Below are 94589 nucleotides of genomic sequence, written 5' to 3'. Positions count from 1 at the left end.
GCCTCCGCCAAGCTCAACTGGCCCGTCTGCTTCACTGCCATCGCGATTCCCTCAGACCGTCCACCTCAGAGAATCACAATCAGCGAATTACGCAACAGGCCCCTTGTGGGAGAAGGTGGATTGGCGCGCAGCGCCAAGACGGTTGAGGGGCGCTGGACGAAGTGCGGTTTTGCCAAGCTGGAACACCCCTCATCCGACCGAGCTACGCTCGGCCACCTTCTCCCACAAGGGGAGAAGGAAAGACCGCACCCGTTGGCAGCGCCAACGAAGCTCGACTGTTTCACAAGCGCAATGTGCACAGCGTCACAAACCGCTTGACGTGAAAGCGCGTTGGGTCAATCTTCACTGCCAAGAATAAAATACTACTGAGCGGAAAACGCCTGGGCAGTTCAACGTGAGCGTCGATGACGCCTCGCGAGATTGCGGCTGTTGCCGATAGGGAACATCAAAAATGGGGAATCCACGTAAATGAGCACGATAGTCACCACCTTGGTGCCGCCTGCCGAAGGGCAGCTGCACCGGAACATCGATTGGCGCGGCGCCTTTTGGGTGGCAAGCGGCGTTCCGGCCCTTGTCCTGTTTTCGATCGGCGGCATTGCCGGCACCACCGGAACGCTGGCCTTCATGATCTGGACCGCATCCATGATCATGGGCTTCCTGCAATCCTTCACCTATGCGGAAATCGCCGGCCTGTTCCCGAACAAGTCCGGCGGCGCCTCGATCTATGGCGCCACCGCGTGGCTGCGCTATTCGAAATTCATCGCGCCGCTTTCGGTGTGGTGCAACTGGTTCGCCTGGTCGCCGGTGCTGTCGCTCGGCTGCTCGATCGCCGCCGCCTATATCCTCAATGCGCTGGCGCCGGTGCCGCTGTTCACCGACACTTCGCCGGAAGTCGCCGCCTATATCGCGGCCCATGCCGGAACCAGCGCCGCCGACGCCATCACCGCGGTCACCACTGCGGCGACGCCGGCGATCCGCAACTGGACGCTTTACGGTCATACGCTTGGCCCGGTTTCCTTCACCTTCAATGCCACCTTCTTCATCGGCGCGGTGCTGATGCTGATCATCTTCTCCATCCAGCATCGCGGCATCCTTGGCACCGCCAACGTGCAGAAATATATCGGCCTGCTCGTCATCATCCCGATGCTGATCGTCGGCGTGGTGCCGATCGTCACCGGCCAGATCGACTGGGCAAACTTTTCGCCGCTGGTCCCGCTCGCGGCAGCCTACGCGCCGGAGCCCGGCGCGTGGAACATCGCAGGCTGGACGCTCGTTCTCGGCGGCATGTTCATCGCGGCATGGTCGACCTACGGTTTCGAGACCGCCGTCTGCTACACCTCCGAGTTCAAGAACCCGGGCACCGATACCTTCAAGGCGATCTTCTATTCCGGCCTTCTGTGCATGCTGCTGTTCATCCTGGTGCCGTTCACCTTCCAGGGCGTGCTCGGCTTGAACGGCATGCTGGCGACGCCGATCGTCGACGGCTCCGGCGTTGCCGATGCGCTGGCTGGCATGGTCGGCGGCGGACAGCTGATCCACAGCCTGCTGGTCATGCTGATGATCCTGGCGCTGGTGCTCTGCATCATGACGGCGATGGCCGGCTCTTCGCGCACGCTCTACCAGGGTTCGGTCGACGGCTGGCTGCCGCGCTACCTCAGCCACGTCAACGAGCACGGTGCGCCGACGCGGGCGATGTGGACCGACTTGATCTTCAACCTGATTGTGCTGGCCATCGCTTCGGCCGACGCGACGAGCTTCTTCTTCATCCTCGCCGTGTCGAATTGCGGCTACATCATCTTCAACTTCCTCAACCTCAATGCCGGCTGGATCCACCGCATCGACAATGGCCACATTGCGCGGCCATGGAAGGCGCCGAGCTGGCTGCTCGGCCTCGGCGCTATCTTTGCCTATGTCAACGCGGTCTTCATGGGCGCCGGCGCCAAGGTCTGGAACCCGATGGCATTGTGGGCCGGGCTGATCACGGCCGCCTTGATCATCCCGGTGTTCTGCTTCCGGCACTACATCCAGGACAAAGGCAAGTTCCCCGACCACATGCTGGCCGATCTCGGCATGAACTCGTCCGACCTCGCAGTGCGAAAGGCGGGCATGCTGCCCTACCTGACGCTGATCGCCGGCGTCGCGGTGATGCTGCTCGCCAACTGGCTGTTCGTCATCTGAGGCTTGCCTTGAGAGCAATTCCAGGAAAAGGTGTGAACGGTTTTCCGGCCGGAATTGCCTCAAAACAAAAAATAGAGCGGTTCGGCGTTTCCGTGAAACGATGAACCGTTCTACGGATTGGGCGCGCGATGCGCGCTCGATCGCTTGCATTTTGTTCTTGCTTTGTGCCGGCAGCTATGCTACTAATCCCGCCATGGTGCTGATTCGCCCCGAGACCCGCCGCTGAGGCGGGTTTTTCGTTTCTGGGCCTATTCTGGCTCAATCGATCTTGATGAACACGCCCTTGGTGTTGAGATATTCGTCAAGGTGTTCGGCGCCGCCCTCGCGGCCGTAGCCGCTCATCTTGTAGCCGCCGAAGGGCACGGCCGGATCGATGGCGTGATAGGTGTTGACCCAGACCGAGCCGGCGCGGATCTTTTGCGACAGCCGGTGGGCGGTGGCGAGATTTTGGGTGAAGACCCCTGCAGCCAGGCCGTAAGGCGTGTTGTTGGCCCGCTCGACCGCCTCGTCCAGCGTATCGAACGGCAAGGCTGAAATCACCGGCCCGAAGATCTCCTCGCGCGCGATCTTCATATCGTCCGAGACGCCGGCAAAGACAGTCGGCGCGACGAAATTGCCGGCGGCAAGCGCGCCTTCCACAAGCCGGGTGCCTCCGGTGACGAGTTTCGCCCCTTCTGCAGTACCGGCCTCGAGGTAACCGGTGACCCGTTGCAACTGCTTTTCGGAGACGAGCGGGCCGATCTCGGTCGCCGGGTCGATGCCGTCGCCGACCCTGAGACCCTTGGCGTATGCCGCGAGACGCTCGATGAACTCGTCATGGACCGCGCGTTCGACGAAAAGGCGCGAACCGGCGATGCAGATCTGGCCGGAATTGGCGAACACCGACATCGCGGCCACCGGCACCGCTTTGTCGAGATCGGCATCGGCGCAGACGATGACCGGCGACTTGCCGCCAAGCTCCAGCGAGACGCGCTTGAGGTTGCCGGCCGAGGCGCGCACGATCGACTGGCCGGTCGCCGTCGAGCCGGTGAAGACGATTTTGTCGACGCCCATGTGCTCGGCGAGTGCGGCGCCCGCCTCGGTGCCGGTGCCGGTGACGATGTTGACGACGCCTTCCGGGACGCCGGCCTCGTTCATGATGTCGGCGATCAGCAGTGGCGTCAGCGGCGCCTCTTCCGATGGTTTCAGCACGATGGTACAGCCGGTCGCCAGCGCCGGGCCGATTTTCCAGATCGACGCGGCGGTCGGCGCGTTCCAGGGAATGATGGCGCCGACGACGCCGACCGCCTCCTTGCGGGTGAAGGAGACGATTTCGCCGGGCAGCGAGTTCTCGATCGTCTCGCCGTGCAGCGCCGTCGCCATGCCGGCATAATAGCGCAGCATGCCGATGACGCGGTTGCGATTGGCGCGGGTGCGCACGATCGGCATACCCATGTCGGTGGTGTCGGAGAGGCTGATCTCTTCCCAGTTCTTTTCGAAGAGATCGGCGATCCTCAGCAGCAGTACCTGCCGCTCGTAAGGTTTGAGCCGGCTCCACGGTCCCTCGAACGCCTTGCGGGCGGCAGTCACCGCCAAGTCGATGTCGAGGCGGTCTCCGCGCGGCACCGTGGCGATGACCGCGCCGGTGGCAGGATTGCGGGTCTCCATGGTCCGGCCGGAGCGGGCATCGACCCAGCCACCGCTGATGAACATCTGGCGATGGCGTCCGTCGATCGGCAGCCGCAGCGGTGCCTGAGCTATGGTCATGACGGTCCTCCTCCGGCACCTACGCCTGGTGGGCGGATTAAACCGCCGGAGGTCACATTTGCCAACAGCTCTATTCGGCCGCCAGGGCCAGTTGCGGCCTTTCGTTCTTTTCTTCCGTCTCGGCCGGCTGCTCCACCACCTTCTTGGGCTCCCGGCCGAAGAACAGCGCGTAGGCTGCCGGCAGGACAAGGATGGTCAGCACCGTGGCGACCAGGATGCCGCCCATCATGGCATAGGCGAGCGGCCCCCAGAAGACGCCGCGCGAGATCGGGATCAGCGCCAGCACCGCCGTCAGCGCCGTCAGCACGATCGGCCGGAACCGGCGAACGGCCGAGCCGATGATGGCCTCGGAGCGCTCCACGCCGGCGGCGATGTCCTGGTCGATCTGATCGACCAGGATGATCGAGTTTCGCATGATGATGCCGAGCAGGGCGATAACACCGAGGATGGCGACGAAGCCGAACGGCGCACCGCTGATCAAAAGTGCCGCCGCCGCACCGATGATGCCGAGCGGACCGGTCGCCAGCACCAGCATCGCCTTCCCGAAATGCTGCAGCTGGATCATCAGCAGCACGACGATGACCGCCAGCATGACTGGAGCTTTCGCCGCAATCGAGGCCTGGCTTTCGGCCGCATCCTCGGCGCCGCCCTGGATCTCGATCTTGTAGCCGGGTGCGAGGCCGGCGCGCAGGCCCGACATCTCGCCATACATTTTCATGGCGACATCGTTCGGCTGCACGCCATCCGGCAGCGTGGCGCGTACGCTGATGGTCGGCAAGCGGTCGCGCCGCCATTCGACGCCTTGCTCCAGCACCGGGACAATCTTGGCGACCTGCGACAGCGGCACGGAGCCACCGAAATCCGTCGGGATATAGACGGAATCGACCGCCGACAGCAGGTGACGGCTTGCCTCCGGTTCGCGGGCGACGATCGAAACCGTCTCCTCGCCGTCGCGGAAGTCATCGAGCGGCGCTCCCGACATGGTCGCCTGCAGCATCTGGCGGATGCGCTGCGAGGTGACGCCGAGCGCACGGGCGCGATCCTGGTCGATCACCAGCTTCATCGCCGGCACCGGCTCCAGCCAGTCGTCGTGGATGGCGCCGAGCAGCGGATTTGCCTGGAACTTCGCCTTCACCTCGTCGGCGATGCGGCGCACCTCCTGGCGATCCGGACCCATGACGCGCATCTGCACCGGCCAGCCGGTCGGCGGACCAAGGAACAGGCGGTCGACCTTGGCGCGGATCGACGGGAAATCCTCGGCCAGGATGGTGCGCAGCTTGACAATCAGCCGCTCGCGGGCCGGTTCGTCATTGGCCATCACCAGAAGCTGGGCGAAATTCGGATTGCGAAGCTGCTGGTCGAGCGGCAGGAAGAAACGCGGCGCGCCTTCGCCGATATAGGTGGCGATGAAGCGCTTGTCCTTGTCGTCCATCATCCTGGCTTCGAGCGCCTTGGCCTGTGTCTCGACTTCCTTGATGCTGGTGCCTTCCGGTAGCCAGAGGTCGACAAGGATTTCCGGGCGCGACGATTGCGGGAAGAAATTCTGCGGGATGAACTGGAACGCCCACAGGCTGGTGGCAAAGGTCATCATCGTCATCACCAGCACGATGATGCGATGGCGCACGGCCCAGGTCACGGTCGAGCGAAGGCGACGGTAGAAGCCCGTGTCGAAGACATCGTGATGGCTGCCGGCGTGCTTGCGCTGCTTCAGGATCATGTGGCCGAGCCATGGCGTGAAATAGACCGCCGCGAACCAGGACACGACCAGCGCGATACCGACGACGTAGAACAGGGTGCGCACATATTCGCCAGCCGTCGAGGCGGCGAAACCGACGGGGATGAAGCCGGCCGTGGTGATCAGCGTGCCGGTCAGCATCGGGAAGGCGGTCGAGGAATAGGCGAAGCTCGCCGCCTCGACCTTGACCAAGCCTTCCTCGAGCTTTCGCTCCATCATTTCGACGACGATCATCGCGTCGTCGACCAAGAGGCCAAGGGCGATGATCAGCGCGCCGAGCGAGATGCGCTGCAGGTCGATGCCGAGCTCGTACATGATGGCGAAGGTGGCGGCCAGGACCAGCGGAATGACGATCGCGATCACCAGACCCGAACGCCAGCCGATCGACAGGAACGAGACGACAAGCACGATCAGCAGCGCTTCACCGAGCGCTTCCATGAACTCGGCCACCGCATCCTTGACGACTTCCGGCTGGTCGGAGACCTGGTCCACCGACACGCCATAGGGCAGCGCCTCCTCGAAGCGCTTGTAGGTCGCTTCGACGTCCTTGCCGACGTCGGTGACGTTGAAGCCCTTGGCCATGACGACGCCGAGCTGGACGCTGTCATGGCCGTTGAAGCGGTATTTGCGCTGATAAGGGTCCTCGAGGCCGGAGGTCACGGTGGCGATGTCGCCGAGGCGCGTCACCTGGTTGCCGGCCCGCAGCCGAAGCTCGCGAATGTCGGCCGCCCTGGCCACGTCGCCTTCGACCGAGATGCGCACCGAACGCTGGCCGGTGTCGACCGAACCTGCCGGGTCGACATTGTTCTGGCCCCTGATCGCATTCTGCAGGTCGGTCAGCGTCAGGCCGCGTTCGGCAAGCACCTTGGATGAAACGTCGATGTAGAGCTTTTCCGGCTGGTCGCCGATGATCACGGCTTTCTCGACGCCGGGCGTCGTCAGCAGCATGTCGCGTGCCTGGATGGCGAATTTCTTCAGCTCGGGATAGCTGTAGCCATCGCCGCTGATCGAATGCAGGGTGATGAATGTGTCGCCGAATTCGTCGTTGAAGTAGGGCCCGAGCAAGCCCTGCGGCAGTTCATTCGAGATATCGCCGACCTTCTTGCGCACCTGATAGAACGCATCCGCGACCTGCGCGGGACTGGTGTCGCCCTTGACCTGCAAGGTGATGATGGCGCTGCCGGCGCGGGTGTAGGAGCGGACGAAATCGAGATGCGGCGTTTCCTGCAACTTGCGCTCGATCTTGTTGACGACCTGGTCCTCCATCTCCTTGATCGAGGAGCCCGGCCAGATCGCCTGGACGACCATGACGCGGAAGGTGAAATCGGGATCTTCCTTCTGGCCCATGCGCATCAGGCCGAGCGCACCGGCGACGATGATAAGCCCGAACAGGAAGCGGGCAATGCTCGGATGGCCGATTGCCCAGCGCGAAAGATTGAAAGACCGCTTTTCAGTGGTGTCGGTGGTCATCGGCGTCAGTCCGTTTCAATTTGATCAACAGAGCACGCGCTTTCGCATGCCCAAGGAACTTCCGATGTGGGCTTCCGAGCGGCGAGGCTTTCCGAGTTGAGAGATCTACATCGCGGTGGGACACGAGGATCGATGTGGGGGTTACATCGACCTGAGATCTCGAAAATCGGGGGCGCCTGCCGCCCGGAAACCGTGAATTGCCTGGCCGTCAGCGCAAGCGCCTTGCGGCGTCATCATCGGCCGAGGCCGACTGTTGTGCTGCATCACCGGTAAGCTTGACTTTCAGATTCTCGGTCATGAACTGCGTGCCGGCAGCGACGACCACATCGCCCGGCTTCAGCCCGTCGACGACACTGACGCCGTCAGGCGTGAAGGCGGCGACCTTGACCGGATGCGCATGAACGGTACCGCCACTGCGGTCGACGGTCCAGACGATCGATTGGCTGTCCTTTTGTGCCAATGCGCTCAGCGGGATCGACACCAGCTGCTGCCGGTTGCCCGCCGCGGCTTCGATGGAGGCCGTCATGCCAAGCAGCACGTTCGGATCGTTGGGCAGGCTGACGCGAACGGCAAAGGTGCGCGACTGCGGATCGGCGCTGCCGGCGACTTCGCGGACCTTGCCTTCGAGCGTCAGCGCCTCATCGGACCAGAAACCCGCCTTGACGGTCTTGCCCGGCTTGAACTCGGCGATATCGGTTTCGGGAACAGCGATCAGGACTTCCTTCTCGCCGTCGATGGCAACGGTCACCACCGGCGTGCCTGAGCCGACCACCTGGCCGACATCGGCAGCAACGGCGGTGACGATGCCATTCTTGTCCGCCTTGAGATCGGTATAGCGGACCTGGTTCTGTGCCTGGGCAAGCTGCGAGCGGGCGGAGTCGCGCGTGGCGACCGCCTGATTGTAACTGAGCGTCGCCTGCTCGAGCTGCGACTTCGGTGCGAAATTCTTGGCGTAGAGCTGTTCGGCGCGCTTGCGCGTAAGCTCGACTGTCTCGACCTGACGGTCGGCGGCATCGAGGCTGGCCTGAGCGCTTCTCACCGAAAGCTCGTAGTCGGTGGGATCGATGCGGGCGAGAACGTCGCCGGGCTTGACGCGGTCACCGATGTCGACAAGGCGCTCGGTGATCTTGCCGTTGATGCGAAAGCCGAGATTCATCTCGGTGCGGGCGCGCACCGATCCGGAATAGGAGAGCTGACGGGTATCGCTCGCCTTGGCGATCTCGACCACCTTGACCGGGCGGATGATCTCCTTGACCTCGGCTTTCTCCTGCGAGCAGCCGGCGAGGCCGAGAGCGGCAACGACAATCAGTGCCAGGCCGGCGGCCGGTAGCCTGTAGGTGATGGACTTGGACAAAGACACTTTTCGTACTCCCGAACTGTGGGGATGAATTGCCGACATCACCGCCCGACGGGCGGCAACGGTCATTTCTTCAAGGCTCTGATGGCAAACTCGGTAAGCTCGTCCGGCGTCGCCCGGTTCTTCTTGGCGAGGCATTGGGCCATCATCTGCGGATGACAGAGGCTGATAATAGCAGCGCCGAAACACCTGGACGCGATCACCGGATCCTGATCGACGAACTCGCCGGTGGCGATGCCCTCGCGGATCACTTCCGCGACCAATTCGTGGATGCTGTCGATGTGCTTTTCGATGACATGCCAATCGCGTTCGATGGCGACGATGACCATCTCGTGCACTTTCTCCTGGTCGATCATGGTCTCGAGCGTCCACTGATAGTGCGTATGCACATAGCGGCGGAGCTTCTCGCTGGCGGTGCCGGGACCATGGCAGGCTTCGTAGGTCAACCGGTAGCAGGTGGCGAGCATACGGCCGCAAACCGCCTGGTGAATTTCCACCTTGGAGGCGAAGAAGCGATAGATGTTGGCGGTCGACATGCCAAGTTCGCGCGCTATGTCGGCGACGTTGGTCTTGCCGTAGCCGTAGTGGCGGAACAATCGCTCCGCGCAATCCAGGATGCGCGTGACATTTTCCTGGCGGGCGGAATCGGCGGTGGTGTCTAAGGTTTCAAGCATCTCGTTGGCCAAAATTTACGACTGACGAATTTAGAATTTCGTCACTCGTAAATTGAAAACCATCACCTGTCAAGACATGATTTCGGCCAGCTGACGCCACTGATGACAGATGGGGACATCTCTGGACGGAGTTGGCCCATGAAGCGCATGTGGTTCCCGCCGGGCACGCCTGCAACACCGCGCGTCTTTTTGAACGCACAGGATTTTGAAATGATGCCTCCCGAAATCGGTTCCGTTTTCGGGTCAGGCGCTAAGGCTGCTTCGCCATCTCCCGCAGCCGGAACTTCTGGATCTTGCCCGTCGAAGTCTTGGGGATTTCTGCAAAGATCACCGCTTTCGGCACCTTGAAGCGGGCGAGCAGCGCGCGGCAGTGCTCGATGATTTCGGCCTCGGTTGCCGCCTTGCCCGGCTTCAGCTCGACATAGGCGACCGGCACCTCGCCCCATTTGTCGTCGGATCGGGCGACAACGCCACAGGAAGCAACGGCGGGGTGCTTGTAGAGCGCCTCCTCGACCTCGATCGAGGAAATATTCTCGCCGCCGGAGATGATGATGTCCTTGGAACGGTCCTTGAGTTGGATGTAGCCGTCCGGATGCATGACGCCGAGGTCGCCCGAATGGAACCAGCCGCCGGCAAAGGCCTCGTCGCTCGCCTTGCGGTTCTTGAGATAGCCTTTCATGACGATGTTGCCGCGGAACATCACCTCGCCGATCGTCTCACCGTCGGCCGGCATCTCTTGCATCGTCTGCGGGTCCATCACGGTCAGACCTTCGAGCGCGGCATAGCGCACGCCTTGCCTGGCCTTCTTCGCCGCCCTCGCCCCCTTCGCAAGCCGGTCCCACTCGCCATGCCATTCGTTGACGACGGCCGGGCCGTAGGTTTCGGTCAGGCCGTAGAGATGGGTGACGGCAAAACCCGCATCGGCCATGCCCGACAGCACCGCCTCAGGCGGCGGCGCCGCGGCGGTGTTGAAGGTGACGGTCTGCGGAAACTGCCGCTTGTCCTCGTCCCTGGCGTTGATCAGCACCGACATGACGATCGGCGCACCGCAGAGATGGGTGACGCCGTGATCGGCGATGGCGTCATAGATCGGCTTCGGCCGCACCCAGCGCAGGCAGACATGGGTGCCGGCCTGTACGGCAAGCGTCCAGGGAAAGCACCAGCCGTTGCAGTGGAACATCGGCAACGTCCACAGATAGACCGGGTGTTTGCCCATCCCGGCATGGATGGTGTTGGCATAGGCCATCAGTGCCGCGCCCCGATGGTGGCAGACGACGCCCTTCGGATTGCCTGTGGTGCCGGAGGTGTAGTTGAGCGATATGGCGTCCCATTCGTCGTCCGGCATCGACCAGGCGAAATCCTCGTCGCCGCCGGCGACAAACGCCTCGTAGTCGAGCGTGCCGATCCGCAGGCCCTTGGCATAGGGCGCGTCGGCGGCGTAATCGGGATCGTCGTAGTCGATCACCAGCGGCTTGACCTTGGCCAGCGTCAGCGCTTGTCGAACCACGCCGGCGAATTCGCGGTCGACGATCAGCACCTTGGTTTCGGCATGGTCGAGCTGGAAGGCAATGACCGCGGCGTCGAGGCGGGTGTTGAGCGAATGCAGCACCGCCTTGGTCATCGGCACGCCGAAATGCGCTTCCAGCATCGGCGGCGTGTTGGACAGCATGACGGTAACGGTGTCGCCCCTGCCGATGCCGCGCTTCGCCAGCGCCGAGGCAAGCCTCAGCGAGCGCTTCCAGAAATCGCGATAGGTCGTGCGCTGGCGGCCATGGATGATGGCGGTCTGGTCGGGAAAGGTTTTTGCCGCCCGTTCAAAATAGGTCAGCGGCGTCAGCGGCTGGTGGTTGGCCGGGTTCCGGTCGAGGTCCTGTTCATAGGGATTGCCCATCCCGTCCTCCGCAATGTGTTCGTCGAGAACTTTAGCTACCGGCTTCCGGCCCGTCACCACCAACGATGCCATCATAGACCGCGCTTGGCACAAGAATGGTCTAGATTCGGCGAGCGCAAGGGCATCTATGCCTTCCTCCCAATTTGACTTTTGTCGAGAGCCGTGACTAATGTCAGCGAGGAGATGGTATGGCGATCCGACCGGCAGAACAGCTTATCCACAAGGCCGCCTGGCTTTACTATGCACACGGCCTGCGCCAGGACCAGGTGGCCAGCCAACTCAAGATTTCCCGTGCCTCGGTGGCCATGTATCTGCGCAAGGCGCGCGAGACCGGCATCGTCAACATCTCCACCTCGACCCAGCTTTTCACCGACGACGTGCTGGCACGCAAGCTGGAAGACGCGCTTAAGCTCGACGCGGTCTGGATCGCGCCGGAAAACGGCTATGTCGCCGATCCGTCGACCGACATCGCGGTGCTGGCGGCAAGCGTCTTTCTTGAGTTGGTCAGGAAGGGCGACCGTATCGGCGTCGCCTGGGGGCGGACCATCTACACGATCGCCGACATCATGTCCTATGCCGACCTGCAGGACGTGACGGTGGTGCAGCTCTGCGGCAATCTGGGAGCACCCTATTCGTACCGGCCGGACCAATGCACCATGGAAATCGCGCGCCGGCTCAATGCCAAGGGGCTGAATTTTTACGCGCCGCTGGTGCTGACGACGGAAGAACTGGCACGCGGCCTGCGCGCCGAACCGGTGATCCGCGAGCAGTTGTCGGGTATCGGTGACTGCGACCTGGCGCTATACTCGGTTGGCTCGGTGGATACCGACAGCCATCTGGTCAAATGCGGCGCGCTGACGCCAAGCGAAATGGCTGCATTGCGCAAGGCGGGTGCAGCCGGCGTCATTGCCGGGCAGATCATCGATACCGAAGGCCAGGCGCTCGACTGCAGCTACAACCGCCGGCTGATTTCGGCAGAGCTGTCATCGCTGCGCCAGATCGAAAAGCGCCTTGTGGTGGTGCAGGAAGAGAGCAAGTTCGAACCGCTCGTCGCGGCGATCGCCGGCGGGCTCTGCACCCATCTCGTCGTCGGCGCGCGCATGGCGCGACGGCTGCTCGACCATGCCGGAGCAGTAGCAGACAAGGTCGCCTGATACCTAGTTTCAGTCGCCGACGCATTGTCATCAGGGCGTCGCGGCATTCCTGTTCACAACAAAAGAGAAATCGGACGAAGCTGACATGAAGAACCTGTGGAATGACGGCGACGCGGAGAAGCTGGTCGCCGACTATGCAAAGAAGGGTGTGGCCCGCGACCTGGCGCTGCGCGTCTATACGACCAGGCTGCTGGGCGGCGAGCCGCGGCTCGTCCTGCATGGCGGCGGCAACACCTCGTGCAAGACCAAGGCCACCGATCTTGTCGGCGACGAATGGGACGTGCTCTGCGTCAAGGGCAGCGGCTGGGACATGGGCGTCATCGAGCCGCAGGGCCTGCCGGCGGTCAAGCTCGGCGCGCTGTTGAAGGCGCGGTCGCTCAAGAAGCTCTCCGACGAGGACATGGTCGCGCTGCAGCGGGCGAACCTGATCGATCCGTCCTCGCCCAACCCTTCGGTCGAGACGCTGCTGCACGCCTTCCTGCCGCACAAATTCGTTGACCACACGCATTCGACCGCAATCCTGGCCATCGTCGACCAGGAGGACAGCGAGGCGCTGAGCAGAAAAGTGTTCGGCGAGAAAATGGGGTTCGTGCCTTACATCATGCCGGGCTTCGATCTGGCGAAGGCTGCCGCCGATGTTTTCGACGCCGACCCGACGGTCGAAGGCCTGATCCTCGACAAGCACGGCATTTTCACCTTCGGGGACGATGCCAGGCAGGCCTATGACCGGATGATCCATTATGTGAACGTCGCCGAGGATTTCATCGCCAGCCACGGCAAGCCGCGCACCGAAAAAGCGGCCTTGCCGGCCAGATTGGCCAAGCCCGCGGACATTGCGCCGATGCTGCGCGGCGCGGTGGCGGTGGCACGCGGCGAAGGCCGCTTCGACCGCATGGTCAGCGATTTCCGCACCTCGGATGCGATCGTCGATTTCATCAATTCGGCTAGAATTGCCGACTATGCCGGACGCGGCGTGTCGACGCCCGACCTGTCGATCCGCATCAAGACCGGACCGATGGCACTGCCGGCGCCCGACGCGGACAATGTCGGCGACTACAAATCCGTCATCCGCCAGCATGTCGAAAAATTCGCCAAGGACTATCGCGCCTATTTCGAAACCAACGATGCGCTCGACGACGTGAAGCGCACCATGCTCGACACGATGCCACGGCTGACGCTGGTGCCCGGCCTCGGCATGTTCGGCCACGGCCGCACGCTCAAGGACGCGAAGATCGCCTCCGACGTCGGCGAAATGTGGATCGAGGCGGTACGCGGCGCCGAAGCCGTCGGCGATTTCCGCCCGCTCTCCAAAGCCGATCTGTTCCCGCTCGAATACTGGTCGCTGGAACAGGCCAAACTCGCCGCCAACAAGCCGAAGCCGCTGACCGGCCAGGTGGTACTGGTCACCGGCGGCGCCGGCGCGATCGGTGCTGCCACGGCAAAGCTATTCGCCGACAACGGTGCCCATGCGGTGGTCGTCGATGTCGACGGGTCAAGAGCTGCCGAGGCCGCCAAAAAAGCCGGTAACGGTTCGATCGGCATTGGCGCCGACATCACCGATCCGGAGCAGATGCGCGCTGCGTTCGACAAAGCCGTCGCCGTCTTCGGCGGCCTCGACATTCTCGTCTCCAATGCGGGCGCAGCCTGGGAGGGCCGGATCGGCGAGCTCGACGACGCCACTTTGCGCAAAAGTTTCGAACTCAATTTCTTCGCCCACCAGTCGGCGGCGCAGAATGCCGTGCGCATCATGCTCGAACAGGGCACCGGCGGCGTGCTGTTGTTCAATACCTCCAAGCAGGCGATCAATCCGGGACCGAAGTTCGGCGCTTACGGCATCCCGAAGGCGGCAACGCTGTTCATGTCCAGGCAATATGCGCTCGACTACGGCGCGCAAGGCATCCGCTCCAATGCCGTCAACGCCGACCGCATCCGTTCGGGGCTGTTGACCGACGCCATGATCGCCAGCCGCTCGGGCGCGCGCGGCGTATCGGAGAAGGAGTACATGTCCGGCAACCTGCTCGGGCAGGAAGTGACGGCCGAAGACGTCGCCCAGGCCTTTCTGCATCAAGCGCTGGCCGATCGGACCACAGCCGATGTGACGACGGTCGACGGCGGCAACATCGCGGCGGCGCTGCGGTAGGCGGAACCGGCCGAGACAGGCACGCAACTCGGAATTTTGCGACACGGCCATGGAAGGCATTCTCGAACTGCTACTACAGCAGGCCTCGGATGCCTTCCCAAGCCTTTCTGCCCAGCTTTGAATCGGCCTCGTCATTGCCTCCATGTGCGTGCAATGTCGAGCGTGGTGTGCTCTCGCCTGGCAACAGAATGCGGTGTCCCGCATCCGGCGACGAAATGAGATGAGTGACCTTACCTGCTTCGCCGCGCCGCCTAATAATATCTCGGGCGAACGATAGGGAAGGCCACAGCGCATCGTTGCCACCGGCGACAAGCAGAAGCTCGGCCGATATGGTCTCAACGGGGATGGTCGCCGCATTCGATTCGCTCTTGAAGGTTTTCAAACAGCATTCGAAAAGCCCCCTGTAAGATACCAGGCCATCCACATACTCTCGTGTCCAATCTGGATCTGCCGGCACAAACGGCAGCGCGATACCGTTGAGCGACCATGAGGATCGTTCAGGCCAACTGGCACCATCCCGGCCCGCACCGATATTCCCCCAAACTACCGATGACGGGCTGATCGCGACCACCGCGTTGATTCGCTGGTCATGGACCGCGGCAAGCAATGAGGCCTCGGCACCTTTGGATGTGCCGACATAAACGATGCGACGGCACCCTGTTTCAATGAGATAGTCTGTTGCTGCAAAGAACGTTTCCAGGGGAATTTCACATATTCCCGGAATCTGGCCCTCGCCGCCAAACCACTGCAACGCCAAGGCCGACGTACCGGCATCTGTAAAAAGCCGCGCGCGCCCGACATCAACACGACCACTCGATCCACCCAACACCACAACGCCCGTGGTGGCCTGCGAGCGTCGGAAAAATGTTCCGGCGACGACACCGGTCGGACTTTCCTCTCTTACCGCATGCGCCTCCATGTACCCGTCGAATCCTGGGTTCAACCGTCCAATCGGCCTGCAAATCGGAGACTGCGACAATTGAAATTCGGCAGTCCGGCGCGCCAGACATCTTCGACAAAAAAGCCGCCTGCAGCAAGCTGCTGCAGGCGGCTATTGTTTTGCTCGTGCCGAAAGTTACTTCGCGTTCGGGTTCGGCATCCAGGCCGGCATGGCGACATCGGCATGGGCGAACTGCGGCAGCTTGGCCGAGAGGTCTTCCATGTTCTTGATGTCCTTGTCGAGCAGGTCCTTCTGGGTGATCAGCGTCGGTGGCACGATGACGTTGTGGCCGGGATCTTCGCCGGCCAAGAGCTGCGCCAGCGCACGCACCGAGACCTGGCCGACGACGGCCGGGTTGGTGGCGGCGGTTGCCGCCCAGGCGCTGTCGGGCTCGCGCATCGCGGCGATGTCGGAGGTCGAGATGTCGGCCGAATAGATCTTGATATCCTTGTTCAGCCCGGCCTCGTCGACGGCGATCTTTACGCCCTTGGCGAATTCGTCATAGGGCGCGAACATCACCTTGATGTCGGGATGAGCCGACAACACCGAGCGAGCCTGGTTGGCAACCGAATTGGCGATCGGATTGTCGAGCGTGCCGAACATGGCGGCTTCGTTGATGCCCGAATATTTCTTCTTGAATTCGACCCAGGTCTCGTTGCGGCGATCGAGCGGGGCGATGCCGGCGACATAGACATAGCCGGCCTTCCAGCTCTCGCCATTGTCTTTGACCGCCTGTTCGAGCGCCAGGCGCGCGAGGTCGCGGTCGGACTGTTCGATCTGCGGGATCTTGGGGTTTTCGACATTGACGTCGAAGGCGACGACCTTGATGCCGGCATCGACGGCACGCTGGGCGGCGTCCTTCATCGATTCCGTCAATCCGTGCTGGATGATGATGCCCTGGACGCCGAGCGCGATGGCCTGGTCGACCATGTCCGCCTGAAGCGCCGCGTCCTGACGGCTGTCGAGCACGCGCAGGTCGACGCCGAGCGCCTTGGCCTGCGCCTCAACGCCGGAGAGATAGGCCTGGAAGAAGTCGCCGGTCGAGAGATAGCGGACCAGCGCGATCTTGACGGCACCCGGCTTGTCGAACGGCGCCGGCCTGTCCTGCGCAATTGCCGGCAACTGCATCAGCAATGTTGCGCCGGCAAGCCCGAGCGCTGCTTTCCCCAAAAGTCTTCTTGTGACGTTCACGTCGTTTCCTCCACTTGTTGAACCCAAAATGTGACCCGGTCGAACCCTATCTCCTGCCCCTGCCGGACAGGGCGAAGGTGAAGACAAGGGCGACCACGAGAACCACGCCCTTGACGAAATCCTGCGTGTAGTAAGGCGCGTTCATCATCGTCAGGCCCTGCAGCAGCACGCCGACAAACACCGCGCCGACGGCCGTGCCGAAGGCGTTCGGTTTGGCGGCGCCGAGAACCGCGTAACCGATGAGTGCCGCAGCCACCGCGTCGAGCAACAGATTATTACCCGAGGCGATGTCGCCGCGTCCAAGCCGGGCGGCGAGCAAAATGCCGCCGATCGAGGCAAAAACCCCAGAAATAACGTAGGCCCAGATTTTGTATGCCTTGACAGGCGCGCCGGCGAGTTCGGCAGCGCGCTCGTTGCTGCCGACGGCGTACATCATGCGGCCGAAACGGGTGTATTCGAGAAAGAACCAGATCAGCACCGCCAGCACGAGCAGGACGACGACCGACACCGGAATGAGGTTCGGGATGAAGAAATCGAAGCGATGGCGGCCAAGCGCCAGGAACGCGGCGCCGAAGCTGCCGTTGGCGACCGAGCCGTCGGGCATGGTCATGCCGGTGGCGATCGAACGGCCCTCGGTAGGGATGCGCTGCAGGCCGACGAGCAGGAACATCATGCCGAGCGTCGCCAAAAGGTCCGGCACCCGCATATAGACGATCAGCCAGCCATTGATGAGGCCGACAACGGCGCCGATCACAAGACAGGCGACGACCGCCACGACGGCATTCTGCTCCAGCACCACCATGACGTAGGCAGCCGCCATCATGGCGCTGGTGGCGACCGAGCCGATCGACAAGTCGAAGCCGCCGACGACCAGCGTGGCGGTGACGCCGAGCGCCAGAACCCCGGTGATGGCGACCGACTGGAAGATGAAGACGGCGCTTTGCGGCGACACGAAGCCATCGGCGGCAATGGCGAAATAGGCGATCAGACCGAACAACAGGACGATGAAGCCATACCGGATGGCACGGTCGCGCAGGATCATTCAGCGCTCCCGCACGCTGGCACTGTCTTTACCCAACCTGAACTCATGCCCTCTCCATTCCAATTCTCATCGTCTTCCTGCCGTCAGGCTGCGCTGTGCAACGGCCCGCCCGCCACTTCGGCCAGCAGCCGCTCGAGATCGACATCGGTGTTGCGGTGCTCGCCGACGATCGTCTGCTCCGACATCACCAGAATGCGATCGGCCGTCTCCAGGGCCTCGTCGAGTTCGGTGACGAACAGCAGCGTCGCGCGGCCGCTGGCGCTGGCCCGCAGCTTGGCGGCGATATCGCGCCTGGCCGAAATGTCGACGCCCTGAAATGGCTCGTCGAGGATGAAAAGCCTTGCGGTCTGCGATATCCAGCGGGCGACCATCACCTTCTGCTGATTGCCGCCGGAAAGCGACGACATCTCGTCCTTCTCCGAGCGGCAGACGATGCCCAACTCCTGGATCTGCTGGCGGGCAATGGCGCGTTCGATGCGGCGCTTGAGGACGCCGAGACGCGACATTCGCCTGTGGAACGGCAGGCTGATATTTTCCTGGATGTTGAAGTCGCCGACGATGCCGTTTTCGCCCCGGTCCTTGGCGACGAGAAACACGCCGGCGGCAATCGCTTCGCCCGTCGACGCCGGAGCATAGGGTTTCCCGTTCAGCACCATGGTCCCGGACAGCGGCTGGCGCAAGCCGAACAGCGTCTCGGCGAGCGCGGTCTTGCCGACGCCGACGAGGCCGGTGATGGCGACGACCTCGCCGTCGCCGAGCGTCAGCGAAATCGGCCTGGCGCCTTCGGCAATCCGCAAGCCGTCGGCAATAAAAATTGATTTGGCCGAATTCCTGGCGACGATCCGCTCGAGTTGGATCTTGCGGCCGAGCATGGCGTTGACCGCACCTTCAAAATCCAGCGGCTTCCTGTCGAAGATGCCTGAGATGACCCCATCGCGCATCGAAATGATGCGGTCGGCAAGCCGTCTGATGTCAGACATACGGTGCGAAATGTAGAGAATGGCTACGCCTTGCTGGCGAAGCCGGTCGAGCAATGCGAACAGCCGGTCGGCTTCGGCACTGGACAGCGAGGAGGTCGGCTCGTCGAGGATCAGCACTTTCGGCCGGTGCGCCATGGCGCGGGCGATCGCCACCATCTGACGATCGGCCAGCGAGAGATGGCTGATGCGGGCCTTGAGGTCGATGGCCAGCCCCATGCGGTCGGCAACCGCCTTGGCCTCACGGCGCACCCGGCCTGGATTGAACAGCGTCGGCACGCCGCTGCCGCTCAGCCTGTCGAGCGTGAGGTTGGTTGCGACGTCGAGGTCGGCGACGACGCCGTCATTGATGTTCTGGTGGACGGTGACGACGCCGGCGCAGATCGCCTCGGCCGGCGTTTTCGGCGCAAAGTCCTGACCGACAAGCGACATCGAGCCGCCGCCATGGTCGTAGACGCCGCTGATGATCTTGACGAGGGTGGATTTGCCGGCGCCGTTGGCACCCATCAGCACGGTGACTTCGCCGGCATGCAATTCGAGCGAGACGCCGCCAAGCACCTCGATATGGCCAAAGGATTTCCTCAGGCCGTCGACGCGGAACACGGCATCATTGCCCATTCGTTCCTCCCTGACCGTGACGCTATGGGCTATATCGGCAATTGTCAACACGATTGACAATTGCTAGCGGGCTTCCTAGCTTGGCCCGACCGCCATGGCTCCGCTATCATCGGAGCACATAAGCGGGAGGTGAGGATGACTGGGAAATCGCCGTTCGAAGCACTGTCGGTCGAGACACTGGCGGGCCGTCTCCGTGCCAACGGGGCTCTGTGTTCGCAGATCGGCAAGGATACGAGCCGCTGGAAGATCCGTGAAGTCGGCGACGGCAATCTGAACCTGGTGTTCATTGTCGAGGGTGCTGAGGGTGCGGCCGTCGTCAAGCAAGCCCTGCCCTACGTCCGGCTGGTCGGCGACAGCTGGCCACTGCCGTTGAAGCGCTCCTTCTTCGAATATCATGCGCTGACGCGGCAACAGGCGCGGGCGCCGGATTCCGTGCCTGATATCTATTACTTCGACGAAGGCCAGGCGCTGATCATCATGGAATATCTGTCGCCGCACATTATCCTGCGGCGGGCGCTGATCGAGGGCCGGCAACTGCCCAACATCGCGAAAGACATCGGCCTGTTCATGGCCCGCACGCTGTTTCGCGGCTCCGACCTGCATATGGCGACCAAGGACCGCAAGGCCGATCTGGCGCTGTTCGCCGACAATGTCGAACTCTGCGACATCACCGAGAACCTGGTTTTCTCGGACCCGTATTTCGATGCCAAGATGAACCGGCACACCAGCCCGCAGCTCGATGGCATTGTCGCCGAGCTGCGCGCCGACCGCGACCTCAAGGTCGAGGCGCAGCGGATGAAGCACCTCTTCGCCGCCAATGCCGAGACGCTGCTGCATGGCGACCTGCATTCCGGCTCGATCATGGTCACCGACACCGAAACGCGGATGATCGACCCCGAATTCGCCTTCTACGGTCCGATCGCCTTCGATGTTGGCATGCTGCTCGCCAATTTCTGGATGGCGTTCTTCTCGCAGCGCGGCCATGAGCAGAATGGCAAGCGCGACGCCATGCGCGCCTATCTGCTCGACGTCACGGTCGAGACATGGTCGGTATTCCGCGCCGAGTTCTCGCATCTGTGGCGAACCGAGCGCACCGGCATACTCTACCAGAAGAGCCTGTTCGAGGATCAGGGCGACAGTCTTGGCGCCGAGCAGGCGCTCGACCACATGCTGCATTCGATCTGGACCGATCTGCTCGGCTTTGCCGGCGTCGAGGTTCACCGGCGAATTCTCGGACTTGCCCACAATGCCGATTTCGAGACCATTGCCGATCAGGATCTGCGCGCCAGATGTGAGGCAAAGGCGCTGAAATTCGGCCGTCACCTCGCCGTCAACCGGCGCCAGATCCACAGCATCGACGAGGTCAACCAGTTGGCCGCGCTGATCGAACGGGAGAGCAGGATTTGAACGTCGGTGACCGCCACTACCGCACCATCTGGCCGAGTGACGACGGGCGTTCCGTGGAGATCATTGACCAGCGCTGGCTGCCGCATGATTTCCGCATCGAAAAGATCGATACCGTCGCCGGCATCGCCACGGCAATCCGCGACATGTGGGTGCGCGGGGCGCCGCTGATCGGCGTCACCGCCGCCTATGGCGTCGCCATGCAGATGGCCGACGATCCGTCGGATGCGGCGCTCGACGCCGTCTGGGCAACCCTGCACGAAACGCGCCCGACGGCGATCAATTTGCGGTGGGCGCTGAATGAAATGCAGCGCTTCCTGTTGGCGCTTCCCCTGGCAGAACGTGCCGCAGCCGCCTATCGGCGTGCCGGCAAGATCGCCGACGAGGATGTCGGCCTCAACCGCGCCATCGGCGCCCATGGGCTCGAAATCATCAAGACGATCGCGGCGCGCAAGCAGCTGGGCGAACCGGTCAATATCCTGACCCACTGCAACGCCGGCTGGCTGGCCACCGTCGACTACGGCACCGCCACCGCGCCGATCTATCTGGCGACGGAAGCCGGCATTCCAGTCCACGTCTATGTCGACGAAACGCGACCGCGCAACCAGGGCGCCCAATTGACCGCCTGGGAGATGGCCGGCCACGGCGTGCCGCACACGCTGATCGTCGACAATGCCGGCGGCCATCTGATGCAGCGCGGCCAGGTCGACATGGTCGTCGTCGGCACCGACAGGACCACCGCCGACGGCGATGTCTGCAACAAGATCGGTACCTATCTCAAGGCACTGGCCGCCGCCGACAACGACGTGCCGTTCTATGTCGCGCTGCCGTCGCCGACGATCGACTGGACGGTGGGCGACGGGTTGGCCGAAATCCCGATCGAGCAGCGTTCGCCCGACGAGGTCTCGCTGGTCTGGGGCAAGACCGCTTCCGGCGAGATTGCCCAGGTCCGCGTGTCGCCGGAAGCCACGCCGGCGGCCAACCCCGCCTTCGACGTGACGCCGGCGCGGCTGGTCACCGGCTTGATCACCGAACGCGGCGTCGCCACGGCCTCGCGCGAAGGCCTGAAGGCGATGTTTCCCGAGCGCGGATGATCCGCTTTGGAGTGCCAGGAGGCGCGCTGGATTTTGCCTGATCTCACGATTTCTTGAACACGGCGCGGTTAAAAACGTCCGTTGCCTGTCCCAGATGGACGGTCGTATGCGTAGCGGCGGGGCGGCGCAACGCTCAAGCCGGGGCTGACCACGGCTCGGCGAGTGAACCAGCGGGATGCCGCGATGTCATTCAGACCGCTGCTTGGTGACGGACGGGTTCGGAGCCAGGAGGAAAAGTCGGAGCCCCTGCAAACCGCGTCATGGGTCAGCTCCTCGATCGTTTTCGACAACCGGCGGTGGGCGTGCCGGGAGGCGGAGCTCCGCTGGACAGCCCCTCATCATCTGATCGTGCTGACCGAAGAAGGCGGCACGTCCCATACGTCTATCCGGCACGAGGCAAGATCCCTCTACGACGGAATGGATCGTCCCGGAGCCCTCACCTTCGTCCCGGCAGGCGCGGAGCGACAGGGCTTCTATCGCGATGTAAACCTCTCCTATTCAGCCCTGTGGATCGATCCCGATATCGGGCTTCCCGGATGCGAACGCCTGAGGAACCTGCCGATACTGGTAAACAAGAAGGACGCGGTCGTCGCCACGCTGCTGAGTTCGCTTCGCGACGAGATGGCCCTCGGTCACAAGCCGGACACTGCCTATGTCGAGCATCTGGTGGCCCTCGTCAGCCTCCGCGTGGCCAACCTGAGCCGCGAGCAACAGCCGCTCGTACGTCACGGCTGTCTCAGCCGCCGAGCACTTGGTCGAGTTCGGGATTATATCGATGCACGTATGAATTCCGACATTTCGCTAAGCGAGCTTGCAGCTGTCGCCGACTTGGCCGTCGACAGTTTTGCGCGGCGCTTCAAGGCGACGACCGGTCTTGCCCCCTATGCCTATGTAATCGAGGAACGGGTGCGGCGAGCGGAGGCACTGTTGCGCGAAACGGGTTTGTCGATCAGTACCATTGCCTTTCGGCTCGGCTTTTCAAGCCAGAGCCACTTCACCACGACGTTCCGGCGTCTCAGGGGCATGACGCCTCGTGCCTATCGGGTGAATTCTTCTCCAGAATCCTGATAGTGCCGCCGGTTTCTTGAAAGAAAGCCGCTGCGTGCGCCCCCACCTCCAGTGTCGATGACCGAACCCGAGGGTCCGCTGTCGGGGTCAAATTGCCGTCTGCGTCCTTCATTGCGACTGGGAGATCTTGCATGGCCAAAACAGACAACAGGAGGGGGCCAACGCGTCGAACCGTGTTGGAGGGCGGGGTGGCGACCGGGGTGCTCCTGGCTACCGGGATACCGGTCGGCGCCGAGCCGGCCGACACCGTCACGGCGACGGCATCTGGCACGCCGGTACCGACGATGCCGATATCGTTGCGGATCAACGCGAAGGACCTTGCCGTCGAACTCGACCCGCGGACGACGCTGCTCGATGCCCTGCGCAACCATCTCGGCCTCACCGGCTCGAAGAAGGGCTGCGATCACGGCCAGTGTGGCGCATGCACGGTGCTTGTCGATGGACGCCGGATCAATTCCTGCCTGACGCTTGCCGCAATGCATGATGGCGACGAGATCACCACGGTCGAGGGCCTTGCCGAGGGTGACCGGCTGCATCCGGTGCAGGCCGCCTTCGTCGCCCGCGACGGTTTCCAGTGCGGCTACTGTACGCCAGGCCAGATCTGCTCGGCGGTCGGTATGCTGGGCGAAGCCAAGGCCGGCTGGCCGAGCCATGCGAGCGCCGACGTGGCAGCGGCTTCCGTCGCTCTCAGCGATGCCGAGATCCGCGAGCGGATGAGCGGCAACATCTGCCGTTGTGCCGCTTATCCGAACATCGTCGCTGCAATCCGCGACGCGGCAGAGGAGGCATGAGCAATGCAGTCCTTCACTTATGAACGTGCAACGAGTGCCCAGCAGGCGGCCGCCGCGGTCGCGGCCCGGCCGGACGCCAAGTTCATCAGCGGCGGCACCAACCTGCTCGACCTGATGAAGCTCGATATCGAGCGCCCAGCGCATCTCGTCGACATCAGCCGGCTGCCGCTTGATCGGATCAAGGAGACGGCAGAAGGCGGGCTTCGGGTCGGCGCCCAGGTCCGCAACAGCGATCTTGCCGCCGACCCGCGGGTGAGGTCCCGCTATCCGATGCTCACACAAGCGCTGCTGGCGGGAGCGTCCGGCCAGATACGCAACAAGGCCTCGACCAGCGGCAATCTCCTGCAACGCACGCGCTGCCCCTACTTCTACGACCGCAACATGCCCTGCGACAAGCGCCAGCCGGGTTCGGGCTGCACGGCGCTTCAAGGCTTCAACCGCATGCACGCTGTACTGGGCGCGAGCGAAGCCTGCATCGCGGTCCATCCTTCGGACATGGCGGTCGCCATGTCCGGGCTCGACGCCAGGATCGAGACCGTTTCGCCCGGCGGCGAGACCCGCACGATCCCGATCGGCAATTTCCATCGATTGCCCGAGACGATGCCCCATGTGGAGACCGTGCTCGGCCACGGCGAAATGGTCGTCGCGGTTACCCTGCCGCCGCCACCACCCGGCCGGCAGCTTTACCGCAAAGTGCGCGACCGAGCTTCCTACGCCTTCGCGCTGGTGTCGGTGGCAGCAATCGTCGAAAAAAGCGGCGATCGTATCCGAAGCGCTCGGATCGCCATGGGCGGCGTGGCAGCGAAACCCTGGCGCGCGACGGAGGCGGAGCGCGGGCTGGCAGGCGCAGCGGCGTCCGACGATACCTTTACCGACGCTGCCGAAGCCGCGCTCGCCGGAGCCGTTGGGCATGGCGCCAATGACTTCAAGATCCCGCTGGCGAAACGAACGGTGCGGCACACACTCGCTGCTGCCGTCGAGAGTGCGTGAGGCGACACGATGACAGAGACGACGACCCCGAACAGCGGTTCCCAGATGCAGGCGACGAGCAGGAGATCGATATGAAACTCACGCGACGCGCCGTTACCGCCGCGGGTGGCGGCCTTTTTGTTTCTGCCGCCGCAGCTTGGGGCGCCACATCCGACCCGGGAGCTCGTCACGTGCTCGAGGCCGCCGTCGACGCCTTCTTTGCCGGCTGGGCCTCCGGCGACTGGACGGCATTCCTTGATTGTTGCGATGAGACGATGACCTTCCAATTCCCTGTCGGCGAGCAACGAGGCCGACACGGACCGCCAGACGGCAAGCCGGCACTCGCAGCCTGGACCGCCGCGCATCAAGCGCAAGGAAACAGGATCACGAAATCGACCGTCGATCTCAAGCTCTTCGCCGCCGACTGGGTCATCGTCTGCGATCGCGGGAGCGGGACAATCAGCGGCGCGCCCTACACTGGCCTGCATGCGATCTTCATGCGCGCCGGCCCGACAGGGAAGCTGGTCGAGTTTCGCGAGTATTTCGGCGAGATCGCCGCGTGAGCTCCGGCCGCTGCGCGACGAACATGAAGGTGCGAGGAAAGAGGCGTCGTCGCGGCCTCGATGCTTCCGAACTCCAAATGAAAATCTTTAGGTGACTTATGAACGAGACCATACCCGGACTGCCCGGCTCCGCCACCCATTCAAGAGTGAAACCGCGTCCCGGTGCTGGCATCATCGGGAGGCCGATCGACCGCATCGACGGTCCGCTCAAAGTGACGGGCGGCGCCACATACGCTTACGAGAATGAGCTGGATGGTACAGCCTATGGCTACATTCTCGGCGCCGCCGTCGCCAAGGGCCGCATCGCCGAGATCGACACGACCGAAGCCGAACGGGCGCCGGCAGTGCTGCTCGTCATGACGCACCGCAATGCGCCGGCCCAGCCGGATTTCGGCCCGGCGGTCACGCCGACGGTGCCGGAGGTCTTCACCCGCGCCCGGCCCGCGCTCAACAGCGATCGGGTGCGGTATTGCGACGAGCCGGTCGCGCTGGTCGTTGCGGAGACATTCGAGGCGGCACGCGCTGCTGCGGGCCTCATCAGAGTGCGCTACGACGAGGAGCCGGGCCTCTACGATCTACCGGGACATATCGCCGACTCCTACGCGCCAAAGCGGACCAATGCCGGCTTCGAGACCGACAGCGTGGTCGGCGACTTCGAGCGCGCCTTTGCGACGGCGCCGATCAAGATCGATGCCACTTACCGGACCCCCTTCGAACATCACAATCCGATGGAGCCGCATGCGACGCTCGCCGCCTGGTCAGGCAACGAGCTGACGATCCGTACATCGGCGCAGACCCTCGCGAACTTCCGGGCCGGCGTCGCCAGCACGCTTCGCATCCCGCTCGAGCGGGTGCGCATCGTGAGCCCTTTCACCGGCGGGGGCTTCGGCTCCAAGCTGATTGCCCATGCCGATACGATCCTGGCCGCACTTGCAGCGCAGGTCCTGCAGCGCCCCGTGAAGATCGCGCTGACGCGGCAACAGATGTTCGCCAATGCCGGTCACCGTGCAGAGATGATCCAACAGGTACGTCTCGGCGCGGATACCGATGGGCGGCTCACCGGGATCGCGCACGATGTCTGGTCCGCGACGTCCAGCTTCGAGGAGTACTGCGAACAAACGGCAGTTTTTGCGCGCTCGCTCTATGCGGCGCCGAACCGTCTCACCCGCCATCGCCTGGTTCCGCTGGACATCAACCGCGGCGAATGGATGCGCTCGCCCGGCGAAGCGCCCGGCATGCTGGCTTTCGAATGCGCCATGGATGAACTCGCCGAGCAGGTCGGCCTGGACCCGATCGAACTCAGGATCCGCAACGAACCGGCTCAGGATCCCGAGCGCGGAGTGCCGTTCTCCACCCGCAATCTCGTCGCCTGCATGGAGGAAGGCGCCCGCCGTTTCGGTTGGAAGCGGAGAAACCCGACACCGGGCCGAACCCGGGAGGGCCGGAAGCTCATCGGCTACGGCATGGCGGCGGCGATCCGTCCGAACTACATCGGCGCGGCGACGGCGCGAGTTGCGATCGACCGGGACGGTCGGGTGACGGCGCGGCTCGACATGACCGATATTGGGACCGGCACCTATACGATCCTGACCCAGATTGCCGCCGAGAGCCTCGGCGTGCCGATCTCGTCTGTCAAGGTGGAGCTCGGCGACAGCCGTTTCCCGCGTACCGCCGGCTCCGGCGGGTCCTGGGGCGCAGCAAGCGCGGGTTCGGCCCTGTATAATGCGTGCAACGCCCTCAAGGAACGGATCCTGGACGCGGCGCAGTCGAGCGAGGCCTCGCCGTTGCGCGGCGCGAACGCCACCGAGGCAAGATTTGCCGACAGCGAAGTCAGGATCGGCCAGCGATCGGCGAGCCTGGCCGATCTCATCGGGAGGATCGCTCCCGACGGGTTCGAGGCCGAAGGCTCCGTAGCCGCAGGCGCCACCACCGAGTCATACAAGACTTATTCGCAGCATTCGTACGGAGCGCATTTCGCCAAGGTCGCTGTCGATTGCGACACCGGTGAAATCCGCATGCGCCGGATGCTGACTGTGGTCGGCGCGGGCCGTATCCTCAACCCCAAGACTGCACGCTCGCAAATCATCGGCGGCATGACCTGGGGGATCGGTGCGGCGCTGATGGAGCAGACGGTGCTCGATCCGCGCTATGGCCACTTCGTCAATCACGATCTTGCCGAATATCACGTCCCGGTCAATGGCGACGTCCCCGAGATGGAAGTCGTCTTCCTCGAGGAAGATGACGACAAGGCCAATCCACTTGGCGCGAAGGGTCTCGGCGAGCTCGGCGTCTGCGGTGCGGGGGCTGCCGTCGCCAACGCCATCTACAACGCGACCGGCGTGCGAGTGCGTGAATTCCCCATCACCTTGGACAAGGTGCTGCCCGCCTTGCCCGTGATCGCCATTTGACGCTGCAACTTATCAGCGCCTCCCTCGCCCTCAAAGTGACCAAGTCGGAACGGATCGCCATTTCTGCGCCATCGGCGACGACGTCGGCGGTTGACAGCGCTATCCGGTCCTTCCATACAAACGCCGTCAATGTTCTCAGGGCGGGGTGAAAGTCCCCACCGGCGGTAAGGGTCTCGGCCCAAGCCCGCGAGCGCTTTCCGGTTAGCCGGAGGGGTCAGCAGATCCGGTGAGATTCCGGAGCCGACGGTCACAGTCCGGATGGAAGAGAACGAATGGAAGACGGTCCGCTTTCGCGGTTCGGACTCCGTATCGTGCGTCCTGATTCTGGTTGGAAACGGAAGGATGGACCCATGAATCAGCATTCCCAGAACGACTATGAAACGATCCGCGTTGCCGTCATTCGGGCGCGCTGGCACGCCGATATCGTCGACCAATGCGTTGAAGCATTCGAGGCGGAACTGGCGGTTGTCGGGGAGAAACGCTTTGCCGTCGATGTCTTCGATGTGCCGGGCGCCTTTGAGATTCCCCTGCATGCAAAGATGCTTGCCGAGACCGGCCGCTATGCCGCTATCCTCGGCGCCGCGTTCGTCGTCAATGGCGGCATCTACCGGCATGAGTTCGTGGCGAGTGCGGTCATCGACGGCATGATGAACGTGCAATTGTCGACTGGCGTGCCGGTGCTTTCGGCGGTGCTGACGCCGCACAACTACCATGACAGCGCTGACCATCACCGCTTCTTCTTCGAGCATTTCAGGGTCAAGGGCAAAGAGGCGGCCGGTGCCTGCGTGCAACTGCTGGCGACACGCGAACGCATCGCGGCGTGAAATCTCCGTCGCAGGGTGGAAATCCCGGTAAGGCGCTGTAGTATCTCACGAAAACTAGGGAGGATGCCGGTGCAGACCAAGAAGATCATCAATGACGGCAACCGCTCCGTCGACGAGATGCTGGAGGGCATTCTGGCCGCGCATCCGCGCCATCTCCGAAGTGCGGACGGCAGCCCCCGCTCCATCATCGCCCGCGACGGGCCGCGCCCAGGCAAGGTCGGCCTTGTCATCGGCGGCGGCTCGGGCCACGAGCCGACCTTCCTTGGCTTCGTCGGCAAGGGGCTTGCCGACGCGGCCGCGATCGGCAACGTTTTTGCCTCGCCGCCGCCGGACCCGATCCTCGAATGCGCCAAAGCGGCCAGCGGCGGTGCCGGTGTGCTGTTCATGTACGGCAACTATGCCGGCGACGTGATGAATTTCGACATGGCCGCCGAAATGGCGGCGATGGACGATATCGAGGTGCGCACCGTGCTGACCACCGACGATGTCGCCTCGGCGCCACGCGACCAGAGGCAGAAGCGGCGCGGCGTCGCCGGCAATTTCTTCATCTTCAAGGCTGTCGGTGCCGCATGCGACCGGATGCTGACATTCGATGAATGCGAGCGTATCGCCAGGAAGGCCAACGATCAGACCTTCACTATGGGCGTGGCGCTTTCGCCCTGTTCGCTGCCGCAGACCCGCCGGCCGAATTTCGAAATCGGACCGGACGAGATGGAGATCGGCATGGGCATCCATGGCGAGCCGGGCATCGCACGCGGAAAACTAAAGACGGCCGACGAGATCACCGACGAGATGCTGGACAAGATCCTCGACGAAATGGCGCCGACGCGCAGCGACAAGGTCGCCGTGCTGGTCAATTCGCTCGGTTCGACGCCGCTGATGGAGCTCTACATCATGAACCGGCGGGTCAAGCAGAGGCTCGACGACATCGGCGTTTCCGTCCACGCGACCTGGGTCGGCAATTATTGCACCTCGCTCGAAATGGCCGGCGCCTCAGTGACGCTGATGCATCTCGACGGCGAATTGCAGGAGATGCTCGACCATCCCTGCGACTGCGCCATGTTCCGCGCCGGCTGAGAAAGCATCATGACCTCGATCGACTCAGCCGGCTTGAAAAGAATGTTCGATGAGATCGCGGCGGCGATCGACGCCGACAAGGACAGGCTCTGCCAACTCGACGGCGTCATCGGCGACGCCGACCACGGCATCGCCATGGCGCTTGGCTTCGGCGCGGTACGCGAGGCGCTGGCGCAACTCGACCTCGCGGCGACCGGACCGACGGCGCTGCTCAATACCGCGGCAAAGTCGTTCCTCAACGCCGGCGCGTCGTCAGGCCCACTCTATGCGACCGCCTTCATGCGCGCTGCCGCCGCCGTCAAAGGCAAGGCAATTCTGGAGGATGCTGACATCATCGCCATGCTCCGGGCGATGGCGCAAGGCATCCAGGATCGCGGCAAGGCCGAGCTCGGCGAAAAGACCATGGTCGACGCCTGGCTGCCGGCAGCACAGGCAGCGGGCGCCGCGCAGGAAGCCGGCAAGACCCTGTTGGAGAGCTTGGAAACTGCACTCGCCGCAGCCGAACGGGGCGCCGAGGCAACCAAGGATATGATCGCCGCGAAGGGCCGCTCCTCGCGGCTCGGCGAACGATCGCTCGGGCATATGGATCCCGGCGCTGCCTCGGCCGTCACGATCATCAAAGCGATACGGGACAGTCTGGCTTAACGGACCTTCGCTGCATCGAGCCTGTCGATCGCCTGGACATTGCCGGCCGACGGTCCCATCTCATCGAATTCCGAGGCAAGCCATGCATCGACGATCGACTTGGCCAATTCCGGGCCGATGACGCGCGCGCCCATGGTGATGATCTGGGCGTTGTTGGATTTTGCAGCGCGCTCGGCCGAATAGGTGTCGTGGGTGAGTGCGGCGCGAATGCCGGGAACCTTGTTGGCGGAAATGGATACGCCGATGCCGGTGCCGCAAAACAGGATGCCGCGATCGTTCTCGCCGTCCAGGATGGTCTGGGCGAGCTTCTGTGACAGGTCGGCGTAGAAGCCCGTCTGGCTGAGATCGCTGACCGTGAGGCCGGGCTTGGTGGCGAGGTGAGCGGCGATGACATCGAGCAGCGGTTTGCCGGCGCTGTCGGCTCCAATGGCTATTTTCATGTTCGGTTTCCTTCCTGTTCGATGGTTCAGATCGCCGCTGAGGCGCGTTTGAGGATGTCTATATAGCCGTCCGCCTGCCAGGCGGAACGGCCGATGAACAAGCCGTCTATATGAGACTGTCCGATCAGTTCGGCGGCATTTTGCGGATTGACGCTGCCGCCATAAAGCACCGGCGGCACGGCCGGCAGCAGGTCGCGCGCGATTTTCTTGATCAGCGCCTGCTGTCTGCCGGCATAGTCCGAGCTTGCCGGCACGCCCTTGTCGCCGATCGCCCAGACCGGCTCATAGGCAAACAGGATCGTCGCCGCCCTGGCCGCGCCTTCGAGAAACTGCAGCGCGCCGTGCACCTGCAAGGCCAGCACCGTATCCGCCTGCCCGCTGTCGCGTTGAGCCAAAGTCTCGCCGACGCAGATCAGTGGCACGAGACCGTGCTTCACCGCCGCTGCGGTCTTCAGCCCGACAGCCTTGTCGGTCTCGCCGAAATGCTCGCGCCGTTCGCTGTGGCCCAACTCTACCATATCAAGTTCGCAGTCTTTCAGCATTACCGGCGAGATCTCGCCGGTCCAGGCGCCGGCGTCAGCCCAATGCATGTTCTGCGCGCCGACCTTGATGCGCGTCGGCGACAGCGCTTTCTTGACCTCGCGGACCGCCGTGAAGGGTGGGATGACGAAGGGCTGGATGCGCTCGTCGAAACCGGGGACGAACTCGGCCAATGCCCTCGTGAAAGCCATCGCCTCGGCGAGCGTCTTGTTCATTTTCCAGCTGGTGCCGACCCAGTAAACCATGCGTGCTCCTCCTACTCTGCGACCACTGTCAGCGACACACCGGCACCATCCAGCGCCGCACGCATCTGCGGCTGCGGCTCGCGGCCGGTGAAGACGGTATCGAAAGCCTTGAGATCGGTCAGGAAATGCAAGGCTGTGCGGCCGAACTTGCCGTGATCGACCAGCAGATATTTGCGCGCCGCAGCGGCCATCATCAGCCGTTTGGTCTGGACCACTTCCTGATCCTGGTGAAAGGCGGAAGCGCCGTGGATAGCCGATGACGACAGGAAGGCGACATCGGCGCGCAATGATTTCAGCGTGTCCTCGGCGAGCAGGCCGAAGAAGCCGTGAAACTTCTTGCTGTACTGGCCGCCGAGCGCAATCAGGTTGATGCCGGCAACGCCCGCCAAATCCTGGATGACAGCCAGATTGTTCGAGATCACCGTCAGCGGACGCAGATCGACGAGATGCCGAGCAACGCCGCCCGCGGTCGAGCCGTCGTCGATGATCACCGTCTGACCCGGTTCGATCATCGTCACGGCAGCGGCGGCGATGCGCTTTTTCTCGTCGCCGGCCAGTCTCTGGCGGTAGCGGAAATCGCTCTCGAAAAGGCTGCTCGGCTGAATCGAGGCGCCGCCGCGTACCTTGCGCAGGAAACCGCCCTCCTCGAGCTCGTCGAGGTCGCGGTGGACGGTCATCTTGGAGACGCCGAAGCGCGAGGCAAGATCGTCGACACTGGCGGTGCCGGTGTCCATCAGAAAATCCATGATGCCTTGCCGACGGCCGTCGCTCTTCATTTCCGCGGCTTCCTCGTGCAATCCGAACCAGGTTCCGAGATATAACAGGAAACGTCGCATAGCCACCAGTATTTTTGTGATAATGTTATATCTGCCTGGGAATATCATGACGCTTCTGACGGCGTGCCGTAACAAGAATTGCTGTCGGCCGGGCGTCCAGCGGTTGCGGTGCAGCGGAAATCCGGCCAGAAGCTTTAGCGGGCTCGACAATAGCCGAACAGCCCGCAAACACTGGCTCGAAACCGGATACGGGAGACTACTGAGTGGCTCGCATCACACTGAGACAATTGCTCGATCATGCCGCCGAATACGGTTATGGCGTGCCTGCCTTCAACATGAACAATATGGAACAGGGCCTCGCCATCATGGAGGCAGCCGAGGAGACCAAATCGCCGGTCATCCTGCAGGCGAGCCGCGGCGCGCGGGCCTACGCCAACGATGTCGTGCTGGCCAAGCTGATCGACGCGCTGGTCGAAATCCATCCCGATATCCCGGTCTGCATGCATCTCGACCATGGCAACAACGAAGCGACCTGCGTTACCGCAATCCAGTACGGCTTCACCTCGGTGATGATGGACGGATCGCTGAAGGAAGACGGCAAGACGCCGGCCGACTACGCCTATAATTCCGGTATCACCCGCCGCGTCGTCGATATGGCGCATTGGGGCGGCGTGTCGGTGGAGGGCGAGATCGGCGTTCTCGGATCGCTAGAGATGGGCGGCGGCGAACAGGAGGACGGCCATGGCGTCGAGGGCGTCATCAGCCACGATCAGCTGCTGACCGACCCGGTTCAGGCCGAACGGTTCGTGCGCGACACCCGTGTCGATGCGCTGGCCGTCGCCATGGGCACCAGCCACGGCGCCTACAAGTTCAGCCGCAAGCCGGACGGCGCGGTGCTTGCCATGAACGTCATCGAGGAAATCCACCGCCGCTTGCCGAACATGCACCTCGTCATGCACGGCTCGTCCTCGGTGCCGGAGGAGCTGCAGGAGATCATCAACAAATATGGCGGCCAGATGAAGCCGACATGGGGGGTGCCGGTCGAGGAAATCCAGCGCGGCATCAAGCATGGCGTGCGCAAGATCAATATCGATACCGACAACCGCATGGCGCTGACCGGCGCGATCCGCAAGGTGCTGACCGAGAACCCGAGCGAATTCGATCCGCGCAAATATCTGACGCCGGCGATGGCCGCCATGCGGAAGCTGTGCAAGGAGCGTTTCGAGCAGTTCGGCACTGCCGGCAACGCACCGAGGATCAAGCCGCTGCCGGTCTCGGAAATGGCCAAGCGCTACAAGTCGGGCAGTCTCGATCCGAAATTCGGCTGACATATTCCGGTTCTGAGCAGGAGCCGCGTCGGCACCTGCTCATCCATCATGCTTCGGCAAAAGACCGGCCCTGCCGGCCTCGATGAAGGGCGCCCAATAGTCGACCGATTCGCGGATCATGGCGACGACCTGGTGGTCGACGGGCTCGCGTTCGCGGAACGACAATTCGAGGCAGATCTCATTGTCGACGCCGCCGCCACGGCGAACAGTGTCCAGCAGCTTTTCCGGCGTGATGCGGCCGTCCTTGTTGTAGGCGGCAATGAACGGCCAATGGCCACCCTTGTTCATTGAGGATTGCTTGACGTGGATGATCGGCGATTCCTTTGGAAAGGCTTCGGCCCAGGCATAGGGGTCGATGTCGTCCGGATTGCTCGACGTCACGTCGCCATGGTCGATATCGACCATCATCTTGAGCGGGATCGCCATGCCGGCCGCATCGATCTCGCTCTGCAGCGTCCGGCAGCTTTCGATCGTATGGCCGAACTCGCGGCCGACCGACATCGGCTCCCAGAACAGGTAGGTCAAGCCGGCCGCCTTGGCGTGCTCGGCGACCGCGCGCCAGCATTCCAGCGCGATCTCGAAAAGCCGCGCGCGACGCTCGGGATCGTCATAGTCACGATGAGTGAAGATCGCGAATTGCGTGCCCATGCCGCGGGCGCCGAGCTCGGCCGAAATTTCGGCAAAGGTCTTGAACCAGTCGACATAATAGCGCCGCACGTCGGCATCGGGATGGCCGAAATGATTGAGCCGGCCGTAGGGGCCGGTCATCGCGGAGGTCACACGCACGCCGGTGCGGTTGAGAGCGGAGCGGAACAGGCGGATGAATTTGGCGATCGTCGCCGCCGGCCAACCGGGATTGACGAATTCATGCGTGAGCTGCACGTCGCGGATGCCGATGTCGTACGCGATCGCATCGATCAGATCGTCCGGTTCGGCGAAACGATTGACCAGCGGGTTGGTGTTGAGGGACAGCGTAAAGGCCATCAGCCTGCCTTCGCCAGCCGGCTCGAGCACCAGTCTTCGAAGGCGGTTCTTTCTGCGGCGGACAGATGCAGTCCGTGTTTGGTGCGCCGTTCGAGAATATCGGCGGCCGTCTCGGCCCATTCATGCTCGAACAGGTAATTGGCTTCGCGCTCGAACAAATCCTTGCCGAAGCGCCGCCCCAGTTCAGCGAGCGAACCGGCCGCGCCGACCAGATCACGCGTCCTTGTGCCGTAGAGCCGGCCATAATGCTTGACCAGCGAGGCCGGCATCCAGGGATATTCGTGGCCGAGGTCACCGAGGAACTGCTCGAAATCGGCATTGGCGATATCGCCGCCTGGCAGATGTCCTTTCGAGGTCCACGGCTTGCCCATCTTCGGGAAGAACGGGGCGATGCGGTCGAGCGCGTGCTCGGCCAGCTTGCGGAAGGTGGTGATCTTGCCACCGAAGACGGAAAGCAGCGGCGCCTGTCCCGCCGCCACGTCGAGCTCGAAAATATAGTCGCGGGTGACCGCGCTCGGATTGTCGGCATTGTCGTCATAAAGCGGCCTGACGCCGGAAAACGAGTAGACGACGTCGCTGCGCGCAAGCTGGCGCTTGAAGTAGCGGTTGACCACCTTAATCAGGTAGTCGACCTCGCTGGCGTCGGCGGTCACGTCTTCCGGCCGCCCGTCATAAGGAATGTCGGTGGTGCCGATCAGCGCCAGATCGTTCTGGTAGGGATTGATGAAGATCACGCGCTTGTCGCTGTTCTGGACGAGATAGGCTTGCCGGCCTTCCCAGAATTTCGGCACGACGATGTGGCTGCCCTTGACCAGGCGCACGTTGCGCCTGGAATTCTGGCCAGCGACGCGATTGATGATGTCATTGACCCAGGGGCCGGCGGCGTTGACCAGCGCCCGTGCCCGAACCGTGGTCCTGACGCCGGTTCGACCGTCGCGCATCTCCACCGACCACAGGCCGTTTTCGCGGCGGGCGGCGGTGCAGGCAGTGCGGGTGAATATCCTGGTCCCACGCTCCGCGGCGTCGAGCGCGTTGATGACGACCAGGCGGGCGTCGTCGACCCAGCAGTCGGAATATTCGAAGCCGCGTTTGAAGCTGTCCTTGATCGGCGCGCCCTCGGGTGCGGTGCGCAGGTCAAGCGTGCGAGTGGCCGGCAGCCGCTTGCGGCCGCCAAGATGGTCGTAGAGGAACAGGCCGAGCCGGACCAGCCAGGCCGGCCGATCATCCGGGCTGTGCGGCAGCACGAAGCGCATCGGCCAGATGATGTGCGGCGCGGATTCCAGCAGCACCTCGCGCTCGATAAGCGCCTCCCGCACTAGGCGGAACTCGTAGTATTCGAGATAGCGCAAACCGCCATGGACGAGCTTTCCCGATCGCGAACTGGTGCCTTCGGCGAGATCGTCTTTTTCGCAGAGGATGACCGACAGCCCCCGGCCTGCTGCATCGCGCGCAATGCCGGCGCCATTGACGCCGCCGCCAATGACGAAGAGATCGACGATTTCGCTGTCACCGCTCATCTCGCTCTATGCCCTGTCGTCAGCATGGATTGACCGGCGGCAGGCCGGCGATGAAGCGGCGCACTTCCTCGGCCGCCTGCTCGGCAGCATAAGTCACCGTGCGTACCGACGCGCCGGCGATATGCGGCGTCAGCGTCACATTCGGCAACTGCAGCAGCGGCCAGTCGGCCGGCACCGGCTCGACGGCGAACGTCTCCAGCATGGCACTGCCGATCTGCCCCGAGACGAGCCCCTCGTAGAGCGCATCGTAGTCGACCAGCGGTCCGCGCGCGGTATTGACGAAGATCACGCCGGGCTTCATCCGGGCAATGGCGTCCTTGCCGATCAGGCCGCGCGTCTCCTCGGTGACCCGGGAATGCAGCGTGACCACATCGGAGCGCGACAGGAGATCGTCCAGCGCAACCAGCTCGACGCCGGCATTGCGGTCCTCGACGCTCAATTGCACATAGGGATCGGAGACCAGGATGCGGCAGCCGAATGCGCGCAGCAGCCGAACCAGCCTGGTGCCGATATTGCCATAGCCGATGACGCCAACGGTCATTTCGTTGAGCTCGCGGCCGGTGCGGTCGGCGCGGTAGAGATCGCCGCGCCACTCGCCCTTGCGCAAGGCTTCGTGGCCGACGCGGATCAGCCGCGTCTCGGCGAGAATGGCGCCGATGGTGAACTCGGCCACCGCGCTGGCGTTGCGGCCGGGCACATTGACCACGGTGATGCCATGGGCGTTGGCGGCAGCCATGTCGATGTTGATCGGCCCGCCGCGCGACACCGCAACCAGCCTGAGCGCCGGCAAGCGCTGCATCATGGTTTCGGAAAGCGGCGCAAGCTGGGTGACGAAGATTTCGGCATCGCCGATAAAATCGACCACCTCGTCCGGATCACCGAAATATTCCTTGACCTTGTCGAGGCCGAGCGCCGCATTGCCGAATTCCATCGGCTCGTCGGGCCATGCGGTCTCAATGGTGCGGATGTCGAGATTATCGCCGCAGGCCGCTTCGATTTTCTCGCGAAACACTTCCGGAAGCATGAAGCGGTCGCCGATGATCGCAATTTTGTTGGGCATGCTCTTCTCAATTCACGTCAGTTTGTCTGGATGCGGCCAGCGAACGCCAGACCGGCCGCAGCGCCTCATGCGCCAATGTGTAGGACGGAACAATCGCCTCGTAGGCAGCGGCAAGTTTTCGGTCGCTAGGTTCGGCCGCACGGAGCAAAGGCGTGACCCATTCACTGACGCAATCGTCCATTGATGCGTACTGGCCGACGCAGACCGCAGCAATCATCGCAGCGCCCGCAGCACCGGCCTCCTCGCGCTCGCTGGTGCGAATGTCGGCGCCGACCGCAGCACCCAGGATCTTGCGCAGAGCCGGGCTCCTGGCCGCTCCACCAGTCAGGCGGATTTCCTCGGGCAGCGGCCCCATGGCGGCGTAGCAATCGCGTGCCGCGAAAGCCAGCCCTTCGAACACCGCACGAACCATGTCGGCATAGCCGTGCCTGGACGAAATGCCGACGAAACCGGCCCTGGCATTGGCATCGACGAACGGGCCGCGCTCGCCCGCCTCGGAGACATAGGGCTGGTAGAGCAGCGAGCCTGGCTCGGACGACGATATCCACTGGTCGACCAGCGCGATCATCTCGCCATTGGTCCGCGTGATACCTTGCGAGGCGAGAATGCCGGAGGCGAGGCCGAGGACCCAGTCGATGTTGAGCGTTGCCGCCATGTTCGACTGCATCTGCGCAAAGACGCCCGGTGCCGGCATGGTCATCGTGTAGCCGGTTGCAGCTTCGTTGAGCAGAACCTCGTCCGGCGTCTCGGCAAGCCGCATATGCATTCCGGTGGAGCCGATTATCGAGCATCCCGGCTTGCGCTCGCGATCGAACAGGCCGGCGCCGAGCGCCGTGCAGGCGACATCGACATAGGCCAGAACGACCGGCGTGCCGGCAAGCAGGCCGGTCGCATCGGCTGCTGTCGCCGACAGTGCGGTGCTTTGCCTGGTGCCATCGACGATGGGCGGCAGCAGATGCCTGAGATCGGTGACGCCGAGCACCTCAAGAACATCGTCGCAATAGCTGCGCGTGCGGAAGTCGCCGAAGGTGAAGGTGCCTTCGGACGGGTCGGTGGCGCGTTGGCCGGTCAACTTGAAATAAAGCCAGTCCTTGCAGTGGAACGCCGTCGCTGCATTGGCAAGCATCGCGGGCATGTGGCGCTTCATGAAGACGAATTGCGACCCCTGCTGGCAGGCAGCGAGCCCGCTGCCGGTCTTTTCGAAGCGCAGCCGGTCTTCGGGCCGCGCGCGGATCTCCTCGACGACGGCGGCAGCGCGCGCGTCGAGCCACAGCCAGCCCTTGGCCACCGGCTCGCCATCCTTGTCGATCAGCCAGGTGCCGTCGCCCTGCCCGGTCACGGCGATGGCAATGGTCCGGCTGGCGAGATCCGGCACCTTGTCGGCCAGTTGGCGCAAGGTCGTCGCGGTATCGGCCCAGGTGCGGACTAGGTCCTGCTCGGCGCCGCCACCCGGCAGTGTCTCGTATCTGTTCGGCAGCGCGGCTGCCGCGATCTGCCTGCCCGCCGTGTCGAAGGCGACGGATTTGATAACAGACGTGCCGGCGTCGATGCCGATCAGCACATCCCGCATCAGGCAAGCTCCGTGCCGTGCGAAATGGCGTCGCCGCTCGCCTGATCGAAGACGTGCAGGTTTTTTGGATCGATGCTGACCTTGATAGGCGCCCCGAGTTCCAGGCGAGTCCGGTCATGTTCGACCAGAACCAGCGAGCCGCCGGCGAAGTCGGCGGCGATATGGGTCTGGTCGCCGAGCCATTGATTGGCCGAAACCGTGGCCGGCACACCGTCCTTGGAGCGGCGGACGGCATAGGGCCTGACACCGATGACGACGCGTTGCCGGTTGAGCAATTCATCGCGAACTGGGCCGCTGAACGCGTCCTTGTCGTAGTCGAGCGAAAGCCCGTCGGGCAGCTTGAGACTGATCTTGTCGGCAGCCGTGCCGACATAGGCCTCGAAGACATTCATCGGCGGCTCGCCGACGAAGGTGCCGGTGAACAGGTTTGCCGGCCGTTCCTTGAGCCTGTCAGGCGTATCGAACTGCTGCAGCACGCCGCCCTCCATGACGGCGATGCGATCGGCCAGCGCATTGGCCTCGGTCTGGTCGTGCGTGACCAGGATCGCGGTCAGGCCACGCTCCTTGATGAAATGCTTGATGCGGCCGCGCAGCACGGCGCGAAGCTGCGGCTCGAGCTGGCCCATCGGCTCGTCCAGCAGATGCAGGTCGGCCTCGCGGATCAGCGCCCGGCCGAGGCTGGCGCGCTGCTGCTGGCCACCGGAGATCGAGCTCGGATAGCGCTCGAGAATGTCCTCGATCTCGAGCAGCTTGGCGATGTTGGCAACCTTTGCATCGACCGCACTCTTCGCCAGCCTGGCCGCCTTGAGGGCGAAGGCCATGTTCTCGCGCACGGTCAGGGGCGGATAGAGCGAATAGCCCTCGAAGGCCATTGCGACGTTGCGCCTGACCGGCGGCAACGTGTGCACCTTGCGGCCGGCAACCGCGATGGTGCCACGCGAGACCTCTTCGAAGCCTGCGATCATACGCAATGTCGAGGTCTTGCCGCAACCGGACGAGCCGAGCAGCGCCACGATCTCGCCCTTGGCGATTTCCATCGTCAGGTTCTTGACCGCATGCACACCGCGGTCGATCGGACCGTAGAACTTGTCGACGCCTGAGAGGGTGATTGCGCTTGGGCTCATGCCGCTTCTCCACTGCGCAAATTGACGACGTTTTTCGAGCCAATGCGCTCGCCGCTCGCGCGATCGAACAGCAGGGCGCTTTTGCTGTCGACGGCTATATGCGCCCTGCCCTCGGATTGGCCAGGTGTCCCGGACGGACGCGAGACCAAGATTTCACGGCCGCGCACGGTTCGCGCCAGGGTGACGATCTTCTCGTTGAGCGGCGTCTCAGCCTCGACCGTCACCGGGATGGCGCCGGGCGTGCCTTCATCAACAAACGCCAGAGCCTCCGGCCGCAGGCCGATCACGCAATCACGGCCGACCGCCGCCTCATGCGCGCCGGCAAGATGGACCTGGACGTTGGACAGGCCGACATAGATGCCCTTGGCGTCCCGCGACGGCTTGACGTCCAGAAGGTTGATGGTCGGGTCGCCGAACAGCCGGGCAATCTCGACATTGGCCGGCTCGCGATAGATCTGCTCGGGCGTGCCGAGCTGTTTGACGACGCCTTGCGACATCACCGCGATGCGGTCGCCGAGCGCCATCGCTTCCTTGTAGTCTTGGGTGACGTAGATGACGGTCGCGCCACGATCGGCGAGCAGCCTTGGCAGCTCGAGGCGCATTTCGAAGCGCAATTTGGCATCGACGTTGCGCAAGGGATCATCGAGCAGCAGCAGCGGCGGCGAGCCGACCAACGCGCGGGCAAGCGCGGTGCGTTGCTTCTGGCCGTTGGACAGCGCCCGCGGCTTGTGGCTGAGCACATGGCCGATTTTCAACAGCTTAGCGACGCTCTCGACGCCGGTCTTTATCGTGCCCTGCGATGAGTGCTTCGCCTGCAGAGGCGTGGCTATGTTGTCGAACGCCGTCATATGCGGGAACAGCGCGAAGTTCTGGAATGCCATGCCGACGCCGCGGAACTCGGCGTCGAGATCGGTCATGTCCTCGCCGCCGATGAGGATCTTTCCCTCGTCGGGGTCGATGACCCCGGCCACCAGCCGCAACAGCACCGTCTTGCCGGCGCCGGACGGTCCGAACAGGACCAGCGTTTCGCCGTCGGCGACGGTCAGCGACAGATTGTCGAGAACGGTCTGGCTTTTATAGCGCTTGACGATGTTTCGCAGTTCGAGGCTTGCCATCGGACTATCCTTTCACCGCGCCAAGCGACAGGCCTTCGACCAGATAGCGTTGCGCATAGAGCGCGAGCGCCAGGGTCGGCGTGATCGACAGCACGATCGCCGCCGAAATCTGGCCATACTGGATGCCGGAGGACGTGATGAAGGCCAGCGCGCCGACCGTCACCGGCTGCTTGTCGGCAGAGGCGAGCACCAGCGCAAAAACGAAATTGTTCCAGGCAAAGATAAAGGCGAGCAGGCCGGCAGCGGCAATGCCTGGGCCGGCGAGCGGCAGCGCGATCTTGCGGAAGGTAGCAAACCAGGAATGTCCGGCAATGCGGTAGGCGTATTCGATGTCGGCCGGTATATCCTCGAAATAGCCGCGCACGATCCACAGGATCAGCGGCAGGCAGATCAGCTGGTAGACCCAGATCAGCCCGATATAGGTATTGGCCAGCCCGAGCTTCTGGAAATAGAGGGTGAGCGGCAAAAGCACCAGCAGCGCCGGCGCGAAACGGAACGACAGCAGCGTGAAGGCAATGTCCTCCGAGCCGCGAAACTTATGCCGCGCAAACGCATAGGCGGCCGGCACGCCGAGCAGCAACGCGACGGCAACCGAGGTGACCGACAGGAAGACGGAATTCCAGAGATTGCGCATGAAGGCGATGTCGAGCGTGCCGGCCGCCGTCATCAGCTTGCCGGTGATCAAGGCGGTGTAGTTGGCGAGCGTCGGCTCGAAGACAAGCTGTGGCGGAATCCGCAGGATTGTCTCGTTGGTCTGGAATGACATCATCAGGATCCAGACGATCGGGAACATGAAGAAGATCACGACCAGCGCCAGGGCTATGCCGCGCAGGATGCGTTCGAGAAGGGAGGTATGTTCCATGCCAGCCTCCTATGCCTGGCCGCGGGCGCGTTCGCGCAGCCGCAGCCAGTTCTTGATGAAGATGTTCGAGAGGAAATAGGTGATCGCCCACAGGATGATCATCAGCGCCGCCGAGCGGCCGACATTGGTCGACTGGAAGAAGTTGAGATAGGCCTCGACCTGGAACACGGTCAGCGTGTCGCCCGGACCACCCTGGGTCATGGCGTAGATGATGTCGAACTGCTGGATGGAATCGAGCAGGCGGAACAATGTCGCCGTCAGGATATAGGGGGTTAGCATCGGCAGGGTGATGCGGAAGAACACGAAGCTGCGCGGCACGCCGTCAAGTGCTGCCGCCTCGAAGGGCTGCGTCGGCAGGCTGCGCAGACCGGCAAGCAGCAGGATCATGATGAAGGGCGTGTAGACCCAGATGTCGACAAGCACGACGGTGAGCAGTGCCGTCGAGGGCGACGAGGCCCAGCGGAAATCCTGCAGCCCGATCAGGCTGGCGAGATAGCTGAGCACGCCAAAGCCGGGATTGGTCATCAGCTTCCACATCAGCGCGGCGAGCGCTGGCGCCGTCATCAGCGGCATCAACAGCATGATCGAGATGAAGTTGTTCAGCGTCGAGCGCTTTTGCAGCAGCATGGCGATGCCGAGACCGAGAAGCAACTCGAGCACGACGGTGATGCCGGCGTAGAGCAGCGACACCTGCAGCGTGTTCCAGAACTTCGGGTCGGTGAAGAACGAGATATAGTTGTCGCCCCAGTTGAATTGCCGCGCCCAAGGCTGGCTCAATCGGTAGCGCTGGAAAGAATAGACCACCGATGTGAAGAACGGGATCAGGATGCCGATGCAGACCAGCAAGGCCGGCAAGCTAAGGAGATAGGGCAGCACCCGCTTGCTGATCCTGAAGCCCGACGGCCTGTTTCTTTGTATTGTCGCCGCAGTCATCTGCTGCTCCGTCATTCTGTTGCTTCGCCGTCCCGGCCGCCCAAGGGAGCAAGGCGGCCGGTCGGGCGAGCAGGCGGTACCGCTCGGCACCGCGTCGCAAACGTATCACATCTCAAAGGCTGACCCGCGGACGGGCCAGCCTTGGCCGCGGCTTTAGCCGAGCCCGGCTTCCTTGAGCTGGCTGTTGATGCTCTCGGCCAACTTGTCGAGGCCTTCGTCGACCGGCACTTCCTTGGCCACCATCTTCTGCAGCGTCGCCGCCCATTCGGTGGTGAGATCGAAGAACAGCGGCTGCGGTGTGAACTTGATGCTGGCGCCCGGCGCCGAGACGTCGAACATCTCGACGTAGCCCGGATAGCTCTTGTTCAGCTTCTCGCGGAACATCTCGTCGTTCCAGACCGACTGACGAACCGGATTGACGAAGTCCATCTTGGTCGCACCGAACAATGCATGCTCGGGTCCGGATGCCCATTGCATGAAGTACCAGGTGGCGTCCTTGTCCTTCGAGAAGTTGGACATCGACAGCGACCAGATCCAGATATTGGGCGTCGGCGCCTTGGCGGCCGGGTTGGCCTTGAACGCCGAAAAGGCGAGCTTGCCGGCCATCTTGTTGTCGCCGCCATTCATGAAATAGCCGAGGATATCGGCGTCGAAAATCATCGCCGACGCACCTGCACCGAGATCGGTGCCGACCTGATACCAGGTGTAGGTCGACCAGTCCTTGGGGCCGCTCTCCTGGATCATCTGCACCCACTGCTTGTGGAAAGCCTTGGATTCGGCGGTGCTCATCGCGGCCGACAGCTTGCCGTCAGCCGAGACGTTCAGGTCCTTCTGGTCGAAATTAGCGTAAGCCGACAGGAAGCCCGGGTGGATCGTTGCCCAGGAGCGCGAGCCGCGCACGCCGATGCCGTAGACGCCGCCACCAACATCCTTGGTAAGCTTCGCCGCCGTAGCGACCATTTCATCCATATTGCCGGGAACGCTGACGCCGACCTTGTCGAACATGCCCTTGTTGTAGGTGATGTTGTTCTGCTCGAAGCCCCACGGAATGCACCATTGCTTGGCGTCTTCCGAACCGAGCGCGCCGCCCGGCTGGCCGTTCCAGGCGCAAGAATTCTTGACGCCGGGCAGGAAGTCGTCCCAGGCATATTTCGGGTTGGTCTTGGCCGGATCCTTGATCCATTCGTTGAGATCGGTGATCCAGCCGGCCGGGCCGTAGGTCCAAGTCATGTAGGCGCCGGTCATGAAGGCATCGTATTCGGGCGAGCTGGCCGACAGCGCGGCGGTAACCTTGTCGAAATAGACGTCTTCGGGGAACACGTCATAGACGACTTCCATGCCGGTCAGCTTCTTGAAGTTGTCGAGGTTGGCAATCATCGCATCGGCGTACGGATGCTTGTTGAGCAGCAGCTTGATGGTCTTGCCCTTATGCGCCTGCCAGTCGAAATCAGCTGCCAGGGCGCGGGTCTGCCCGAAATTGAGCAGTGTACCGGCGGTGCTGGCGGCAAGGCCCATTGCACCGAGGCCCTTGATCAGCCCACGGCGGCCGACTTGTCCACGCAGGAACGCGTCGATGAGGTCTTTCTCTTTCTCATGCATTTCTCTTCTCCTCCACAGGGTAGTTTCAACGAAATGGTTGCCGGCTACCCGACCGGCGTCTGTTCCACGAGCGATCGCGCCGTCCGCTCGTCGGTTATCAGGCCTTTGAGATAGCGGCCCTCCAGCACTGACTTGATGGCGCGAACCTTCACCTTGCCGCCGGCGACGGCGACAATCCTGCGGTTGCTGATGTCTTCGCGCGCCAGTGCCAGCGCCCGGTCGGAAAGCGTCGTCGCGACGGCCTTTCCAGCATCGTCGAAGAAATGGCCGAGCAGTTCGCCGACGCCGCCGTTGCGGCGGATCTCCTCCATCTCGCCCTTTTCGATCATGCCGGTGGCGACAAGCGAGGCCTCACGCTCGGCGGTGCCAATGCCGGCAATGAGCAAGTCGGCGGTCTTGGCGAGGTCGAAGACATCGCTGACGCCCTTCTGCCCGAGCAGCACCGTTCGATCCTCGACCGTGTTGGCGAACATCGGCACCGGCATCACATAGGCCTCCGCGCCGGTCCGTTCGGCGACGCGGTGGATGACGTCATGCGGATTGGCGGAGAACTTGCGCGTCAGGCCGCCAAGCAGCGAAACGAAACGGATCCTGCCGGCCGATATGCGCGGCAGATATTCGACGCAGGCGGCAAGCGTGCGGCCGTGGCCGACGCCTATCAGCGCCTCCTCGCCGCGTTCGATCTCGCGCTTGAGAAACTGCGCGCCGGCAATGCCGAGCGCCTTGAGCGGCAGGTCTTCGGCATCGAAGTCCGGGACCACCTCGCAATAGTCGAGGCCGTAACGGCCGGATAACTCGTCCTCGAGTTCCACGCATTCTGAGACTTCGCCATCGATATAGACTTTGACCAGGCCCTCCTGATTGGCCTTGGTGATGAGGCGGTGCGCCTTGAGGCTGGTCAGGCCGAGCCGCTTGGCGACTTCCGACTGGGTCAGGCCGCCGGCATAGTGAAGCCAGGCAGCGCGGGCTGCCATCCCGGTCTCGTCGTCGCGCAGCAGGCCGTTGCCAAAACCAACCATTTCCGCCCTTTGATATTTTTATCAGTTGCTGTAAAATTTTTCACAAGGCGCCGTCCGAGTCAAGCAACCGCTGCGTTTAAATCTCCGTCCGGAAGCTTGCCGGCCCGGGGCCGAACAGGGCCGCGCGAACCAACGGGCAAGACGCAACACCGATCGCGCGCATTTAAAACGTTTGCAATTTCGCTTGGACTGATTACAAACGTTTCAAACTTCGTTCGAGAGGAACGATGCCGGGCCGCGTTACCACCCTCAAGGAACTAGCCGCACAGCTCGGCCTGTCGATCACCACCGTTTCGCGCGCCCTTGCCGGCCACGAGCAGATCGCATTGAAAACGCGCCAACGTGTCACCGAGGCCGCGCGCCGGGCCGGCTATGTGCCGAACACGGCAGCCCGCACGCTAGTCTCCGGCCGCAGCGGTTTTGTCGGCATGGTGCTGCCGATCCGCGGCCCCAATCTGGTCGATTCCTTCCTCGGCGAATTCGTCACCGGGCTCGGCGAAGGGTTGGTTTCGCACGGTTCCGACCTGATCCTGGCCGCAGCGGCGCAGGGCCAGTCGGAACTTTCCGTGCTTCGCCATGTTGTCGAATCCGGACGCGCCGATGGGGTCGTCGTCACCCGCATCGCCGAGGTCGACGAGCGGCTTACCTATCTGCGTCAACGCAATTTTCCGTTCGTCGCGCATGGCCGGCTGCTCGACGGTGACTTTGCCTATCATTGGCTCGATACCGATGGCGCGCACGCATTCGGCGAGGCCTTCGACATGCTCTACGATCTCGGACACCGCCATTTCGGCCTGGTGACGATTTCCGAGCCGATGACGTTTCGCCATCTCAGGCAGGATGGGCTCGCTGCCGCGATCGCCCGCCGAGGCGATCCGACGGTCAGGCTCGATGTGGCGACGGCACCGCGGTTCGATCGCGGTGCCCGCATCCATGCAATCAACCGGCTACTGCACGCCACCGAGCGGCCGACGGCCATTGTCGCGCTGTTCGACGAGCTGGCGCTGACGGTGATGGAAGAGGCTGCCCGAGCCGGCCTTGCCATTCCTCGCGACCTTTCGGTGATCGGCTTCGACAACATAGCCGCCTCAGCCTATGCGCCGCCGGGGCTAACCACTTTCGACGCCTCGATCCGCCAGTGCGCGCGCGAGATCGGCGAGATGCTGCTGACCGTCATCGGCAACAGGCCGGACGCGCCACTGACGCGGCTGGTCCGGCCGACACTTGTCTCGCGGGCAAGCCATGGCCCGGCACCCACAAGACAGAACTGACGCCCGCTTCGCGGCGCAACCCAGGGAGGAAGATGACGATGAATGCTTTGCGGATATTGGCCGGCGCCGTGCTGGCGCTGTCGCTCGCTGCCGGCGCAGCGCAAGCCCAGCAGGTGTTGTTCTGGTCGACACAGGCGCGACCAGTGGAAGAGACACAGAAGATGCGCAGCGAAGTGCTGAAGGGGTTTGACGGCCAGGTCGACTATCAGGTCGCCGAGGACGGGCCCTGGCTCACCCGCCTTCAGGCCGAACTGCAGGCCGGCTCCGGCACCATAGGCGTGCTCGGCGGCCTGCACGGAGACTTCTCCACCGTCGGCGCGGACCTTGTCGATCTCTCTGGCGTCGATCTCGGTGGCGTCAAGGTCAACGAGACCTACAAGAAGCTCGGCATGCTCGGCACCGGCGAGCAGAAGTACCTGCCATGGATGCAGGCCACCTTTCTGATGGCGGCCAGCAAGCAGGCGCTGCAATATCTGCCGGCCGGCACCGATCTCAACACCATCACTTATGACCAACTGATCGAGTGGGCGAAAAACATCGCTGAAAAGACCGGTTCGCCCAAATTCGGTTTTCCGGCCGGCCCGAAAGGGCTGAAGCACCGTTTCTTCGAGGGTTTTCTCCTTCCATCGTATACCGGCTCGATGGTGACCAAGTTTCGCTCGGCGGAGGCCGAGACGGCGTGGAACAAGTTCAAGGAATTGTGGCAATACACCAACCCGAATTCGACCAACTATGCCTTCATGCAGGAGCCGCTGTTGACCGGCGAAGTCTGGGTGGCATTCGATCACGTGGCGCGCCTCGCCGACGCCTTCAACCAGAAACCCGATGACTTCGTCGCCTTCCCGGCGCCGGCCGGCCCGGCAGGCCGCGGCTACATGCCGGTGGTCGCCGGCGTCGCTATCCCGAAGACCTCGCCCGACATGGACAAGGCCAAGGCACTGGTCGCCTATATGCTGAAACCGGAAACCCAGATCGCGACGCTCAAGGCGACAAACTTCTTCCCCATCGTCGACGTCAAGCTGCCCGACGACATGCCGGCCTCGGTGAAGGCCTTCAGCCCAGTGATCGCCACCATGACCGGAGCCCCGGATGCGCTGCCGGCGCTGCTGCCGATGGGACTTGGCGGCCTCGGCGGCAAGTTCAATCAGATCTACACCGACAGCTTCGAGCGCATCGTGCTCGGCGGCGAGGATGTGCACGGCGTGCTCGACGAACAGGCGACGGCGCTGAAGGCGATCATCGACCAGGCGAAAGCGCCGTGCTGGGCGCCCGACAAACCATCGCAAGGCGCCTGTCCCGTCGATTAAGAATCCTCCCCGGGCGTCCGGATTTCCAGCGCGCCGGGCGCCCACCCCTTTTGAAGCTTCGAATAGAGAGAGCTCCATGCACGGCAAGGCCCTGCCCTATCTGCTGCTGACGCCGGCGACGCTGTTCCTTTGCGTCTTCTTCCTCTATCCGTTTGCGCTGGTCGCCTTCGAGGCGTTCACCCGCGACGGCGGCTTTACGCTCGACAATTTCCGCACCATGACCAGCAGCTGGAAATTTCCGGTCACGGTTCGCAACACGCTGCTTCTCAGCGCCGTCGTCGTGCCCATCCAGCTGGTCATGGCGCTGCTGATGGCAACGATGGTGTCGCGACTTGCGGCCGGGCGCAGCGCCGCGCTTTATATCTTCGCTATTCCGCTCGGCATCTCCGATCTCGCCGCTGGGCTGATCTGGCTCGCCATCTTCGACCAGTCCGGCTTCCTCAACACCTTGCTCTCCAATCTCGGCGTCATCGACAGGCCGGTCATGTTCCTCGGCTACCAGAGCAAGCTGACGATCTTCATCGCCGTGGCGCTGGCCGAGATCTGGCGTGCGACCGCCATCATGATGGTCATTCTGGTCGCCGGCATGGGGCTCATCCCCCGGGAATATTACGAGGCGGCGGAGGTTTTTGGCGCTAGTCCGTGGAAGCGCTTCATCAAGATCACGCTGCCTCTGCTGCGCCCCAGCCTGCAGACGGCGATCATCCTGCGCGTCATCCTTGCCTTTGAGGTCTTTGCGGTGGTTGCAGCACTCGGCGGCACCAATCTGCCGGTGCTGATGGGCGAGACCTACAATTGGCAGTTCACGCTGCAGGACCGCAATGTCGCCGCCGCCATGGCGCTGTTCATCCTCGCCATATCGATCGGTTTCACGCTGTTCTTCCTGCGGGTGCTGCGTGTGCCGAAGGAGGCGCGGATATGAGCACGGTGGAGCTGTCGATCGCCGCGCCTGAGGCCCGCAAAGCCGGCAACTGGTTGCTGGTCGCCACCGTCATCCTGCTTTGCATCTGGGTGCTGCTGCCGATCTATCTGTTGATCGTCAACGCGCTGTCGTCGCCGGAAGAGGTGACCGCCTTTCCCAAGCGCTTCTTCCCGTCATTCGATTTCGGCAGCCTTTCTTTCTTCATCAATTTCGCCGGCGTCGCCAGGGCGCTGTGGAACTCCGTTCTCGTCGCCACGCTGACGATGCTCCTCTCGATCGGCTTCGGCGCACCCGCGGGCTACGCGCTGTCGCGCTTCGAATTCCCGGGCAAGGAAACGTTCCGTTTCCTCGTGCTGATGACCCGCGCCTTCCCACTGCCGCTGCTGGCGCTACCGCTGGCGGTGATGTTCATCCGCACCGGCCTCGACGACACCGCGATCGGGCTGGCGCTGGTCCACACCACGCTGGCGCTGCCATTCGCGGTGCTGATCACGTTCTCGCTCTTCTCCGGCATTCCAGTCGAGCTGGAGGAAGCGGCCTGGACGCTCGGCTGCACGAGATTGCAGGCATTCCGAAAAATCATTCTACCGCTGGCGCTGCCGGGCATCGCGGCGTCGGCGGTATTTGCCTTCACCATCTCCTGGAACGAAGTGTTTGCCGCCGCCGTGCTCACCATCGAGAACCGGACGCTGACCGCCTTCCTGCTGCAGAGCCTCGGCGAATCGCCGCTCTACCTCAAATTCGCCGGTGGCGCGGCACTGGTCATCCCGGCGCTGATCTTCATCTTCGCCGTTCGCAAATATCTGTTCGCCATGTGGGGGATCGCCAACCGATGACGCGCACAAAAGAGAACGCCGATGGCTGAGATCGCCATCAAGCAGGTCGCAAAACGTTTCGGTGGCTTCACCGCGCTGCATTCGATCGACCTGACCATCGCCGACCAGGAATTCATGGTGCTGCTTGGCGCCTCGGGTTGCGGCAAGACCACGCTGCTGAGGATCGTCGCCGGGCTGGAAACGCCAAGCCAGGGCGAGGTCTGGATCGGCGGCCGTCGCGTCGACCATCTGCCGCCGCGCGAACGCGGCATCGCCATGGTGTTCCAGAATTACGCCGTGTTTCCGCACCTGACCGTGTTCGAGAACATCGCCTTCGGCCTGCGCATGAAGAAGCTGCCGCAGCAGGAGGTCGAGGGGCGCGTCAACCGCACCGCGGAGCTCATGCACATCGAGCAGCTTTTGAAGCGCTATTCGGGCCAGCTTTCCGGCGGCCAGCGCCAGCGCGTGGCAGTCGCTCGGGCACTTGCGATGGAGCCGGACGTGATCCTGATGGACGAGCCGCTGTCGAACCTCGATGCGCTGCTGCGGCTCGAAATGCGCGCCGAGCTCAAGGGCGTGCTCGCCGCGTCCAAGACCACCACCATCTATGTCACTCACGATCAGGTCGAGGCGATGAGCCTCGCCGACCGCATCGCCGTCATGCATCAGGGCCATATCGTCCAGGCCGCCTCGCCGGTAGAGGTCTATCGCAATCCGGCCGCACGCTTCGTCGGCTCCTTCATCGGCAACCCGCCGATGAATTTCATCCTGGCGACGAAGGCGGCAGACGGCAGCTGGACCGTCGCCGGGCTGACGCTGCCCGGCCCCAAATCGGACAAGCAGACGATAGAATTCGCCATTCGCCCCGAGGATGTCGACACCGGCACCGAAGGGCTGCACGCCACCGTGCGCGTTGTCGAGCCGCTCGGACCGCACACGCTGGTCACCTGCGATGTCGAGGGCGGCCTGTTCCGCGCCATCCTCGAATCGAATGCCACGGTCGCCGTCGGCGATCACCTGCGGCTCTTGCCCAAACCCGACCGCATCCGCTGGTTCGACCCCGAAACCACCAACGCGCTTTGATCCAAACGCCCTTCGATCCTGAAAGTACGACCGCCCCCATGATATCTCTTGCTGTCGACGAAACCATCGCCCGCGCCGTAGAGGTGCTCAGGGAAAACGACCAAGGCACCTACACCATACCGACCAAGGGCCTCTACCCGTTCCAGTGGAACTGGGATTCCTGCCTGACCGCGCTCGGTCTTGCCCACTACGATGAGGCTCGAGCCTGGACCGAGATCGACACGCTGTTCGCCCACCAGTGGCCGGACGGCATGGTACCGCACATCGTCTTCCATGTCTGGAGCGACGGCTATTTCCCGGGACCGGAGGTCTGGCGGACGGACCGCCCGACCGCCACCTCGGGCATCACCCAGCCGGCGGTCGCCGGCTTTGCCGTGCGCCGCTTGTTTGACCAGGCCAAGGACAAGACGCTGGCGGCCGAGCGTGCCCGGGTGTTGCTGCCGAAAATCGATGCCTGGCACCGCTGGTTCTACGAAAACCGCGACCCGAACGGCGAAGGGCTGGTCGCCATAATCCACCCATGGGAGTCCGGTCGCGACAACTCGATCGACTGGGACGAGGCGTTTGAGCACGTGCCGACCGAAGGCGTCGAGCCCTACACCCGCCGCGACATCCTGCACGCCGATCCGGCGCATCGTCCAACCAAGGCACAGTATGACCGCTATATCTGGCTGCTGCAGCATTTCCGCGGGCTTGGCTGGGATAATGCCAGGCTGCACGATGCCTCGCCGTTCCAGGTCGTCGATCCCGGCTTCAATGCCATTCTGATCCGTTCCGCCGCCGATCTTGCCGATCTCGCCGAGGCACTTGGCGAAACCGAAATCGCAAAAGCCAACCGCGCCCGTGCCGAAAACGGGCTTTCGACGATGGAACGGCTGTGGAGCGACACACATAGCCAGTACATTTGTTTCGACCGAGTGGCCGGAAAGCACGTTGACAGCGCGTCGGTCGGCGGCATTCTGCCGGTGTTTTCGGCTATTCCGGAAAGCCGGGCAGCGGCCATCGCCGCAACGATCGAGCGCATCGCCGGCAAAGCGCGTTACATCGTCCCCTCGCACGATCCTGGCGATGCGCGCTTCGACGCCAAGCGCTACTGGCGCGGCCCGGTCTGGCTGGTGGTCAACTACATGATCGCTAATGGCCTTGCCGCCGCCGGCCACAGCCAAATCGCACAACGGATCACCCAGTCCAGTCTCGACCTGATCGCCGAGAGCGGCTTTGCCGAATATTACGATCCCCTCAGCGGCGAGCCGCTCGGCGGTAACCGTTTCACCTGGACCGCGGCAATGGTGATCGAGTTTTTGAAGGGTCGAGGCTGAAGGCCGGCCACGACTGGCAGTCCCGCGTGGGTTTGACAAACAGCAGTCCGTGTCTATCGTCTGCCTGTTACAGGAGCGGCGCATGACGACACCATCCGTGAGCGCTCTGTCCCCACTGACCGGCGAACTCCTGTCGCGGCTGGAGAAGCGGCTGGACCGGTCGGCGATCGTTTCGGCCGATGAGGCCGGGCCGCGTTACAGGGAAGACCCCGACGGCAAAGCCGGCGTATCGCCGGAGTTCGTGCTGCGTCCACGTACGGCCGGCGAGGTGTCGGACATACTTCGCCTGTGCAACGAGGCCGGACAGAGGCTTGTCATCCAGGGTGGCCGGACCGGGCTCGCCGGCGGCGCTCGCGTCCAACCCGGCGAAGCGGTGCTGTCGCTGGAGTGTATGACTTCCGTTGAAGCCCTCGACCGTGAAGCGGCAACCATCATCGCCGAGGCCGGCGCGCCGCTGCAAACGGTGCAGGAAGCCGCCGATGCGGCCGGCTTACTGTTCGGCGTCGACATCGGAGCGCGCGGCGCGGCGACCGTCGGCGGTAATGTCGCCACCAATGCCGGCGGCATCCGCGTGCTGCGCTACGGCATGTACCGGGCGCAGGTGCTTGGCCTGGAAGCGGTGCTTGCCGACGGCGGCATCCTGACCTCGCTCAAGGGTTTGGCGAAGGACAATTCCGGCTATGACCTCAGCCAATTGTTCATCGGCAGTGAGGGCACGCTCGGCGTGGTCACCCGCGCATGCCTGCGGCTGCACCCGAAGCCGGCCACCGAGATCAACGCCTTCTGCGCGCTTGCTTCGCTCGACGCTGCAATCGCGCTGCTGGCGCTGCTCAGGCAGAAACTCGGGCCCTCGCTCTCGGCCTATGAGGTGAATTTCGCCCCGCTCTATGGCGCCATGATCGCCGGCATGGACGCGCCGGCGCCGCTGCCCGCGGGCTCGCCCGTCTATGTGCTTGCCGAGATACAGGGCAGCGAGCCCGACCGCGACGGCGAACGCTTTGCCGCGACGCTGATGCAGGCGGTCGAGGAGGGCGTGATCGACGACGTGGTCGTCTCGCAATCGCCGCGCGAATTCCGGGCGCTCTGGGCGGTGCGGGAGGAGGCCAACCGTTTCCTGTTTTCGATGGCAGGCCTGATTGGCGTCGATATCAGCATCCCACTGGCGAGAATGGCGACTTTCCTGGACGAAACAGAAGCCGCCATCAAGGCCGTCGACCCCGGCGCCGACATCTACGTCTTCGGCCATCTCGGCGATGGCAATCTGCATTACCAGATCCGCACGGTGGATCCGGCAGCCGCATACGGCACCGTCTACCGCGGTGTGGCCGCCGCCGGCGGCGGCGTTTCGGCCGAACATGGCATCGGCCTTGACAAGAAGGAGTGGCTGCATCTGGTGCGCAGCGATGCAGAGATTGCGGCCATGCGGCGCCTGAAAGCAGCCTTCGACCCGAACAACATCCTCAATGCCGGGCGCATCTTCGACCTTGCGACGGGCTGAAATCGAAGGCCGGTAGCGCTGGCCGGGTGCTGCCTCTATCTGGTCACGCCCTTCAATTTCGCATGCACCACCGCGATGCGGGCGGCGAGCGCGGCGTTGTTGCGGACCAGCGCGATGTTGGCCTTCAGGCTGCGGCCTTGCGAAAGCTCGTTGATGCGGGCGAGCAGAAACGGCGTCAGTTCCTTGCGCCCGATGCCGCGCTGCTCCGCTTCGGCTACCGCCGCTGCGATCGTGCCGTCGATGAATGCCGGATCGAGCGCGTCCGCTTCGGGGATAGGGTTGGCGACGAGAATGCCGGTGCCGGATTCCATCTCGTCATGCAGCAGCATGGCTCGCGCGATCTCGTCGGGGGTATCGAGGCGATGATCGGCCTTGAGCCCGCTGGAGCGGGTGTAGAAAGCCGGAAAATCATCACTCCCATAGGCGATCACCGGCACACGCTGGGTTTCCAGATATTCCAGCGTCTTCGCAATATCGAGGATCGACTTGACTCCGGCGCAGACGACAGTCGTGCCGGTTTGGCCGAGTTCGGCCAGGTCGGCCGAGATGTCGAAAGTCGCTTCGGCGCCGCGATGCACGCCGCCGACGCCGCCGGTCGCAAAAATGCCGATGCCGGCGAGTGCCGCGATCCGCATCGTCGCCGAGACGGTGGTTCCGGCCGAGCCGCCGTGCACCATGATGGCGGCGAGATCGCGCCCGGAAGCCTTGACCACGCCCTTTGCCGCTGCCAACTCTTCCAGTTCACGGTCGTCGAGGCCAACCTTGATCTTGCCGGCGACCACTGCGATCGTGGCGGGCACGGCGCCGTTCTCGCGTACCACGGTTTCGACGTCGCGGGCCGTCTCCAGATTGGCCGGATAGGGCATGCCGTGGGTGATGATCGTCGATTCCAGTGCCACCACCGCGCGGCCTTCATCAAGCGCGGTAGCGACTTCATCGTTCAGGTGGACAAGGGAAGGTTTCATCATCTCGCTTTCAGGCAGGAATGCGGTACATGCCGGCGGCAAGGAAGCGCGGCGATAGATCGGGGTGGACGCTGGATTCGCTCTCCGTGGTCAGCGTGGCGAGCAGTGCGCCGGTGCGGACGGCATGAGCTACCGGATCATCCGAAAGCACCTTGTACAAAGTGCCAGCGATCATCGCGTCACCGGCGCCGGTGATGTCGACGGCCTGCGCCGGGACGGAGCGCATCGTCGTAACACCGCTCTCGGTCGCAACGGCAAATTCATGCGCGCCTGCGGTTACGATCACCGTGCTGGCGCCGGCCGCGCGCAGCGCTGCTGCTGCTTCCTTCGGCGTTAGCCGCTTGTCGGCATCCGTCATGCCGAGCATCGTATTGGCCTCGTCATGGTTGGTGAACAGAAGGTCGATGCCGGTCAGATCCTTAGGCAGGCGCGCTGATTTCGGCGACGAGACTGTGTCGACGGCGAGCTTGAAGCGCGCGCCCTGCTTGCGCGAGATCAGTGCTGCGATGGTCGAAGCCGGCAGATTGCAGTCGATGAACACCCATGTCGCCGAAGCCAGATGCGGCCAGAAGCGGTCGAGATAGGACGACGAAAACAGATCGAAGATCTCCATGTCGGCAATGCCGAGCACCAGATCATTGTTGCGGTCGAGGATGGCGGCATATTCCGCCGTCGGCCGTTCCGTGGTGGTGATGACCTGGCTGACATCGGCGCCAAGATCGCGCAGGTGCCGCACCAGCGAGCGGCCGGTTTCATCGTCGCCGACGATCGAGACGAAGCTTATGTCGACGCCGAGGCGGGCAAGGTTTTCGGCTACGTTGCGGGCGACCCCTCCGAAGCTGCGATAACCGTCGACCGGGTTCGACGTCTCGAAAATCAGATCCTTCTTGGCGTGGTATTTGCGGTCGAGCACCGCGCCGCCGACGCAGACCATGCGCTTGGACGTCGGCAAGACGTAACCACGGCCGAGAATATAGCCCTTGTTGACGAGTTGCACGATGTGGGCCGCGACCGTCGAGCGGGCGATGCCGAGCGCCGTTGCTATGTCCTGCTGGCCGGCGAATGGGTTCGCCGCAATGAGGTCGAGAACCGCTTGTTCCTGTGCTCCAAGGTCGTCCATTGTCCCACCCGGCCGTCAAATTCGAGGCTGAACGCCTCGCAACAACAGATGACATTGTCAACATCTGTTTCGACGAGTGTCGGCTATGGCACCAGCACCAATGCGCCTATTGTCCGCCTGGCCTCAAGGTCGCGGTGAGCATCGCCGGCGTCGGATAGGTTATAGCGCTTGGGCGGTTCGATCCTGACGACGCGCTGTCGCAGCGCGGCAAAGAAACGCTCGACGTGCGGGGCTAGTTTTTCCGGCGTGTCGGTGTAATGCGCATAGTTGGGACGCGATACGGTGATCGACTTCGATGCAAAGCGGCCGATGTCCCAATTGCCGATCGGCCCTGACGCCTGACCGAAACTGACGAGGTGACCGCGAATGCGGAGCGCCGCCAGCGAGCCGCCGAACGTATCCTGGCCGACCGCATCGTAGACCACATCGGCGCCGACGCCTCCCGTCAGCCGCATGACGGCCTCAGTGAAATTCTCACGCGAGTAGACGATGACATGATGGGCACCGAGGCGTTCGACGATGCGCGCCTTGTCGTCGCTCGACACCGTTGCAATGACCGTTGCGCCGAGATGGCGTGCCCATTGCACCAGAAGCTGGCCGATGCCGCCGGCGCCGGCATGGACGAGAACGACGGAGCCCGGCTGCACCGCATGGACATCATGCAGCAAAAAACTCGCACTGACGCCCTTGAGCAGACCCGCGGCCGCAATCTCGTCGGGAATATCGTCGGACAGGCGAACCAGCAGATCGGGCGCCACGTTGCGCCGCTCGGTATAAGCGCCGACCGGCGGGCAGGCATAGGCGATGCGGTCGCCGACCGAGAAACCGGCAATCTCCAAACCGACCGCTTCGACGACGCCGGCTGCCTCCATGCCAGGCACGCCCGGTGGTTGCAAAAGGTCGAAATAGCCGGTGCGGCAATAGACGTCGATGAAGTTGACGCCGATCACAGTATGGCGGATCCGCACCTCGTTCGGCGCCGGCGGCGGCAAGCCGATCTCCTTGAGTTGCAGCACCTCCGGACCGCCATAGCGCTCGACCACAATAGCCCTGGTTGTTGCTGACTGGCCGAACGATGTTGTTGCGGAAGAGACCGGCGAAGCGATCAGCGGCGGGGCTGACGGAGGTGCCGGCGTTGGCGCTCTTGCCTTGGCAGACAGAACCCTTCCTCGCAAAAGGCTGCGGATCGCCGCGAAGCCGGCCTGATAAATGCCTTCGGAGACGAGCTTGACCAGTTCGTCGCGGCGGTGCGTAGGTGGATGGAATTCGGAACGCCATTCCCAGAAGGTCGCGTTGCCGTCGGTCACCGGCTTCAGCTGGATCGATGCGACATAACCCATCAGCGGCAGCGGCGCTTCGAGAAGGCAATAGGCGAGCCGAAAGTCCTTGTCGGACAGCGCCAGCAGTTGTTCGCGCAACTCGCCGCCATCGGCCAGGCGGAAATGACGAACCGAACCGACCGCATCGACCGGGTCGCCACCTTCGATTTCGCTGAACGAGATCGCCGGGTGCCAGCGTTCATGGCCGTTGAAATCGCGCAGAATCGACCAGACATCATCGATCGGCGCATCGATGATGGTGCTCTGGCGGACTTGAACCATCGCGGGAATGTCAGCGCCCGAAGCGCTGCTTGAGTGCGCTCAACGCCGCCTGGAAGACGCCGGTGCCGATCTGATGCATAAGTGCTGCTTCGCGCTCAGGCGCACAGTCGAACTCCGCCTCCCATTCGGCCAGAGTGAGATTGCCGTCGGTGATCGGCGTCAGCGACAGCGTGGCGATATAATTCTCCACCGCCATCGGGCTTTCCAGGATAGCGTAACTGCACGACAGATCGTAGTCGGACAGTGCCAGCAATTTTTCGCGAATCCGCCCGCCATCCCTGAGCACAAAGTTGCGGATGCAGCCGATCTGGTCGGCCGGTGCGTTCTGTTCGACGCGGCTCTCCGCAACGAATGGCGCCCAGGCGGGAAGGCCGTTGAAGTTGCGCACGAGCTTCCAGACTTCCGCAGCCGGCGCAGGGATGACCGAGGACACATAGACCTTGGTCATGCCCCACCGCCCGCATCGAACGAGCGGCCGGTGCCGAGGCATCGCCACTCATTCGCACAGCACACCGCCCACCGGACCTGGTCAGCGGTCGCGGTCGTCATCGTCGTCCTTGCTGACCTTGCCTTTGCCTTTCTTGTCGCGGGTCAGGCTCGATATGTCCTTGGCATCGCGCAGCACGTCGGTCATGCGGCCGAGCGAGCCGCCCTCGATGCCGATCTCCTTCATCAGATTATCGATCATCGGCGCCTGGACCCGGTAGCGCAGCGCCGAATCGATCACCTCGTCGGTGACGTTGCGGTTGCCGCCCTGCCCGCCATTGATGCCGTCGACGTGCAGGATCTTGATGCCGTCGATTTTCTCCATCGGCTTGACGCTTTCGCGGATGATGCCTTCCATGTGGTCGAGCAACTTGCCGCGCAGGCGACCGGCACGAGCCTCGTTGGAGAGCAGATTGTCGGCCTCGTTGAGCTGACGATGGCCGGCGGCATCAACCTCGTAGCGCTGGGCCGCCGCAAGGGCGTGGATCTTCTCCGCCTCGGCCGCGGCAACAGCGGCGATCTTCTGCGCTTCGGCCAGGCTCTTGGCCGCCTTCATCTCGGCATCTGCGGCCGCGGTTATGCGCAAGGCCTCGCGCTCGGCCTCGCGAGCCGCACCGATCAAGTCGGTCAGCTTGCGGCGCTCGGCGATCTCGCGCTCGCGCGCCGTGAAGGCCTGCTCCTCAGCCTGGATGGCCTTGGCGCGCACCGCCTCGGATGCCGCGATAGCGGAGGAACGCTCCTGCGTCTTTTTGGCGATGTCGATGGCCTTCTGGATTTCGGCTATCTCGATCTTCTGGTCGCGCTCGACGCCGAGCTGGCGGATGTCGCGGTCCTTGATCAGCCGCGCCTCCTCGATGCCGCGCTCGGTGGTGATGCGAGCGCGCTCGACCTCTTCGCCGGCCGATATTTCGGCTTCCTCGAAAGCCTGGCGCTTGGCGATCTGCAGCGCCTCGAGGTGACGCTCGCGTGCAATCCTGACCTCGTCGATGGCACGCTCCTGCCCGATCCGCGCTGTTTCGGTCGCCTGGTTCTCGACAATTTCGGCGCGGCGCTTTTCCGCCTCGGCCCTGGTAACCTCCAATGCCTTTTCCGCCAGCGCGATCTGGCGTTCGAGCTCGGCGATTTCGAGGGCTTTCCTGCGCTCGATCTCGAGCTCGCTCTGCGTGCCTTCGCGTTCGATCCTGGCCTTTTCCAGGGCGAGCTCTAGCGCGATCTGCTCGCGCTCGGTCAGTTCGCGCATTTTCATTTCCGTCTCATCGAGGGCGCGGCGGCGCGCAATCTCGCGGCGCTGCGTGTCTTCCTCGCTCTTGATGCGCTCCTCGGTAATGTTGCGCTCCTGGTTGAGGCGCGATTTCTCGACGGCCTCGCGCGCCGACAGTTGCGCCTGCTCGGCCTCCTGGTCGCGGATCGCCCGCTCCCTGGCGAGTTCGGAGCGCTGCGAGGCGCGACGTATCTCGACCTCGCGCTCCTGCTCGAGGCGGGCGTATTCGGTGTCGCGGTCGATCTCCAGCACCTTGCGCTGGGTGTCGAGGTTCTGGTTGCGGATGTCGACCAGCGTGCGCTGCTCGATCTCGTTGCGCATCCTGCGGCGCGTCTCGATCGATTCCGTCAGTTGGGTGAGGCCTTCGGCGTCGAAGGCATTGGACGGATCGAAATATTCGAGGCTGGTCTGGTCGAGGTCGACGATGGCGACGCTTTCCAGCTCCAGCCCGTTGGCGGCGAGCGATTCCGAGGCAAGCTGCCGGACCCTGGCCGCATAGTCGCCGCGCAGCTCGTGCATCTCTTCCAGCGTCATCTGGGCGGCAACGGTGCGCATGGCACCGGCGAACTTGCCCTCCAGCAATTCGCGCAGGCTGTCGGGCTGCAGCGTGCGGCGCCCGAGCGTCTGGGCTGCGGCGGCGACCAGATCGCGGCCGGCGCCGACACGGACGAAGAACTCTGCGACCAGATCAACGCGCATGCGGTTCTTGGTGATCAGCGCAAAGGCATCCTCGCGGCGCACTTCGATGCGCAGGACGTTCATGTTGACCGGCGTGATCTCGTGCAGCACCGGAATGACGAAAGCGCCACCGTTTACCACCACCTTCTCGCCCATGAAGCCGGTGCGCACAAACGCCGTCTCCTTGGTCGACCGGCGATAAAGCCATCGCAGTATGTAGACGGCGATCACCACCACGATCGCGGCAATGATCAGCCACAAAAGGAAAGCGCCCAAGGTCTGCGCGGCCATCTTTTCTACCCTCCCAAATAGAATGCGGTCAGCCACAGGCTACCGGCACCGATTTTACAATTGCGCCTGCTCGAAGCCATTATGCTCGCCTCTGCAGTTTTGGCGTGATCGCGCGGAACGCATTGACCGCCGCATCGACGAAGAGCGCGTCATTGATGTTCGCACCCACACGCTCGAGATGGCGCTGCGGCGTCTGGCGAACGGTCTTCTCGATCGCCTCGAACAGGGCGTTGTCGGCCTCCGGATCGTGAAACGGCTGGCCTGCTGCATCGAGCATCGAGACACCGCCCTCCGGCAACAGGAACCGCACCGGGCCATTCATGGCATTGAGCCGCGCACCGATCCATTCGCCAAAGGCGCGGTTCTCGTCGCGGGTTGTCCGCATCAGCGTGACGTTCGGATTGTGGATGACGAATTTGCGGCTTCGAAATTTCTCCGGCACGCTGTCGCGCGGGCCGAAATTGACCATGTCCAGCGCGCCGGTTGAGCCGACATAGGGCAAGCCGGTACGGATTGCGGCGCCAAAGCGGTCTTCAGTCGCCGGGAACACACCGCCGACGATCATGTCGGCCACCTCCGTGGTAGTCAGATCAAGGAAAGCCGAGAGCAGCCGCGAATCGCCGAGGTTCTCCATTGCCCGTCCGCCGATGCCGGTCGCGTGGAACACGAGACAGTCGTAGTCGGCTTCGAGCCGCCTGGTTACCGCCTGCACCGCCGGCGTCGTGACACCGAACATGGTGATGCCGACAGCCGGGCGCGCCAGCTTGCGCCTGGCTTCCCAGGCTTCGGCATTGGGCAGCTGCGCGACCATGCCCGCCATCGCATGCGCCGCATTTGACAGCACCTGTTCGGTGATCGAGTTCAGCCCCTGAACGTCGGCAACCGAATGGAACATCATGATGTCCGCGCCGCCGACATATTTGGCGACATCGCCGGCTGCCACGGTCGACACCATCAGTTTGGGGATACCGACGGGCAGCACGCGCATGCCTGCTGTTGCCAGCGTGGTGCCGCCGGAGCCGCCGGCCGAGATGACGCCGCCAATGCGCGGCTCGCGCTCGATCCAGCGCGCGAAGGCTTCCGCCATAGCGCTCACCGAGCCGCCGCGATCATTGGTGAAAACGGCCGCCGATCCCCGCATATGCATTCCGGCCACCTGCATGGCGGGAACGTCGGCGCTCGACGGTTTTCCGGAGGTGGAGAGGTCGACGGTGCGAACCGGAATGCCGAGGGACTTCAGCCGGTCGGCGACGAACCGCAACTCCTTGCCCTTGGTATCGAAAGTGCCCGCGACTAGCACTGTTCTTCCAATGCGTTCGGCGAAAGGAATTGCAAAGACCTTCTTCAAATCGTCCTGTGGCGCGGCCTTCTCGATAGCCGCTTGCCGCATGGCCGTGACCGGCACGTTCCAGCGGTTGGGCAGTTCGGTGACCGGAAGGTAGGTTCCATTCTGGGTCATCGGTTCGGAACCGGTAGCTGTCCGGTCGATGCGGTAGACTTCAGCCAACTGGTCCTTCGCCTGTGCCGCGGCTGCCGGCGTGACGGACGTCTCGTCGGCATGGCGTCCGACACCAAGCAGCCGTTGCTGCAATTCCCGGTCTGCCGCGAGCGCTGCCGCGTCCATCAGCCGATTGATGCGGCCGTTGACCATGATGGCGACCTGGTTGGAAACAGCGGTCGCCACGCCGATATTCTGCTCGATGACGAGGATCGCCATCTCACCTTCCTCGGCCAGGGTGACGAGCATCCGCTCAACCTGGTCGACAATGATCGGCGCAAGGCCTTCGGTCGGCTCGTCCATGACCAGCAGCTTCGGGTCGCTGAGCAGGGCACGCGAGATAGCAAGCATCTGCTGTTCGCCGCCGGAGAGCTGCGAGCCGCCATTGGTGCGGCGCTCGGCGAGGCGCGGAAATGTCTGGTAGATGCGTTCGACGGTCCAACTCGCATCGCGCCGATTGCCGGCAGCGAGACGGAGATGCTCATCAACGCTCAGGCTTGGCCAGACGCGCCGCCCTTGCGGCACATAACCGACGCCGAGGCGATGGATCTCGTGCGGTTCGAGCGCAGTGATCTCGCGGCCGTCGACGCGGATCGAGCCGGAGCGCGCGCGCTTCAGGCCGACGATGGTGTTGCAGAGCGTCGACTTGCCCATGCCGTTGCGGCCGACCACCGACAGCACGCCGCTTTCCAGCGCCAGCGAGACGCCCTGAAGGGCATGGCTTTCGCCGTAATAGACCTGCAGATCCTCTATTTTGAGGATCGCCTTGCCTATTTTGCCGGAAGAGGCTGGGCCAGAAGGGAGCGTTCGGCCGAGGGGAACGGGGCGCTCAGCCATGCTTGCCCCCGAGATAGATCTCCTGGACCTCCGGGTCGGCCTCGATCTCTTGCGGCGTGCCTTCCTTGAACAGACGGCCGTTGTGCATCATCGACACATATTCCGAAACGCGCAGCGCGACATCCAGATCGTGCTCGATGATAATATAGCCGATATGCTTGGGCAGCGCATTGAGGATCGCCACCAAGTCGCGGCGCTCGGTCGGCGACAGGCCGGCCGCCGGCTCGTCGAACAGGATGAAGCGTGGCGCGCCGGCCAGCGCCAGCGCGATCTCCAACTGCCGCTGCTGGCCATGGCTGAGTGTCGCCACCAGCAGGTCGCGATAGGCCTCGAGATGCACGGCATTGAGGATCGATTCCGCCTGCACCATGTTGACGTCGGTGGCCTTTGGGCGGAGCAGCGAGAACCGTCGGCGTGAGACGCCGCGGCAAGCGAGAAAGATCGAGTCGAGAACCGACAAGCCTTTGAACAGCTGCGAGATCTGGTAGGTCCGCCGCAAGCCCCGCCGGATGCGTTCATGCGGCGGCAAGTCGGTGATGTCCTCGCCGAAGAAGCGGATGCGGCCAGCCGTCGGCAGGAAATCGCCGGTCACTGCATTGAACAGCGTGGTCTTGCCGGCGCCGTTAGACCCGAGAACCGCGCGCCGCTCGCCAGCCGCGATCCTCATATCAATGCCGGAGAGCGCCACCAAAGCGCCGAAATGCCGCGCAACGCCATCGAGTTCCAGCGCAAAGGCGCCGGAGCTTTGGAGACGGTTCGCGGCAAGAGTTTCGGTCACGGGCGGATATATTCGCAAGCCACGCGGTTACGGGCAGCTCGGATTGTCGCGGCTGACAGCCCCAAGCTTGGTGAACTCGTCTTCGGGAATGCCCAGCGTCTGGTTGACCTGCGACACGACTTTGACGAGCTTGTTCAAAAGATTGCCGTCCGGCCCCTCGGTCACCTCGGTCAGGTAGATGTCGGCAATCGCGTTGCGGTTCTTGTCCAGTGACACCTTGCCGGTCGGCGTGTCGAAAGACAGTTTCGAGAGTGCGTCACGCAGTTTGGCGCCGCCATCGGAGACATCGCCGCCGACCTGTTCGAGACCGAGCAATGTCGCCTTCATGTTGACGTAATAGCCGTGGGCGAAGAGCGACGGCGAGGGAAAGGCACCTGGCTGCTTCTTGTAGGCTTCGACGAAAGTTTTCCAACTAGGCGCGTCGTTGGTGTCGGCGGTTGGTCCGGCGGAAGGCGTGCCGACCAGCACGTCGCGCAGCTTGCCCTTCGAGGTCAGCACCGTCTGGTCGACGGTGATCGAGCCACCAATCAAGGGGGCCGCGCCGCCGCCCTGCTGATACTGGGTCAGGAAGTTCACGGCGTCGGCGCCGCCAAGCGCGACGTAGATTGCATCGACGTCATCGGGAATGGCCGCGATAACCGAAGAAAAATCCTTGTTGCCGATCGGCACCCAGGATTTGGACGGCACCTTGCCGCCTGCCTTGCAGAACTCGGCCATGAAGCCGAAGACCTGCGTATACGGGAAAGAATAGTCCTCGGCGACCGTAGCGACCCGCTTGTAGCCTTTGTCGTTGAAGGCATAGGTGCCGAGACCCGCCATCCACTGCGCGCCGTCGGTCGAGAAGCGGAAGAAGTTTTCCGCCGGATTGCGCAGCGTCGTGTCCTGCGCCGCCGAGGTGCCATTGATGAAGGTCACGGTCGGCTGGGTCTTGGCATAGTCCTTGACGGCGAGGCCCTCATCGCCCGAAAGCGGGCCGACCAAAACCTTGACACCATCCTGCTCGACCAGCTTGCGCGCAGCGCGCACGGCGCTATCAGGTGAAGCGTCGGACGAGCCTTTGACGATTTCGATCTTCTTGCCGGCAACCATGCCGCTGACCTCGTCGAGCGCCGTCTTCGCGCCGCGCTCGCCGTCTTCGCCGAGCACCGTGAACGGTCCCTCGAAAGTGGCGAGCAGGCCGATCTTGATCGTGTCGTCGGCGGCTAGCGCCAGAGACGGAGCTGTCAGCCCGGTGGCAAGCGCCAGCGCAAGCAGTGTGCGTCGATGTATTCTCATTTTTTCCTCCCTTTGATTGATTGATGCAGTTCATTCCGCTCCGGCGTCACGGACCGGAACGCAAGGACTCCTGAGCTAGCTGCGGTCTGATCCTCCCCCACAACCCAAGAATTCCATCCGGCGAGATGAAGACGATCACCAGGAACATCAGCCCGATCAGCGTGTTGAAACGCTCGGCTCCGACAAGGTCGATGGCAAAGGTCTGCATCAGGACAACGACGAGCGCGCCGAGAAAAGGCCCGATCGGGTGGCGCAAACCGCCGATGACGGCGATGATCAGCACGTCGATGGCTGCATCGACGCCGATCGTGCCGGGTGAAACGCGCCCATTGAACCAGACCAAAAGCACGCCTGCGACACCGGCAATGATGCCGGCCAGGAACCATGCGAAGACCTTGTGTGCGGTGACGTGATAGCCGAGCGCGCGCATGCGACGCGGATTGTCGCGGATTGCCTGCACGGTCATGCCGAAGGTCGAGCGGGCGCCGTAGAGTATCCCCGCGTAGGACAGCACCGCCGAACCCAGGCAGAGATAATAGAAGGCCTTCGGGTCGCGCCAGTTGACGCCCCAGAACACCGGCGCGCGAATGCCGGCATAGCCGGAATGGCCGTTGAAGATCGCGTAGTTTTGCTGGGCGAAATAGAAGGTCGCGGTGGCGATCGCCAACGTGATCATGATGGTATAGATGCCTTCGGTGCGCACCGAGATCCAGCCGATCAGCGCCGATGCCACCGCAGCTGCCAGAATGGCGAAGGGTGCTGCGATCCACCACGGCCAGCCGAGGCCGAGCACGTTCGAATTGTTCTCGCCGAGGATGGCGATGGCATAGGCGGCGATGCCGGCGACAGTGATCTGGGCAAGGCTGACCATACCGCCATAGCCGGCCAGCATCATCAGCGACAGTGCGAGCATGCCGAAGATCAGCGAATAACCGCCGATCTGCGTCAGGAAGAAATCGGATGCCACCAGCGGGTAGAGAACCAATGCTACGGCAAGGATGATGTGACCGGCGCCGAGCTTCTCCAGCCAGTTCTGTCGAGGCGCGGCGCCTACGGCGACGGTCAGGCTCATCGCGCTTTCCCCATGATGCCTTGCGGCCGCACCGACAGCACTACCACCATGATGACGAAGGTGAGCACGATGCCGTAGGTCGGGAAATAGACGAGGCCGATCTGTTCGGCGAGGCCGATCAGCAGCGCGCCGATTGCAGCACCGGTAATCGAACCCATGCCGCCGACGATGACGACGACGAGCGAGGCCAGGAGATAGCGGACGTCCTCGCCGGGCGCAACCGACAATGCCGAGCCGCCGACGACGCCGGCAAAGCCGGCAAGCCCGGCGCCGACGGCAAAGACGATAGCAAAGACCGCGTGTACGTTGACGCCCGAGGCCGACAGCATGGCGCGGTCGTCGACGCCGGCGCGGACCATCATGCCGACGCGCGTCTTGTGCAGCATCAGCCAAAGGCCGATGCCGATAACGATCGCAGCCGCCAGCACGACGACGCGATAAAGCGGGTAGGTGAGAAACACCGAGACGCCGTTAGACCGCACGGCCGTGACCACCGGTAAGGTCAGTGCACCGTCGAGCCATTCCGGCACCGGGATCTGATAGGTGCCGCCGGCCCAGACCGCCAGCATCAGGTCGGCGGCGACGATCGAGATACCGATGCTGACCAGGGTCTGGCGAAGGTCGTCGCCTTCCAGTCGCCGGAAGACGAAGATCTGCATGACGACGCCGACAAGGGCCAGAACGATAAAGCCCGCGGCGACACCCAGCAGCCAGTAGCCGGTGCGGTTCGCCACCTCATAGCCGATATAGGCGCCAAGCAGATAGAGCGAGCCATGCGCCAGGTTGACGTTGCGCATCAGGCCGAAGATCAGGGTAAAGCCGCTGGCGACCAGGAAATAAAGGCCAGCCAGGGTGATGCCGTTGAGGATGGCGCTGACGAATGCCTTCTTGGAAATCAGGATGGCGTTCAGCCAGTCCGGCCAGACGGCAAAGACCAGCCATGCAATGACGGCAGCTGCGAGGAGCCAGAAAAGACCCCACGCCTGTCTGCGCGTCATGCCGCCGCCAGAAATCTCGAGCCCCGAAGTCTTAGGCCGCGAAATGTCGGGCGAAGATGGCCGGTCCAGAATGCTCATGCGGTCAGCCGGCGGCGCTGCTCATTCAAGCGCGGCGCCTTGTGGAACTTGCCGTCCTTCATGATGGCGAGGATGCGGTTCTTGTCCTGCAGGATGCGCACGTCCGATATCGGGTCGCCGTCGATCAACAGCAGATCGGCGAGATAACCTTCCTTGATCATGCCGAGCTCGTCGCCCATCCCCATGATCTGTCCGCCATATTTGGTCCCGGCCTGGATTGCCTCCATCGGCGAGAAGCCAAGCATCTCGACGAAGGTCTGGATGTCCTTGGCGTTGGTGCCTTGCGGCGTCCAGGCAAAACCGTAGTCGCCACCGATGCAGACGCGGATGCCGCGTCGATGCATCTTCTTCATCGTCTCGATGCACATTTCGAGCTCACGCTCATATTCGAGCGAAAGCGGCGAACCAGGCTTGATGCCCCATTGCTCGGCATGGCGCGCGGTGTTGATCAGCCAGGCGATGCCGGGGGCCACGAAATGCTTGTCCTTGGCCGCCTCGAGCATGTCCAGAGCTTCCTCGTCGGCAAACGAAGCGTGGTAGATGTTCTGGATGCCATGACGGACGCACTGCTTGACCGAGCCGGATGAGCGCGCATGTGCCGACAGCACCTTGTTGCGGCAGCGCGCCTCGGAGGCGGCCATGGCGACCTCTTCCTCCGACATTGGCGTTTCTTCGGCGCCCATGCCGGTGATGCTTTCGCCTGACAGATTGAGCTTGATGGAATCGACACCGTATTTGATCAGCTGGCGCACCGTGCGGCGGATTTCCTCGGGACCTGAGACGACGATGCCGAGATTGAGGCCTTCATGCGGAATGTGCGAAGGCGCGGAATCGCCGAGGCCGCCGACCGTCGTGATCTCGGGACCGGCGGCGAGGTAACGCGGTCCGGGAAAACGCCCCTGATTGATGAATTTCTTGCACACCACGTCGAGCCGCGGCTTGGCGGCTGCGGCGCCGCGGCCGGCAGTGAAGCCGGCGTCGAGTACCAGCTTGGCCATCTCCATGGTGACCAGCATGTGCTCTTCCACCTCCATCATCTGGATCGGGTCGATGCCGGGCGCGTTGTTCCAGGAGAGATGCAGATGCGCGTCGATCATGCCCGGCATCAGCGTCGCGCCCATGCCGTCGATCGTTGTGACACCGCCTGACAAGCCGCTGTAGGAGGACGACACAGCCGGCGAGCCGAAACGCGACGAGCCCTTGGTGATCTGCTTGATACGGTTGCCCTGAACCAGCACTTCGCCGGTGTAGGGGTATTCGCCGGTCGCATCGAGCACGCGCACATTGGTAAAGAGCGTGCTGCCCGGACCGTTTCCGTTCCAGCCGTCGTCTGCCATCAGAAAACCTCCCAAACTGTCGAGCGCACTGTTTTTACGCCCGAATTCCGATCCTCACCTATCAACGCGTCTCAAAAAATCGGCGAGCCTTTGGCTGCTTTCGCGAGGGCACTCCACCGTGGCCCAATGTCCGCACCGATCGAAAGACAAGAATATCGCTCCCTTTATCCTGTCGGCAAGCGCCTGGCCGACGCTCATCGGATTGACCGTATCGGCGTCGCCGGTAACCAAAAGGGTCGGCGCTGAAATCCGGCGCGTATCCACAGCCGTCGCCTTGGCCAGGGCTTCGCAGGTGCGGGCATAGGCTTCCGGGTCCTGCCTGGTGATGGATTCGCGCACGAAGGCGACGGCGGCCAGCGAGGTTTCCCTGGTATGTGCCGACAGCGCATTGGTGACGATCTGGTCGGCGATGTCGGCGATACCGCCCGATCGCGCCAATCGCGCCCGGTTGGCAAGGCCTTGCCGCGTCGCCTCGGCCGGCTCGGCGAGAGCACCGAACAAAACCAGCGACCTGACCAGCGACGGCTGCATCGCTGCGACCAACTGACAGACGATCGTGCCCATGGAGTGGCCGACGAAATGCGCCCGGGTGACGCCCATGCCCGCCATGGCGCGGATGACGGCGTCGCTCATTAGCTCGATCGTCAATGGATCGAGCGGCCGCGGCGAGCGGCCGGATCCAGGCAGGTCGAGGCGGATGACCCGGTAGGCCGAGAGCGCCTCCAGCTGCGGCTGGAACATGTTCGAGGTTCCGCCGAGACCGTGGATCATCACCACCGGCTCGCCCTCGCCGGCGACTTCCGCGACAATCGGACCGACGGTGACAGTTGTCATTGCACCCGCTCCACGATCCGGTTCTCCAGCGTCCCGATGCCGTCGATCTCGACCCGCACAATGTCGCCGGCTTTGAGATATTTCGGCGGATCAAAGCCGATGCCGACACCGACCGGCGTGCCGGTGGCGATGATGTCGCCCGGCTTCAAGGTGATGCCTTGCGAAAGCGTCGATATGATCGTCGGAATATCGAAGATGAGCAGCGATATTTTGGAATTCTGGCGGAGGTCGTCATTGACGAAACAACGTACCGAAGCGTTTTCCAGGTCGAGCTCATCCTTGGTGATCGCCCATGGCCCCATCGGGCAAAACGTATCCTGCGACTTACCGATTAGCCATTGGCTATATTTTCCCTGCAGGTCGCGGGCAGTGACGTCGTTGACAATCGTATAACCCCAGACGTGATCGTAAGCCTCGGCTTTCGAAATGCCGCGTCCGCCCTTGCCGATAATGACCGCCAGTTCCGCCTCATAATCGATCGCAATCGATATGGAAGGGTCGATCAGCACGTTCGAATGTGTTGCAACGACCGATTCGGGGACCTTCGAGAAAATGATCGGATGTTGCGGAATGGCGCCGGCACCGGCGCTCGAATCGAAGCCGCTGCGGGCAAACTCGTGGGCGTGTTCATAATAATTCTTGCCGACGCAAAAGATGTTGCGGGCAGGCAAAGGTATCGGCGCCTCGAGCTCGACCTGCGCCAGCGGAACCGGCGACAGCGTGCGCGGCATCCCGGCGCCGTTGCGCCGCAACAGCGCCAGCACGCCAGACAGCGCCTGGTCAACAGGGATATCGAAGGGGGCGACCGACTGATTGTCGACATCGACAACGCCGACGCGACGTTCGCCTGCAATCGAAAACGTCGCGACCTTCATTCGTTCCTCCCTGAACCTTTTATGAGCCAATATAAGCTCTTTCGTTACACGCTATCGCCGATTGGTTTAGGCTGCAAGAGGGTTTTCGTCACTTGTCGCGGTAAATCGGGCCTTGACCTCATCAGGTACTGGACCGGCAGGGCGCCGGCTGATAGTATTGGTTCAACATTGGATCAGATTAAAAGCTCTCAACAAATGCCCAAGCTCGTCGCCAACGACATCGCCACTGTGCTGAAAAAACGGATTTCGGCCGGCGAGTGGCTTCAGGACGGGCGGATGCCGCCCGAGCGCGACCTTGCGGCCGAGTTCGGCGTGGCGCGCAATACGGTGCGTCGTGCCGTCGGCTTCCTGGAGGAGGACGGAACGGTTGTCCGGCATGTCGGGCGCGGCACTTTTCTGACTGCGACCAATCCCGATTCCATCGCGGCGACGGTCACGCGGATGGAAGGCACCAGCCCCGCCGACATGATGGAGATCAGGCAGTTGCTGGAGCCAGCGGCGGCGGCCTTCGCCGCCACAAATGCCAGCATGGCGGAACTAAACGCGGTTCGCGAAGCGCATCAGACCGCATGCGCTGCCGAGGACATGCCGGACTTCGAGCATTGGGACGCCGAGTTCCATCACTGCGTCTTCGCCTGCTGCCGCAATGACTTCCTGAAAGAGATTCACAATCTCATGCGCACGATCCGCAACCAATCGCCGTGGTTCGAAATGAAAAAGCGCTCATTCTCGGAGGAGCGCAGGCGCGTTTATTGCGACGAGCATCAGACAATATTGGACGCATTGCTGCGCCGCGACCCGGAAAGCGCCAACCAGGCGATGCTCGCCCATCTCAAGACAGTCGAGCGCAACCTTCTGGGCCGCTAATAGACGCGCGGCTCAAGGAGAGCGGGTGAGATGCGTCCAACGACTAAGCCTTCAGTACCGAGACGGCCAGTTCGCTGTTGTGGACGTATTCGTTGGCGTCAGGCTGCTTCTGCACGAGCAGGATGAACAGCAGGTCGGTGAGCGTCAGTTGTGCGTCGCGCGCGGTTATCGACGAAGAGCGCGCGCGCTCTTCATCGGCGATCGTGTGGAGGCGAATGTCGGCAACGCGGCTCAGCGGATTGTCGCGAAGTCCAGTGACGGCGATCACGGTGGTGCCACGTTTGCGAGCCAGTTCGGCTATCCGCAGGGTTTCGATGCTCGCCCCGGAATAGGAGAGCGCGAACAGCACGTCGCCTCGTCCAAGCGTCGAGACATTGGCCATTTGCACATGGCTGTCGCTGTCGTGCAGCACGTTGCGGCCGAGCTTCATCAGCTTGTAGGAGAAATCGCGCGCCACGAGCGAGGATGCGCCGACGCCGGCCAGATGAATGCGGCGCGCCCCGTTCAACGCTTCGAGGGCTTTGCCGATTTCCTGCTCGGTGTTGGCTGCGACGGTCTGTTGCATCGACAAGAGCTTGCTGCCGATCAGCTTGCGCAAGATGACCAGATAGCTGTCGCCGACCTCGATCGAACCGTGGATCATGCCGGCCGGCACGTGCCATTCCTGCGACTTGGCCTCGCTGACGGCGAGCTTGAGCTCCTGATAGCTTGCATAGCCGAGCTTCTGGCTGAACTTGACGACGCTCGACTGACTGCGGCCGATTTCGGCGGCGAGCGCCGCCGTCGACAGGCGCAGCATCTGGTCGGGATTGTCGACGATGTACCGCCCGATCTCGCGATCGCCGGGCGCCATGATCTCGAGCTTGGCCTCGATCTTCTTCAGGACGGACATGCGTTCCCCTGTTGCCAGTCATCGACAATGCCAAGCCAAGGAATAAATTATTCCGTTCCTGATTGACAGCCAAGAATGATCTATCAAATCTCGATCCGTGCGGTTTCGGCCTAGCCTTTCGCCCACACCAACGATTCGGACATGCACGGGAATTCGGACATGAAAGATCGCCTGCAAGCGCGTAGACTCGCCGACACCTTGGATTAGGGCAGAGCCATGGATAGATTGCGGATCGTCGGCGGGCACAGGCTTGAGGGCGCGGTGACGATCTCCGGCGCCAAGAACGCGGCCTTGCCGCAAATAGCGGCAGCTTTGCTCAGCCCCCACCCGCTGCAGCTGACCAACCTGCCTGAGGTGACCGATGTCGACAACATGCTTGGCGTCGTCGGGCTTCATGGGGCTGAAGTCACCAGATCGGCGCATGCCGCCACAATCGATGCCAGTGCTGCCGTCTCTAGGGAGACAAGCTACGACACAGTCAGGCGCATGCGCGCGACGGTGCTGGTTCTCGGTCCGCTGCTTGCCCGCTTCGGCCATGCCCGGGTCTCGCTGCCTGGCGGATGCGCGATCGGCGCACGGCCGGTCGACATGCATGTCGCCGCGCTTGCGGCACTTGGCGCCGACATTGCCATCGAAAACGGGCTGATCGTCGCGTCTGCGCCGGGCGGACTGAAAGGCGCGCGCATCGTTTTGAGCTCGCCGTCGGTCGGCGCGACCGAAACTGCGATGATGGCGGCGACGACTGCACACGGCGAGACCGAGATCCTCAACGCGGCCCGCGAGCCGGAGGTGGCCGATCTTGCCGCCTGCCTGAACGCCATGGGCGCGCGGATCGAGGGCGCCGGCACGCACCGCATCCTGATCGCGGGCAGCACAGACTGGCGCGCCGCCACGCACGACATCATCCCGGACCGGATAGAGGCCGGCACCTATGCCGTCGCAGCGGCTATCACCGGCGGTCAGCTCGAGCTGACCCACGCGCGGCTCGAGCACATGGCATCCGTCGTCCAGCTGCTCGAAGCAGCCGGTGTGAAAATATGGCCGGGCGACCGCGGGCTGATCGTGTCGAGAGACGGGCCACTCGAGGCGGTCGACGTGACGACGGAGCCCTATCCGGGCTTTCCGACCGATCTTCAGGCGCAGTTCATGGCGTTAATGTGCTGTGCCGAGGGCGCTTCGCTGTTGCGCGAGACGATCTTCGAGAACCGTTTCATGCATGTGCCCGAACTGATGCGGCTCGGCGCCAATATCAAGCTGCAAGGCACCATGGCGCTGGTGCGCGGAGGCGAGAAGCTGAAGGGCGCGCAAGTGATGGCGACCGACCTGCGCGCCTCCGTCTCGCTGGTGCTGGCGGCCCTGGTGTCCGAAGGCGAGACAACGATCAACCGGGTGTACCACCTCGACCGTGGCTATGAGCAGCTGGACCGCAAGCTCCGCCTGTGTGGCGCCCAGATCGAGCGGATAAGTGGATGAGTGCCGGCGCGGTGTCTCCGCATTATTTCCTGGGCGTCGATGGCGGCGGAACCGGCTGCCGGGCGCGTATCGAAGACGAGGCAGGAACTGTGCTCGGGCAAGGCCTGTCGGGCCCGGCGACAACGCGGCTCGGTATAGAGGCGGCCTGGGCCTCGATTGCCAAAGCCTTTGGCGCGGCGATCGAAGAGGCAGGGTTCGCGGCGGTGGAAATCGCCAGGATCCGCGCCGGCATCGGTCTTGCCGGCATCGGCCGCAAGGGTGCGCTCGAGGCGTTTCGTGGCATCGAACATCGCTTTGCGAGCATCGACTTCGTCAGCGACGGAGTCGCGGCTTGCCTTGGCGCTCATTCGGGTCAAGACGGCGCCATCGTCATAGCCGGGACCGGTTCGATCGGGCTCGGCTTTGTCGAAGGGCGCGACCTGCGCGTCGGCGGCTACGGTTTTCCGATTTCCGACGAGGGCAGCGGCGCCGATCTCGGACTAAAGGCAGTGCAGCTTGCCTTGCGTGCCCATGACGGCCGGCATGAGCGGACGGCGCTGCTGACCGAGGTGATGCAGCGCTTCAGGGACGATCCGTTCGAGGCGGTGGCCTGGATGGACCGCGCCAGCGCGACCGACTATGCCGCCTTGGCGCCGATGGTGATCCGCCACGCCGACCAGGGCGATCCGGCCGGACGGCGCATCGTGCAAGGTGCTGCCGAGCAGGTCGACACGTTCGTGCGGGTGCTGTTCGAAAAGGGCGCGCCGCGGGTTACGCTGCTCGGCGGTCTGTCCAGCCCGCTAGAGCCATGGCTCGCTCCCGACGTCCGCCGACGTCTGAAGCCGGCCGATGGCGATGCGGTTTCGGGAGCCATAATCCTGGCTAGGAAATCCCTGTGTCAGCGATAGTGCTCCTGCCTGAAGGAATATTATATTCCTAGAATCCGTTGACACGAGGAATATCGAATTCTAAAAAGTTAACCAAGCAGAAGCAAGTTGCCGGTCGCCGGCTGCGGGCACTGGACGTCGGCTGGCACCGCATCACATTCCTGCTCACAGCAGATTGAAAGCAAGCAAGTGGTCGAACACGGGTTGATGTCGGAGCTGGAGCGATTGGTTTCCGAGGACCGGAATCCGAAGACGATAGACATCGATCTGTTGCCGACCCTCGAGGTGCTGCGCAAGATCAATGACGAGGACAAAGGCGTTGCGGCAGCCGTCGAGAAGGTCATTCCCGACATTGCTGCGGCCGTGGACCGGATCGTGAGCGCGTTCCAGAAAGGTGCACGCCTTGTCTATATGGGCGCGGGCACGAGCGGCCGGCTTGGCGTCCTCGACGCCTCGGAATGTCCGCCGACCTTCGGCGTGCCCGAGGACATGGTGATGGGCCTGATCGCCGGCGGCGTCGACGCGCTGGTGCACTCCGCGGAAGGCGCGGAGGACGATCCGAAGCAGGGAATAAAGGCGCTGCAGGACATCAAGCTGACCGCCGGCGACGTGGTGGTCGGCATCGCTGTCAGCGGACGCACACCCTATGTCATCAGCGGCTTGACCTATGCCAAGCAGGTGGGAGCCACCACCGTGGCGCTGTCCTGCAATCCGCGATCGACCATTGCCGGAATTGCCGATATTGCCATCTCTCCGGTGGTTGGACCGGAGGTCCTCACCGGCTCGACCCGACTGAAATCGGGAACCGCGCAAAAGCTGGTGCTCAACATGCTGTCGACCGCCAGCATGATCCGCATCGGCAAGAGCTATCAGAACCTGATGGTTGACCTCAATCCAAGCAACAAGAAGCTGATCGCCAGGGCGGTCAGGATCGTGATGCAGACGACCGGCTGCGCGGCGCAGCAGGCACGACAGGCACTCGACCAGACCGGCAATGACGTAAAACTGGCAATCCTGGTGACGATCACCGGCATGGGCGTCGAAGAAGCACGTACGGCGCTTGCCAATGCGGGAGGTTTCCTGCGCAAGGCGATAGGCGAAAAGACGGTGTAAGACCGCATGGATGCTGGGCCGATGTTCCGGGGCGTGTGTCCCTTTGAAGCGGTCCGGGGAACTGCAAGGCATCAGGTTTAACAATAATGGGAGACGACAATGGTACGGCACATTGGCAAGAAACTGCTTTCCGGGATGACGCTTGCGGCAATGCTGGCCATTGCCGCGGCACCGGTGCAGGCGAGTGCGGCGACGCTGCACATGGCCTGGTCGCAGGACGCCACCGGTCTTGATCCGCACAAGCAGACGGCATTCTCCTCGCTGCGGTTGCTGGAGCTGATCTATGAACCGCTGGTACGGCTCGACGCCAATCTGCAGATCACGCCCGCGATTGCCGACTCCTGGCAGTTCTCGGCGGACGGCAAGGAGCTGAGCTTCAGGCTCAATCCGAAAGCAAAATTCCAGAACGGCGCCGCCGTGACCTCGGCCGACGTCAAGGCATCCTTCGAGCGCATACTCGACGAGAAGACCGGTGCGGCCGCCCGCGCCAACTTTCTTTCGATCGCCAGCATCGACACACCCGATCCAGCCACCGTTGTGTTCCATCTCTCGCAGCCGGATGTGCCGATCCTGACGGCGATGAGCGACGTCAATGCCGCGATCGTCCCGGCAAGCGAAATCAAGGCCGGCTCGATCGGCACGACGACGGTCGGCTCGGGTCCGTTCAAGCTCGAAAAGTGGGATCCGAATTCCAAGGAAGTGCTTGTCGCCAACAAGGATTGGGCGGGCGGCGCGACCGGTGTCGACGGCATCGAGATCAGCGTGCTGCCGGACGAGACGGCGATCCTGGCGGCGATGCGCACCAAGCAGATCGATTTTGCCCTGCTCAACGATCCGCTTGTCGCCACGCTGGTGCCCAAGGAGGCCAGCCTGCAGTTGAACCGCGTGCCGGTGCTTGCCTATCACGTGCTGCAGCTCAATCCGTCCCGCAAGCCGATGACCGAACTCAAGGTGCGTCAGGCGATCTCCTGCGCCATCGACCGGCAGGAAGTGCTGGACACCGCCTCGCTCGGCGAAGGCAAGGTCACCGGCCCGCTGACCATCCCGGCGCTGGCGACCGATCCGAACCAGTTGTTCTGCTATAAGCGCGACATTGACAAGGCCAAGCAGTTGATGGCCGAGGCCGGCTATGCCGACGGCTTTTCGGCGACCGTGATCGGCGCCACCGGCGAGCCGCCGACAGCAGCGGCGGAAGCCCAGGTGATCCAGTCGCAACTCGCCGAAATCGGCGTCAAGCTCGATATCAAGATGATGGAGCTCAACGTCTATGTCGATGCCTGGCTGAAGGGCGATTTCGACATGGCCGTCGCGCTGAACGGCGGCAGGGCCGATCCCTACACTATGTACAACCGCTACTGGACCAAGACCGGCAATCTGCAGAAGGTGGCGAACTATATCGACGATACGCTGGACAGCCTTATGCAGAAGGGCCGCACCGAGACCGACCCGGCGGCGCGCAAAGCGATCTTCGCCGACTTCGAGAAGCACATCACTGAGATGTCGCCCTGGATCTGGCTCTACACGTCCTACAGCTACACGGCCCAGCAGAAGAATATCGCAGGATTCGAACCGGTGCCGACAGGTTCGCTGTTCAGCCTCGCCAAGGTGACGATCCAGTAGCTGCTTCGATGCCGGACGAGAGGATATTATTCGCGTGAACTATCTGATGCGGCGACTGGCGACCTTCCCTCTCGTCCTGCTTGGCGTGTCCATCGTGGTGTTCCTGGCGATCCGGATGGTTCCGGGCGATTCGATCACGGCAATGCTGGGAACCGAAGCCGGCCTGCTGACGCCTCCTCAGCGCGACGCGCTTGCGGCCTATTTCGGCATCGACCAGCCCTGGTTCATCCAGTACTGGCGCTGGCTGCTTGGTCTTTTCCAAGGCAATCTCGGCATTTCGTCCACCTATGGCAGGCCGGTGCTCGGCGTCATCCTCGAACGCTTCCCGCTGACGCTGGAGCTTGCGCTGCTGTCGATGATCATCGCCCTTGTCGTCGGCATGCCGGCCGGGATCTTTGCCGCCACCCACAATGAGAAGCTTTCCGATCTCGGCGTGCGCGTTGTCGCAATGATCGGACAATCGACGCCGAACTTCGTCCTTGCACTGCTGATCATCTACACGCTGTCGGCGGGGTTTGGCGTTTTGCCGGCGATGGGCGAGTTTTCGCCGCTGTGGCGGGATCCGCTGCGCAATATCGGCCAGCTGTTGCTGCCGGCCGTCACGCTCGGTTTCGCCTTCGCGGCGTCGGTCACCCGTATATCGCGTTCGGCGATGCTCGACGTGCTGAGCGACGATTACGTCAGGACCGCGCGCAGCAAGGGCGTCTCGGCGCGCGGCGTCATCTGGCGGCATGCTTTGCCCAATGCGCTCATCCCGGTCGTGACGCTGAGCGGCATAGAGTTCGGCTATCTCCTGGGCGGGGCAGTCATCGTCGAGCAGATCTATGCGCTGCCCGGTCTCGGCCGCATGGTGCTGGACGCCATCCTGCAGCGCGACTATGCGCTGGTGCAGGGAAGCGTGCTGTTCATCGCCTTCAGCTTCATGATCGTCAATCTCCTCGTCGACCTCGCCTATGTCGCGCTCGACCCGCGTATTCGGCTAAGCGAGCACTGATGGCGACATTGCGGGCCATACTTGCGCACACCAGCGGCCGCATCGGCGGTGCCATCGTTGCGCTTTATCTGCTGCTTGCCGTACTTGGCATGCTGGGGCTGACGCCGGACAATCCGCTGACGCAGCACCGGGTCGAGCGGCTGCATGCGCCTGACAGCACTTACTGGATGGGCACGGACCTGTTCGGCCGCGATGTCGCAAGCCGGCTGATGACCGGGATCGGCCAGTCCTTCCTCGTGGCCTTCTTTTCGGTCGCCTTCGCGACACTGGCCGGCACCGTGCTCGGGCTGGCGGCAGCCTGGTTCGGGCGCCGCTGGGACGGCCTGGTGATGCGCATCATGGATGTGCTGCTGGCATTCCCGGCGATCCTGCTGGCGCTGCTGATCGTCGCGGTTGCGGGACCGGGAACCTGGACCAGTGTCGTCGCCATTGCCATCGTCTACACGCCGATCTTCACGCGCGTGGTGCGCGGCCCGGCTCTGTCGCTCAAGGCGCGTGAGTTCGTCGACGCGGCCCGCACATTCGGCAGCAGCTCGAGCTACATCGTGACACGGCATCTGCTGCTCAATCTGGTCGCGCCGTTGACCGTTCAGGTGACGCTGGCGCTGGCCTGGGCCCTGCTCACCGAAGCCGGCTTGAGCTTCCTCGGGCTCGGCACGCAGCCGCCCGCCGCGTCGCTCGGCCTGATGCTGAGCGACAGCCGCAACCTGATGGAGACGGCTCCCTGGTTGATGATCTTCCCGGGGGTGGCGATCATGATCAGCATCCTCGGTTTCAACCTGCTCGGCGATGCGTTGCGCGATGTGCTCGACCCGAAGACGCGGAGATCGATCGCATGATCCCGCTGCTGTCCGTCAGCGGTTTGCGCGTCGGCTTCGGCCGAAAGCCGTCAGCCAATGAGGTCGTGCGCGGCGTCAGCTTCGATCTCGCTGACGGCGAAACGCTGGCCATCGTCGGCGAAAGCGGCTCGGGCAAATCGGTGACGGCGCTCTCGATCAATCGCCTTGTCGATTATGGCGGCGGCCGCATCACCGCGGGCTCGATCAAGCTGAAGCGGGCCGACGGCAGCATGTTCGACCTGACCGCCGCGGCCGAGCCGCAGCTGACGAAGATCCGCGGCGGCGAAATCGGCATGATCTTCCAGGAGCCGATGACCTCGCTCAATCCGGTGCTGACCATCGGCAGGCAGATCGAGGAGTCGTTTCGCCTGCATCGCGGCCTGACCGGCCGGCAAGCGACGGCGGCGGCCAAGGACGCGCTCGACCGTGTGCGCATTCCCGACGCAGCACGGCGGCTGAAATACACGCCCAACCAGCTTTCGGGCGGCATGCTGCAGCGGGTGATGATCGCCATGGCGCTCGCCTGCAACCCGCGCCTGCTCATTGCCGACGAGCCAACGACGGCGCTGGATGTTACGGTGCAGGCGCAGATCATGGCGTTGCTCGCCGAGTTGAAGCAGGAAACCGGGATGTCGATGATCTTCATCACCCACGATATCGGCTTGGTTGCAGGTATCGCCGACAAGGTGATGGTGATGCAAAGCGGAGAAGCTGTCGAGCAAGGCGCGCTGAACCAGATATTGGACGATCCGCAGCATCCCTATACGCGGCATCTGCTTCATGCGGTGCCGCATTTCGCCGGCGGCAGTGCGACACGCAAAGACATGCAACGCGAAAAGCAAAAAGCTACCGAGCCGGCGCTGAAGGTCGATGGCCTCGTGGTGCGATTTCCCGTCAAGGGTGGCTTTTTCAGCCGCGCCAGCGGTGCCGTGCATGCGGTGGACGGTGTGGATTTCGACTTGATGCCGGGCGAAACATTGGCCGTCGTCGGCGAGAGCGGTTCCGGAAAATCCACCGCCGCCCGTGCGATTCTGGGGCTGGTGCGCTCGACGCGCGGCACAATCTTGGCCAGCACGCGCAAGGCCGCCGCCGGGCAGAGCGCCCTTCCCGTGCAGATGGTGTTCCAGAATCCCTATGGCTCGCTTAATCCCAGGCTCGCCATCGAAAGCATTCTTGCGGAACCGGTGATCGCCACGGGCGGGCGGATAACTGCTGAGACGCGAGCGAAAATGGCCGCGCTGCTGAACCGCGTCGGCCTGCCGGAAAACAGCCTGCAGCGTTATCCGCACGAATTCTCCGGCGGCCAACGCCAACGGCTGTGCATTGCCCGTGCGCTGATGCTCAATCCCTCCGTTGTCGTCCTCGACGAAGCGGTTTCGGCGCTCGACGTATCGGTGCAGGCCAGAGTGCTGGAGCTTTTGATCGAGCTGCAGAGTGAATTCGGGCTGGCCTATCTGTTCATCTCGCATGACATGGCTGTGGTCGAGCGGATCGCCCATCGCATCGCGGTCATCTATGCCGGCCAGATCGTCGAGATCGGCGATGCCAGATTGGTGCTCTCGGAGCCGAAGCACTCCTATACCAAACAGCTTATCGCGGCCGTTCCCACCATAGACCGGCGGCATGAACGTTTCGAGCTGGACACGCGCCAGGTTCCCTCGCTCGTGCGTCCGCTGGGATTTGAGCCGGGCCCGGCCAAATGGCAGCAGTTCGGGCCGGATCATAGAGTACGGGTGGAAGTGTGATGATTGTCGCCCAGACGGATGCAAGGCCAGAGGGAGTGGGACGGATCGCTGCTTTTCAGACGGAGGCCGCAATTGATCGACCATGATCTTTTCGACCGGGCGTTTGCCCCACTCGAAGCGGCGGTGGCTGCGTCGCGCATTCCCGGCGGGGTGCTCGGCATGGTCGACCGGGACGGCCAACGCGTCGTCCGGGCAATCGGCTCGGCCCAGCGGGTGCCGAAGGTGCGGCCGATGCATGCCGAAACCTGGTTCGATCTGGCATCCCTGACAAAAATCATCTTCAGCACGCCGCGTATATTGGCACTGGCGGAAGAAGGCGTCATCGACCTCGAGGCGCCGCTGATTTCGGTCCTGCCCGACCTTCGCCAATATGACGAAAAAGCCTGGGAGCGGACGGTGACGTTTCGCCAGTGTCTCGGCCATCAGACACCGTTTCCCGCCGTCGCGCCGATCTACACCTATGGGCGTGACCCCGAGCTGTTGCGCGCCTTTGTCTTGCAGCGCGAGTGGCAGGTCGGGGAGCCGGTCTATTCCGATATCAACTTCATTCTGCTCGGCTTCGTCCTGGAGCGCCTGTCCGGCAAGACCATTCGCGACATGGATCCCGGTCCGGGCTTCGCGTTCTCCGCCGAACCGGGTCAAGCGGCGGCCACAGAAGATTGCACATGGCGCTATCGCGTGCTGTCAGGCGAGGTCCACGACGACAATTGCTCGGCATTGCAAGGGGCCGGTCACGCCGGGCTGTTCGGAACGGCAGCTTCGGTCCTCGACTTTGCGCGAGGGCTGCTGGACGGGACCGGCGCGTCGCAGCGCTCGATAGCGCTGATGCGCACGCCCTTGTCGGCAACCCGCACCCATGGCTGGGAGCGACCCTACGAAGGCTGGTCCGGCGGCCGGCTGTGCAGCCCCGAAACCATCGGGCATACCGGCTTCACCGGCACCGGGCTTTGGGTCGACTTCGACAAAAGCAGAGCGTGGACCTTGCTCACCAACCGGATCCATCCGACACGTCATTTCAACAGCGGGATCGCAGCGCTTCGCCAAGCGGTCGGCGATCTCGTCAACGGAGCCTGACAATCATGAAAAATGGCGAACCAATGTGGGCCGTCGGCTTGATGACCGGCACCGTGCTGGACGGCAATATCGACGTCGCGCTGATCAAGACCGACGGCGAGCGGATCGCGGATTTCGGCACCTACACGCTGGCCCCCTACCCGCAGTCGATCCGGACCTTGCTGGAAGAGACGCTTAGGCAGGCAAGGAACTGGAATTTCACCGGGCCGGAACCGGCAATCTTCCACGAGGCAGAGGAAGCGCTGACGCGCGCCCAGTCTGCGGCGGTCAAGGATCTTGTCGAAAGCCACGGCCTGACCATGGCCGACATCGGCGTCGTCGGCTTTCATGGCCAGACCGTGCTGCACCGTGCCCCGCAAGTAGGCCGACTGGGCCAGAGTCGCCAGCTCGGTGATGGCGAGCTGATGCATGCCATCCTGGGCACCAAGGTCGCCTATGACTTCCGCTCGGCCGACATGCGCGCCGGCGGCCAGGGCGCGCCGCTGTCGGCGGCCTATCACGCCGCGCTGCTGCGCGAAGCCGACGCCAGCGGCGACACGGCGGTGCTCAATCTCGGCGGCGTCGCCAACATCACCTGGTGGGACGGCAAGGACAATGTCATCGCTTTCGATACCGGACCCGCCAACGCGCCGCTGAACGACTTCATCAAGTCGAAGGGGCTTGGCGAAATGGACCGCGACGGCGCGCTGGCTCGCGTCGGGACGGTCGATGAGGCACGGTTGGCCAAGCTCCTGCAGCACCCGTACTTGACCAAGCCATACCCGAAATCGCTGGACCGTTTCGATTTCGGCGCCTCGATGGCGGACGGGATGAATGCCGAGGATGGCGCTGCCCTGCTGACGGCCTTCACCGCGGCCGCGGTCGGCAAGGCGCTCGATCTTCTGCCGCGCCGGCCGAAGCGGCTGGTGGTCAGCGGTGGCGGTCGCCACAACCCAACGATCATGGCCATGCTTGCCAGCCGCGCCGGCGTCGAAGCCGTGCCGGCGGAGGCGCTTGGCTGGAAGGGCGACGCGGTGGAGGCGGAGTGTTTTGCCTTCCTGGCTGTGCGCGTGCTTAGGGGCTTGCCGATCAGCTTCCCCAGCACGACCGGCGTGCCACAGCCGATGTGCGGCGGACGCCTTGCCGGCTAGTTAAGCCACCAATTTCTTCTGCAGGAAGATACGGCTTCGGCCAATGGGAAAGTCGGCGAGCGCACCGAACGGTCGATAACCTTGGCGCTCATAGGCCTTGGCGGCCTTGGGATTGAACGTGTCGATCCAGGCGCCGTGACAGCCGCGCGCCATCGCCTCCCTCTCGGCTGCCTCGAGCATCCGGCCGGCCATGCGCTGGCCGCGCAGCTTTTCATCGACCCAGAGCCATTGCACATAGAGCCAGCCCCAGGCGGTGTATCCCGAGATGCCGGCGACAATCGCGCCGTGCTCATCGCGCACGAACACGGCCAATGTCTTCCTGCCGGAGGCGCCGACATCGCTGTCGTTGAACGCCGCAAGCCGCTCTCCAAGAAAAGCCAGCTCGTGCGGCAAGGGATTGGCGGTTGTCTCAAGCGTTGTATTGTCCATCCAACGAGCATCTATCGAAGGACCGGGCCGAGACGCAAGCCTTGCTGCGCTATAGCTTCGGCGAACGCCACGCCACTGCCGCAGCAGCGATCAGCATGAGCAAGGCTGCAACCACCGCCGATGCCGCAAACCCGAACGTGGAATAAAGCGGCCCGAACGCCGTGGTGCCGACGAACACCGCGAGATAGGTCACCGCGCTGTTCAAACCCATGATCGTGCCGCGGCGCGCAGGGTCGAGCGCCGATAGGCGCATCACCAGGACGTTCAGCCCGAAATGATTGGCAAGGCCCCAGACGGCTATCATCGCTATGATCAGGCCGAAGCTGCCACTTGCCGCAGCAATCGCGACATAGACGAGCGCGACGAGCAGATAGGCAAACGGCATGACCCGCCGCGCGCCCAGACGATCGATGACGCCGTCAAGAAGTGCCGCCGTGCCAAAGCCGGCGCCATAGGCGAGCGCGGCCAGCCCGTTGGCACTGACCGGCCGTCCCAGGCCGTTGTGAAGGTGATCGCCGAGATAGCCATAGACGCCATAAAACGCCGTCATGAAGGCGGCGCAGGCGACCAGAAGCGGCACTATGCCGGGAATACCCAAGGCGCCCAGCGGCGTCGGTGCCTGACCGCTCTTCCTGACGTCGCTGAGCAACGTCAACGTGAGGCTGGCCAATGCGAGTGTTGCGAGCACCGCGACCGCCGCGAACACGGCGCGCCAATGCACCAGGTCGGCAAGTACGGCCGACAGCGAAACGCCGGCGACCATGCTCAGCGTCCAGCCGGTCAGCACGACGCCGATGGTCCCGCTTTCACGACCGGGCGGCGCAATCGCGGCGGAGCTGGCATAGATTGCCGGCATGGCGACACCCGCAGCAATGCCGGCGAGAAGCTGGGCCGCGACCAGCGCCGTCACCGTCGGCGCCGCAGCGCTGGCGACGAGCGCTATTGCCAGCAGCAGCAACGCTCCCTGCAGCATGCGGCGGGCGCCGAGCCGGTCGATGTAGCGCGCCAGGAACAAGGCGCTTGCCGACGTACCGAGCCCGAACGCGGCGGACGCGATCATGACCGCCGGCACGCTTGTGCCGAACGACGCGGCCACCGCCGGTGCAATCGGACCGAGCACAAGCGAGTTCGAGCCGATCACGGCAATGCACCCGGTCAGCAGGTAAGCGAGTGCCGGGATTGGCGGCTTGGGGGCCGCTGCGAATGTGGCGACTTGATCACTGTTCGACATATGGCAATAATGGCCGTATTAAATTCTGCTTCAATCGGGAATTTTAATATGGATGAAGAAACAGATGGCATTCCGCAGAACAGGCCTGCCGCCCGCGATATCGATGCAATCGACCGAAAAATATTAGGCGTCCTGGTCGACGACGCGACGATCAGCTATGCCGAGCTCGGCGACCGCGTCGGCCTTTCGCCGCCGGCAGTCCATGAACGCGTCAAGCGCCTGCGGCGGAGTGGCGCCATCCGCAACACCGCGGCCATCATCGATCCCAAGGCGGTACACAAGCCGCTGCTCGCCTTCGTCCATATCGATACCAAGGGGTGGGGAAAGACGCCGGAGCTGATGGCGATTTCCGAACATCCCGAAGTCGAGGAGATCCATTCGGTGGCCGGCGACACATGCATGCTGATCAAGGTCCGCACCGAGGACACGCGGGCGCTCGAAGGCCTGCTGTCGCGCCTCTACGAAACACCCGGCGTCACCTCGACGCGAAGTTACGTGGTGCTATCGACCTATCTGGAGCGGCCAGTGCAGCCGGGGATTACGACGGAGTGGCCGACGCCCCGGCACATGGCCAAGCCGCTCTATTAACTCAAACGATCCTCACGCGTATCCAAAGTCGAACCGGGAACGTCCTAGAGACTGCATCCTGTGGTTATCCATCGGGCCGTTTCGTTTTCGTCGGTTCTTGGGTCTCACGGGACGCCTGTGCGCAACCGGAGATATGCGATGAGAAAATTGATAGTGGGCAGCTTCATTTCGCTGGACGGCGTCATCGAAGCGCCAATGGAATGGGCCTCGCCCTTCTTCGACGAGGAGATGAAGGAGCACTCCTATGAAAAGGCCGGCGAGGCCGATTTTTTCCTGCTCGGCCGCATCACCTATGAAATGTTTTCGGCGCGCTGGCCGCAGGTCAAAGGCAGCAAGTACATGGACCGCATGAACGGACTGAAGAAGCTCGTTGCGTCGCGCAGCCTCAAGGAGGTGAGCTGGAACGCATCGCTGATCGAAGGCGACGTCGCTGCCGAAATTGCCAGGATCAAGCAACAGGCCGGCGGCAACATACTGAAGTATGGAGTGAGCAATCTCGACCAGACGCTGCTCGCCAACAGGCTTGTCGACGAGTATCAACTCTCGATCGTGCCGACCCGCGTCGGGCATGGCAAACGCGCTTTCCAGGATGTCGACCCATCCCTGGTCAAGCTGGAGCTTATAGATACGCACCGTTTCAAGAACGGCGTCATTACGCTGACCTATGTCCCGCTGTGATCCGCCGCCGAATTGAATGCCCATGAAGATGCAGCCAAGACTTGACCCGACCGGGCTTTTCGACGTCCGCTACGCCGGCTTCCTGGAGACAGTCGCGCATTTGCGTGGGCGGCTGCACCGCTACTGTGCACGCATGACCGGTTCGACGCTCGACGCCGAAGACGTGATGCAAGAGGCGCTGTTCGAGGCCTATCGGAAGATCGAGAAGCTGGACGATGCGAGTGCTCTTCGCCCCTGGCTGTTTCGCATTGCACATAATCGCTGCATCGATTTCCTGCGAAGCCGGCAGGTGCGTCAGCATGCGGAGGCCAATTTCGTCGAAGACGAGATCATCCTGCCGGTCGAGCCGGTGGGCAACGGCGCGGATCGCGCGATCGAACGGCTGGTTATCCACCTGCCGCCCAAGGAACGCGCCTGCGTCCTGCTCAAGGATGTCTTCGACTATTCGCTGGAAGAGATCGCCGATCTCGTCGGCTCGACCGTGGGTGGCGTCAAGGCCGCGTTGAGCCGTGGCCGCTCCAAATTGGCCGCCTTGTCAGGCGAGCCAATCGTCCGTTCGGAGCCCCAGCGCGATCCGGAACTTCTGGAATTGCTCAGCCGCTATGTCGAACTGTTCAATCGCCGCGACTGGGACGGGGTACGGGCGCTGACCAGCGCGGATGCCCAATTGCAAGTCGCGGATTGCTTCAAGGGAAGGCTATCGGAATCACCTTACTTCGTTGAATACGAAAGAGCCTCGACGACCTGGAAAATGGCGATTGGCATAATCGATAGCGAGGCGGTGCTGCTCGTGCTTCACCATGGCGAAGACGGTTGGAAGCCGGCCCATCCGGTTCGGATCGAAGCCGCTGGCGGGATCATAAATCGCGTCACCGATTACTATGCCTGCCCCTGGATCATGCCGGCCGCTGGTGCGGTGGTCGTTTCCGGGCCGGCCTAACCGGCAGCAGGACCTGCAAGTGTCCGGCATCGACCTCAATGAAATGGGATCGATGCCGGACGGGGCATAGGCGCTTACTGAAGTTTCGCCTGCAAGGCGTTGACGTCATCCGTCGTCATTTCGCCGTCGGTCGTCACCTTGCCGTCGATGATCTTCCAGAGCCGGAACGGGCCGGTGATGTCGCCATACTTATCGAAGGCGACCGGACCGATGACTCCTTCGTAGCGGATCGGCTTGCCCTCCTTGATCAGGCCGAGCGCCTTGGCGAACTCGTCCTTGCCGGCATAGATCGGCGTGCCGGCCGGGTCGACCGCCTTGTACATCGCGTCCTTGATCTTGGCCGGATCCTCAGAGCCGGCAATGGCGATGGCCAAGCCGACGATGGCGCCGGCATCATAGGATCGATCGGCCGCCGGGTTCGAGGGTTCGATGCCCGAAAATTCCTTGTAGTTTTTGGTGAAATACTCGGTCGATGCGGTCGGGCTGGTGCCGGAGGAAGTGCCGTACGCATCCTTCAGGTAATCCGCGCCAACGGATTCGATGAAGTCCGGGCTGTTCATGCCGTCATTGAGCAGGAACTTCTGGACACCGCCCTGCGAAATCCAGGTGCGGGCGATGGTCGCGCCGTCGACAGGCGTGCTGACGAGATAAAGCCCGTCCGGTTCGCCGGCCATCGCCGCGGTCACTTCCGAGGCATAGCTCGACTGCTTTTCATTGTAGGGCGTGTCGGAGACGATGGTGCCGCCGAGCGCCTTATAGGCGCGTGAGAATTCCGCCACCATGTTAACGCCGAAGTCGTTGTTGACGTGGATGACCGACAGCTTCTTGAAACCCTTGTCGATGGCGTATTTGGCGGCAGCGACACCCTGCAGCGCATCAGATGTGATGGTGCGGAAGAAGATGCCGTTGGTCTTGCCGTCGCGCCCAAGCGCCGTCAGCGTCGGCGACGAGGAAGCAGGCGACACCTGGACGATCTTGGCCGGAGCGGTGACCGAGGTCAGGATCGGGATCGACACCGAGGAAATGATGCCGCCGATGATCACCGGCACCTTCTTGACCTGCACGAGTTGTGTCGCGGCATCGACCGCGATGTTGCCTTGGCTCTGGCTGTCGCGGGTGTCGGTTGCTAGGTCGCAGCCGCGCACGCCGCCCGCCTCGTTGATATCGCGGAAGGCCATTTCGACCGATTTTGCGCCGGCCTGGCCGTATTCGCCGGCGGGACCGGTCAGTTCCATGACGAGGCCGACCGTGATCTTGCAATCCGCGGCCTGCGCTGCACCGGCCGCTGTCACCAGAGCCAGCGCAGTGGTGATCTGAAGTATGGTCTTTTTCATTGTTGTTCCCCTTTCGTTACACGACTCTCATTGACGCCTTGAACCTGTTCAGTCTTCCGGCATCTGCAGCCAGGTTTCATGCAGATGTCGCCATTCGACGCCGTTGGGCGCCGATGAGCTGGTGGTGAAGACCGCACTCGAGCGGCGGCGGCTGTGCTTGCCCCCGCGCTGCTGTGCTTCGATGTAACAGACGACGATCGTGTCGTCTGACTGCCAGCCGGCCCGGATATCCTCGATCGAGATACTGAAATCGCCATCAGAGGTGGCGCGGCTTGCCCTGACATGGTCGAGCACCGCGTCACGATCGAGGACCTGACCGTCCGGCGCAACCATGCAGAAGCCTTCGCCCATGACGCGTTCGAAGCGGCTGAAATCTGCATTGTCCGCACTCGCCGCATTGAACCAGTCGACGAAGAAGCGGTGGAGATCGACCACTTCGGCACTGGCGCGGGAAAGCAAGGAGGGCTTCTCGTCCATGGCCGCGCTCATTTCCTGCCTGCATTCAAATTGTAATGCATGATCGAGCCGTGGCGGCCGTGACGGTCGCGTTCCAATGTGTAGACGTCGCCCAGCGGCCCACGGCTTTGCGCGATCACGGCAGCGATCCTCGCCCGGTCGTCGGCATCGAGCGCGATGTCCATGATTCTGGCATTGGCAAGGGCGTGCGCCTGGTTGCGGGCGCCGACGATGACGGCCGCCACTTGCGGCTGCTCCAGCACCCAGGCGCTGGCGATGGTGGCAATGTCGACGCCGTGGTGGTCGGCGACGGCCTTCAGTGTGCGAAGCAACTCCTGGAAAAGCTCCCAACCGCCAAAGTCGTCGATGATCAGCTTGTATTTGACCAGCGACCGGTTTTCGAGTGGCGTTTGTGGCTCGGCAACGCCTAGCCATTTTTCGCTGAGGAAGCCGCCCGCCACCGAACCGTAGCAGAGGAAACTGACGCCGTGCTGGCTGGCGAGCGCCGCAAGGCTGTTGGCCGGCCGCTGGTCGAGTACCGAGTATTGCAGCTGTTGGCTGACCAGCGGCACGCCGGCGGCCAGGATCTCGGCCAGCCGCGGCGTGTCGAAATTGGTGGTGCCGATGTTGCGCACCTTGCCTCGGAGACGCAGGTCGTTGAGCCAGCCCATCGCATCGACGTAGCCCGGCAGCGCATAGTCCCACCAATGGAACTGAACGAGATCGAGCCGCTCGGTCTTCAGCCGCCGCAGCGACTGGTCGACGATGCTGCTGATGTAGTCGCGGCTGATGCTGGAAAGCCTTTCGAGGTCAGGCACCAGCTTGGTGTGCACCTTCATCTTGGCGGCGGCGTCGAGGCCGCGCTCATTGGCAAGCCGCAGGCGCGCGGCACCGATCAGTTCCTCGACGCCGGTATAGATGTCGGCACAGTCATAGGTCCCGATGCCGGCGTCGAACGTGGCGATCAGGTCGGTTACCGCCTGTTGGCGGTCGATCGCGCCGTGCCCGCCGGCAAGCTGCCAGCCGCCACGAATGACGCGCGAGATCGTGTAGCCGGGGCTGAGCTCGAACGCCTTGGCGGTCATCTCTGGTCAGTCTCCTTGGGCAGCGGCACAGCCGTGGTTTCTGAATGACTGAACCACCGCTTGCCGGTCCTGACGATCCTGAGCCGGCTGGCGCAATTGGGATCTGGACAGGCGATCTCGGCATCCGAAGTCATCCAGTCGTTCCTGTGGGTCGGGCGTTGCTTTGCGGCCAGAAGCGGCAACACTGCCGCAATGGAATAGATCGAGAAGCCCTGCCCCGTCGGCATCGACAGCATCTCGCCCTTCAACTCGAAATAGTCGCCGGCCTTGGCACCGCAATAGATCGGCTTGCCCTCGGGGACGACCGCCTCGACGCGAAGGTCGAAGAGTTCGAAACTGTCGTCGGCCATTCAGATCTCCACCCGGGTGAAGGTGATGTCACAGGCGCCGTTGCGGCGGATCGCGCCACAGGCGGCAGCGAATTGATCGCGCTCTTCGGGACGCACCTGCGCGACGACGCTTCCGGCAAGCCAGCCGATCGGGAACAGCAAGCGCGCGCCCGGTCCATAAAACAAGCCGATGTCGAAGATGGCATTCGGGTTGCCGCCCCACATGCGCGGCGGCACGTAGGACAACACGATGTCACCCGGCTGCGGCGTTAGCGTTGCGTTCTCCGCCGGCAAGGGCCTGGCATAGGTTTGGCCCTCAAGTTCGGCTGATGGAACCGGGCAGGAGATTTCCGGCCCGGTCCACATCGCATGGATGCCGGCAACGACGCGCGGCTGCTCGAGATAGGCCAGCAGGAAGGCGGCGTTGTCGGGCGCCTTTTCAGGCAACAGCAGCGCGGTCACGGAAAGCTTCGAGCGTGGCTCGGTGATCCTGATGCCAGGCGTCGTCATGCCCTCAATCCTTCTTTGCTTGCGGATTGGAGCTTGTCGCGCAGGAAGGCGAAGGGCCGGCTGATGTCCGCCACCAGCGCCTCGCGCGCTGCCTGGGCATCCTGCCTGGAAAGCGCTGCGACGATACTACGATGGTAGTGGGCGGTATCGACTTCACCGGCATCGGAAAATGCGTAAATGGCCACGCGAATGCACGGCCCGGATTGCAGCCACAGGCTCTCGATCATCGGGATCAGCACGGCGGAGCCACAGCATCGGTAGATCTCGAAGTGGAAGCTCTGGTTGAGCGTCGCCTCGCGGTCGATATCCTTCTTGTGCTTCAGCGCCCGCATCTCGTCCCATTGGCCCAGCATGGCTTCGACCGTGGCTATCTGGCGCGAATTCATGCGTGTAGCGGCAAGTGCTATCGCTTCGCCCTCTATGAGGGAGCGGGCGCGCAAGAGGTCGTCGATACGCTCCAGCGTGATAGGCGGCACGCGCACCGAGCGGTTGGGAAGCGCCTCCAGCGCCTTCTCGGTGATCAACCGCCCGAGCGCCTCACGCACCGGCATGGTACTGGTGATCAGCGCGTCGGCGAGGCCACGGATGGTCAGCACCTGACTCGGCTCAAAAAGGCCGCCGATCAAGGCACGGCGCAGCTCCGAATAGACGCGATCCTGCACGGTTTCGCGGCCGACCGGCGTAAGCTGGGCTGCGATCGTTTCGTTATTCCGTTCGATGGCGGCCTTCTGCATGGCGTTCCCGGTGGCCATTCGACCCGTTTTCGGCTTGCGGAAGAAATTAAAGCCGAATAGCGTGATCAAAGCAAGTGTGATCACAAATCATAGGCGGCGAAGATCGCTTTCGGCCAGAGGGATTGATGGGCGACACGACAGAACGGCAGGAGGAGATCCGCACGCCGGTTCTGACGGCCAGGAACGTCGTCAGACGCTTCGGCGGCCTTGTCGCGGTCAACAATGTCTCGTTTGACGTCCAGCCAGGCGAAATACTCGGCCTTATCGGCCCGAACGGCGCCGGCAAGACGACGATGTTCGACCTGCTGGCCGGCAGCATCCTGCCGACCAGCGGCGAAATCCTTCTCAACGGCGTATCGGTGTCGGGGGAAGCTGCCCATCGCCGCATCGGCCGCGGCCTTGGCCGCACGTTCCAGATCCCCCGGCCCTTGCCCAATCTGACACTGATCGAAAACGTCATGCTGGCCGCGCAGGGGCAGGCCGGAGAAAGACTGCTCGCCAATTTCCTGACGCCGCGGCGGGTCGCCACCGAAGAGCGGGCGGCCGAGACGAGAGCCATCGAATTGCTTGAGCTCGTCACGCTCGCCCGCCTGGCGCACGAGCCGGCGCGCGTGCTTTCGGGCGGCCAGCGCAAGCTGCTCGAACTGGCCCGCGTCATGATGGCCGATCCGGCAATCATCCTGCTCGACGAACCTGCGGCCGGCGTCAATGCGACGCTTCTTGAAGTCATCATCGACCGCATCCGCGATATCAACAGAAGCGGCATCACCTTCCTGCTGATCGAGCACAATATCGACATGGTGACGCGGCTCTGCCACCGGGTGCTGGTCATGGCAAGCGGCCAGCTGCTGTGCGAGGGCACTCCGGACGAGGTTGCGCGCGACCCGCGCGTCATCGAGGCCTATCTCGGAGGCGCTGCATGAGCCAAACGGTACTCGACGTCCGCGGTCTCGAAGCCGGCTATGAGCCCGGCGTGCCGATCGTGCGCGGCGCTTCGATCACCGTCGACCAGGGCGAGATCGTCATCGTTCTCGGTCCCAACGGCGCCGGCAAGTCGAGCCTTATCAAGGCCATCGCCGGCCTTGTCCCGATCACCGGCGGCACCGTGCTGCTGGACGGCAAGGACATCACGGCGGCGCCCGCCCACACCATGGTCCGCCTTGGCCTTGCGTTCGTGCCGCAGACCGAAAACATCTTCCCGCTGATGTCGGTCGAGGACAATTTGAAGGTCGCCTGCGGCATCCTGAGGCCGCGCGAGATCCCTGCCCGCATCGAGGAAATGTATGCGGCCTTCCCCGATCTCGCCCGTCAGCGCAGAACGGCCGCGGGCAATCTCTCGGGCGGACAGCGGCAGATGCTGGCCGTCGCCCGGGCGTTGATCGTCCATCCCACGGTGCTGGTGCTCGACGAACCGTCGGCCGGCCTGTCACCGAAATTCGTGGCGATGGTGTTCGAGATGCTGGCCGGTATCCGCAAATCCGGCGTCACCATTCTGCTGGTCGAACAGAACGCCAAGGCAGCGCTTGCGATCGGCGATCGCGCCTACGTGCTGGTCGAGGGCAAGGACCGGCACCAGGGCATCGCCTCCGAGCTCTGGAACGATCCTGTCGTCGCCGAGCTCTATCTTGGCCAGCGCCGCCCCGACCTTGGAAAAGGAGGCGCGGCATGAACCTGCAATTCGTCGCCGACGGGCTGCTGGCAGGCTCGATGATCGGCCTCGGCGCCATCGGCGTGACGCTCACCTATTCAATCCTGCGCTTCTCGAACTTCGCCCATGGCGACTTCATGGCCTGGGGCGCCTATGCGACGCTCGCCGTGGTTGGCGCTATCGGCGCGATGTTCGGCAAGATCGCGCCGATCGCACCCCTCTCCTTCGGCTGGCCGCTGATCGTCGCGCTCATCATCGGCATGGCGGCCACCGGCCTGCTGGCGCTGGCGCTCGACATGGTGCTGTTCGCGCGGCTGCGCGCCAAGGGCCAGGCGATCATCGTGGTGATGGCGAGCTTCGGCGCCTCGATGGCGCTGAGAAGCCTGCTCGAATTCATCTTCACCTCGCGTCCGACCTATTTCAGCCGGGCGATCCAGATCGCCATGCCGATAGGCTTCGGCATTCGCATCACCCCGGACCAAATCGCGCTGCTGCTGCTGACCGCCGTTCTGGTGCTCGGCGTACATCTTTTGATGACGCGTACCCAGACCGGCCGCTCGATGCAGGCGTTGAGCCAGAACGCGGCACTTGCCCGCATTGTCGGTATCGACGTCGCCAAAGTCGTGCGCGTCACCTGGATCATCGGCGGGGGGCTGGCCTGTGTCGCCGGCGTCATGATTGGCATTCTCATTCAGATCCGCCCGTTCATGGGTTTCGAGATGCTGCTGCCGATGTTCGCGGCCGCCATCCTCGGCGGCATCGGCAGTGTGCCCGGCGCCGTTCTCGGCGGCTTGATCATCGGTTTGGCCGAAGCCGGCGCGGTGCAATTGATCGGCGCCGAATGGCGGGCGGCCATCTCCTTCATCATCCTGATGGCGGTGCTGTTCGTGCGGCCCATCGGCCTTTTCGGAGTGGGGGAACGCTGATGGATCTGCTCGGCTACGGCGCTTTCTTCCTGACCACCGCGCTGATTTTTTCGCTCGTCACGCTCGGGCTCAATTTGCAATGGGGGCTGACCGGGCTTTTCAATGTCGGGGTCGCCGGCTTCGTTGCCATCGGCGCCTACACCTCGGCACTGCTGACCACGCCCGACGATGCCGCGCGACTCGGCGGCTTCGATCTGCCGATCCTTGTCGGCTGGCTCGGCGCCATGCTGGTGGGCGGTGTCGCCGCCGCCATCACCGGCATCGCCACGCTGCGCCTGAGATCGGACTATCTGGCGATCACCACCTTTGGCGTCGCCGTCGTCGTGCAATTGGTGGCTCTCAATGCCCAGACGCTGACCGGCGGCCCGTTCGGCATCGGCTTCATTCCGCGTCCGTTCGGCGGCCTTGCCGAAACCCCATTGCTGTTCAACCTGTCGAATCTTGCCGTCGTCTCGGTGGTGACGCTAATCGTCTATCTCGCGCTGGAGCATCTGTCGCGCAGCCCGTGGGGGCGCGTGTTGAAGGCGCTGCGCGAGGATGAGCGGGCCGCAATATCGCTGGGAAAAAGCGCGCGTTTCTACCGCGTCCAGGCCTTTGCCGTCGGCGGCGCCTTCATGGCGCTGGCCGGTGCGCTGCAGGCGCATTTCACCGGCTTCATCGCCCCGGACAATTATTTGCCGGCGCTGACTTTCCAGGCCTGGGTGATGCTGATCGTCGGTGGCTCGGGCAGCAACATCGGCGCCGTCATCGGCAGTATCCTGGTCTGGGCGATCTGGGCCGGATCAGGAGCCTTGACGAGTGTGTTGTTCTCGCCCGAACAGCAGGCCCGCGCCGCCTCGCTGCAGATCGTCGCCATCGGCGTGATGCTGTGCGTCATCCTTCTGGTCAGGCCGAACGGCCTGTTCGGCGACAGGCCGCGACGCGCAAGCTTCGGCAAGGGCGCGAAAGCGGCTCCGGACGAGAGCGCTGCACGGTCATGAGCAACGTTGCCATGCCACGCGGCCTGTCGCTATGGCATGCGGTCGGCCGCAACCGCGGCGACCGGCCCGCTCTCGAAGGTGCACTCGATGTCGATCTGGCGATTGTCGGCGGCGGATTTTCGGGCCTTTCAACCGCGCTGCACACCGCCGAAAAAGGCATCTCGGTTGCCGTCCTCGAGGCGGAAATCATCGCCTGGGGCGCGACCGGCAGGAACGCCGGCTTCGTCGTGCCGAATTTTGCCAAGCGGGACCCGGACGATATCATTGCCCAGCTCGGACCGGAACGCGGCGAACGCCTTGTCGATTTCGCCGCCGGCGGCGCCGACCTCGTCTTCGACCTGATCAGGCGGCACGGCATCGAATGCGATGCCGTCCAGAGCGGCTGGATACAACCCGCCCATTCGCAGACCGCTTTGGAAAAGACCAGATCGCGCGCCGAACAATGGGCACGACGCGGAAGACCGACTGATGCGCTGGACAGGCAGGCGGTCGAGGAGTTGACCGGCGTTCGCGGCTATCTCGGCGGCTGGATGGACAGGTCGGGCGGTATCCTCAATCCGGTCGAATATGCGCGCGGATTGGCCGACGCGGCGGAAAAGGCCGGAGCGCGCATCTTCGAGCATACGCGTGTCGCGTCGATCGATCACATAGGCGATGGTTGGGCTTTGAAGACGGCCTCCGGTTCGGTCCGTGCCGAAAAAGTGCTGGTCGCCACCAACGCCTATGGCGGACAGCTCGAGCGTACGCTCCAGCGAACCTACTTCCCACTGAAGATCTTCCAGATCGCGACGGCGCCGCTGCCGCGCGAATACCGCACCCGGTTGCTTCCGGGCGGGCAAGG

General features: G+C 63.3%; 83 protein-coding genes and 1 riboswitch (1 of these 84 only partly in view). Of the genes, 39 read left to right on the top strand and 44 right to left on the bottom strand.

The annotated features are described in order from the left end of the window. Window positions 1-468: 468 nt before the first annotated feature. Complete coding sequence (locus tag NKH71_RS18975) at window positions 469-2178, top strand: trimethylamine N-oxide permease (protein ID WP_352482684.1); 1710 nt, start codon at window positions 469-471, stop codon at window positions 2176-2178. Between the two features lie 258 nt (window positions 2179-2436). Here the strand turns inward: NKH71_RS18975 and NKH71_RS18970 are convergent, their stop codons facing one another. The 5 genes from NKH71_RS18970 to NKH71_RS18950 form a co-directional block, all read right to left on the bottom strand. Then, entirely contained in the window at window positions 2437-3924 is a 1488-nt protein-coding gene (locus NKH71_RS18970; RefSeq protein ID WP_352895264.1) for an aldehyde dehydrogenase family protein, read from the bottom strand. Between the two features lie 70 nt (window positions 3925-3994). After that, complete coding sequence (locus NKH71_RS18965; protein WP_023716754.1) at window positions 3995-7129, bottom strand: efflux RND transporter permease subunit; 3135 nt, start codon at window positions 7127-7129, stop codon at window positions 3995-3997. Between the two features lie 208 nt (window positions 7130-7337). Next, complete coding sequence (locus NKH71_RS18960) at window positions 7338-8489, bottom strand: efflux RND transporter periplasmic adaptor subunit (RefSeq protein WP_352895263.1); 1152 nt, start codon at window positions 8487-8489, stop codon at window positions 7338-7340. 62 nt (window positions 8490-8551) lie between these two features. Then, window positions 8552-9160: a TetR/AcrR family transcriptional regulator gene (locus NKH71_RS18955; protein ID WP_023716752.1), complete on the bottom strand. Its 609-nt coding sequence runs from the start codon at window positions 9158-9160 to the stop codon at window positions 8552-8554. 250 nt (window positions 9161-9410) lie between these two features. Next, window positions 9411-11051, bottom strand: coding sequence for an acyl-CoA synthetase (locus tag NKH71_RS18950; RefSeq protein WP_352895262.1), 1641 nt, complete (start codon window positions 11049-11051; stop codon window positions 9411-9413). A gap of 188 nt (window positions 11052-11239) precedes the next feature. Between NKH71_RS18950 and NKH71_RS18945 the strand changes: the two genes are divergently transcribed. Both NKH71_RS18945 and NKH71_RS18940 read left to right on the top strand, forming a co-directional pair. Continuing rightward, window positions 11240-12205 carry a sugar-binding transcriptional regulator gene (locus tag NKH71_RS18945; protein WP_352895261.1) on the top strand — a complete coding sequence of 322 codons (966 nt, stop codon included), beginning with the start codon at window positions 11240-11242 and terminating at the stop codon, window positions 12203-12205. 85 nt (window positions 12206-12290) lie between these two features. Beyond that, window positions 12291-14345 carry a bifunctional aldolase/short-chain dehydrogenase gene (locus NKH71_RS18940; RefSeq protein WP_352482688.1) on the top strand — a complete coding sequence of 685 codons (2055 nt, stop codon included), beginning with the start codon at window positions 12291-12293 and terminating at the stop codon, window positions 14343-14345. Between the two features lie 73 nt (window positions 14346-14418). On the opposite strand, the gene NKH71_RS18935 is transcribed toward NKH71_RS18940, so the two are convergent. The 4 genes from NKH71_RS18935 to NKH71_RS18920 form a co-directional block, all read right to left on the bottom strand. Continuing rightward, entirely contained in the window at window positions 14419-15264 is an 846-nt protein-coding gene (locus NKH71_RS18935) for an acyl-CoA thioester hydrolase/BAAT C-terminal domain-containing protein (RefSeq protein ID WP_352547520.1), read from the bottom strand. A gap of 156 nt (window positions 15265-15420) precedes the next feature. Beyond that, window positions 15421-16476: a substrate-binding domain-containing protein gene (locus NKH71_RS18930; protein WP_352895260.1), complete on the bottom strand. Its 1056-nt coding sequence runs from the start codon at window positions 16474-16476 to the stop codon at window positions 15421-15423. A gap of 46 nt (window positions 16477-16522) precedes the next feature. Continuing rightward, window positions 16523-17518 carry an ABC transporter permease gene (locus NKH71_RS18925; RefSeq protein WP_023716746.1) on the bottom strand — a complete coding sequence of 332 codons (996 nt, stop codon included), beginning with the start codon at window positions 17516-17518 and terminating at the stop codon, window positions 16523-16525. Window positions 17519-17601: 83 nt separating this feature from the next. Next, on the bottom strand, window positions 17602-19113 hold the full coding sequence (locus NKH71_RS18920) for a sugar ABC transporter ATP-binding protein (protein WP_352895259.1): 1512 nt from the start codon (window positions 19111-19113) through the stop codon (window positions 17602-17604). A 135-nt stretch (window positions 19114-19248) separates the two neighbouring features. Here NKH71_RS18920 and mtnK point away from each other — a divergent pair, with 135 nt between their 5' ends. From mtnK to dhaL, 10 genes are all read left to right on the top strand, one after another. Further along, window positions 19249-20520, top strand: a complete 1272-nt coding sequence (gene mtnK / locus NKH71_RS18915; protein ID WP_352884687.1) for an S-methyl-5-thioribose kinase — start codon at window positions 19249-19251, stop codon at window positions 20518-20520. After that, window positions 20517-21611, top strand: coding sequence for an S-methyl-5-thioribose-1-phosphate isomerase (gene mtnA / locus NKH71_RS18910; protein ID WP_352856051.1), 1095 nt, complete (start codon window positions 20517-20519; stop codon window positions 21609-21611). Before mtnK ends, mtnA begins: the two co-directional genes overlap by 4 nt. Window positions 21612-21794: 183 nt before the next feature. Next, entirely contained in the window at window positions 21795-22679 is an 885-nt protein-coding gene (locus NKH71_RS18905) for a helix-turn-helix domain-containing protein (protein ID WP_352482884.1), read from the top strand. 131 nt (window positions 22680-22810) lie between these two features. Beyond that, window positions 22811-23470 (top strand): 2Fe-2S iron-sulfur cluster-binding protein, encoded by a 660-nt coding sequence (locus tag NKH71_RS18900; protein WP_023716741.1) that lies wholly within the window; start codon window positions 22811-22813, stop codon window positions 23468-23470. 3 nt (window positions 23471-23473) lie between these two features. Then, window positions 23474-24460 (top strand): FAD binding domain-containing protein, encoded by a 987-nt coding sequence (locus NKH71_RS18895; protein ID WP_352895258.1) that lies wholly within the window; start codon window positions 23474-23476, stop codon window positions 24458-24460. Window positions 24461-24531: 71 nt separating this feature from the next. After that, window positions 24532-25002: a nuclear transport factor 2 family protein gene (locus NKH71_RS18890; RefSeq protein ID WP_352482698.1), complete on the top strand. Its 471-nt coding sequence runs from the start codon at window positions 24532-24534 to the stop codon at window positions 25000-25002. Between the two features lie 98 nt (window positions 25003-25100). Next, the gene (locus NKH71_RS18885; RefSeq protein WP_352895257.1) at window positions 25101-27410 is read left to right on the top strand and encodes a xanthine dehydrogenase family protein molybdopterin-binding subunit; all 2310 of its coding nucleotides are present in this window, start codon (window positions 25101-25103) and stop codon (window positions 27408-27410) included. 127 nt (window positions 27411-27537) lie between these two features. Beyond that, window positions 27538-27684, top strand: a riboswitch (FMN riboswitch). Window positions 27685-27760: 76 nt separating this feature from the next. Next, entirely contained in the window at window positions 27761-28234 is a 474-nt protein-coding gene (locus NKH71_RS18880) for a 6,7-dimethyl-8-ribityllumazine synthase (protein ID WP_352482699.1), read from the top strand. A gap of 63 nt (window positions 28235-28297) precedes the next feature. Beyond that, the gene (locus tag NKH71_RS18875; protein ID WP_352845860.1) at window positions 28298-29311 is read left to right on the top strand and encodes a dihydroxyacetone kinase subunit DhaK; all 1014 of its coding nucleotides are present in this window, start codon (window positions 28298-28300) and stop codon (window positions 29309-29311) included. Between the two features lie 9 nt (window positions 29312-29320). Next, entirely contained in the window at window positions 29321-29956 is a 636-nt protein-coding gene (gene dhaL, locus NKH71_RS18870; protein ID WP_352895256.1) for a dihydroxyacetone kinase subunit DhaL, read from the top strand. Here dhaL and derI read toward each other — a convergent pair. From derI to NKH71_RS18855, 3 genes are read right to left on the bottom strand one after another with little or no spacing between them, the layout of a single operon-like run. Continuing rightward, window positions 29953-30396 carry a D-erythrulose-4-phosphate isomerase gene (gene derI, locus NKH71_RS18865; RefSeq protein WP_352482706.1) on the bottom strand — a complete coding sequence of 148 codons (444 nt, stop codon included), beginning with the start codon at window positions 30394-30396 and terminating at the stop codon, window positions 29953-29955. The genes dhaL and derI overlap by 4 nt on opposite strands. A gap of 26 nt (window positions 30397-30422) precedes the next feature. Beyond that, entirely contained in the window at window positions 30423-31181 is a 759-nt protein-coding gene (locus NKH71_RS18860; RefSeq protein ID WP_023716733.1) for a triose-phosphate isomerase, read from the bottom strand. An 11-nt stretch (window positions 31182-31192) separates the two neighbouring features. Then, a complete protein-coding gene (locus NKH71_RS18855) occupies window positions 31193-31957 on the bottom strand; it encodes a DeoR/GlpR family DNA-binding transcription regulator (RefSeq protein WP_352814397.1) in 765 nt (254 codons plus the stop codon). 263 nt (window positions 31958-32220) lie between these two features. On the opposite strand from NKH71_RS18855, the gene fba reads away from it, so the two are divergent. Further along, complete coding sequence (fba, locus tag NKH71_RS18850; RefSeq protein ID WP_352895255.1) at window positions 32221-33285, top strand: class II fructose-bisphosphate aldolase; 1065 nt, start codon at window positions 32221-32223, stop codon at window positions 33283-33285. Window positions 33286-33324: 39 nt separating this feature from the next. Here the strand turns inward: fba and NKH71_RS18845 are convergent, their stop codons facing one another. The 10 genes from NKH71_RS18845 to NKH71_RS18800 all read right to left on the bottom strand — a co-directional run bounded on the left by NKH71_RS18845 (window position 33325) and on the right by NKH71_RS18800 (window position 45068). Further along, window positions 33325-34269 carry a sugar phosphate isomerase/epimerase family protein gene (locus NKH71_RS18845; protein ID WP_352895254.1) on the bottom strand — a complete coding sequence of 315 codons (945 nt, stop codon included), beginning with the start codon at window positions 34267-34269 and terminating at the stop codon, window positions 33325-33327. Continuing rightward, window positions 34269-35786 carry a glycerol-3-phosphate dehydrogenase gene (locus NKH71_RS18840; protein ID WP_023716730.1) on the bottom strand — a complete coding sequence of 506 codons (1518 nt, stop codon included), beginning with the start codon at window positions 35784-35786 and terminating at the stop codon, window positions 34269-34271. The genes NKH71_RS18845 and NKH71_RS18840 overlap by 1 nt, the downstream gene beginning before the upstream one ends. A gap of 19 nt (window positions 35787-35805) precedes the next feature. Next, window positions 35806-36846, bottom strand: coding sequence for a 2-hydroxyacid dehydrogenase (locus tag NKH71_RS18835; protein ID WP_023716729.1), 1041 nt, complete (start codon window positions 36844-36846; stop codon window positions 35806-35808). Window positions 36847-36853: 7 nt separating this feature from the next. Then, a complete protein-coding gene (locus NKH71_RS18830) occupies window positions 36854-38416 on the bottom strand; it encodes an FGGY-family carbohydrate kinase (RefSeq protein ID WP_023716728.1) in 1563 nt (520 codons plus the stop codon). Continuing rightward, window positions 38416-39540, bottom strand: coding sequence for an ABC transporter ATP-binding protein (locus tag NKH71_RS18825; RefSeq protein ID WP_023716727.1), 1125 nt, complete (start codon window positions 39538-39540; stop codon window positions 38416-38418). The genes NKH71_RS18830 and NKH71_RS18825 overlap by 1 nt, the downstream gene beginning before the upstream one ends. Further along, window positions 39537-40655, bottom strand: coding sequence for an ABC transporter ATP-binding protein (locus tag NKH71_RS18820; protein ID WP_023716726.1), 1119 nt, complete (start codon window positions 40653-40655; stop codon window positions 39537-39539). Before NKH71_RS18820 ends, NKH71_RS18825 begins: the two co-directional genes overlap by 4 nt. 4 nt (window positions 40656-40659) lie before the next feature. After that, a complete protein-coding gene (locus NKH71_RS18815; RefSeq protein WP_023676025.1) occupies window positions 40660-41517 on the bottom strand; it encodes a carbohydrate ABC transporter permease in 858 nt (285 codons plus the stop codon). A gap of 9 nt (window positions 41518-41526) precedes the next feature. Continuing rightward, the gene (locus tag NKH71_RS18810) at window positions 41527-42450 is read right to left on the bottom strand and encodes a carbohydrate ABC transporter permease (RefSeq protein WP_023716724.1); all 924 of its coding nucleotides are present in this window, start codon (window positions 42448-42450) and stop codon (window positions 41527-41529) included. A gap of 153 nt (window positions 42451-42603) precedes the next feature. After that, window positions 42604-44049, bottom strand: a complete 1446-nt coding sequence (locus NKH71_RS18805) for an ABC transporter substrate-binding protein (protein WP_023716723.1) — start codon at window positions 44047-44049, stop codon at window positions 42604-42606. A gap of 44 nt (window positions 44050-44093) precedes the next feature. Beyond that, window positions 44094-45068, bottom strand: coding sequence for a sugar-binding transcriptional regulator (locus tag NKH71_RS18800; RefSeq protein ID WP_023716722.1), 975 nt, complete (start codon window positions 45066-45068; stop codon window positions 44094-44096). Between the two features lie 227 nt (window positions 45069-45295). Between NKH71_RS18800 and NKH71_RS18795 the strand changes: the two genes are divergently transcribed. From NKH71_RS18795 to NKH71_RS18765, 7 genes are all read left to right on the top strand, one after another. Further along, window positions 45296-46339 (top strand): LacI family DNA-binding transcriptional regulator, encoded by a 1044-nt coding sequence (locus tag NKH71_RS18795; protein WP_352493963.1) that lies wholly within the window; start codon window positions 45296-45298, stop codon window positions 46337-46339. Between the two features lie 32 nt (window positions 46340-46371). After that, complete coding sequence (locus NKH71_RS18790; RefSeq protein ID WP_352895253.1) at window positions 46372-47646, top strand: ABC transporter substrate-binding protein; 1275 nt, start codon at window positions 46372-46374, stop codon at window positions 47644-47646. Window positions 47647-47722: 76 nt separating this feature from the next. Further along, entirely contained in the window at window positions 47723-48568 is an 846-nt protein-coding gene (locus NKH71_RS18785; RefSeq protein WP_023716719.1) for a carbohydrate ABC transporter permease, read from the top strand. Next, window positions 48565-49404, top strand: coding sequence for a carbohydrate ABC transporter permease (locus NKH71_RS18780; protein ID WP_352493961.1), 840 nt, complete (start codon window positions 48565-48567; stop codon window positions 49402-49404). The genes NKH71_RS18785 and NKH71_RS18780 overlap by 4 nt, the downstream gene beginning before the upstream one ends. Window positions 49405-49425: 21 nt before the next feature. Then, entirely contained in the window at window positions 49426-50466 is a 1041-nt protein-coding gene (locus NKH71_RS18775; protein WP_023716717.1) for an ABC transporter ATP-binding protein, read from the top strand. A gap of 38 nt (window positions 50467-50504) precedes the next feature. After that, entirely contained in the window at window positions 50505-51785 is a 1281-nt protein-coding gene (locus tag NKH71_RS18770; RefSeq protein WP_023716716.1) for an amylo-alpha-1,6-glucosidase, read from the top strand. Between the two features lie 82 nt (window positions 51786-51867). After that, complete coding sequence (locus NKH71_RS18765) at window positions 51868-53283, top strand: FAD-binding oxidoreductase (protein WP_352493960.1); 1416 nt, start codon at window positions 51868-51870, stop codon at window positions 53281-53283. A gap of 35 nt (window positions 53284-53318) precedes the next feature. On the opposite strand, the gene NKH71_RS18760 is transcribed toward NKH71_RS18765, so the two are convergent. The 13 genes from NKH71_RS18760 to NKH71_RS18700 all read right to left on the bottom strand — a co-directional run bounded on the left by NKH71_RS18760 (window position 53319) and on the right by NKH71_RS18700 (window position 69267). Then, a complete protein-coding gene (locus tag NKH71_RS18760; protein ID WP_352791018.1) occupies window positions 53319-54248 on the bottom strand; it encodes a pseudouridine-5'-phosphate glycosidase in 930 nt (309 codons plus the stop codon). Window positions 54249-54258: 10 nt separating this feature from the next. Next, on the bottom strand, window positions 54259-55368 hold the full coding sequence (locus NKH71_RS18755) for a carbohydrate kinase (protein WP_352895252.1): 1110 nt from the start codon (window positions 55366-55368) through the stop codon (window positions 54259-54261). 83 nt (window positions 55369-55451) lie between these two features. After that, on the bottom strand, window positions 55452-56969 hold the full coding sequence (locus NKH71_RS18750) for a zinc-binding dehydrogenase (protein ID WP_352856084.1): 1518 nt from the start codon (window positions 56967-56969) through the stop codon (window positions 55452-55454). A 10-nt stretch (window positions 56970-56979) separates the two neighbouring features. After that, a complete protein-coding gene (locus NKH71_RS18745; RefSeq protein WP_023716711.1) occupies window positions 56980-57417 on the bottom strand; it encodes an SRPBCC family protein in 438 nt (145 codons plus the stop codon). Window positions 57418-57498: 81 nt separating this feature from the next. Next, on the bottom strand, window positions 57499-59685 hold the full coding sequence (locus tag NKH71_RS18740) for a flotillin family protein (RefSeq protein WP_352856087.1): 2187 nt from the start codon (window positions 59683-59685) through the stop codon (window positions 57499-57501). A 79-nt stretch (window positions 59686-59764) separates the two neighbouring features. Continuing rightward, entirely contained in the window at window positions 59765-62020 is a 2256-nt protein-coding gene (locus NKH71_RS18735) for an ABC transporter permease (RefSeq protein WP_352895251.1), read from the bottom strand. Continuing rightward, a complete protein-coding gene (locus tag NKH71_RS18730; protein ID WP_352493955.1) occupies window positions 62013-62798 on the bottom strand; it encodes an ABC transporter ATP-binding protein in 786 nt (261 codons plus the stop codon). The genes NKH71_RS18735 and NKH71_RS18730 overlap by 8 nt, the downstream gene beginning before the upstream one ends. 27 nt (window positions 62799-62825) lie before the next feature. Continuing rightward, window positions 62826-64073 (bottom strand): ABC transporter substrate-binding protein, encoded by a 1248-nt coding sequence (locus tag NKH71_RS18725; RefSeq protein WP_352493954.1) that lies wholly within the window; start codon window positions 64071-64073, stop codon window positions 62826-62828. 46 nt (window positions 64074-64119) lie between these two features. After that, on the bottom strand, window positions 64120-65145 hold the full coding sequence (locus NKH71_RS18720; RefSeq protein WP_352493953.1) for a branched-chain amino acid ABC transporter permease: 1026 nt from the start codon (window positions 65143-65145) through the stop codon (window positions 64120-64122). Further along, on the bottom strand, window positions 65142-66143 hold the full coding sequence (locus NKH71_RS18715; RefSeq protein WP_023716705.1) for a branched-chain amino acid ABC transporter permease: 1002 nt from the start codon (window positions 66141-66143) through the stop codon (window positions 65142-65144). Before NKH71_RS18715 ends, NKH71_RS18720 begins: the two co-directional genes overlap by 4 nt. 74 nt (window positions 66144-66217) lie before the next feature. Next, a complete protein-coding gene (locus NKH71_RS18710) occupies window positions 66218-67558 on the bottom strand; it encodes a metal-dependent hydrolase family protein (RefSeq protein ID WP_352493952.1) in 1341 nt (446 codons plus the stop codon). A gap of 54 nt (window positions 67559-67612) precedes the next feature. Continuing rightward, window positions 67613-68392 (bottom strand): alpha/beta fold hydrolase, encoded by a 780-nt coding sequence (locus NKH71_RS18705; RefSeq protein WP_352895250.1) that lies wholly within the window; start codon window positions 68390-68392, stop codon window positions 67613-67615. Then, window positions 68389-69267 carry a fumarylacetoacetate hydrolase family protein gene (locus NKH71_RS18700; protein ID WP_023716702.1) on the bottom strand — a complete coding sequence of 293 codons (879 nt, stop codon included), beginning with the start codon at window positions 69265-69267 and terminating at the stop codon, window positions 68389-68391. Before NKH71_RS18700 ends, NKH71_RS18705 begins: the two co-directional genes overlap by 4 nt. Before the next feature lie 21 nt (window positions 69268-69288). Between NKH71_RS18700 and NKH71_RS18695 the strand changes: the two genes are divergently transcribed. Further along, the gene (locus NKH71_RS18695; RefSeq protein ID WP_245278491.1) at window positions 69289-70134 is read left to right on the top strand and encodes a FadR/GntR family transcriptional regulator; all 846 of its coding nucleotides are present in this window, start codon (window positions 69289-69291) and stop codon (window positions 70132-70134) included. Between the two features lie 43 nt (window positions 70135-70177). Here NKH71_RS18695 and NKH71_RS18690 read toward each other — a convergent pair whose 3' ends face one another. Then, window positions 70178-71026 (bottom strand): MurR/RpiR family transcriptional regulator, encoded by an 849-nt coding sequence (locus NKH71_RS18690; RefSeq protein WP_023716700.1) that lies wholly within the window; start codon window positions 71024-71026, stop codon window positions 70178-70180. Window positions 71027-71242: 216 nt separating this feature from the next. On the opposite strand from NKH71_RS18690, the gene murA reads away from it, so the two are divergent. The 9 genes from murA to NKH71_RS18645 all read left to right on the top strand — a co-directional run bounded on the left by murA (window position 71243) and on the right by NKH71_RS18645 (window position 81880). Further along, complete coding sequence (murA, locus tag NKH71_RS18685; RefSeq protein ID WP_352547495.1) at window positions 71243-72499, top strand: UDP-N-acetylglucosamine 1-carboxyvinyltransferase; 1257 nt, start codon at window positions 71243-71245, stop codon at window positions 72497-72499. Then, window positions 72496-73386, top strand: a complete 891-nt coding sequence (locus NKH71_RS18680; protein WP_352789794.1) for a glucosamine kinase nucleotide-binding domain-containing protein — start codon at window positions 72496-72498, stop codon at window positions 73384-73386. The genes murA and NKH71_RS18680 overlap by 4 nt, the downstream gene beginning before the upstream one ends. Before the next feature lie 186 nt (window positions 73387-73572). Further along, complete coding sequence (gene murQ / locus NKH71_RS18675; RefSeq protein WP_502900393.1) at window positions 73573-74478, top strand: N-acetylmuramic acid 6-phosphate etherase; 906 nt, start codon at window positions 73573-73575, stop codon at window positions 74476-74478. 99 nt (window positions 74479-74577) lie between these two features. After that, complete coding sequence (locus NKH71_RS18670) at window positions 74578-76098, top strand: ABC transporter substrate-binding protein (protein ID WP_352789788.1); 1521 nt, start codon at window positions 74578-74580, stop codon at window positions 76096-76098. Between the two features lie 34 nt (window positions 76099-76132). Further along, window positions 76133-77092, top strand: coding sequence for an ABC transporter permease (locus NKH71_RS18665; protein ID WP_352895248.1), 960 nt, complete (start codon window positions 76133-76135; stop codon window positions 77090-77092). Continuing rightward, on the top strand, window positions 77092-77931 hold the full coding sequence (locus tag NKH71_RS18660) for an ABC transporter permease (RefSeq protein ID WP_023716694.1): 840 nt from the start codon (window positions 77092-77094) through the stop codon (window positions 77929-77931). The genes NKH71_RS18665 and NKH71_RS18660 overlap by 1 nt, the downstream gene beginning before the upstream one ends. Continuing rightward, window positions 77928-79676, top strand: coding sequence for an ABC transporter ATP-binding protein (locus NKH71_RS18655; protein ID WP_352493946.1), 1749 nt, complete (start codon window positions 77928-77930; stop codon window positions 79674-79676). The genes NKH71_RS18660 and NKH71_RS18655 overlap by 4 nt, the downstream gene beginning before the upstream one ends. A 72-nt stretch (window positions 79677-79748) precedes the next feature. Further along, on the top strand, window positions 79749-80750 hold the full coding sequence (locus tag NKH71_RS18650) for a serine hydrolase domain-containing protein (protein ID WP_031193321.1): 1002 nt from the start codon (window positions 79749-79751) through the stop codon (window positions 80748-80750). A gap of 5 nt (window positions 80751-80755) precedes the next feature. Beyond that, window positions 80756-81880, top strand: coding sequence for an anhydro-N-acetylmuramic acid kinase (locus NKH71_RS18645; RefSeq protein WP_352547484.1), 1125 nt, complete (start codon window positions 80756-80758; stop codon window positions 81878-81880). Here the strand turns inward: NKH71_RS18645 and NKH71_RS18640 are convergent, their stop codons facing one another. Together NKH71_RS18640 and NKH71_RS18635 are read right to left on the bottom strand one after the other, a co-directional pair. Continuing rightward, a complete protein-coding gene (locus NKH71_RS18640; protein WP_352482743.1) occupies window positions 81881-82309 on the bottom strand; it encodes a GNAT family N-acetyltransferase in 429 nt (142 codons plus the stop codon). It lies immediately after the preceding gene. Between the two features lie 49 nt (window positions 82310-82358). After that, window positions 82359-83540, bottom strand: coding sequence for an MFS transporter (locus NKH71_RS18635; RefSeq protein WP_352895247.1), 1182 nt, complete (start codon window positions 83538-83540; stop codon window positions 82359-82361). A gap of 48 nt (window positions 83541-83588) precedes the next feature. Here NKH71_RS18635 and NKH71_RS18630 point away from each other — a divergent pair, with 48 nt between their 5' ends. The 3 genes from NKH71_RS18630 (at window position 83589) to NKH71_RS18620 (ending at window position 85746) form a co-directional block, all read left to right on the top strand. Next, window positions 83589-84128: an Lrp/AsnC family transcriptional regulator gene (locus NKH71_RS18630; protein ID WP_352482745.1), complete on the top strand. Its 540-nt coding sequence runs from the start codon at window positions 83589-83591 to the stop codon at window positions 84126-84128. A 138-nt stretch (window positions 84129-84266) separates the two neighbouring features. After that, window positions 84267-84806 (top strand): dihydrofolate reductase family protein, encoded by a 540-nt coding sequence (locus tag NKH71_RS18625; RefSeq protein WP_023716688.1) that lies wholly within the window; start codon window positions 84267-84269, stop codon window positions 84804-84806. Between the two features lie 22 nt (window positions 84807-84828). Further along, window positions 84829-85746 carry a sigma-70 family RNA polymerase sigma factor gene (locus NKH71_RS18620; protein ID WP_352482747.1) on the top strand — a complete coding sequence of 306 codons (918 nt, stop codon included), beginning with the start codon at window positions 84829-84831 and terminating at the stop codon, window positions 85744-85746. A gap of 74 nt (window positions 85747-85820) precedes the next feature. Here NKH71_RS18620 and NKH71_RS18615 read toward each other — a convergent pair whose 3' ends face one another. Genes NKH71_RS18615 through NKH71_RS18590 form a run of 6 tightly spaced genes read right to left on the bottom strand, consistent with a single transcriptional unit; the run spans window position 85821 to window position 90194 of the window. After that, window positions 85821-87080: an ABC transporter substrate-binding protein gene (locus NKH71_RS18615; protein WP_352482748.1), complete on the bottom strand. Its 1260-nt coding sequence runs from the start codon at window positions 87078-87080 to the stop codon at window positions 85821-85823. 48 nt (window positions 87081-87128) lie between these two features. Beyond that, the gene (locus NKH71_RS18610) at window positions 87129-87557 is read right to left on the bottom strand and encodes a DUF4440 domain-containing protein (protein WP_023716686.1); all 429 of its coding nucleotides are present in this window, start codon (window positions 87555-87557) and stop codon (window positions 87129-87131) included. Between the two features lie 8 nt (window positions 87558-87565). After that, window positions 87566-88621 (bottom strand): aldo/keto reductase, encoded by a 1056-nt coding sequence (locus tag NKH71_RS18605; RefSeq protein ID WP_352482750.1) that lies wholly within the window; start codon window positions 88619-88621, stop codon window positions 87566-87568. Next, the gene (locus tag NKH71_RS18600) at window positions 88618-88971 is read right to left on the bottom strand and encodes a TIGR04076 family protein (RefSeq protein WP_352482752.1); all 354 of its coding nucleotides are present in this window, start codon (window positions 88969-88971) and stop codon (window positions 88618-88620) included. The genes NKH71_RS18605 and NKH71_RS18600 overlap by 4 nt, the downstream gene beginning before the upstream one ends. Further along, window positions 88972-89460 (bottom strand): DUF3830 family protein, encoded by a 489-nt coding sequence (locus NKH71_RS18595; RefSeq protein WP_352482754.1) that lies wholly within the window; start codon window positions 89458-89460, stop codon window positions 88972-88974. Then, window positions 89457-90194 (bottom strand): GntR family transcriptional regulator, encoded by a 738-nt coding sequence (locus tag NKH71_RS18590; protein ID WP_084642406.1) that lies wholly within the window; start codon window positions 90192-90194, stop codon window positions 89457-89459. Before NKH71_RS18590 ends, NKH71_RS18595 begins: the two co-directional genes overlap by 4 nt. 125 nt (window positions 90195-90319) lie before the next feature. Between NKH71_RS18590 and NKH71_RS18585 the strand changes: the two genes are divergently transcribed. The 5 genes in view from NKH71_RS18585 to NKH71_RS18565 are tightly spaced (each overlapping or abutting the next) and all read left to right on the top strand, a layout consistent with a single transcriptional unit that may run on beyond the window. Next, window positions 90320-91117, top strand: a complete 798-nt coding sequence (locus tag NKH71_RS18585; protein WP_352482755.1) for an ABC transporter ATP-binding protein — start codon at window positions 90320-90322, stop codon at window positions 91115-91117. After that, a complete protein-coding gene (locus NKH71_RS18580) occupies window positions 91114-91863 on the top strand; it encodes an ABC transporter ATP-binding protein (protein ID WP_352482757.1) in 750 nt (249 codons plus the stop codon). The genes NKH71_RS18585 and NKH71_RS18580 overlap by 4 nt, the downstream gene beginning before the upstream one ends. Beyond that, window positions 91860-92768, top strand: a complete 909-nt coding sequence (locus NKH71_RS18575) for a branched-chain amino acid ABC transporter permease (RefSeq protein WP_352482758.1) — start codon at window positions 91860-91862, stop codon at window positions 92766-92768. The genes NKH71_RS18580 and NKH71_RS18575 overlap by 4 nt, the downstream gene beginning before the upstream one ends. Continuing rightward, a complete protein-coding gene (locus NKH71_RS18570) occupies window positions 92765-93748 on the top strand; it encodes a branched-chain amino acid ABC transporter permease (protein ID WP_352895270.1) in 984 nt (327 codons plus the stop codon). The genes NKH71_RS18575 and NKH71_RS18570 overlap by 4 nt, the downstream gene beginning before the upstream one ends. Next, on the top strand, window positions 93745-94589 hold the 5' portion of the coding sequence (locus NKH71_RS18565) for an NAD(P)/FAD-dependent oxidoreductase (protein WP_352895246.1). It continues 448 nt past the right edge of the window; the window shows 845 of its 1293 coding nt (coding positions 1-845); it begins with the start codon at window positions 93745-93747; its stop codon lies off the right edge, out of view. The genes NKH71_RS18570 and NKH71_RS18565 overlap by 4 nt, the downstream gene beginning before the upstream one ends.

This window comes from Mesorhizobium sp. M0983, from assembly GCF_040318975.1.
GTDB lineage: Bacteria > Pseudomonadota > Alphaproteobacteria > Rhizobiales > Rhizobiaceae > Mesorhizobium.
This window is presented reverse-complemented; position numbering and strand designations above follow the sequence as displayed.

Excerpts from the sequence above, each read along its gene's own strand:
- NKH71_RS18975 (WP_352482684.1), top strand. The coding sequence starts at position 469 with ATGAGCACGATAGTCACCACCTTGGTGCCGCCTGCCGAAGGGCAGCTG.
- NKH71_RS18970 (WP_352895264.1), bottom strand. The coding sequence starts at position 3,924 with ATGACCATAGCTCAGGCACCGCTGCGGCTGCCGATCGACGGACGCCAT.
- NKH71_RS18965 (WP_023716754.1), bottom strand. The coding sequence starts at position 7,129 with ATGACCACCGACACCACTGAAAAGCGGTCTTTCAATCTTTCGCGCTGG.
- NKH71_RS18955 (WP_023716752.1), bottom strand. The coding sequence starts at position 9,160 with ATGCTTGAAACCTTAGACACCACCGCCGATTCCGCCCGCCAGGAAAAT.
- NKH71_RS18950 (WP_352895262.1), bottom strand. The coding sequence starts at position 11,051 with ATGGGCAATCCCTATGAACAGGACCTCGACCGGAACCCGGCCAACCAC.
- NKH71_RS18945 (WP_352895261.1), top strand. The coding sequence starts at position 11,240 with ATGGCGATCCGACCGGCAGAACAGCTTATCCACAAGGCCGCCTGGCTT.
- NKH71_RS18940 (WP_352482688.1), top strand. The coding sequence starts at position 12,291 with ATGAAGAACCTGTGGAATGACGGCGACGCGGAGAAGCTGGTCGCCGAC.
- NKH71_RS18935 (WP_352547520.1), bottom strand. The coding sequence starts at position 15,264 with ATGGAGGCGCATGCGGTAAGAGAGGAAAGTCCGACCGGTGTCGTCGCC.
- NKH71_RS18925 (WP_023716746.1), bottom strand. The coding sequence starts at position 17,518 with ATGATCCTGCGCGACCGTGCCATCCGGTATGGCTTCATCGTCCTGTTG.
- NKH71_RS18920 (WP_352895259.1), bottom strand. The coding sequence starts at position 19,113 with ATGGGCAATGATGCCGTGTTCCGCGTCGACGGCCTGAGGAAATCCTTT.
- mtnK (WP_352884687.1), top strand. The coding sequence starts at position 19,249 with ATGACTGGGAAATCGCCGTTCGAAGCACTGTCGGTCGAGACACTGGCG.
- NKH71_RS18905 (WP_352482884.1), top strand. The coding sequence starts at position 21,795 with ATGTCATTCAGACCGCTGCTTGGTGACGGACGGGTTCGGAGCCAGGAG.
- NKH71_RS18900 (WP_023716741.1), top strand. The coding sequence starts at position 22,811 with ATGGCCAAAACAGACAACAGGAGGGGGCCAACGCGTCGAACCGTGTTG.
- NKH71_RS18895 (WP_352895258.1), top strand. The coding sequence starts at position 23,474 with ATGCAGTCCTTCACTTATGAACGTGCAACGAGTGCCCAGCAGGCGGCC.
- NKH71_RS18890 (WP_352482698.1), top strand. The coding sequence starts at position 24,532 with ATGAAACTCACGCGACGCGCCGTTACCGCCGCGGGTGGCGGCCTTTTT.
- NKH71_RS18885 (WP_352895257.1), top strand. The coding sequence starts at position 25,101 with ATGAACGAGACCATACCCGGACTGCCCGGCTCCGCCACCCATTCAAGA.
- NKH71_RS18880 (WP_352482699.1), top strand. The coding sequence starts at position 27,761 with ATGAATCAGCATTCCCAGAACGACTATGAAACGATCCGCGTTGCCGTC.
- NKH71_RS18875 (WP_352845860.1), top strand. The coding sequence starts at position 28,298 with ATGCCGGTGCAGACCAAGAAGATCATCAATGACGGCAACCGCTCCGTC.
- dhaL (WP_352895256.1), top strand. The coding sequence starts at position 29,321 with ATGACCTCGATCGACTCAGCCGGCTTGAAAAGAATGTTCGATGAGATC.
- derI (WP_352482706.1), bottom strand. The coding sequence starts at position 30,396 with ATGAAAATAGCCATTGGAGCCGACAGCGCCGGCAAACCGCTGCTCGAT.
- NKH71_RS18860 (WP_023716733.1), bottom strand. The coding sequence starts at position 31,181 with ATGGTTTACTGGGTCGGCACCAGCTGGAAAATGAACAAGACGCTCGCC.
- NKH71_RS18855 (WP_352814397.1), bottom strand. The coding sequence starts at position 31,957 with ATGAAGAGCGACGGCCGTCGGCAAGGCATCATGGATTTTCTGATGGAC.
- NKH71_RS18845 (WP_352895254.1), bottom strand. The coding sequence starts at position 34,269 with ATGGCCTTTACGCTGTCCCTCAACACCAACCCGCTGGTCAATCGTTTC.
- NKH71_RS18840 (WP_023716730.1), bottom strand. The coding sequence starts at position 35,786 with ATGAGCGGTGACAGCGAAATCGTCGATCTCTTCGTCATTGGCGGCGGC.
- NKH71_RS18835 (WP_023716729.1), bottom strand. The coding sequence starts at position 36,846 with ATGCCCAACAAAATTGCGATCATCGGCGACCGCTTCATGCTTCCGGAA.
- NKH71_RS18830 (WP_023716728.1), bottom strand. The coding sequence starts at position 38,416 with ATGCGGGATGTGCTGATCGGCATCGACGCCGGCACGTCTGTTATCAAA.
- NKH71_RS18825 (WP_023716727.1), bottom strand. The coding sequence starts at position 39,540 with ATGAGCCCAAGCGCAATCACCCTCTCAGGCGTCGACAAGTTCTACGGT.
- NKH71_RS18820 (WP_023716726.1), bottom strand. The coding sequence starts at position 40,655 with ATGGCAAGCCTCGAACTGCGAAACATCGTCAAGCGCTATAAAAGCCAG.
- NKH71_RS18815 (WP_023676025.1), bottom strand. The coding sequence starts at position 41,517 with ATGGAACATACCTCCCTTCTCGAACGCATCCTGCGCGGCATAGCCCTG.
- NKH71_RS18810 (WP_023716724.1), bottom strand. The coding sequence starts at position 42,450 with ATGACTGCGGCGACAATACAAAGAAACAGGCCGTCGGGCTTCAGGATC.
- NKH71_RS18805 (WP_023716723.1), bottom strand. The coding sequence starts at position 44,049 with ATGCATGAGAAAGAGAAAGACCTCATCGACGCGTTCCTGCGTGGACAA.
- NKH71_RS18800 (WP_023716722.1), bottom strand. The coding sequence starts at position 45,068 with ATGGTTGGTTTTGGCAACGGCCTGCTGCGCGACGACGAGACCGGGATG.
- NKH71_RS18795 (WP_352493963.1), top strand. The coding sequence starts at position 45,296 with ATGCCGGGCCGCGTTACCACCCTCAAGGAACTAGCCGCACAGCTCGGC.
- NKH71_RS18790 (WP_352895253.1), top strand. The coding sequence starts at position 46,372 with ATGACGATGAATGCTTTGCGGATATTGGCCGGCGCCGTGCTGGCGCTG.
- NKH71_RS18785 (WP_023716719.1), top strand. The coding sequence starts at position 47,723 with ATGCACGGCAAGGCCCTGCCCTATCTGCTGCTGACGCCGGCGACGCTG.
- NKH71_RS18780 (WP_352493961.1), top strand. The coding sequence starts at position 48,565 with ATGAGCACGGTGGAGCTGTCGATCGCCGCGCCTGAGGCCCGCAAAGCC.
- NKH71_RS18775 (WP_023716717.1), top strand. The coding sequence starts at position 49,426 with ATGGCTGAGATCGCCATCAAGCAGGTCGCAAAACGTTTCGGTGGCTTC.
- NKH71_RS18770 (WP_023716716.1), top strand. The coding sequence starts at position 50,505 with ATGATATCTCTTGCTGTCGACGAAACCATCGCCCGCGCCGTAGAGGTG.
- NKH71_RS18765 (WP_352493960.1), top strand. The coding sequence starts at position 51,868 with ATGACGACACCATCCGTGAGCGCTCTGTCCCCACTGACCGGCGAACTC.
- NKH71_RS18760 (WP_352791018.1), bottom strand. The coding sequence starts at position 54,248 with ATGAAACCTTCCCTTGTCCACCTGAACGATGAAGTCGCTACCGCGCTT.
- NKH71_RS18755 (WP_352895252.1), bottom strand. The coding sequence starts at position 55,368 with ATGGACGACCTTGGAGCACAGGAACAAGCGGTTCTCGACCTCATTGCG.
- NKH71_RS18750 (WP_352856084.1), bottom strand. The coding sequence starts at position 56,969 with ATGGTTCAAGTCCGCCAGAGCACCATCATCGATGCGCCGATCGATGAT.
- NKH71_RS18745 (WP_023716711.1), bottom strand. The coding sequence starts at position 57,417 with ATGACCAAGGTCTATGTGTCCTCGGTCATCCCTGCGCCGGCTGCGGAA.
- NKH71_RS18740 (WP_352856087.1), bottom strand. The coding sequence starts at position 59,685 with ATGGCCGCGCAGACCTTGGGCGCTTTCCTTTTGTGGCTGATCATTGCC.
- NKH71_RS18735 (WP_352895251.1), bottom strand. The coding sequence starts at position 62,020 with ATGGCTGAGCGCCCCGTTCCCCTCGGCCGAACGCTCCCTTCTGGCCCA.
- NKH71_RS18725 (WP_352493954.1), bottom strand. The coding sequence starts at position 64,073 with ATGAGAATACATCGACGCACACTGCTTGCGCTGGCGCTTGCCACCGGG.
- NKH71_RS18720 (WP_352493953.1), bottom strand. The coding sequence starts at position 65,145 with ATGAGCCTGACCGTCGCCGTAGGCGCCGCGCCTCGACAGAACTGGCTG.
- NKH71_RS18715 (WP_023716705.1), bottom strand. The coding sequence starts at position 66,143 with ATGACGCGCAGACAGGCGTGGGGTCTTTTCTGGCTCCTCGCAGCTGCC.
- NKH71_RS18710 (WP_352493952.1), bottom strand. The coding sequence starts at position 67,558 with ATGGCAGACGACGGCTGGAACGGAAACGGTCCGGGCAGCACGCTCTTT.
- NKH71_RS18705 (WP_352895250.1), bottom strand. The coding sequence starts at position 68,392 with ATGACAACTGTCACCGTCGGTCCGATTGTCGCGGAAGTCGCCGGCGAG.
- NKH71_RS18700 (WP_023716702.1), bottom strand. The coding sequence starts at position 69,267 with ATGAAGGTCGCGACGTTTTCGATTGCAGGCGAACGTCGCGTCGGCGTT.
- NKH71_RS18695 (WP_245278491.1), top strand. The coding sequence starts at position 69,289 with ATGAGCCAATATAAGCTCTTTCGTTACACGCTATCGCCGATTGGTTTA.
- NKH71_RS18690 (WP_023716700.1), bottom strand. The coding sequence starts at position 71,026 with ATGTCCGTCCTGAAGAAGATCGAGGCCAAGCTCGAGATCATGGCGCCC.
- murA (WP_352547495.1), top strand. The coding sequence starts at position 71,243 with ATGGATAGATTGCGGATCGTCGGCGGGCACAGGCTTGAGGGCGCGGTG.
- NKH71_RS18680 (WP_352789794.1), top strand. The coding sequence starts at position 72,496 with ATGAGTGCCGGCGCGGTGTCTCCGCATTATTTCCTGGGCGTCGATGGC.
- murQ (WP_502900393.1), top strand. The coding sequence starts at position 73,573 with ATGTCGGAGCTGGAGCGATTGGTTTCCGAGGACCGGAATCCGAAGACG.
- NKH71_RS18670 (WP_352789788.1), top strand. The coding sequence starts at position 74,578 with ATGGTACGGCACATTGGCAAGAAACTGCTTTCCGGGATGACGCTTGCG.
- NKH71_RS18660 (WP_023716694.1), top strand. The coding sequence starts at position 77,092 with ATGGCGACATTGCGGGCCATACTTGCGCACACCAGCGGCCGCATCGGC.
- NKH71_RS18655 (WP_352493946.1), top strand. The coding sequence starts at position 77,928 with ATGATCCCGCTGCTGTCCGTCAGCGGTTTGCGCGTCGGCTTCGGCCGA.
- NKH71_RS18645 (WP_352547484.1), top strand. The coding sequence starts at position 80,756 with ATGAAAAATGGCGAACCAATGTGGGCCGTCGGCTTGATGACCGGCACC.
- NKH71_RS18640 (WP_352482743.1), bottom strand. The coding sequence starts at position 82,309 with ATGGACAATACAACGCTTGAGACAACCGCCAATCCCTTGCCGCACGAG.
- NKH71_RS18635 (WP_352895247.1), bottom strand. The coding sequence starts at position 83,540 with ATGTCGAACAGTGATCAAGTCGCCACATTCGCAGCGGCCCCCAAGCCG.
- NKH71_RS18630 (WP_352482745.1), top strand. The coding sequence starts at position 83,589 with ATGGATGAAGAAACAGATGGCATTCCGCAGAACAGGCCTGCCGCCCGC.
- NKH71_RS18625 (WP_023716688.1), top strand. The coding sequence starts at position 84,267 with ATGAGAAAATTGATAGTGGGCAGCTTCATTTCGCTGGACGGCGTCATC.
- NKH71_RS18620 (WP_352482747.1), top strand. The coding sequence starts at position 84,829 with ATGAAGATGCAGCCAAGACTTGACCCGACCGGGCTTTTCGACGTCCGC.
- NKH71_RS18615 (WP_352482748.1), bottom strand. The coding sequence starts at position 87,080 with ATGAAAAAGACCATACTTCAGATCACCACTGCGCTGGCTCTGGTGACA.
- NKH71_RS18610 (WP_023716686.1), bottom strand. The coding sequence starts at position 87,557 with ATGGACGAGAAGCCCTCCTTGCTTTCCCGCGCCAGTGCCGAAGTGGTC.
- NKH71_RS18605 (WP_352482750.1), bottom strand. The coding sequence starts at position 88,621 with ATGACCGCCAAGGCGTTCGAGCTCAGCCCCGGCTACACGATCTCGCGC.
- NKH71_RS18600 (WP_352482752.1), bottom strand. The coding sequence starts at position 88,971 with ATGGCCGACGACAGTTTCGAACTCTTCGACCTTCGCGTCGAGGCGGTC.
- NKH71_RS18595 (WP_352482754.1), bottom strand. The coding sequence starts at position 89,460 with ATGACGACGCCTGGCATCAGGATCACCGAGCCACGCTCGAAGCTTTCC.
- NKH71_RS18590 (WP_084642406.1), bottom strand. The coding sequence starts at position 90,194 with ATGCAGAAGGCCGCCATCGAACGGAATAACGAAACGATCGCAGCCCAG.
- NKH71_RS18585 (WP_352482755.1), top strand. The coding sequence starts at position 90,320 with ATGGGCGACACGACAGAACGGCAGGAGGAGATCCGCACGCCGGTTCTG.
- NKH71_RS18580 (WP_352482757.1), top strand. The coding sequence starts at position 91,114 with ATGAGCCAAACGGTACTCGACGTCCGCGGTCTCGAAGCCGGCTATGAG.
- NKH71_RS18575 (WP_352482758.1), top strand. The coding sequence starts at position 91,860 with ATGAACCTGCAATTCGTCGCCGACGGGCTGCTGGCAGGCTCGATGATC.